The organism is Pseudomonas sp. RC2C2 (genome assembly GCF_018390435.1).
GTDB lineage: Bacteria > Pseudomonadota > Gammaproteobacteria > Pseudomonadales > Pseudomonadaceae > Aquipseudomonas > Aquipseudomonas donghuensis.
Genome location: NZ_JAHBAX010000001.1, coordinates 1,190,221 through 1,303,097, shown reverse-complemented (window position 1 = coordinate 1,303,097; position 112,877 = coordinate 1,190,221). Strand labels below are relative to the sequence as shown.

The 112,877-nt window shown below is 62.2% G+C and carries 105 protein-coding genes and 1 other RNA gene (1 of these 106 running past the window's edge); 63 read left to right on the top strand and 43 right to left on the bottom strand.

From position 1 onward, the window contains the following. Positions 1-297: 297 nt before the first annotated feature. Both KHO53_RS05980 and KHO53_RS05975 read left to right on the top strand, forming a co-directional pair. The gene (locus KHO53_RS05980; RefSeq protein ID WP_010220694.1) at positions 298-1,038 is read left to right on the top strand and encodes an SDR family NAD(P)-dependent oxidoreductase; all 741 of its coding nucleotides are present in this window, start codon (positions 298-300) and stop codon (positions 1,036-1,038) included. Between the two features lie 41 nt (positions 1,039-1,079). Next, entirely contained in the window at positions 1,080-1,994 is a 915-nt protein-coding gene (locus tag KHO53_RS05975) for an HpcH/HpaI aldolase/citrate lyase family protein (RefSeq protein WP_010220695.1), read from the top strand. Here the strand turns inward: KHO53_RS05975 and KHO53_RS05970 are convergent. The 17 genes from KHO53_RS05970 to yaaA all read right to left on the bottom strand — a co-directional run bounded on the left by KHO53_RS05970 (position 1,974) and on the right by yaaA (position 22,608). Continuing rightward, a complete protein-coding gene (locus tag KHO53_RS05970; RefSeq protein ID WP_145959290.1) occupies positions 1,974-2,666 on the bottom strand; it encodes a TetR/AcrR family transcriptional regulator in 693 nt (230 codons plus the stop codon). The genes KHO53_RS05975 and KHO53_RS05970 overlap by 21 nt on opposite strands. A gap of 297 nt (positions 2,667-2,963) precedes the next feature. After that, positions 2,964-3,788 carry an SDR family oxidoreductase gene (locus KHO53_RS05965; RefSeq protein WP_036996832.1) on the bottom strand — a complete coding sequence of 275 codons (825 nt, stop codon included), beginning with the start codon at positions 3,786-3,788 and terminating at the stop codon, positions 2,964-2,966. 33 nt (positions 3,789-3,821) lie between these two features. Further along, positions 3,822-4,172, bottom strand: coding sequence for a thioredoxin family protein (locus KHO53_RS05960; RefSeq protein ID WP_010220698.1), 351 nt, complete (start codon positions 4,170-4,172; stop codon positions 3,822-3,824). An 85-nt stretch (positions 4,173-4,257) separates the two neighbouring features. Next, a complete protein-coding gene (locus KHO53_RS05955) occupies positions 4,258-4,722 on the bottom strand; it encodes a hypothetical protein (RefSeq protein ID WP_010220699.1) in 465 nt (154 codons plus the stop codon). Between the two features lie 150 nt (positions 4,723-4,872). Continuing rightward, positions 4,873-6,324, bottom strand: coding sequence for a mannose-1-phosphate guanylyltransferase/mannose-6-phosphate isomerase (locus KHO53_RS05950; protein ID WP_010220700.1), 1,452 nt, complete (start codon positions 6,322-6,324; stop codon positions 4,873-4,875). Between the two features lie 33 nt (positions 6,325-6,357). After that, on the bottom strand, positions 6,358-7,014 hold the full coding sequence (locus KHO53_RS05945) for an alginate O-acetyltransferase AlgF (protein ID WP_010220701.1): 657 nt from the start codon (positions 7,012-7,014) through the stop codon (positions 6,358-6,360). 13 nt (positions 7,015-7,027) lie between these two features. Then, positions 7,028-8,185 (bottom strand): alginate O-acetyltransferase, encoded by a 1,158-nt coding sequence (locus KHO53_RS05940; protein ID WP_010220702.1) that lies wholly within the window; start codon positions 8,183-8,185, stop codon positions 7,028-7,030. A gap of 11 nt (positions 8,186-8,196) precedes the next feature. Then, complete coding sequence (locus KHO53_RS05935; RefSeq protein ID WP_159389136.1) at positions 8,197-9,654, bottom strand: MBOAT family O-acyltransferase; 1,458 nt, start codon at positions 9,652-9,654, stop codon at positions 8,197-8,199. A 195-nt stretch (positions 9,655-9,849) separates the two neighbouring features. Next, a complete protein-coding gene (locus KHO53_RS05930) occupies positions 9,850-10,971 on the bottom strand; it encodes a mannuronate-specific alginate lyase (RefSeq protein ID WP_213570089.1) in 1,122 nt (373 codons plus the stop codon). A gap of 7 nt (positions 10,972-10,978) precedes the next feature. Next, entirely contained in the window at positions 10,979-12,388 is a 1,410-nt protein-coding gene (locus tag KHO53_RS05925; protein ID WP_010220707.1) for an alginate O-acetyltransferase, read from the bottom strand. 13 nt (positions 12,389-12,401) lie between these two features. Next, positions 12,402-13,967: a mannuronan 5-epimerase AlgG gene (algG, locus tag KHO53_RS05920; RefSeq protein WP_100782532.1), complete on the bottom strand. Its 1,566-nt coding sequence runs from the start codon at positions 13,965-13,967 to the stop codon at positions 12,402-12,404. An 18-nt stretch (positions 13,968-13,985) separates the two neighbouring features. Further along, positions 13,986-15,467, bottom strand: coding sequence for an alginate export family protein (locus KHO53_RS05915; RefSeq protein WP_100782533.1), 1,482 nt, complete (start codon positions 15,465-15,467; stop codon positions 13,986-13,988). Then, positions 15,464-16,954: an alginate biosynthesis TPR repeat lipoprotein AlgK gene (gene algK, locus KHO53_RS05910; protein WP_249684274.1), complete on the bottom strand. Its 1,491-nt coding sequence runs from the start codon at positions 16,952-16,954 to the stop codon at positions 15,464-15,466. Before algK ends, KHO53_RS05915 begins: the two co-directional genes overlap by 4 nt. A 7-nt stretch (positions 16,955-16,961) precedes the next feature. Next, positions 16,962-18,128, bottom strand: a complete 1,167-nt coding sequence (locus tag KHO53_RS05905; protein WP_010220713.1) for an alginate biosynthesis protein Alg44 — start codon at positions 18,126-18,128, stop codon at positions 16,962-16,964. A 37-nt stretch (positions 18,129-18,165) separates the two neighbouring features. Then, positions 18,166-19,656 carry a mannuronan synthase gene (alg8, locus tag KHO53_RS05900; RefSeq protein ID WP_026001177.1) on the bottom strand — a complete coding sequence of 497 codons (1,491 nt, stop codon included), beginning with the start codon at positions 19,654-19,656 and terminating at the stop codon, positions 18,166-18,168. 62 nt (positions 19,657-19,718) lie between these two features. Beyond that, positions 19,719-21,035 carry a nucleotide sugar dehydrogenase gene (locus tag KHO53_RS05895; protein WP_010220716.1) on the bottom strand — a complete coding sequence of 439 codons (1,317 nt, stop codon included), beginning with the start codon at positions 21,033-21,035 and terminating at the stop codon, positions 19,719-19,721. 793 nt (positions 21,036-21,828) lie between these two features. Continuing rightward, positions 21,829-22,608 (bottom strand): peroxide stress protein YaaA, encoded by a 780-nt coding sequence (yaaA, locus tag KHO53_RS05890; protein WP_213570088.1) that lies wholly within the window; start codon positions 22,606-22,608, stop codon positions 21,829-21,831. A 134-nt stretch (positions 22,609-22,742) separates the two neighbouring features. Here yaaA and KHO53_RS05885 point away from each other — a divergent pair, with 134 nt between their 5' ends. Together KHO53_RS05885 and KHO53_RS05880 are read left to right on the top strand one after the other, a co-directional pair. Continuing rightward, on the top strand, positions 22,743-23,870 hold the full coding sequence (locus tag KHO53_RS05885) for a polysaccharide deacetylase family protein (RefSeq protein WP_213570087.1): 1,128 nt from the start codon (positions 22,743-22,745) through the stop codon (positions 23,868-23,870). Between the two features lie 340 nt (positions 23,871-24,210). After that, positions 24,211-25,605: a PhoH family protein gene (locus KHO53_RS05880; RefSeq protein ID WP_010220720.1), complete on the top strand. Its 1,395-nt coding sequence runs from the start codon at positions 24,211-24,213 to the stop codon at positions 25,603-25,605. 63 nt (positions 25,606-25,668) lie between these two features. Here the strand turns inward: KHO53_RS05880 and KHO53_RS05875 are convergent, their stop codons facing one another. Then, positions 25,669-25,917, bottom strand: coding sequence for a hypothetical protein (locus KHO53_RS05875; protein ID WP_010220721.1), 249 nt, complete (start codon positions 25,915-25,917; stop codon positions 25,669-25,671). Positions 25,918-26,103: 186 nt separating this feature from the next. On the opposite strand from KHO53_RS05875, the gene moaC reads away from it, so the two are divergent. The 4 genes from moaC to aotJ all read left to right on the top strand — a co-directional run bounded on the left by moaC (position 26,104) and on the right by aotJ (position 28,219). After that, positions 26,104-26,580: a cyclic pyranopterin monophosphate synthase MoaC gene (gene moaC / locus KHO53_RS05870; RefSeq protein ID WP_010220726.1), complete on the top strand. Its 477-nt coding sequence runs from the start codon at positions 26,104-26,106 to the stop codon at positions 26,578-26,580. Continuing rightward, positions 26,577-26,822, top strand: coding sequence for a MoaD family protein (locus tag KHO53_RS05865; protein ID WP_010220727.1), 246 nt, complete (start codon positions 26,577-26,579; stop codon positions 26,820-26,822). The genes moaC and KHO53_RS05865 overlap by 4 nt, the downstream gene beginning before the upstream one ends. Before the next feature lies 1 nt (position 26,823). Then, complete coding sequence (gene moaE / locus KHO53_RS05860) at positions 26,824-27,270, top strand: molybdopterin synthase catalytic subunit MoaE (RefSeq protein ID WP_010220728.1); 447 nt, start codon at positions 26,824-26,826, stop codon at positions 27,268-27,270. Positions 27,271-27,442: 172 nt separating this feature from the next. Further along, a complete protein-coding gene (aotJ, locus tag KHO53_RS05855; protein WP_010220729.1) occupies positions 27,443-28,219 on the top strand; it encodes an L-arginine-binding protein AotJ in 777 nt (258 codons plus the stop codon). Between the two features lie 29 nt (positions 28,220-28,248). Here aotJ and KHO53_RS05850 read toward each other — a convergent pair whose 3' ends face one another. From KHO53_RS05850 to KHO53_RS05830, 5 genes are all read right to left on the bottom strand, one after another. After that, on the bottom strand, positions 28,249-28,875 hold the full coding sequence (locus KHO53_RS05850) for a helix-turn-helix transcriptional regulator (RefSeq protein WP_213570086.1): 627 nt from the start codon (positions 28,873-28,875) through the stop codon (positions 28,249-28,251). Positions 28,876-28,949: 74 nt separating this feature from the next. Continuing rightward, positions 28,950-30,080 (bottom strand): NAD(P)/FAD-dependent oxidoreductase, encoded by a 1,131-nt coding sequence (locus KHO53_RS05845; protein ID WP_100782537.1) that lies wholly within the window; start codon positions 30,078-30,080, stop codon positions 28,950-28,952. Between the two features lie 10 nt (positions 30,081-30,090). Continuing rightward, positions 30,091-31,041, bottom strand: coding sequence for an ornithine cyclodeaminase family protein (locus KHO53_RS05840; protein ID WP_010220732.1), 951 nt, complete (start codon positions 31,039-31,041; stop codon positions 30,091-30,093). A gap of 153 nt (positions 31,042-31,194) precedes the next feature. After that, entirely contained in the window at positions 31,195-32,622 is a 1,428-nt protein-coding gene (gene rhlB, locus KHO53_RS05835) for an ATP-dependent RNA helicase RhlB (RefSeq protein WP_232531776.1), read from the bottom strand. Between the two features lie 102 nt (positions 32,623-32,724). After that, positions 32,725-33,381, bottom strand: coding sequence for an alpha/beta hydrolase (locus KHO53_RS05830; protein ID WP_010220734.1), 657 nt, complete (start codon positions 33,379-33,381; stop codon positions 32,725-32,727). A 335-nt stretch (positions 33,382-33,716) separates the two neighbouring features. Between KHO53_RS05830 and KHO53_RS05825 the strand changes: the two genes are divergently transcribed. The 4 genes from KHO53_RS05825 (at position 33,717) to KHO53_RS05810 (ending at position 37,874) form a co-directional block, all read left to right on the top strand. After that, positions 33,717-34,745: an amino acid ABC transporter substrate-binding protein gene (locus KHO53_RS05825; protein ID WP_010220735.1), complete on the top strand. Its 1,029-nt coding sequence runs from the start codon at positions 33,717-33,719 to the stop codon at positions 34,743-34,745. 67 nt (positions 34,746-34,812) lie between these two features. Further along, complete coding sequence (locus tag KHO53_RS05820) at positions 34,813-35,991, top strand: amino acid ABC transporter permease (RefSeq protein ID WP_036996802.1); 1,179 nt, start codon at positions 34,813-34,815, stop codon at positions 35,989-35,991. Positions 35,992-36,001: 10 nt separating this feature from the next. Next, complete coding sequence (locus KHO53_RS05815; RefSeq protein ID WP_010220737.1) at positions 36,002-37,099, top strand: amino acid ABC transporter permease; 1,098 nt, start codon at positions 36,002-36,004, stop codon at positions 37,097-37,099. A 10-nt stretch (positions 37,100-37,109) separates the two neighbouring features. Beyond that, complete coding sequence (locus KHO53_RS05810; protein WP_010220739.1) at positions 37,110-37,874, top strand: amino acid ABC transporter ATP-binding protein; 765 nt, start codon at positions 37,110-37,112, stop codon at positions 37,872-37,874. Between the two features lie 79 nt (positions 37,875-37,953). Here KHO53_RS05810 and algW read toward each other — a convergent pair whose 3' ends face one another. Next, a complete protein-coding gene (gene algW, locus KHO53_RS05805; protein WP_010220741.1) occupies positions 37,954-39,111 on the bottom strand; it encodes a Do family serine endopeptidase AlgW in 1,158 nt (385 codons plus the stop codon). 229 nt (positions 39,112-39,340) lie between these two features. On the opposite strand from algW, the gene KHO53_RS05800 reads away from it, so the two are divergent. From KHO53_RS05800 to cysN, 4 genes are all read left to right on the top strand, one after another. Continuing rightward, positions 39,341-40,099 carry a Nif3-like dinuclear metal center hexameric protein gene (locus KHO53_RS05800; RefSeq protein ID WP_010220743.1) on the top strand — a complete coding sequence of 253 codons (759 nt, stop codon included), beginning with the start codon at positions 39,341-39,343 and terminating at the stop codon, positions 40,097-40,099. Between the two features lie 136 nt (positions 40,100-40,235). Beyond that, a complete protein-coding gene (gene cysD, locus KHO53_RS05795) occupies positions 40,236-41,153 on the top strand; it encodes a sulfate adenylyltransferase subunit CysD (RefSeq protein ID WP_010220744.1) in 918 nt (305 codons plus the stop codon). Between the two features lie 101 nt (positions 41,154-41,254). Next, positions 41,255-41,596 (top strand): four helix bundle protein, encoded by a 342-nt coding sequence (locus tag KHO53_RS05790; RefSeq protein WP_010220745.1) that lies wholly within the window; start codon positions 41,255-41,257, stop codon positions 41,594-41,596. 53 nt (positions 41,597-41,649) lie between these two features. Further along, entirely contained in the window at positions 41,650-43,551 is a 1,902-nt protein-coding gene (cysN, locus tag KHO53_RS05785; RefSeq protein ID WP_213570085.1) for a sulfate adenylyltransferase subunit CysN, read from the top strand. Between the two features lie 56 nt (positions 43,552-43,607). Here the strand turns inward: cysN and KHO53_RS05780 are convergent, their stop codons facing one another. Then, the gene (locus KHO53_RS05780; protein ID WP_213570084.1) at positions 43,608-44,087 is read right to left on the bottom strand and encodes an Lrp/AsnC family transcriptional regulator; all 480 of its coding nucleotides are present in this window, start codon (positions 44,085-44,087) and stop codon (positions 43,608-43,610) included. 128 nt (positions 44,088-44,215) lie between these two features. Between KHO53_RS05780 and KHO53_RS05775 the strand changes: the two genes are divergently transcribed. Both KHO53_RS05775 and mdeB read left to right on the top strand, forming a co-directional pair. Beyond that, positions 44,216-45,412, top strand: a complete 1,197-nt coding sequence (locus tag KHO53_RS05775) for a methionine gamma-lyase (protein ID WP_213570083.1) — start codon at positions 44,216-44,218, stop codon at positions 45,410-45,412. A gap of 38 nt (positions 45,413-45,450) precedes the next feature. Next, positions 45,451-48,147: an alpha-ketoglutarate dehydrogenase gene (gene mdeB, locus KHO53_RS05770; protein WP_374045227.1), complete on the top strand. Its 2,697-nt coding sequence runs from the start codon at positions 45,451-45,453 to the stop codon at positions 48,145-48,147. A 130-nt stretch (positions 48,148-48,277) separates the two neighbouring features. Here the strand turns inward: mdeB and KHO53_RS05765 are convergent, their stop codons facing one another. Further along, positions 48,278-48,712: a Z-ring associated ZapG family protein gene (locus KHO53_RS05765; RefSeq protein ID WP_010220751.1), complete on the bottom strand. Its 435-nt coding sequence runs from the start codon at positions 48,710-48,712 to the stop codon at positions 48,278-48,280. Between the two features lie 138 nt (positions 48,713-48,850). On the opposite strand from KHO53_RS05765, the gene KHO53_RS05760 reads away from it, so the two are divergent. The 3 genes from KHO53_RS05760 (at position 48,851) to zapE (ending at position 52,034) form a co-directional block, all read left to right on the top strand. Next, positions 48,851-49,483, top strand: coding sequence for an alpha/beta hydrolase (locus KHO53_RS05760; protein WP_010220752.1), 633 nt, complete (start codon positions 48,851-48,853; stop codon positions 49,481-49,483). Positions 49,484-49,507: 24 nt separating this feature from the next. After that, positions 49,508-50,857, top strand: coding sequence for a tryptophan--tRNA ligase (locus KHO53_RS05755; protein WP_010220753.1), 1,350 nt, complete (start codon positions 49,508-49,510; stop codon positions 50,855-50,857). 82 nt (positions 50,858-50,939) lie between these two features. Further along, positions 50,940-52,034, top strand: a complete 1,095-nt coding sequence (gene zapE, locus KHO53_RS05750; RefSeq protein ID WP_010220754.1) for a cell division protein ZapE — start codon at positions 50,940-50,942, stop codon at positions 52,032-52,034. A 131-nt stretch (positions 52,035-52,165) separates the two neighbouring features. On the opposite strand, the gene KHO53_RS05745 is transcribed toward zapE, so the two are convergent. Then, complete coding sequence (locus KHO53_RS05745; protein ID WP_162835469.1) at positions 52,166-53,062, bottom strand: GlxA family transcriptional regulator; 897 nt, start codon at positions 53,060-53,062, stop codon at positions 52,166-52,168. 214 nt (positions 53,063-53,276) lie between these two features. Continuing rightward, entirely contained in the window at positions 53,277-54,317 is a 1,041-nt protein-coding gene (locus KHO53_RS05740) for an NADP(H)-dependent aldo-keto reductase (protein WP_213570081.1), read from the bottom strand. Positions 54,318-54,569: 252 nt separating this feature from the next. Between KHO53_RS05740 and rplM the strand changes: the two genes are divergently transcribed. The 7 genes from rplM to KHO53_RS05705 all read left to right on the top strand — a co-directional run bounded on the left by rplM (position 54,570) and on the right by KHO53_RS05705 (position 59,438). Further along, positions 54,570-54,998 carry a 50S ribosomal protein L13 gene (rplM, locus tag KHO53_RS05735; protein WP_010220758.1) on the top strand — a complete coding sequence of 143 codons (429 nt, stop codon included), beginning with the start codon at positions 54,570-54,572 and terminating at the stop codon, positions 54,996-54,998. Positions 54,999-55,012: 14 nt separating this feature from the next. Further along, on the top strand, positions 55,013-55,405 hold the full coding sequence (gene rpsI, locus KHO53_RS05730; RefSeq protein WP_036996798.1) for a 30S ribosomal protein S9: 393 nt from the start codon (positions 55,013-55,015) through the stop codon (positions 55,403-55,405). Between the two features lie 264 nt (positions 55,406-55,669). Further along, positions 55,670-56,263 carry a ubiquinol-cytochrome c reductase iron-sulfur subunit gene (gene petA, locus KHO53_RS05725; RefSeq protein WP_010220763.1) on the top strand — a complete coding sequence of 198 codons (594 nt, stop codon included), beginning with the start codon at positions 55,670-55,672 and terminating at the stop codon, positions 56,261-56,263. Then, positions 56,263-57,474: a cytochrome b gene (locus tag KHO53_RS05720; RefSeq protein WP_010220764.1), complete on the top strand. Its 1,212-nt coding sequence runs from the start codon at positions 56,263-56,265 to the stop codon at positions 57,472-57,474. Before petA ends, KHO53_RS05720 begins: the two co-directional genes overlap by 1 nt. After that, complete coding sequence (locus KHO53_RS05715; RefSeq protein WP_010220765.1) at positions 57,474-58,253, top strand: cytochrome c1; 780 nt, start codon at positions 57,474-57,476, stop codon at positions 58,251-58,253. Before KHO53_RS05720 ends, KHO53_RS05715 begins: the two co-directional genes overlap by 1 nt. A gap of 118 nt (positions 58,254-58,371) precedes the next feature. Further along, positions 58,372-58,989: a glutathione S-transferase N-terminal domain-containing protein gene (locus KHO53_RS05710; protein ID WP_010220766.1), complete on the top strand. Its 618-nt coding sequence runs from the start codon at positions 58,372-58,374 to the stop codon at positions 58,987-58,989. Positions 58,990-59,006: 17 nt separating this feature from the next. After that, positions 59,007-59,438 (top strand): ClpXP protease specificity-enhancing factor, encoded by a 432-nt coding sequence (locus KHO53_RS05705; RefSeq protein WP_010220768.1) that lies wholly within the window; start codon positions 59,007-59,009, stop codon positions 59,436-59,438. Between the two features lie 50 nt (positions 59,439-59,488). Here KHO53_RS05705 and KHO53_RS05700 read toward each other — a convergent pair whose 3' ends face one another. The 5 genes from KHO53_RS05700 to KHO53_RS05680 all read right to left on the bottom strand — a co-directional run bounded on the left by KHO53_RS05700 (position 59,489) and on the right by KHO53_RS05680 (position 63,318). Further along, positions 59,489-59,707: a YgdI/YgdR family lipoprotein gene (locus tag KHO53_RS05700; RefSeq protein WP_010220769.1), complete on the bottom strand. Its 219-nt coding sequence runs from the start codon at positions 59,705-59,707 to the stop codon at positions 59,489-59,491. A 115-nt stretch (positions 59,708-59,822) separates the two neighbouring features. Further along, positions 59,823-60,401 (bottom strand): BON domain-containing protein, encoded by a 579-nt coding sequence (locus KHO53_RS05695; RefSeq protein WP_010220770.1) that lies wholly within the window; start codon positions 60,399-60,401, stop codon positions 59,823-59,825. Next, complete coding sequence (locus KHO53_RS05690) at positions 60,398-60,991, bottom strand: phosphoheptose isomerase (RefSeq protein ID WP_026001179.1); 594 nt, start codon at positions 60,989-60,991, stop codon at positions 60,398-60,400. Before KHO53_RS05690 ends, KHO53_RS05695 begins: the two co-directional genes overlap by 4 nt. Before the next feature lie 135 nt (positions 60,992-61,126). Further along, a complete protein-coding gene (locus tag KHO53_RS05685; RefSeq protein WP_010220772.1) occupies positions 61,127-61,498 on the bottom strand; it encodes a YraN family protein in 372 nt (123 codons plus the stop codon). Beyond that, a complete protein-coding gene (locus KHO53_RS05680) occupies positions 61,498-63,318 on the bottom strand; it encodes a penicillin-binding protein activator (RefSeq protein WP_100782548.1) in 1,821 nt (606 codons plus the stop codon). The genes KHO53_RS05685 and KHO53_RS05680 overlap by 1 nt, the downstream gene beginning before the upstream one ends. A gap of 186 nt (positions 63,319-63,504) precedes the next feature. On the opposite strand from KHO53_RS05680, the gene rsmI reads away from it, so the two are divergent. From rsmI to lpxC, 18 genes are all read left to right on the top strand, one after another. Continuing rightward, entirely contained in the window at positions 63,505-64,380 is an 876-nt protein-coding gene (rsmI, locus tag KHO53_RS05675; RefSeq protein WP_026001180.1) for a 16S rRNA (cytidine(1402)-2'-O)-methyltransferase, read from the top strand. A gap of 67 nt (positions 64,381-64,447) precedes the next feature. Then, positions 64,448-64,807: RNase P RNA component class A (gene rnpB, locus KHO53_RS05670), an RNA gene on the top strand. 309 nt (positions 64,808-65,116) lie between these two features. Continuing rightward, positions 65,117-65,572, top strand: coding sequence for a division/cell wall cluster transcriptional repressor MraZ (mraZ, locus tag KHO53_RS05665; RefSeq protein WP_010220775.1), 456 nt, complete (start codon positions 65,117-65,119; stop codon positions 65,570-65,572). Continuing rightward, positions 65,569-66,516 carry a 16S rRNA (cytosine(1402)-N(4))-methyltransferase RsmH gene (rsmH, locus tag KHO53_RS05660; RefSeq protein WP_010220777.1) on the top strand — a complete coding sequence of 316 codons (948 nt, stop codon included), beginning with the start codon at positions 65,569-65,571 and terminating at the stop codon, positions 66,514-66,516. Before mraZ ends, rsmH begins: the two co-directional genes overlap by 4 nt. After that, positions 66,513-66,806, top strand: coding sequence for a cell division protein FtsL (ftsL, locus tag KHO53_RS05655; protein WP_036996796.1), 294 nt, complete (start codon positions 66,513-66,515; stop codon positions 66,804-66,806). Before rsmH ends, ftsL begins: the two co-directional genes overlap by 4 nt. Continuing rightward, on the top strand, positions 66,806-68,539 hold the full coding sequence (locus tag KHO53_RS05650; RefSeq protein WP_162471121.1) for a peptidoglycan D,D-transpeptidase FtsI family protein: 1,734 nt from the start codon (positions 66,806-66,808) through the stop codon (positions 68,537-68,539). The genes ftsL and KHO53_RS05650 overlap by 1 nt, the downstream gene beginning before the upstream one ends. Continuing rightward, positions 68,539-70,002, top strand: a complete 1,464-nt coding sequence (locus tag KHO53_RS05645; RefSeq protein WP_010220781.1) for a UDP-N-acetylmuramoyl-L-alanyl-D-glutamate--2,6-diaminopimelate ligase — start codon at positions 68,539-68,541, stop codon at positions 70,000-70,002. The genes KHO53_RS05650 and KHO53_RS05645 overlap by 1 nt, the downstream gene beginning before the upstream one ends. Further along, positions 69,995-71,365, top strand: a complete 1,371-nt coding sequence (locus tag KHO53_RS05640; RefSeq protein ID WP_213570080.1) for a UDP-N-acetylmuramoyl-tripeptide--D-alanyl-D-alanine ligase — start codon at positions 69,995-69,997, stop codon at positions 71,363-71,365. The genes KHO53_RS05645 and KHO53_RS05640 overlap by 8 nt, the downstream gene beginning before the upstream one ends. Beyond that, complete coding sequence (gene mraY, locus KHO53_RS05635) at positions 71,365-72,447, top strand: phospho-N-acetylmuramoyl-pentapeptide-transferase (RefSeq protein ID WP_036996790.1); 1,083 nt, start codon at positions 71,365-71,367, stop codon at positions 72,445-72,447. The genes KHO53_RS05640 and mraY overlap by 1 nt, the downstream gene beginning before the upstream one ends. A gap of 6 nt (positions 72,448-72,453) precedes the next feature. After that, on the top strand, positions 72,454-73,800 hold the full coding sequence (murD, locus tag KHO53_RS05630) for a UDP-N-acetylmuramoyl-L-alanine--D-glutamate ligase (protein WP_010220784.1): 1,347 nt from the start codon (positions 72,454-72,456) through the stop codon (positions 73,798-73,800). Next, positions 73,797-75,011 carry a putative lipid II flippase FtsW gene (ftsW, locus tag KHO53_RS05625; protein WP_010220786.1) on the top strand — a complete coding sequence of 405 codons (1,215 nt, stop codon included), beginning with the start codon at positions 73,797-73,799 and terminating at the stop codon, positions 75,009-75,011. The genes murD and ftsW overlap by 4 nt, the downstream gene beginning before the upstream one ends. After that, the gene (gene murG, locus KHO53_RS05620; RefSeq protein ID WP_010220788.1) at positions 75,001-76,080 is read left to right on the top strand and encodes an undecaprenyldiphospho-muramoylpentapeptide beta-N-acetylglucosaminyltransferase; all 1,080 of its coding nucleotides are present in this window, start codon (positions 75,001-75,003) and stop codon (positions 76,078-76,080) included. Before ftsW ends, murG begins: the two co-directional genes overlap by 11 nt. After that, positions 76,073-77,527 carry a UDP-N-acetylmuramate--L-alanine ligase gene (murC, locus tag KHO53_RS05615; RefSeq protein ID WP_010220790.1) on the top strand — a complete coding sequence of 485 codons (1,455 nt, stop codon included), beginning with the start codon at positions 76,073-76,075 and terminating at the stop codon, positions 77,525-77,527. Before murG ends, murC begins: the two co-directional genes overlap by 8 nt. Beyond that, positions 77,524-78,483: a D-alanine--D-alanine ligase gene (locus KHO53_RS05610; protein ID WP_036996786.1), complete on the top strand. Its 960-nt coding sequence runs from the start codon at positions 77,524-77,526 to the stop codon at positions 78,481-78,483. Before murC ends, KHO53_RS05610 begins: the two co-directional genes overlap by 4 nt. 4 nt (positions 78,484-78,487) lie before the next feature. Then, positions 78,488-79,357 (top strand): cell division protein FtsQ/DivIB, encoded by an 870-nt coding sequence (locus tag KHO53_RS05605; RefSeq protein ID WP_010220792.1) that lies wholly within the window; start codon positions 78,488-78,490, stop codon positions 79,355-79,357. Between the two features lie 15 nt (positions 79,358-79,372). After that, positions 79,373-80,632 (top strand): cell division protein FtsA, encoded by a 1,260-nt coding sequence (gene ftsA / locus KHO53_RS05600; protein ID WP_010220793.1) that lies wholly within the window; start codon positions 79,373-79,375, stop codon positions 80,630-80,632. Between the two features lie 57 nt (positions 80,633-80,689). Beyond that, a complete protein-coding gene (ftsZ, locus tag KHO53_RS05595; RefSeq protein WP_010220794.1) occupies positions 80,690-81,880 on the top strand; it encodes a cell division protein FtsZ in 1,191 nt (396 codons plus the stop codon). Between the two features lie 112 nt (positions 81,881-81,992). Beyond that, positions 81,993-82,904: a UDP-3-O-acyl-N-acetylglucosamine deacetylase gene (gene lpxC / locus KHO53_RS05590; RefSeq protein WP_010220795.1), complete on the top strand. Its 912-nt coding sequence runs from the start codon at positions 81,993-81,995 to the stop codon at positions 82,902-82,904. A gap of 123 nt (positions 82,905-83,027) precedes the next feature. Here the strand turns inward: lpxC and KHO53_RS05585 are convergent, their stop codons facing one another. Next, positions 83,028-83,495 (bottom strand): DUF721 domain-containing protein, encoded by a 468-nt coding sequence (locus KHO53_RS05585; protein WP_010220796.1) that lies wholly within the window; start codon positions 83,493-83,495, stop codon positions 83,028-83,030. 283 nt (positions 83,496-83,778) lie between these two features. Here KHO53_RS05585 and secA point away from each other — a divergent pair, with 283 nt between their 5' ends. From secA to KHO53_RS05565, 4 genes are all read left to right on the top strand, one after another. Further along, positions 83,779-86,511 (top strand): preprotein translocase subunit SecA, encoded by a 2,733-nt coding sequence (secA, locus tag KHO53_RS05580; protein WP_213570079.1) that lies wholly within the window; start codon positions 83,779-83,781, stop codon positions 86,509-86,511. A gap of 126 nt (positions 86,512-86,637) precedes the next feature. Beyond that, positions 86,638-87,855 carry a bifunctional glutamate N-acetyltransferase/amino-acid acetyltransferase ArgJ gene (gene argJ, locus KHO53_RS05575; protein ID WP_010220799.1) on the top strand — a complete coding sequence of 406 codons (1,218 nt, stop codon included), beginning with the start codon at positions 86,638-86,640 and terminating at the stop codon, positions 87,853-87,855. A 96-nt stretch (positions 87,856-87,951) separates the two neighbouring features. Then, a complete protein-coding gene (locus KHO53_RS05570; RefSeq protein WP_213570078.1) occupies positions 87,952-88,584 on the top strand; it encodes a glutathione S-transferase in 633 nt (210 codons plus the stop codon). After that, the gene (locus KHO53_RS05565; RefSeq protein ID WP_010220802.1) at positions 88,581-89,525 is read left to right on the top strand and encodes a Nudix family hydrolase; all 945 of its coding nucleotides are present in this window, start codon (positions 88,581-88,583) and stop codon (positions 89,523-89,525) included. Before KHO53_RS05570 ends, KHO53_RS05565 begins: the two co-directional genes overlap by 4 nt. Positions 89,526-89,597: 72 nt before the next feature. On the opposite strand, the gene KHO53_RS05560 is transcribed toward KHO53_RS05565, so the two are convergent. Genes KHO53_RS05560 through KHO53_RS05550 form a run of 3 tightly spaced genes read right to left on the bottom strand, consistent with a single transcriptional unit; the run spans position 89,598 to position 93,142 of the window. Continuing rightward, positions 89,598-90,158, bottom strand: coding sequence for a cob(I)yrinic acid a,c-diamide adenosyltransferase (locus KHO53_RS05560; protein ID WP_010220803.1), 561 nt, complete (start codon positions 90,156-90,158; stop codon positions 89,598-89,600). A gap of 2 nt (positions 90,159-90,160) precedes the next feature. Then, positions 90,161-92,173, bottom strand: a complete 2,013-nt coding sequence (locus tag KHO53_RS05555; protein ID WP_010220804.1) for a sensor histidine kinase — start codon at positions 92,171-92,173, stop codon at positions 90,161-90,163. Between the two features lie 51 nt (positions 92,174-92,224). Continuing rightward, on the bottom strand, positions 92,225-93,142 hold the full coding sequence (locus tag KHO53_RS05550; protein WP_010220806.1) for a putative 2-dehydropantoate 2-reductase: 918 nt from the start codon (positions 93,140-93,142) through the stop codon (positions 92,225-92,227). 113 nt (positions 93,143-93,255) lie between these two features. Here KHO53_RS05550 and KHO53_RS05545 point away from each other — a divergent pair, with 113 nt between their 5' ends. From KHO53_RS05545 to KHO53_RS05535, 3 genes are all read left to right on the top strand, one after another. Next, the gene (locus KHO53_RS05545) at positions 93,256-93,741 is read left to right on the top strand and encodes a YajQ family cyclic di-GMP-binding protein (RefSeq protein WP_010220808.1); all 486 of its coding nucleotides are present in this window, start codon (positions 93,256-93,258) and stop codon (positions 93,739-93,741) included. 116 nt (positions 93,742-93,857) lie between these two features. Continuing rightward, positions 93,858-94,700 carry a mechanosensitive ion channel family protein gene (locus KHO53_RS05540; protein WP_010220809.1) on the top strand — a complete coding sequence of 281 codons (843 nt, stop codon included), beginning with the start codon at positions 93,858-93,860 and terminating at the stop codon, positions 94,698-94,700. A 154-nt stretch (positions 94,701-94,854) separates the two neighbouring features. Further along, positions 94,855-96,117: an MFS transporter gene (locus KHO53_RS05535; RefSeq protein WP_213570077.1), complete on the top strand. Its 1,263-nt coding sequence runs from the start codon at positions 94,855-94,857 to the stop codon at positions 96,115-96,117. Positions 96,118-96,129: 12 nt separating this feature from the next. Here KHO53_RS05535 and KHO53_RS05530 read toward each other — a convergent pair whose 3' ends face one another. Then, positions 96,130-97,671 (bottom strand): AmpG family muropeptide MFS transporter, encoded by a 1,542-nt coding sequence (locus tag KHO53_RS05530; protein WP_010220811.1) that lies wholly within the window; start codon positions 97,669-97,671, stop codon positions 96,130-96,132. A 43-nt stretch (positions 97,672-97,714) separates the two neighbouring features. Beyond that, positions 97,715-98,068, bottom strand: a complete 354-nt coding sequence (locus tag KHO53_RS05525; protein ID WP_026001181.1) for an MGMT family protein — start codon at positions 98,066-98,068, stop codon at positions 97,715-97,717. 152 nt (positions 98,069-98,220) lie between these two features. On the opposite strand from KHO53_RS05525, the gene KHO53_RS05520 reads away from it, so the two are divergent. From KHO53_RS05520 to groL, 5 genes are all read left to right on the top strand, one after another. After that, positions 98,221-99,228 carry a DUF481 domain-containing protein gene (locus tag KHO53_RS05520; protein WP_010220813.1) on the top strand — a complete coding sequence of 336 codons (1,008 nt, stop codon included), beginning with the start codon at positions 98,221-98,223 and terminating at the stop codon, positions 99,226-99,228. 110 nt (positions 99,229-99,338) lie between these two features. Then, positions 99,339-100,070, top strand: a complete 732-nt coding sequence (locus tag KHO53_RS05515) for a HugZ family pyridoxamine 5'-phosphate oxidase (protein ID WP_010220814.1) — start codon at positions 99,339-99,341, stop codon at positions 100,068-100,070. Between the two features lie 64 nt (positions 100,071-100,134). After that, positions 100,135-100,638 (top strand): FxsA family protein, encoded by a 504-nt coding sequence (locus KHO53_RS05510; RefSeq protein ID WP_036996777.1) that lies wholly within the window; start codon positions 100,135-100,137, stop codon positions 100,636-100,638. A 257-nt stretch (positions 100,639-100,895) separates the two neighbouring features. After that, entirely contained in the window at positions 100,896-101,189 is a 294-nt protein-coding gene (locus KHO53_RS05505) for a co-chaperone GroES (RefSeq protein WP_010220816.1), read from the top strand. A 47-nt stretch (positions 101,190-101,236) separates the two neighbouring features. Then, a complete protein-coding gene (groL, locus tag KHO53_RS05500; protein ID WP_010220817.1) occupies positions 101,237-102,889 on the top strand; it encodes a chaperonin GroEL in 1,653 nt (550 codons plus the stop codon). Between the two features lie 162 nt (positions 102,890-103,051). On the opposite strand, the gene KHO53_RS05495 is transcribed toward groL, so the two are convergent. Then, positions 103,052-103,786 (bottom strand): phosphatase PAP2 family protein, encoded by a 735-nt coding sequence (locus KHO53_RS05495; protein WP_010220818.1) that lies wholly within the window; start codon positions 103,784-103,786, stop codon positions 103,052-103,054. A gap of 188 nt (positions 103,787-103,974) precedes the next feature. Between KHO53_RS05495 and colR the strand changes: the two genes are divergently transcribed. The 5 genes from colR to KHO53_RS05470 all read left to right on the top strand — a co-directional run bounded on the left by colR (position 103,975) and on the right by KHO53_RS05470 (position 107,708). Next, positions 103,975-104,658, top strand: a complete 684-nt coding sequence (colR, locus tag KHO53_RS05490; RefSeq protein ID WP_010220819.1) for a two-component system response regulator ColR — start codon at positions 103,975-103,977, stop codon at positions 104,656-104,658. Beyond that, on the top strand, positions 104,648-105,946 hold the full coding sequence (locus tag KHO53_RS05485; RefSeq protein ID WP_010220820.1) for a sensor histidine kinase: 1,299 nt from the start codon (positions 104,648-104,650) through the stop codon (positions 105,944-105,946). Before colR ends, KHO53_RS05485 begins: the two co-directional genes overlap by 11 nt. Positions 105,947-106,082: 136 nt before the next feature. Continuing rightward, positions 106,083-106,763, top strand: a complete 681-nt coding sequence (locus KHO53_RS05480) for a class I SAM-dependent methyltransferase (protein WP_036996775.1) — start codon at positions 106,083-106,085, stop codon at positions 106,761-106,763. A 7-nt stretch (positions 106,764-106,770) separates the two neighbouring features. Continuing rightward, positions 106,771-107,481 (top strand): lipopolysaccharide kinase InaA family protein, encoded by a 711-nt coding sequence (locus KHO53_RS05475; RefSeq protein WP_010220823.1) that lies wholly within the window; start codon positions 106,771-106,773, stop codon positions 107,479-107,481. After that, complete coding sequence (locus KHO53_RS05470) at positions 107,481-107,708, top strand: hypothetical protein (protein WP_026001182.1); 228 nt, start codon at positions 107,481-107,483, stop codon at positions 107,706-107,708. Before KHO53_RS05475 ends, KHO53_RS05470 begins: the two co-directional genes overlap by 1 nt. A 61-nt stretch (positions 107,709-107,769) precedes the next feature. Here the strand turns inward: KHO53_RS05470 and KHO53_RS05465 are convergent, their stop codons facing one another. The 3 genes from KHO53_RS05465 to KHO53_RS05455 all read right to left on the bottom strand — a co-directional run. Beyond that, a complete protein-coding gene (locus tag KHO53_RS05465; RefSeq protein WP_100782559.1) occupies positions 107,770-110,820 on the bottom strand; it encodes a multidrug efflux RND transporter permease subunit in 3,051 nt (1,016 codons plus the stop codon). Between the two features lie 13 nt (positions 110,821-110,833). Next, positions 110,834-111,991 carry an efflux RND transporter periplasmic adaptor subunit gene (locus tag KHO53_RS05460; RefSeq protein WP_213570076.1) on the bottom strand — a complete coding sequence of 386 codons (1,158 nt, stop codon included), beginning with the start codon at positions 111,989-111,991 and terminating at the stop codon, positions 110,834-110,836. A 125-nt stretch (positions 111,992-112,116) separates the two neighbouring features. Further along, on the bottom strand, positions 112,117-112,877 hold the 3' portion of the coding sequence (locus tag KHO53_RS05455) for a DUF1513 domain-containing protein (protein WP_100782560.1). The gene runs 337 nt beyond the window's last position; only the last 761 of its 1,098 coding nucleotides appear in the window; the start codon falls outside the window, past its right edge; it ends in the stop codon at positions 112,117-112,119.

Sequence of the window (112,877 nt, the reverse complement as noted above, 5' to 3'; positions counted from 1 at the left end):
CTTGCTGGGTTTTAAATGGACGTTATGGTTCGTTATGAGACGCTGCGTCGATTTGTCGCGATGAAAATAAAATGGATTTGCAAGTTGCTCGCATTTCGTCGGCGATAACGAGTCTGGGTATCGGATATTTAACAATTTTGTTAAATGCGAGTTAAACCTGGCAGCGGCTCGGCTTTGCCCCGTTATTATCGGGGGCCGGTAAGCGAGTAGTTGTTGTCTCAACATTCTTTTAGCATGTCGGACAGGCGTGGACTGGTAATGAAAGGTTCACGGTTTGCCTCAAGGAGTGCAGTTGATATGTTGGAACAAACCAAGGTTGCCGTGGTGACCGGCGCGGCCAGCGGGATCGGCGCGGCAACTGCCCGGCAACTGGCTGACGAGGGCTATCGGGTCGCGTGTCTGGACCTCGATGAGCGCGGGTTGGCGGCGACGTTGGCGGCGCTTGGCCCGCAGCATCGCAGCTTCACCCTGGACTTGTGTGACGAGCAGGCAGTGGCGGCAACGTTTACCGAGATTGAACACTGGCAGGGGCGGGTGGACGTACTGGCCACCTGCGCCGGTGTCGTTGATACCGCGCCTTTCGAGCAGTTGAGCGTTGCGCGCTTGCGTCAGTTGCTGGATATCAACCTGATCGCGACCTTCAGTGTGGTGCAGCAGTCGGTTCGCCTAATGGCGCGTGGCGGACGCATTTGCACGGTGGCCAGTGTCGCCGGCATTCGCGGTGGCGGGTTGGCCGGCACACTGGGGTATGCCACCAGCAAGGGCGCGGTCATCACCCTCAGCAAAGGCCTGGCGCGTGAGCTCGGGCCGCGCGGCATCAACGTCAACTGCGTCGCCCCGGCAGTGATCCGCACGCCGATGCTCGACGACACCACCCGTGATGCCGGCAAGCTTGAACAACTGCATGGCATGACGGCCCTGCGCCGCGAAGGCAGCGCCGAGGAAGCGGCCGAAGTGATCTGCTGGTTGCTGTCGGGCAAGGCTTCTTTCGTCAGTGGCACCACCATCGCCGTCGATGGCGGCCTGGCGATGCTCTAGTTGTTTAGTTGTTTTCCATTCTCTTAGTACAGGACGTCATCATGGCTGTTTCCAAGGATAATCCGCTGGCGCTTTGCCGCACCTTCTTCTTCATCCCGGGGGCCGATCAAGCGGCACTGCTCGATGCGCTCAATGGCGGCGGCGATGTGCTGGTCCAGGAGCTGGAAGATTTCACCCCGCCATCCCGCCGCGCCGAAGCGCGGGCCTTGTCGGTGAGCATCATGCAGCACTGGCGCGAATGCGGGCGGATCAGCTCGGTGCGCATCAACCCGTTCGAAACCTGTGGCTACGAAGACCTTGAAGCGGTCATGGCCGCGCGTCCGCAAGTGGTCATGATGTCCAAGGTCGAGGCCTGCGAGCAGATGATCGAGCTGGACAAGCAGATCACTCGCCTGGAAGCGCAGTATGCGATCGAAGCCGGATCGACCTTGATCGTGCCGAATATCGAAACCGCCCTGGGCGTGGTCCGGGCCATCGAGATCGCCCACTCCAGCCCGCGGATCAAGGCAATGCTGGTCGCCACCGAAGACATGGTTGCCGACCTGGGGGCCGGGCGCAGTCGTGCCGGTACCGAACTCTACTATCCGCGTTCGCGGTTTTTGCTCGAATGTGCGGCCGCAGGGGTGCTGGCCATCGACTCGCCTTACACCTTTGCCGATGACGCCGGTGCCGAGGCAGACATGCAATTTGCCCGATCAATCGGGTACCAGGCCAAAGGCGTGGTCAATCCGGCCCATGTGGCCGTTGCCAACCGCTACCTGACGCCGACGGCGGCAGAGGCCGACCTGGCACGGCGGCAGATCGAGGCGTTCGAACAAGCGGCCAGTACCGGCAGTGTGCGCGCCGAAGTCGATGGCCTGGTGGTGGAAGTGCCTAGTTACCTGCAATCACGGCGTTTGCTGGAACGCTACCAGCAATTGCAGCGGGTACAGGCTTCACGCGGCGGGAATGCGTGAATGGGCCAGGGCACTGTTGCTGCTGTCGAGCAGGTACGGGCGCCGGGTGAAGGCCGGGTTGGGGCTTGAGCACAACAGCCCGGTCACCGAGCAACTGATGGCCTGCTCGATTTCCACCTGGCTGATCTGTGGCGCATCAAGGATGTAGGCCTTGACCATCGAGGTGATCATCTGCGCCGTCAGCCAGGCGGCCGACTGCAGGTTGGAGTGGGCCAACTGGTGGCTCCAGCGTTGCAGCAGGCACTCGATCGACTGGGAGATGCGCGCTTTGTACTGATGCTCGCTGGATTCGTTGCTGAGGAAGGCGAAATCCTTGTCGAGCAGACGATGCAGCTCCGGTTCCTGCAGGTGCAACTGCAGCAGGGCGCGCACCAGCAGCTTGATGTGCGCCTGCAGGTCGGCCACTTCGTACTGGCCGGCGACATCGAGGATTACCCGGTTCACCGACTGCGCGTGGCGTTCGTAGAGGGCGGCAATCAGCGCGTCCTTGTTCGGGAAGTACTGGTACACCGAGCCGACACTAACCCCGGCGCGCTGCGCCACCAGGTTGGTGTTGGTACCGGCGTAACCGTGCTTGACCACGACGGTGGCGGTAGTCTTGAGGATGGTCTCGACCATCATCCTCGAGCGGGCTTGTGTGGGTATCTTGCGCGGAAGTTGAGCTTGTTTCACGAATGACTCCAGAATTTACCTGATCGCATTTGTGAGAAAGACTGCCAGCCAGACCACGGGGCTCCGATCCTGGAGGTTTTTCCCTGAATGTCTTTGAACCGGCAGTGTTCTCTGCCCGCAAATGGGGCATGCAGGCCCTAACTCAAGGGCGTGCAAGGACACAGAGGGCTGGCCAGCCGTTCAAATACGGTAGGGATTCTTCGCCTTGGCGAGACTTTGGAAAATGCTCTAGCGTGCAATTTATAGTTAGCGATAGGGTCAGCTATCGCAGGCGTTCACCCCCGAAAACCGGGAAGATCACAGCATCCGGTTCAGACCGAAACGTTTTTTCAGGACCTTTTGCAGCATACCGTTGGGCAGCCAGCTGGCCAGTAACGGCAATGCCCGGCTGCCATTGCCCAGGCGCACCAGCGTCGGCGTCGGGCTTTTCTGCACGGCATCGAGCACGCCTTTGGCGAATTTGGCGGCCGGTGTCGGGTTGTCCTGGGAGGCCCGGGCGCGGGCGCGGATGCCTTCGCGCAGCGGCCACCAGGGCGAGGTTTCGTCGAGTAATTGCTCGGCCTCGCGCCCGGCGTTACTGGCGAACTGCGAGGCAATTGCGCCTGGCTGCACTTCCATGACCCGTACAGCAAACGGTGCCAGCTCCAGGCGCAGGGTTTCGCTCAGCGCGTGGACTGCGGCCTTGGAAGCGCAATAGGCGCCGGCGAACGGGGTCACCAGAACCCCGGAGACGCTGCCAATGTTCACCACCAGGCCCCGATTGCGTCGCAGTAAGGCAAACAGTGCAGCGGTGACGCCCACCGGGGCGAAGACGTTGGTCTCAAATTGCCGGCGCATCGCCTCGACGCCGCCGTCGAGCAGTGGGCCCATGGCACCGTAGCCGGCGTTGTTGATCAGCACATCGAGGCCATTGCCGCGTTGCTCAAGCTCGTTTGCCAGTTGGCTCAATGCCGCTGGATCATTGACGTCCAGCTGGCGGGCGGTGAAACCCGAGGCTGCCAGGCGCTGAACATCTTCAGCCTTGCGCGCGGTGGCCCAGACGTCGAAGCCCGCGTTGTTGAAAGCTTCGGCCAGGGCCAGGCCGATACCGCTGGAGCAACCGGTGATCAAGACGCTTGGCATAAGTTGCTGTCCTTGAGCAGTGGGGGTACTGGATCATACTTCAGCGATCAATGTTTTCAGCGCATTTTCCAACTGTTCGGTGTAGATGCCGGTCCACAGCTGGCGCTGGCTTGCAGTGTCATACAGCAGTTGAGTGGGCACATGGGTAACCTGCAGGTCGCAGGACAAGGCCTGAAAGGCGGCGAAGGTCAGTTGATAGAACTGAACGCGGTCCCGATAGCCGTTGTTGGCCAGGGTAGTCACATTGCGTTTGGCGTCGGCGCACGCCGGACAGGTGTCCGAGTACACCAGGATCACCACCGGCTTGGCCAGGGTCCGATGGTTATTGATACGTTCGAAGAGCAGCTTGAATTCGTCCTGAACCGCTGGCGATGTATCGACCATGACCTTACTCCGCTAGGCAGTGAAGTCTGCAGCGATATTCAACAGGGTTTTGCCGCTGGGGTAACCTGGCAAAAATACCAGGTGCTCAGTCGGCGAAGCTGCCTTGCAGGTGCTCGGCGCGGTAGTCGACGCTCTGTGGCCGGTAGCCGGAGCGCAGCGGTGGCAACGGCAGGCACTCTTGCCAGCTGGCGCCAGGTTGCAGCTCGCCCGGGCCGCGGTAGCGCGGCGCGGCATAGGTGTTTTCGGCAAGGTTGACGGTATCGCCCGGGGCATAGGCGGCGACCCGCCAGCGCAGTTCCAGCAAAGGCACCGAGTTGCCGTTGTTGATATGCACTTGCAGCGGGCGATCGGCCGGGCATTGCTCGGGGGCGTAGGTCAGGCGCAGTTCCAGGCGGGCCAACTGGTTGGCTTCGCGGTTGTCCAGCCACACCACCCACAACGCCACCAGCCCCAGGCCGAGCAATGCTGCCAGGGAAATCGGCAGGGCCTTGGCCGGGTAGCGCAGCAGCAGGACCAGCCAGGTGAGGATCAGCAGGGCACCGATGAACATGGAATGAACCTTGTGTGCGGGGTGCTTTCATCCTAACCGTAAATCGGGTGGGCCTCAAAAAGCTTCGCCGGCAAGGCCGGCTCCCACAGGGATTGTGAATACAGATCCAGTGTGGGAGCCGGCCTTGCCGGCGATGGGCAGGCTACGGGGTTACTGCGCGATGGTCTTGATCGAGATCCCGCGCTCGATCGGCGTCGAGCGCCCGTAGACATCTTCAAAGCGCTCGATATCGTCCTCGCCCAGGTAACTGCCGGACTGCACTTCGATGATCTCCAGCGGGATCTTGCCCGGGTTGCGCAGGCGGTGCACCGAAGCGATCGGGATATAGGTGGACTGGTTCTCGGTGAGCAGGAACACGTTCTCGTCGCAGGTCACCTCGGCGGTGCCGGACACCACGATCCAGTGCTCGGCACGGTGGTGGTGCATTTGCAGCGACAGGCTGGCGCCGGGCTTGACGGTGATGTGCTTGACCTGGAAGCGCCCGCCCATGTCCACCGAGTCGTACGAGCCCCACGGCCGGAACACCTCGCAGTGGTTCTGGGTTTCACTGCGGCCCTGTTCGTTGAGGGTGTTGACCAGTTGCTTGACGCCCTGAACCTTGTCCTTGTGGGCAATCATCATGGCGTCCTTGGTCTCGACCACGACGATGTTCTCAAGGCCGATCACCGACACCAGCTTGCCGTTGCCGTGGATCATGCAGTTACGGCTGTCCTGGACCACCACGTCGCCCTTGGTGACGTTGCCGTTGTGGTCTTTTTCGTGCACATCCCACAGCGACGACCAGCAGCCGACATCGCTCCAGCCGGCCGACAGCGGCACCACGCAGGCACGCCGGGTCTTCTCCATCACTGCGTAGTCGATGGAGTTGTCCGGGCAGCAGGCGAAGGTGGCTTCGTCGATGTTCAGGTTGTCGCCGTCTTGCGTGCTGCGCTCCAGGGTCAGCAGGCAGGTGTCGTAGATGTCGGCATCGTGCTTTTTCAGCTCTTCGAGGAAGCGGCTGGCGCGGAACAGGAACATGCCGCTGTTCCAGAAGTAACCGCCGGCGCGGACGAATTCGGCCGCGCGCTTTTCGTCCGGCTTCTCGACGAACTGCGCCACCCGGCTGACGCCTTCGGGCAGCAGCGCATCCTGGCTCGACTTGATGTAGCCGTAGCCGGTTTCCGGTTTGCTCGCCGGGACTCCGAACAGCACCATCTCGCCGCGCTCGGCGGCCACGGTGGCCAGGGCCAAGGCGCGTTGCAGGGCTTTCTGGTCATCGATCACATGGTCGGCCGGAAGCACCAGCATCAGCTCGTCACGGCCTTCGTTGACCAGCTTCATCGCGGTCAGGGCTACCGCTGGCGCGGTGTTGCGGCCGAAGGGCTCCATGAGGATGCCCTGGGTTTCGAGTTTCAGGTTGTGCAGTTGCTCGCTGACGATGAACTTGTGGTCCTTGTTGCAGACCACGATGGGCGCGTCCATGCCGTCGAACACCAGGCGCTCGATCGTCTGCTGGAACAAGGTGTGTTCACCGGTCAGGGCCAGGAACTGCTTGGGGAATTGCTTGCGCGACAGGGGCCACAGACGCGAGCCGCTACCACCGGACAGAATGACTGGAATCATGAGTGTTCTCCAAAAATTGAAATAGGCAGGTGGTTAACGGGTGGATACCGGGCGCTTGACCCAGACCGGCGACAGGTTGCTGCCGGAGCCGGTGACATACAGCACCGCCGCTTCGCCGCGCTCCAGAGCCACAGGCTTCAGGTCGCTGACTTTCTTGTCGCCTTCATACAGCGCCAGGCTGACCTTGACCGGATTGATCTCGCGCTCGCCACGGGCTTTGGCGGCGACCGGCTTGACCACTTCGGTCTTGCCGTCGGCGGTCTTCAGGGTCAGGGCCTGGTCACTGAGGTTCTGTACCCGAACCAGGGATTTCTGCTTGTTCCTGAACGGTGGCTCCTCGATCAGTTGCGGCTGGCCCGAAGCGTTGTTGACCAGGGTGTAGTAGTGATCAGCGGCGAGCTTGACCGGCAGGCTCTGACTGCCGACCTTGGCGCTGTAATCACCCTGGGGCATGAAGCTGAAATCACTGCTGCCCTGGGCGGCCACCGCGTTGATCTGGGTATTGCCGACGCTGGCGCTCACTGGCTGGGCGCTGGCGTTGTAGATGCGCACGAAGGTCGAGCCTTTCGGTGCGGTTGGGCCATACAGTGCGGCATCGGCGCCGGCGAAGGCTTGCAGCGACAGCAGGCTGAGCCCTGCGGCCAGGGCGCAGGCTTTGGCGATGCGGTGCTTTGGGGTATGCAAGGTCATGTGCGTTTCCTCTTCAGTTTTCCGTCCGATGGGACGACAGGGCCAGGTCTTGATTGGCATTGCGGGTTTTTTTCAGCTGCGCGATCCACTGCGGATCGAATGCGCTGAGGTCGTTTTGCATTGGCAGATAACGTTCCGGGAACTCCCAGATCAGCACTTGCGGCGCGCTGTTCTTGAAGGCGTCGGTTTGCAGGTACTTGAGCATCGGCAGCAGTGGGCCATGGCCGTCTTCGGCGTAATTGACCACGTCGCTGCGCAGCGCCTGTTGCAGGGCACCGAGGAAGTTCCAGTTGGGGTTGGCGCTGTAGCTGGTGCCGATCAGCGCCACCGGGATTTCGTTGTCGGCGAACAGTGCGTCGCCGTTTTCACCTTCAGCCTGGGCTGGGCGGGTGCTGCGTTTTTGCAGGGTGTCCGGCGGCGGCAGCAGGTTGCTGAACAGTGGGTCGAGCGGCAGGAAGTTGGTCAGGTCGCCTTTGTACGGCGCGCTCTGGCGCTGTTCGGTGACAAACTGCTGCGGCTCGCCGTTGAGCAGGGTCTGGCGCGCGACGGCGGCGGCCAGGTGCTGGGCGACCACTTCGGCGCCCAGCGGCGTCCAGTGGGTGTCGGTGCGCAGGAACACCTGGCCACGGGCCTTGGCCTCCTGCAGCGGCGCCAGCAGGTCGGGGGCGAACACACCGGCCTGGCGGGCCTGGGCGTGGAACTCGTTGTACAGGTCAGTGTGCAGGCTGGCTGGGGTCTGCTCGCCGAGGTACTCCGGATACAACCGCGCCTTGGCCGGCACGATCGCCAGCACCAACTGCACGCCGCGTTGTTGCAGGGTGTCGCGTACACCGCGAATCAGCGCGAGGTTTTCCTGTTCGAACTGGTCGCTATTGGCCACCGGCTTGAACTCCTCGTCACTGAACAGCCAGTGCTCGCGGCCCAGCACCACGCCCGGGCGGCCTTCGTTGAACAGCTTGAAATCCAGCGCCGCCCACAGGTTGGTACCGATGCGCTTGAGCGGGAACTGCTCGTCGTAGTGGGTCTCGGCGGCCTTGGCCAGCTTGCCGTCGAGGGCAGTCATTTGCGCGCTGCGCTGGAAGCTGCCAAGGCCGCCCAGCGACCACAGGCCCAGGCCCAGCAACAGGGCGAGGAACAGCAGGGCGTAGAGTTTGCGTAATGATCGGGTCATGGTCGGCTCGCTCAGAACTGGAAGTAGAGGAACGGCGAGTAGCTTTGCGCCGAGAGCTTGAGAATCGAGGCAACGAACAGCAGCAGCACCAGCGCACGGGTGGCGTACAGGCCCCAGTCCAGGCCCAGGCTGCCGTCGGCGTGGACCGCCACGGGGCTGGCCTTGGCTTCGGGCTTGGCGTTGCGGTAGAAGTCGCGCAGGCCGAAGTACGCCAGGGTCGCGTAGGCCAGCACCAGGGTCGCCACTTGCAGGCCGGTGAGGCTGGCGCGGTTGAGCTCCGACAGTTGCCAGTCAGCGAAGCTGAACATGGCGCCGTACATGCGTGCGGCGACGTGCAGGTTTTCGGCGCGGAAGATCACCCAGCCCATCACCACCAGCAGGAAGGTGAAGGCCCAGCGCACCAGGTTGAAGCGCTGCGGCGCGGCGTTGATGCCCAGGGCCCGCTCGATCGCCAGCCACATGCCGTGCCAGGCACCCCAGACGATGTAGGTGAAGTTGGCACCGTGCCACAGCCCGCCCAGGAGCATGGTCAGGAACAGGTTGCGGTAGGTGGCGAAGGTGCCGCCGCGGTTGCCGCCCAGGGTGATGTACAGGTAGTCGCGCAGCCAGGTCGACAGGCTGATGTGCCAGCGCCGCCAGAACTCGGTGATCGACTGGCTGATGTACGGCTGCTTGAAGTTCTCCATGAAGCGAAAGCCCATCATCAGGCCCAGGCCGATGGCCATGTCGCTGTAGCCGGAGAAGTCGAAGTACAGCTGCGCGGTGTAGGCCAGGGCGCCGAGCCAGGCGTCGCCGGTGGTCGGGTTCTGCAGGGCGAAGCAATGGTCGGCGACCACCGCCAGGGTGTCGGCGATGAACACCTTCTTGATGAAGCCCTGCATGAAGCGTGTGCAACCCTCGGAGAACTTGTCCAGGGTGTGGGTGCGGTGGTTGAACTGATCGGCCAGGTCCTTGAAGCGCAGCACGGGGCCGGCGATCAGGTGCGGGAAGATTGCCACGAAGGCGGCGAAGTCGATCAGGTTGCGGGTCGCCGGGGTGTCGCCGCGGTACACGTCGATGATGTAGCTGATCGACTCGAAGATGTAGAACGAGATGCCGATCGGCAGCAGCACGTGGGTGAGGATGAACGGCTCAAGCCCGAACGAGGTCATGATCGCGTTGAGGCTGTCGACGCCGAAGTTGGCGTACTTGAAGTAGCCGAGGATGCACAGGTCGACCGCCACGCCCAGCAGCAGCCAGCGCTGGGCCGGTTTGGTGCGCACGCCGGCGGCGCCGACTTTCAGGCCGATCCAGTAGTTCCACAGGGTGACCCCGGCGAACAGCGCCAGGAAGTCCACCCGCCACCAGGCATAGAACACATAACTGGCCAGCAGCAACAGGGCGTTGCGATAGCGTTGCCCGCTCAAGTAGTACAAGCCGAGAAAGATCGGCAGGAACAGGAACAGGAACACATTGGATGAAAACACCATCCCGATCTCTCCTTGTCGTTATCAGTCGGGGCAGCAGCCCCCAAACCCCCCGTGAAACCTCCCGGGAGAAACCAGATCAAATCTTTGCCTTGCACCAACCCTGTAGGAGCTGGCTTGCCAGCGAGGCGTCGTATCTGACACATCGCGGTGTTCCGATCGCTGGCAAGCCAGCTCCCACAGGGACAATGCAGATCCTTACTTTTTCTGTTCGGCCTGCGGGTCATAGACCCGGGTCAGGTCGCCGCCCAGGCGGAAGCTCTTGAACGGCTGCATGTCGTGCTTGCGCCCGAGCACATCGCTGTTGCAGCGGTAGAGGCTGCACCAGGGTTCGAGCCAGGCGTACTTGCTGTCGATCTTCAGGTCATCCATGTCCTGCTTTTCACCATTCTTGGCCTTGAACGGGCTGGGGTCTTTCGCCCCCGCCAGCACCCGTTCACCCAGGCGCTTGAGCGCGCCGTTGTTTTCCGGGCGCACATCGACACCGTTGGCCTGGGCGAAGCTGGCGATCATCGCTAGCGGCGGCAGGGCATAGTTGTGGTAGGCCAGGGCACGTTGCTTGCGCTTGAGCTCGTTGGGCAAAAAGCCCTGGGCGTCGACCTGGTTGGCGGCCACCCGGTATTCCTTCAACGACCAGTCGAACAGGTCGCGGCGGTCAGTGGCCACGGCGGTCGCCATCACCGACCAGGCCGCCCAGTAGGAGTGGTTGTTGATCTTCTCCAGCGGCAGGTCGCTCCAGTCCTTGACCACCTGGTCGGCCAGGCGCCCGAACCATTTCTCGATCAGCTCGGCCTGTTGCTGGTGCGCAGCCAACGGCTGGGAGTTGGAGAACTTCAGGTGCAGCCAGGCCGAGCTCAGGCTGCCCAGCGCCCATTTGCGCATCGACTTGCCGGTGTGGTTGTAGTCGGTGGACATCAGCGCATTGGCGCTGGCCCAGCTGCTCAGCCACTCCAAGGTGCAGTCGAGCTGCTGCGGGCGGCCATCGCGCATGTACTGCATGACCTGTTTGCTGACCCCGCGCTCAAGGGTGGTGATGCTCGCGGTGGAATCGCGAAAGGCTTGTTCCGAGGCCTTGTTCAGGGTCGCGCGGGCTTTGTCCGAGCCTTCGTACTTGCTGCGAAACTGCAGCTTGCCGGTGTAGGGACGGGGGATGGCTTCGCACTTGAAGTCGCTGCCGCCGCTCTTGAGTTTCTCGATCCCGGCGTAGTAACCCTGGGGAGGGACCAGCCCGGCGGCCTGCACGGCCGGGCCGAACAGGGCCAGGGCCAGCGCGAGCACCTTGAAGCCCGTTCCTACAGGGGATGTGCTGAATGTGTTCATAAGCACCTCACTTGCGTTTGCACAGCGTGGCTGCGACTTTCTGGCTGCCGCTCTGCGGCCCCTGAACTTCCACGGCGAGCAGGGTCTGGGCGGCCCAGTCCTCGTCCTCGCGCAGCTCGAAGGCAAAGCGGCCATCGGTGTCGGCGGTCTGCGGCTTCTCGATCTTCAGGTCCTCGTGGCGGCCGTTCATGTACCAGAGGGTGGCTTGCAGGGTCTTGACCGAGGTGTCCTCGAACTGGATGTCCAGTTGGTGACGGCCATTGGTCAGGTCCTTGATCACGCCGTTACGGCCGTTGACCATCAGCTCGTTCTTGCCTGGCTTGAGTGTGGTGCTGGCGCTCATCTGCGCGGGCTTGCCTGCGCAGCCGTTGTCGACCAGGGCGAGCATCTGCCGCCAGATGGTTTCCTGGTCCAGGCGGTACAGCGGCGAGAACTCCCAGATGAGGATCTTCGGTGGGTTTTTCTGGAACGCTTCGCTGCCCAGGTACTGGATCATCGAGCCTTCCAGGCCGCCGCCAGGGAAGGCGACGTTGAGCACGTCGGCGCCGATGTACTGTTCGAGAAAGCCCGAGAAGTTGTAGTTCTTGCCGCTGTGGCTGGTGCCAACCAGGGTGATCTGCGGGTTGCCGGAATCGCCGAACAGGTCGTCGCTGCCACTCTCGCCCTTGGGTTCGGTGACGAACTGGTCCATGTACTGCACCGCGTAGCTGGTGCCGCACAGTTGCCCGGCGACGTTGTGCAGGGTGCCGGTCTTGCCCATGCGCCCGGACTTGTGGCTTTCGAACTCACGCTTGGGCACCTCGGCGAAGGCCGCCATCTTGTGCACGCTGTCGGCGACGATCTTCGCCGCGCGCTCGGCGCCGTAGGGGGTCCAGTGCTGATCGCCGCGGAAGTAGAAATCCTTGCCCTGGTCGGCGGCGGCCAACTGTTCGTTGGTCAGCGGCGACAGGTCGGGCACGGTGTAGCCCATCTTGCTGAAGCGCCCGAGCATGGCCTGGTAGTTGTGCAGCGCCTTGGTGTAGTTGAAGGCGGCCTTGTCGGCGGGTTTGAGCATGTTGCGGTTCACCAGGCCACGGGTCGGCTGGTAGACGATCACCAGTTCCACGCCCCTGGCCTTGAACGCATCGTGCAACTGCTGCAGGCGGCGGTAGCCGGCCGGCGTGGTGTCGAACTCGGTGCGCAGGTCTTCGCGGGTGCGGAACAGCCAGTCGCCCTGGGCTTGTATCAGGGTGGTGAAGTTCTGCTGGTAGCGGGTGGTGTAGCGGCTGGCGTCGTGGGCCTGCGGGCACAGCTGGCAGCACGGTTCGGCGCTGAAGCGGGGTGCCTGGGCCTGCTCGGCCGACGCCTGGGCACTGATCGCCAACAGGGCGGCGGCAAGGCCGGAAAGGCTCAGCAGCTTGGTCAGTTGTGGTTGCATAAGATTGGCTTCCTCAGTCCAGCATTTCGGTCTGGCGCTCGACCGGATCGATCAGCACGGCTTTGCCCTGGCGCACCATCAGGTCGAGAATCTCGTCCTGGCGCTCGCCCAGTACCCCGGAAAAACTGATGCCGCTGGCCTTGCTCGGGGCCAGCATCGAGACCCGGTACAGTTCCACGCTCAGCGGCGAGTCGATCGACAGCGGGCCGCTGCCGTTGGCCGCCAGCTCACCGCCGACGACGATCAGCGAGACCTTGGTGTCGAACGGGTCGAGGGCGATGTCGCGGTCGGTTTCCGACAGGTCCTTGATGTGCCCGTACACGCCCACCAGGCCGTTGGCCATGGCGACGTTCTCGTACAGGCGGATGTTCACGCTGTTGCGCACGCGAATGCCGTGGCGGCGGTTGTTGATCAGCTTGTTGCCCCAGATCAGGTTGTCGCCGCTCTCGTACAGGGTGATGCCGTCGGTGTGGTTGCGGTAGATCTCGTTGTAGGCGATCAGGTTGTTGACGCTGTTACGGTCGATCACCACGCCCGAGAGCTTGTTGTCATAGCTCTTGTTGTTGATGATCCAGCTGTCGTTGACCTCGCGCGAGACGATGATGCCGTGCTTTTTCTTGGTCCCGTACACGGTGTTGCCGGCGATGATCAAGCGGTGCGAGCGGTCGTGGGGGTCGATGCCGTAGACGATGTTGTCGCGGTAGGTGCTGTCCTTGACCACGAAGTCGCTGGTTTCGTAGCAATAGAAGCCGTACCACATGTCGCTGAATTCGGAGCCGATGATCCAGCCGGTGGGTTCCGAACGGCCCATCTGCTTGGCCATGTTCGGCGTGTACTGGGAGATGCTCACGCCGTAGGACTTACTCTTGGCGTAGCCGAAGCTGGCCATCTTGCTGTTGACGATGTAGGTCTCGGTGCCGCCCCAGGACAGCAGGAACGGGCGAAACTCCTTGGGCGAGCGGAAGGTCGCCGGGCCGTTGTCCTGCTCGCGCCAGCCAGTCACCCGGGTATCGCTGACGAACAGCTTGCCGTCGTTGACGATGAACGCGCCGCCCTCCTGGGACAGGCGCAGTTCCTTGACCTTGGCGTCGATCTCGAGCACGCCTTTTGGCCCGACCACGATCGGCAGGCGCGCCAGGTACACGCCCGGTGCGGTTTCGCGCAGATACTGGCTGGGCACCTGCTTGCTCAACTCGGTGAAGTCGACATGGCCGTCGTCGATGAAGATCGCCTGGGGGATGCCATGCTGGCGCGCCACCCACTCGGCCATCTTGTTGTCGCCGCCGATGAACTCCTTGAGGCTGTTTTCCTGGAGCATGCGCCGCACCGAAACCTTGCCCTTGTGGCTGCGGACGATCTTTTTCTGCACGGCATCAACGGTGTAGCCGGACAGGTCCGGCAGGGTCGGTGCCGGGATCTGCAGCGGCTCGATCGGCGCGCTGCTGACGGTGTAGGTCTTGGCCTGCTGCAGCTCCTTGGCCACCGGCGTCGGCGCCTGGCCGTTGGCCAGGGCGATGCTGCTGGCCAGCAGCAGGGTGCCGGCCAGCAGGGCATGGAGCGTGTTCGGAGGAAGGCTCATTTCATTGCACCCCAGGCGTCAGAAGCGCCAGATCACGTCGACGAAAGCGCGGTGCATGTAGGAGTCCGCTTCCTTGCCATAGGCATCACCGGGCTTGAACACGCCGCCACGAAAGCGCACCAGCGCCGACGGCTCGTCGATCGACTGGCTCAGCGAGGCCGGTAACAGGCCTTGCTTGAAGTACTTGGTGACCACCAGGTCCATCTCCTGGCCGAGGTCTTTCTCGCCCTGGACCAGCGGCCGGTTGATGCCGTTGTCCTCGACCACGGCATTGATGCCACTGCTGCCGATGTTCTGGTCGCCATCGACGCGCCAGAACTTGTGGTAGATCAGGCTGGCGTCGTAGTCGTCGCGCAGTTGCCAGGAGGTGAACAGGGTCGCCGCCTGTACGTTGCCCAGTTCGCCGCGGAAGGCTTCGCCAAAGCGATGGACCCGCGAGCGGGTGCCGGTGAAGTTGGAGCGGTTGCTCTCAAGGCCGGTCTGCTCGTAGTTGCCCGAGCCATCGCTGCCACCGCCGCCGCTGCCGCGGGCGTAGGCGGCACCGACCTGCCAGTTGGGATCCAGGCGCAGGCGGACACCGAGGTCGGTGGCCCAGGCATTGACGTCGCCACTCTGTTTGCCGCTGGCCACCTGCTCGCCGTTGACCGTGGTGGTGTTGAGCCTGTCGCGATCGCCGGTCAGCCAGGTCATGCTGCCCCAGTAGTTGACGCGGTTCTGGTTGCGCCAGTTGTAGGCGTCGCTGTTGGCTTCCAGGCCCAGCCAGGTGAGGTCGCCGGTGCGGGTCTTGTCCAGGGCATCGACGGTTTCGCCCGGGTTTTTCAGCTTGCCGTCGTCGTGGCTGTGGTGAGCGCGCAGGCCGACCCAGTGGCCGGGTGTCCACTGCGTGGCGACGTCGCCGTAAACGTGCAGGCGGTCCTTGTCTTCCGGGGCCAGCTCGGTGAGGTCGGTGCGGTACTCGCTGAAGCGCTCGGCCACGCCCAGGTTGGCGCGCAGCAGGGTGGTGTCGAAGGTCCAGTTCAGCGCTTCGATATTGGTGTCGCGCCACATGCCGTCGTCGTTGCGCAGGCGCTGGCGGCCGAAGCGCAGCTGCTCGCCGGGGTAGGCGGTCAGGCCGCTGTAGCCGACCCAGAACTCACGCATGGCCAGGTAGTTTTTGTCCGCTTCACGGCCATTGGTGCGGCCGCTGTCGGCCTCGGCCTGGTCGCCGGACTGGCGCAGGGTGTCGGTCTCGATGATGTCGGTAGCCGCCACCGCCTGGCCCATGGCGAAGGCGCTCCAGTTGCCGCGCTCGCCGTACACCCAGGGGCGCAGGTCCAGGCCCAGGCCGTTGACGTCGCCGCCGGAACGGGTGCCCAGGTCGCGGTCGTCTTCGGACTGGCCGGTGATCTTCACGTCCAGGCCGAAGTTCTTTTCAGCAGTCATCGCTGCCAGGGTCGGGCACGACCAGAGCAGGGCAAAGCCCAGGCCTACGCCTGCTTTCATCCACGGATTGAGTGTCATAGGGAGTCCTCGCCTTGTTCGGGTTGCGCTTGCAGGGCCAGGGCAGCGGGGCCCATGGCGCCACGGGCCTGGCGTTCTTGTTGCAACAGGCGTTGAGCCTGGGCCTTCTGCGCCGGGGTGAGTTGCTGATCGAGTTGGGCTGCCAGCTCGCGTGACTGGTCGCTGGGATTGGCTTGTGCCAGTTGGCTGAACACCCAGGCGTTGACCAGGTCCTGGCGGATGCCGTGGCCTTCGCTGAACAGCTGGGCCAGGGCGTAGTCGGCACTGAGCTGGCCGCCGCGGGCGGCGCTGAGCAAATGATCGACGGCTTTTTGCGGGTCGACATTGCCCAGGTAGCCACGGCGGTACAGCTGGCCCAGGTAGTAATGGGCGCTGACTTCGCCGGCGTCGGCGGCGCTGAGCAGATGGGTTTCGGCTTTCTGCGCGTCGGCCGCTACAGTCTTGCCTTCGTAGTACAGGCGGCCCAGCAGCAACTCGGCACGCGGCTGTTCGGCGGCGCGGCCCTTGTCGATGTACTCCATCAGCTTGTCGGTGTCGCCAAGCTCGGGGAAGTCATAGAGCAATTGCGCCAGGCTGACCCAGGAGCCGGGGTTGACCGGCGCCACCTGTTCAAGCAGGGCCTGGGCGGTTTTCTCGTCGGTCTGGCCGAGGCTGCGGTCGGCCAGTACGCGGGCAACGCTGTCGACCCGGGTGGCGGGGATCGCGCCATGCTGGTAGGCGCTTTTCAGCTGTTCGATCAGTGCCGCCCGTTGCTCGGGCTGGGCGCGTTTCTGGTAGACGGTGGCCAGTTCCACATAGCAGATGTCGGTGCTGCTCAGCGCGGTCTTGCAGATGCGCTCGACCTCGTCCAGGTGCTGGTCATAGGTGTTCTGGGTGCGGTACAGCAGGACCTGGGCCAGGCCGGCTTCGGGGTAACCGGCGGCACGCCACTTATCGATCTGCTGCTGGGCGTTGGTGCCGGGGAAGCTCTGCGGGTATTGCAGGTAAAGCATCGCCAGCGGGATCAGGGTATTGCCCTCGCCATTGGCGAAGGCTTTTTTCAGCAGGGTTTCGGCTTCCTGGCGCTCGGCTTCGGTAGCGTCCGGCTTGGCGGCCAGCAGGCGTCCGAGGCGGGCTTGGGCACGCGGCGAGATATCGGCGGCAGCGCGGTAGGTGGCCTCGGCCTCCTTGAGCTTGGCCGGGTCGCGGGTTTCGATCTGGATATCGGCCAGGCCTACCTGCGCTTCGCTGTAACCGAGGTCGGCGAGCTGGCGGTAGTTCTGCTCGGCCAGGGCGGTGTCACCGCGCTTGAGCGCCTCGTTGGCCAGGCGCTGGTCGGGCAGACCGGCGCAACCGGCAAGGCTGATGGCCAGGGCCAGGCTGCACAGACTGAGGATATAGCTCGACCCCTGTGGGAGCCGGCCTTGCCCATTGGGGCTGCTGCGCAGCCCATCGCCGGCAAGGCCGGCTCCCACGCAGGGGGTGGCAATCTTGGTGTTCACCGGCATGTCTCCCTTAGAGCCCACGGGCCACGGCTTTATCGATCAGCCAGTCCAGCGACGGGCCACGGTTGCTGTCCACCGCCACCGGGCGGCCGGCCAGTTCGCTGGGCAGTGCACCCTCTGGCTTGATCTGCACGCGAATATCCGAAGACAGGTCTTCGCTGTTCAGGCTGGTGCTGCTGACGATCTCGCCCTTGCGCCAGTCGTCTTCACCGGCGATCTGGAAGTTGACGCGAGTGCCGGGCTTGACGTCGTCGAACTGGCGATAGCTGAAGCGCGCTTCAATGGTCGGATTGCTGGTGCGCGGAATCAGTTGGAAAATCACCTGACCCTTGCTCGCGTACTGGCCGTTATCCACCAGTTGGCGGGCGACCACGCAATCACAGGGGCTGGTCAGGGTGCCGCTCATCTGCTTGCCGAACAGCTCCTCGACCTTGGCCGGCTCCAGCTGCTGGTCATCCAGGTGGCCCTTGAGCATGTCCAGCATGCTGGTGCTGAACGAGGCCAGCGGCGCGCCCTTGACCACCTGACCGCCGTTTTCCACCAGGCCCTGCACGGTGCCGTCGCGCGGCATGGTGACGTTGCTGGTCGGCACGCTGACCACCCCGGCCTGGGCATGGCTGACGAAGTACAGGCCATACACCGACTTGGCAATAAAGCCGAACGCCGCCACGCCGACCACGAACACGCCGAGGCTGAAGGTCACTGCGCGCAGGCGGCCGAACGCGCTCATGCCGCCGCTGGCATCCTTCTGTTTGCGCGCCTTGGTGAAGTTGTCGCGCTGCAGGGTGCTGAGCACATCACCGATGGTGATCAGCTCGCCGGACAGGTGCGAGGTGATGATGTGGCGCAGGGTGGCGATGTCACGCGGTTCGAGGTTCTGGAACTGCACGCCGGTGCGGCCGCTGGACGGGTCGAAAGAGCGCACCTGGATCTCGATGTCCATGGCCAGGCCGAGCTTGTCGACGGTGAACTGCAGGCGCCCGCGCAGCACTTCGCCAACCTTCAACGGGTGCTTGGCGTGGAAGCTCAGGCCGCCGGCGGAGAGGTCGTCGACCTTCACTTCCAGGGTTTCGCGGTTCCCCCCCAGGTAGCGCAGCTTGGCCGGGATGCGCACCCGCGCGTGCTGACGCTGGGCTTCGGACTCATGCACGACATTGACGTTGACGGCGGTATTCATGGCGATTTGTTCCTGTTTAATCCAATCGGGTTCCGGCTCACACGACCATGAACAGCACAGCAATGAAGATGCTGGCCGCCGAGAAGGTCATGGTCCGGGAGGACCAGGTGTTGAACCATTGTTGAAAGCTGGCGAGGTCGCGCTTGAGGGCAGTGGGCTGGCGGGTCCAGGACTGCTTGTCGAGGCGGAAGAACACGTAGATCTTCATGATCGCGCCGACGATCTGGTTGTAATAAAGAATCAGCGGGTAGGCCGGGCCGATGTTGTGACCCGAGCACAGCAGCATGATCGTCAGGATCAGCCGGGTGATGCCGATCCACAGCAGGTACACCAGCAGGAACGCCGGGCCGAACTTGAGGCTGGCGATCACTGCGACGGTCAGGCCCAGCAGGCTGGTCCACATCGACACGCGCTGGTCGAACAGCACCACGCTGGTGAACAGGCCGAGGCGGCGGATACCCAGGCCCAGGGCCCGGGAGTTCTGCCGCAGGTTGTTGCCGTACCAGCGGTACATCAGTTTGCGGCTGGCCTTGATGAAGCTTTTTTCCGGCGGGTGCTCGACCGTGTTGATCGCCGCATCCGGCACGTAGAAGGTGTCGTAGCCCAAGCGCATGAGGCTGAACCAGCTGGACTTGTCGTCACCGGTGAGAAACTTGAAGCGGCCCAGGCGCCAGTGCTGCAGCGAGTCGTTCTCGACGTCGGCGATGAATTCGGGGTTGGTCACCACGGCGGCGCGGAACACCGACATGCGCCCGGTCATGGTCAGCACGCGCTTGGACAGGGCCATCGAGCACATGTTGATGTGGCGTTGGGCGAAGCGCAGCTTGTGCCATTCGCTCATGATGTAGCCGCCACGCACTTCACAGAATTCGTTGGTGGTCAGGCCGCCGACATTGCCGAACAGCTTGAACCAGGGCACGGTCTTGCGGACCACGCCTTCGCCGAGCACGGTGTCGCCATCGATCACCGCGACCACTGCGTTCTCATCCGGCAGGTGGCGGGAGATGGCACGAAAGCCGTAGGCCAGGCCGTCGCGTTTGCCGGTACCGGCGATGCGCACGAAGTCGAGGGTTACACGCTCCGGCGGGTTGTATTTTTCCCACAGGCTTTTCACCAGCAGCTCGTCGGACATTTCCACCAGTGAACAGACCACCGTCGTCGGGTAACCGCAGTCGATCGCCTCGCGGATCACCGAGCTGTAGACCTGGGCGGTAGTCAGGGCATCGATGCGAAAACTGGTGACCATCAGGTACACGTGGGACGGGTCGGCCGCGCTACCGAGCTTGCGCACTTTGCGCCGCAGGTAGGGGTAGACCACGTAGAGGAACAGCATGCCGCGCACAAAGTGCGTGGCTCCCATGGAATAGCGCCAGATGCCGACGGCGCCGACCAGGAAAATGAAGTCCTTCGAGTCGGGGTCGAAAATGGAGTTGGGCAAGGCCAGGGCGATCAACATGAGCAGGCTCACGTAGAACAGCCAACCGGCGACCTGTAACAGGCCGTGCTTGAGCCTTTGCATGTTCTGCATCCGTATCGAATGGAAAGGGCGTTGATGGCGCGCGGGGCCGGGTAGCCCCGCGCAGCCTGTGGTTACCAGCAAATACCTTCGGTACGGCTGGCCGGGCAGGATGGTTTGTTCATGAAACCGACCAGGTCGATGACCTGTTTGCCTTCCGGAGCCTGTTGGGCCAGGGCACGGAATTTCTCGTCGCGGTTGCCCAGGACGATCACGTCGGCGTGCTTGATCACCTGGTCGAAGTCGGCATTGAGCAGCGACGACACGTGCGGGATCTTCGACTCGATGTAGTCCTTGTTGGCGCCGTTGACCCGCGCATACTCGACGTTGCTGTCGTAGATGTTCAGGTCGTAGCCCTTGCCGATCAGGCGTTCGGCCAGTTCCACCAGCGGGCTTTCACGCAGGTCGTCGGTGCCGGCCTTGAAGCTCAGGCCGAGCAGGGCGATCTTGCGCTTGTCGTGGCTCTCGATGATGTCGAAGGCGTTCTGCACCTGCGATTCGTTGCTGGTCATCAGCGAGTTGAGCAGCGGTGCTTTGACGTCCAGGCTGCCGGCGCGGTAGGTCAGGGCGCGCACGTCCTTGGGCAGGCACGAGCCGCCGAAGGCAAAGCCCGGGCGCATGTAGTACTGCGACAGGTTCAGGGCCTTGTCCTGGCAGACCACGTCCATCACTTCACGGCCATCGACGCCGACAGCCTTGGCGATGTTGCCGATCTCGTTGGCGAAGGTGACCTTGGTGGCGTGCCAGACGTTGCAGGTGTACTTGATCATCTCGGCCACTTCGATGTCCTTGCGGATGATCGGTGCGTCGAGTTCTTCGTACAGCGATTGCAGAAGGTCGCCACTGGTCTTGTCCAGCTCGCCGATGACGGTCATTGGCGGTTGGTCGTAGTCTTTGATCGCGGTGCTTTCGCGCAGGAATTCCGGGTTGACCGCCACGCCGAAGTCGACGCCGGCCTTTTTCCCCGAACAGTCTTCGAGGATCGGGATGACCACGTTCTTCACTGTGCCCGGCAATACGGTGCTGCGCACCACGATGGTGTGGCGGCTGGATTTTTCCCGCAGCACGAAGCCGATTTCGCGGCACACCGACTCGATGTATTCCAGGCCCAGGTCGCCGTTCTTCTTGCTTGGCGTACCGACGCAGATCATCGACAGGTCGCTGTCGCGGATGGCGGCGGCAAAATCGGTGGTGCCACGCAGGCGGCCATTGTCGATACCCTGTTGCAGCAGGGCTTCGAGGCCCGGTTCGACAATCGGCGATTTGCCTTGGTTGATCAGGTCGATCTTGGTGGTGGATACATCGACGCCAATCACTTCATGACCCCGTGCCGACAGGCAGCCAGCACAGACTGCACCCACATAACCCAAACCAAAGATGCTGATACGCATCGCATTCACCTCATGTGTTTATCACGCCGGCTCAATAAGAAGAGCCAGACCGGGTTGATTAACCAGCAGTTATCGGGCACACGGCGGCGTGGCAAAAAGATGTCACTTCACCGTGTGCAGGCATATAAATATCAAGTGCAAAAGTCTTTGCACTTAAACTTGGCAGCCAAAGGCCAATAATTATGGGCGTGCCCTGTTATGCAGCCGTCTTTATTGCAGATCGGTTACCCGGAACTGCAGTGCTTGTTCTTTCAAGTGAATAAAATCCTTTGAAATCAACCACAAGGACGATTTGTAGGGGCGCGTTTCTCCTGGGTTCAACTGTAGGTCGGGCGACCGACACTCAAGTCAAAGTTGTCTGGATGCACAATGGCTGTGCGCTCCAATCAGTGATGTAAGTCATCTCTCACCTGTCGCTCGAGAATCGTTACGGGTGGTATGAGCGACGGCTGAGGGGATAAGTTCCGGGGCGAGTTCAAAGGCCGTGAAAGATTTTTTAATATTTTATCTGATGGCCATACTTTCACTTTGATAGCACTTGGCAGTTTCATCCCTGTATATAAAGGGCGAACGCGAGGGGGGATGTTTTTGTGCCAGTACCGGAAATTATTTTTCGAAATTCGTCAAAAAATTACGAACGGTCTTATGGCATTTTGCAATAAAACTAGGTGGGTGGTTTTTTGGCGTCAGTATTATGGCGATTGTTCAGGCGTCATCGCTGGCAAGCCAGTGCCCACAAAAACCTGTGGGAGCTGGCTTGCCAGCGATTGGGCTGTGAAGCGGCCCCAGAGGGTTACTCGTCCGGATGATCGCGCAGGAACACCAGGTTATCGGCCTTCGACAGCTCGGCACTGTAGTAGTAGCCCTGCACATTGAACTGCTTGAGCTGTTCGGGATCGTTGATGCGTTCCTGGATCACGAAACGGCTCATCATGCCGCGGGCCTTCTTGGCGTAGAAGCTGATGATCTTGTACTGGCCGTTCTTGAAGTCGCGAAATTCGGTATTGATCACCCGCGCCTTGAGGGCACTGCGCTTGACCGCGCTGAAGTACTCGTTGCTGGCCAGGTTCAGCAGCAGCTCGTCGCCTTGCTCGGCCAGGGCCTGGTTCAGCCATTCGCTGATGCGCGTGCCCCAGAAGGCATACAGGTCCTTGCCACGGGCGTTGGCGAGCTTGGTGCCCATTTCCAGGCGATAGGGCTGCATCAGGTCCAGCGGGCGCAGCAGGCCGTACAGGCCGGAGAGCATGCGCAGGTGATCCTGGGCGTAGCTGAAGTCGTCTTCGCTGAGGGTCTGGGCATCGAGACCGGTGTACACGTCACCCTTGAACGCCAGCAGCGCCTGTTTGGCGTTTTCCGGGGTGAAGGCCGGGGTCCAGCTGCCGAAGCGCGCGGCATTGAGACCTGCGAGCTTGTCGGAGAGGTGCATCAGTTCGCTGATCTGCGCAGGCGACAGTTCACGCAGTTGCACGATCAGTTCCTGGGAGTCGTCCAGGTACTGCGGCTGGGTGTAGCGTTGGGTCACCGGCGGGGTGTCGTAGTCGAGGGTCTTGGCGGGGGAAATCACCGTCAGCATCAGGTCGGCTCCTTTATTCGTGGCGCCGATTCTACGGGGCGGGGGCGGCGATCTCCAGCTATCAAGGTAATAGCCACAGACCATCCCGACACTTGGCGCTATAGTGCGCGGCGAGGAAAACGGAGAGCCCGATCGTGCGCATTGCCCTTCTCTTACTGGCCGGACTGTTCAGCGTTGCTGCTGGTGCAGCGCCTGCCCCGGTCGCCACCTTTGACCGCAGCCACTGGCCTGAGCCGCTCGACAGCCCGGCGTTGTTCGATGTCGCCTCGCGCGCCGAGATCCTCGGCTTCGCCCGGGTGCTGGGTGAAAGCGAGGTGCTTGATCAGGGCACCCTGGCGGCGCGGCTGAACCTGCGGCAGATCAACCTGGTGTCGATCAACAGCCTGCGCCAGCGCCTTTGGCAGCGCTTGTGGCGCAACTACGACCTGGCCCAGAAGAGCTGCGAGCAGGACGCCTCATTCTGCTATGCCATCGACGACCTGGCTGATTTTCGCAAACAGACGGCGAGCTTCGAGGTTGCCGCCGATTCCTTTTATGGCGGTTGGGCCGAGCCCGGCCGCGCTTTTCACGAGCGCTACCTGGACGAGTTGCTGCGCAAGGCCGCGCTGTTCCCGCAGACTGCCAGCGAGATCGAGCGCTTCTCCGACCTTGAGCGCAATGGCGACGAGCTCAACGACCGGCTGTTCATGCTGACCTTCGATGGCGGCCCGTCATTGGCGGGCGGTAGTACCGACGGCCTGGCCGAGTTCCTGCGCCGGCAACGGCTGTCTGCGACCTTTTTTGTGTTGGGCAACAGTCTGCAGAACCGGCGCGACAAGACCTCGCTGGCCGACCTGAGGGCGCTTTACCAGGACCAGTGCGTGGGCTTGCAAGGCTGGCAGTATCGCTCCCACGGGCAGTGGCAGGGCTGGCAGGACTCGGTACTGCGCAGCCAGGCGCGGGTGCAGGGCGACTTGCCACAGCAGTATGTGCCGTTGTTCCGGCCGCCTTACGGCCAGCGCCGTGCCGACAGCCAGGCATTCTTCGCCGGCCAGCATTTGCAGGTGGTGTTGTGGGATATCGACGCCCAGGATCAGGGCGCGTTGAACAGCGAGCAGTCGGCCCAGCGGGTGCTGACCTTGATGCTGCTGTGGCGCAAGGGGCTGATCCAGTTTCACGACGCCCAGCCGAAGGCGCAGGAAGCACTGGCCTGGTTGCTCAAGCAAACGGCGCAGAGTGGAATTGGCTGGGAAGATTGCCGGAATTTCGGCGAAAAGCTGTGAAGATGTGAGGATCGCTTGGCGCCCGGGAATAAAACGCCGCAGGCATTTCACATGACTGGATTTATGACTGTAGCGGTGCTTTGCCCCTGCGCCAAGGGCTAATTGGCCGATCGAAAAATAAACTTCAAAAAAACGTAAAAACGCTTTTTTCGGTCATGGGTTTTGCGGTATTACGAAGACAGACCGCCGAACCCTGCAGCACAGGTGGCGTCCTACGGCCCATTCTTTGTTCGCAGCTCCCTACCCGTAACGACGCGGGCCCGGGGAGAACCGGCGGCCACTTCGCGGCGCAGCACCGTTCAGGTATTGCGTCGTCTGGCTCCCACAAAGGTGACCGAGTATGGATGATCAAGGACGCACCACTTCCTCCAACCAGCCAATCCTTTATGTGCTCGATACCAATGTACTGATTCACGATCCCAACGCATTGCTCAACTTCGAGGAGCATCACGTCGCCATCCCGATGACGGTGCTGGAGGAGCTCGACAAACTCAAGACCGGCAAACACACGATTGCCGCCGAATGTCGCCAGGCCATCCGCCTGATCGACCAGACCCTGGGCGATGCCACGCCGGCCGATGTCGAGCAGGGCGTGCCGATCCAGCGGGGCAAGAGTGGCCCCAAAGGCTTTTTGTCCATTCTCATGAGCCCGCGCAACGAGCCCAACCGCCTGCTGCCGGAAAACCTTGCAGACAACATCATCATCAACCAGTTGCTGGAGCTGCGTGGTCGACGCAAGGAAATGGACGTGGTGCTGGTCACCAAAGATATCAACATGCGCCTCAAGGCCCGCGCCTGTGGGATCGCGGCCGAGGACTACAGCACCGACCAGTTGGTTGACGACGTTTCCCTGCTGTCCAAGGGCTATCACAGCGTCACCGGCTCGTTCTGGGACCGCGTCAGCAAGGTCGAGACCCGCCAGGACCATGGCCGCACCTGGCACCGGGTGCAGATGATCGATAACCTGCCGGCCGTGCATATCAACGAGTTCATCATCGACGAACAGGGCTTCGTCGGCTGGATCAAGGGCATCAAGGATGGCGAGCTGGTGCTGCTCGACCTGCACCAGGAGCCACTGCTGCACCAGGAGGCCTGGGGCCTCAAGCCCCGGGACATTCATCAGAGCCTGGCGCTGTTCGCCTTGCTTGATCCGGACATTCACCTGGTCAACCTGACCGGCGCCGCTGGTTCCGGCAAGACCATCCTGGCCCTGGCTGCCGCCATCGAGCAGACCATGGTCAGCAAGCGCTACCGGCGCATCATCGCCACCCGCAGCGTGCAGGGGCTGGACCAGGAAATCGGCTTCCTGCCGGGTACCGAAGCAGAAAAAATGGAGCCTTGGCTCGGGGCAATCACCGACAACCTCGAAGCCTTGCACATGGATGACGAAAACACCCATGGCAGCGTCGAGTACATCCTCGAGCGTGTACCGCTGCAGTTCAAATCGCTGAACTACATTCGGGGCCGCAGCTTCCAGCAGAGCCTGATCCTGATCGACGAATGCCAGAACCTCACCCCGCACCAGATGAAAACCATCATCACCCGTGCCGGCACCGGTTCCAAGGTGATCTGCCTGGGCAACCTGGCGCAGATCGACACCCCTTACCTGTCCGCTACCAGCTCCGGCCTTACCTACCTGACCGAGCGCTTCAAGGACTTCCCCAACGGCGTGCACATCACCCTGCAGGGCGTGCCGCGCTCGATTCTGGCCGAATACGCCGAATCGCACCTGTAACCATCACGGAGGTTGTAAAAAAGCCCGCATCAGTCGATGCGGGCTTTTTCATTGCCGGTGACTTCATTTCCAGCCACGGCCAAAACCGCTCCAGCCGGTGAAAATCACGCTGATGATGGTGTCGTCCCCGTCGAGAATCAGCAGGTAAGGGCTTTGCCCGGTGTAACCAATGACCCCCGGCCGAATCTCGGTGACTTCACCCCCGCCTGCCGTTTCGCTGATCTGTTTGGCTAGCTGCTTGCTGAATGTTTTGCCAATGTATGGAGCAAAGACGGGTTGCAACTTTTCGTAGTCTTTCGCGTTAATGACCATAGCGGTGCCTCCTGGCGTCGGGTAATGGTGTCTTCAAGTGTGCAGCGTTGCCAGTTTCTACCTGCCCGAGCGCCAGCGTGTAATAGATGAATAACGCACATTAAAAGACGCTGGCATTGCCCGCGCTTGTCGCTAAGGCCTGACTCGAGGGTTTACAATCGGCTGTCCTGAAGCAGGAGTAACGCTGTGCTGACTCATCTCGATTCCCAAGGTCGCGCCAATATGGTCGACGTCACCGATAAAGCCGTGACTTCGCGTGAGGCCGTGGCCGAAGCGCGGGTGCGCATGCTCCCGCAAACCCTGCAGATGATCGTCGAAGGCGAGCACCCCAAGGGTGACGTGTTTGCCGTGGCGCGCATTGCTGGCATCCAGGCGGCAAAGAAAACCAGCGACCTGATTCCGTTGTGCCACCCGTTGCTGCTGACCAGCGTCAAGGTCGAGCTCAGCGCTGAAGGCAACGACACCGTTTACATCGTCGCCCGTTGCAAGCTGGCCGGGCAGACCGGCGTGGAAATGGAAGCCCTGACCGCCGCCAGCGTCGCGGCCCTGACCATCTATGACATGTGCAAGGCGGTCGATCGCGGCATGATCATCGACGGCGTTCGCGTGCTGGAGAAACTGGGCGGCAAGAGCGGCCATTACCAGGCGGATGAAGTCAAATGAACATTAAGGTGATGTATTTCGCCCGTTACCGGGAGGTTCTGGGTATCGACGTCGAGAAGCTCGACGGTTCGTTCGCTACCCTGGATGACGTACGCAAGGCACTGGTCGCAAAGGGCGGCAAGTATGAGGTGCTGAGCGAACAGAACCTGATGTGCGCGCGTAACGAAGAGCTGTGCAAGCTGGACGAGCCGCTCGAAGACGGTGACGAAGTAGCGTTCTTCCCGCCAGTGACCGGAGGCTGAGATGAGCGTTCGAGTCCAGGCCGAGGCCTTTGATCCGGGTGTCGAAGTCAACGCCATGCACGCGGCCAATGTTGGCGTGGGCGCGGTGGTGGGTTTTGTCGGCTACGTGCGCGACTTCAATGATGGCCAGGACGTGGCGGGGATGTTTCTGGAACACTACCCGGGCATGACCGAAAAGGCCCTGGGCAAGATCGTGGTTGAAGCCGAGCAGCGCTGGCCACTGCTCAAGGTCGAGGTGCTGCACCGTATCGGCGGCCTTGAACCGGGTGAGCCGATCGTCTTCGTCGGTGTCGCCAGTGCTCATCGCCAGGCCGCGTTCGACGCCTGCAATTTCATCATGGACTACCTCAAGACCCGTGCGCCGTTCTGGAAGAAGGAACAGACCGGGGACGGCCCGCGCTGGGTCGAAGGCAAGCAGAGTGATGAGGACGCTGCCGGGCGCTGGTAACCCTGTGGGAGCTGGCTTGCCAGCTCCCACAATGCTTTTGCTTGTTGAGTTTTAATACGAAAAAGTCCAGTATGGAATTATGAGTACAAAATAGTTCCAGGCCGCCCCTTGCCTGCCCGCCTTTCCCTCTGTCTTGCAACACACCTCCAACAACGAGCGAGAGAGACCCGTCATGAACAAGTTCACCCTGATCAGCGGTCTGGCCATGAGCCTGTTGGCCAGCAGCAGTCTGTACGCCGCTGGGGATACCCTGCGCATCGGCATCGAAGCCGCCTACCCACCCTTTGCCTCGAAGAATGACAAAGGCCAGATCGTCGGTTTCGACTACGACATCGGCAACGCCCTGTGCGCGCAGATGCAGGTCAAGTGTGAATGGAAAGAAGTCGAGTTCGACGGCCTGATCCCTTCACTGAAAGTGAAGAAAATCGACGCCGCGCTGTCGTCGATGACCATCAGCGAAGAGCGCAAGAAGTCCGTGGACTTCACCCACAAGTACTACTTCACCTCATCGCGGCTGGTGATGAAAAAAGGTGCGGTGGTCGATGACCAGTACGAAAGCCTCAAGGGCAAGACCGTCGGCGTGCAGCGGGCGACCACCACTGATCGCTACGCCACCGAAGTGTTCGAACCCAAGGGCATCAAGGTCCAGCGTTACGGCAACAACGAAGAAATCTACATGGACCTGGCATCCGGTCGGGTCGATGCGATTTTTGCCGACACCATTCCCCTGGAAGACTTCCTGTCCATGCCCCGCGGCGCGGACTACGCCTTTACCGGCCCAGAGCTCAAAGATCCGAAATACGTCGGTGAGGGCGCGGGGATTGCCGTGCGCAAGGGCAATGGCGAGCTGGTCAGCCAGCTCAACCAGGCCATCGACGCTATCCGCGCCAACGGCGAATACCAGAAGATCCAGGCCAAGTACTTCAAGTCGGACATCTACGGCGACTGATCGCCGACTCACTCAAGGCCTGGAGCCAGTCAGGCCTTGAGTTCCTTCAGGTGTTTGTACACCGTCGCCCGTCCCATCCCCAGCACATTGGCCACATAGTTGGCCGCACTCTTGCCTTTGAACGCGCCTTCGGCGTGCAGGGCCAGCACCAGTTCGCGCTTGTGGTCGCGGCTGAGCAGGTTGAGGCTCAGTTGCCGTTGACGCAGCCAGCTGTTGAGGAAGGTGTTGATGCGTTCTTGCCAGTCATCGCGAAACAGCGCATCGGGCTGCGGGATCAACTTGCTTGGCGAGAGGAACAGGTCCAGCGCCGCCTTGGCGTTCTCGAACAGAGAGATATTCAGGTTGATGCACAGCACCGCCAGCGGCTTTCCGGCCGGGTCGCGCAGCACGGTGCTCAGCGAGCGGATCTTCTGCCCGTCCCAATTGAGTTTTTCGTAGGGGCCGATGTTGGTCTCGTCGGTGCCCGCCTCGAGCATGTCCTCCAGGGCCGCCTCATCGCCAATCTCGCGCTTGGACAGGTTGTTGGCGATGTAATCGATCTTCTGGCTGTGCAGATCGTGCAGCACTACTTCGGCGTGGGGGAAGAACAGGGTGGCGATGGCGTCGGCGATGGCCCGGTAGTTTTGCAGGGCGGGATCGGGGCGGGGTGTGGGCATTCGGGCAGGCTCCAGGCGGTGTCAGCGCCCTTGGCGAAAGGGCGCTGGGAGTGTGCCGCAATCGCGGCCGGGCGTCACCCTTGCAGGCGGCGCGGCGACAGCATTGCGGCGTTCAGGCCAAAGCCCTTGAGTGCTTCGGGCAAGTCCTCGCCACGCACCAGGGCGGCGCTGGCCTGGCCCATGGCCGGCGAGGTCTGGATGCCATAGCCGCCTTGCGCGGCAACCCAGAACAGGCCCGGTACCTGTGGATCGAAGCCGGCTACCAGGTCGCCGTCGGCAACGAAGCTGCGCAACCCGGCCCAGGTGCGGGTCGGGCGGCGAATGCTCAGGGTGGTGGCTTCTTCGATCTGGTAGATGCCCATGGCGATGTCCAGTTCTTCGGCCTGCACATCATGGGGCTCGACCGGGTCGGCATTGGCCGGAGAGCCGAGCAGCATGCCGGCGTCGGGTTTCATGTAGAACGATTCATCGAGGCTGACCAGCATTGGCCAGGCATGGCTGTCGATACCTTCGGGGCCGGCGAAGATGAACGCGGCGCGGCGCTTGGGCTGCAAGCCCAGCGGCTGGGCGCCGGCCAGTTCAGCGATCTTGTCGGCCCAGGCACCGGCGGCGTTGATCAGCACGGGGGCGCTGAAGCTGCCACGGCTGGTCTGCACCTGCCAGAGACCGTCGGCGTCGCGGCGCAGTTGCTGAACCTCGCAGTCGCTGTGCACCTCGCCCTGCTGGCGGCGAATGCCGCGCAGATAGCCCTGATGCAGGGCGTCGGTGTCGATGTCGCTGGCGCTCGGGTCATACAGGGCGCCATGCACCTTGTCGCGGCGCAGCACCGGCAGGCGCGCGCAGGCCTGCTCGGCGCTGAGCAGCTCGACTTCCGGCACGCAGGCCTTGGCGCTCTGGTACTGGCGCTGCAACTCTTCAGGGTCGCCGTTGAGGTCGACGGTCATTTCCCCGCGCGGGCTGAGCAGCGGGTGCTCGGCGAAGCCTGCTGGCGGGTGGTCGAAAAACGCGCGGCTGGCCAGGGTCAGCGCGCGCACTTGTGGCGTGCCATAGGCGGCGGTGTACAGCGCCGCCGAGCGGCCGGTGGAGTGGTAGCCCGGCTGCGACTCGCGCTCAAGCAGCAGCACCCGGCCGTGGCCGGCCAGCCAGTAGCCGGTGGAGGCGCCGGCAATACCGGCGCCGATGATGATGAAATCAGCCTGTTGCATGGAGGTTTCCTCAGTCGGCGCGTGGCAGGCGGTACAGGGCGTTGGCCAGGGCGATGTCTTCAAGGCCCAGGCCGATGGAGCGGAAGAAGGCGTGGCGCTGGTAGGTCGGTTTTTGCGCTGCGCCACTGATCAATTGCGCCAGATCGCCGACGATCGCTTCGGCTTGCCAGCCATGTTGCTCGGAGGCGATGCGCATCTCACCGGCGCTGCCCGGGGTGGTCACCCGGTAATCGCAGTAGACGTCCATCTCGCTCAAGCTCGCTGGCGGCACTTCATGGGCGCGGACGGCATTGGTACTGATCGAGGTGATCAACGCGGGCTTGCTCAACTGGCGTGGGTCGAGCACCGGGCTGGCCGAGGAGGTGCACAGCAGGATCACGTCGGCATCCGCCACGGCCTGCTCCAGGCTCGCGCAGAGCACCAGACGTGGATCAAGATCGGTCAGGGCCTGGCGCTGCCCGGCCGACTGTTCGCTAAGGCTTGGCGAGTACAGGCGGATATCCTGCCACTCGCGCAGGCCGCGGGCGTAATGCAGGTGCGCGCGGGCAATCGGGCCGCTGCCGACCAGGGTCAGGCGCCGGGCGTCAGTGGCCGCCAGGGCGTCGACGGCCACGGCGGTGGTGGCGGCGGTGCGCGCGGTGGTCAGCTCGCCGGCATCGCACAGGAGCAGGGGTTGGCCGCTGTCCATGGACATCAGTAGGGTCCAGGCGGTGACCAGCGGGCCTTGCTCTCGGACGATGTAGGGCGAGGTCTTGACCCCGTAGACGCGCTCCTGGGCCAGTACGCCGCCATAGTTGATGAAGTCGCCTTTGCCTGCCGGAAACTCCACCAGTTGCTGGGGCGGTTGCACCGCTTGCCCGGCCGCCAGGTCACGGAACAGGTTGCGCAGGATCTGCGGGACATCCACCTGGGCGAGCAGTTGGCGAGCGTGCTGTTGATCGATGACGAGAGGCGCAGACATGCGAAGCTCCAAATGAACTATTTTGTCTATTATGGACTTTTTGTTTATTTGGGCAATATCGGAAGGATTAAATGGACGAAAAGCATCGCGGGGCAAGCCCGCTCCTACAGGTTGGTGTAGGAGCGGGCTTGCCCCGCGATAGGTTCAGCGTTATCAGTGATGCTTGCGCGGTACCGGCTTGAGCAGCTCGGTTGGCGGCATCTCGCAACTGATCTTGCGTCCCAGCAGCGCTTCGATGGCCGGCAGCTGGTAGGAGTCGTCTTCACCAGCGAAGCTGATTGACACGCCGCTGGTGCCGGCACGGCCGGTACGGCCGATACGGTGCACGTAGTCGTCCGGGTCTTCCGGCAGGGTGAAGTTGATCACATGGCTGATGCCGTCGATATGGATACCGCGGCCAGCCACATCGGTGGCCACCAGCACGGTGATGCGCCCTTCGCGGAAGCTCTCCAGGGTCTTGATCCGCTTGTGCTGCGGCACGTCGCCCGACAGTTGGGCGGCGTTGACGCCGTCGCGCACCAGGCGCTCCTCGATGCGCCGCACTTCGTCCTTGCGGTTGGCAAAGACCATCACCCGTTCCCACTTGTTCTCGGTCACCAGGTTGTACAGCAGCTTGTACTTGTCACTGCCGGCCACGGCATAGACGTGCTGCTCGACGGTTTCGCTGGCGACATTCTCCGGTTCGATCTCGACGATTGCCGGGTCCGTGGTCCACTGCTTGGCCAGGTTCATCACGTCTTCGGTGAAGGTAGCCGAGAACAGCAGGGTCTGGCGCTCGCTCTTGGGTGGGGTCTGGCGGATGATCTGCCGAACCTGGGGGATGAAGCCCATGTCGAGCATGCGGTCGGCTTCGTCCAGGACCAGCACTTCGACCATGTCCAGGTGCGCTTCGCCGCGCTGGTTGAAGTCCAGCAGACGGCCCGGGGTGGCCACCAGGATGTCGCAGTGGCGGGCTTCGAGGGCCTTGAGCTGCTTGTCGAAGTCCATGCCACCGACGAAGGTCATGACGTTCAGGCCGGTGTATTTGGTCAGTGCCGCGGCGTCTTTGGCGATCTGTACGACCAGTTCGCGGGTCGGGGCAATGATCAGCGCCCGAGGCTCGCCCATGTAGCGCTCTTTTGGCGGCGGGGTCTGCTGCAGCTGGGTAATGATCGAAATCAGGAAGGCTGCGGTCTTGCCGGTGCCGGTCTGGGCCCGGCCGATGGCGTCTTTGCCACGCAGGGTGTAACCCAGGACCTGGGCCTGGATCGGCGTGCAATACGGGAAGCCGAGGTCGTGGATCGCATGCATCAGCTCGGGCGAGAGCTTGAAGTCATGGAAGCGGGTCTTGCCTTCCTGCGGCTCGACGGCGAAGTCTTCCAGCTTCCAGGTGGAGGCTGCGGGTTTTGGCTTGCGCTCACGGCGCGGCTTGGCCTCAGCCGGTTTTTCGGCGCGAACCGGGGCAGGGGCCTCGGTCTTGAGCGGTGCCGACGGGGCAGGGGCCTGGGGTGCTGCGGGCGGCTGCTTCACGGGGGCAGCGGTTTCGGTGGCGAGTTGCTCAACCTCGCTCTTGCCGAACATCTTCTTGAGTGCTTTGAGCACGGTCATCTCATCAATTGGTTAAGGAATGTACGCCGGGCAGTGTAATGCAAGATTCGGGCGCGGCGTAGTGGATTGCACTGACAACTACAGGGAAGTCTGCTTTTAGCGCAGGCGTTCGCTCAGCCATTGGCCGATATCGTGGATTTCCTTGGGCAGCACCTCGTGCTCCATCGGGTATTCCTTCCACTCGGCGTCGACACCCCAATGCTGGAGGTGCTCAAAGGCGGTACGGCCCATCGCCGGCAGCACCACAGGATCATAAACACCGTGCAGGCACAGGGCCGGGGTCCGTTGCTGGCAGGCGCTCAGTTCGCGTTCCTGGGCGAAGGTCGGGGCATAGGTCGACAGGGCGATAACGCCACCCAATGCTTCCTGCCACTTTATATAGGCAGTGTGCAGCACCACCGCGCCGCCCTGGGAGAAACCGGCGAGGATGATGCGCGCCAGATCCACCCCCTTAGCCTGTTCGGCCTTGATCAGTTCGATCACCTGGTCGGCTGACGCCTGCAGTTGCTCTTCATCGATGGCCCGTGCCGGGGTCATGGCCTTGATGTCGTACCAACTGGGCATTTCATAGCCACCGTTGATGGTTACCGGGCGGGTGGGCGCCTGGGGCATGACGAAGCGGGTGGTCAGCAGCACTTCCTGCAAGGCCTCGGCGACCGGCATGAAGTCGTAACGATCGGCCCCCAGGCCGTGCAACCAGATCACACAGGCATCAGCGTTTTTTTGTGGTTCGAGAATCAGCGGGTGGGTCATGACTGCTCCGAAAGTGTGCGCGCGCTCTTGTTTGCGTGCATGAAATGAAGGCGCGTCGGGTAAATCCGGGAAAAACCTGTCGCAACGCTGCAAGTTTCCCTCTTGACGTGAACTGAAACGCTTTAGCCCCTCAGTGTGGTACGCGCTTTGCTATGAAACTCCTGATGCGAGGTTACACGTTTTGGACGGTAACACCCGTTAGCGGTCCCCAAGGCTGTCACAGAACAGCGCATTGCGCCAATTGACCCAAAAACAAGCCAACACGGGTCGGATGCGCCTCATAAGGGTGCGGTGCAATCCCGGCTCACACAACAAGAGCAAAACTGGAGGTTTGAATGAAGATGTTGAAATCCACACTGGCAGTGGTTACCGCTGCTACCGCGTTGAGTATCAGCGGTTTCGCACAGGCAGGTGCGACCCTGGACGCAGTACAGAAGAAGGGATTCGTTCAATGTGGTGTCAGTGACGGTTTGCCGGGCTTCTCGGTGCCGGATGCCAAGGGCAACATCGTCGGGATCGACGCCGACGTCTGCCGCGCGGTGGCCGCTGCGGTGTTCGGTGACGCCAAGAAGGTCAAGTTCAGCCAGCTCAACGCCAAGGAACGCTTCACCGCGCTGCAGTCCGGCGAAGTCGATGTGCTGTCGCGTAACACTACCTGGACCAGCTCCCGTGACGCCGGCATGGGCCTGGTGTTCGCCGGTGTTACCTACTACGACGGCATTGGTTTCCTGGTCAACAAGAAGCTGGGTGTTTCCAGCGCCAAGGAACTGGACGGTGCAACCATCTGCATCCAGGCCGGCACCACCACTGAACTCAACGTCTCCGACTACTTCCGCGCCAATGGCCTGAAGTACACCCCGATCACCTTCGACACCTCCGACGAGAGCGCCAAGTCGCTGGAATCCGGCCGCTGCGACGTGCTGACCTCCGACAAGTCGCAGCTCTACGCACAGCGCTCCAAGCTGGCCGCCCCGGCCGATTACGTGGTACTGCCGGAGACCATCTCCAAGGAGCCGCTGGGCCCGGTGGTGCGCAAAGGCGATGAAGAGTGGTTCAGCATCGTCAAGTGGACCCTGTTCGCCATGCTCAATGCCGAAGAGATGGGGATCACCTCGAAGAACGTCGAGGCCGAAGCCAAGGCCACCAAGAACCCTGACGTGGCCCGTATGCTCGGCGCCGATGGCGAGTACGGCAAAGACCTGAAACTGCCGAAGGACTGGGTAGTGCAGATCGTCAAGCAGGTCGGCAACTACGGCGAAGTCTTCGAGAAAAACCTGGGCAAGGAAACCCCACTGCAAATCGACCGCGGTCTGAACGCCCTGTGGAACAACGGCGGCATCCAGTACGCGCCACCGGTGCGCTGACGGTTGCGGCCTGCGGCGGCATTCGGCCGCCGCAGGCTGTTCGGTTCCCTTCCTTTCGGGGCATTACATGCAAAATAATATCGGCGCACCCAAGGGACTATCCCTGAGCGATCCACGTGTGCGTGCGTGGCTGTTCCAGATCCTCACCGTGGTCGCGGTGGTTGGTCTGGGCTGGTACCTGTTTCACAATACCCAGACCAACCTGCAACACCGCGGGATCACCTCGGGCTTCGACTTTCTCGAACGCAGTGCCGGTTTCGGCATCGCCCAGCACCTGATCTCCTATACCGAACAGGACAGCTATGCGCGGGTTTTCGTCATCGGCCTGCTCAACACCCTGCTGGTAACCTTCATCGGCATCATTCTCGCGACCCTCTTGGGCTTCATCATCGGTGTGGCGCGACTGTCACCGAACTGGATGATCAGCAAGCTGGCCACGGTGTATGTCGAGACTTTCCGTAACATCCCACCGCTGTTGCAGATCCTGTTCTGGTACTTCGCGGTGTTTCTGACCCTGCCGGGACCGCGGGGTAGCATCAATCTCAACGACACCTTCTTTATCAGCAACCGCGGCCTGAACATGCCCGGTGCGTCCATGGCCGAGGGATTCTGGCCGTTCGTCGTCAGCCTGGCGCTGGCCATCGTCGCCATCGTGCTGATGGTGCGCCTGGCCAACCGGCGCTTTGAGGCCACCGGCGAGCCGTTCCACAAATTCTGGGTCGGCCTGTTCCTGTTCTTCGGCATTCCGGCACTGGGCGTGCTGCTGTTCGGCTCACCGCTGCACTGGGACATGCCGCAGCTCAAGGGCTTCAACTTCGTCGGCGGCTGGGTGCTGATCCCGGAACTGCTGGCCCTGACCCTGGCGCTGACCATCTACACCGCAGCCTTTATCGCCGAGATCGTGCGTTCGGGCATCCGCTCGGTGAGCTACGGCCAGACCGAAGCGGCCCGTTCCCTGGGCCTGCGCGAAGGGCCGACGCTGCGCAAGGTGATCATTCCCCAGGCCCTGCGGGTGATCATCCCACCGCTGACCAGCCAGTACCTGAACCTGGCGAAGAACTCGTCGCTGGCGGCCGGTATCGGCTACCCGGAAATGGTCTCGCTGTTCGCCGGTACCGTGCTCAACCAGACCGGCCAGGCCATCGAGGTGATCGCCATCACCATGAGCGTCTATCTGGCCATCAGCATCAGCATTTCCCTGCTGATGAACTGGTACAACAAGCGCATTGCGCTGATCGAGCGGTGAGGACAAGCGCATGAGTACCCATGTTTTCAAACCCGATATGCCGCCACCGGTCAAAGCCGTCGGCGTAGTCGCCTGGATGCGCAGCAACCTGTTCTCCAGCTGGCTCAACACCCTGCTGACGCTGTTTGCCGTGTACCTGGTATGGCTGATCGTGCCGCCGCTGCTGCAATGGTCGATCGTCGACGCCAACTGGGTCGGCACCACCCGCGCCGACTGCACCAAGGAGGGTGCCTGCTGGGTGTTCATCCAGCAGCGCTTCGGCCAGTTCATGTACGGCTACTACCCCAGTGAACTGCGCTGGCGTGTCGATCTGACTGTTTGGCTGGCGGTAATCGGCGCAGCGCCGCTGTTCATCTCGCGCTTCCCGCGCAAGGCGATCTACGGCCTGGGCTTCCTGGTGCTGTACCCGATCATCGCCTACACCCTGCTGCATGGCGGCTACCTGGGCCTGGCCACGGTACCGACCAGCCAGTGGGGCGGGCTGATGCTGACTCTGGTGATCGCCACCGTGGGCATCGTCGGCGCCTTGCCGCTGGGGATCTTGCTGGCGCTGGGGCGGCGTTCGAACATGCCGGCGGTGAAGGTGGTCTGCGTGACCTTCATCGAGTTCTGGCGCGGCGTGCCGCTGATCACCGTGCTGTTCATGTCCTCGGTGATGCTGCCGTTGTTCCTGCCCGAAGGCATGAGCTTCGACAAGCTGCTACGGGCCATGATCGGCGTGATCCTGTTCCAGTCGGCGTACATCGCCGAGGTGGTGCGCGGTGGCCTGCAGGCCATTCCCAAGGGCCAGTATGAAGCCGCCGCGGCCATGGGCCTGGGTTACTGGCGTTCGATGGGCCTGGTGATTCTGCCGCAAGCCCTGAAGCTGGTGATCCCCGGCATCGTCAACACCTTCATTGCCCTGTTCAAGGACACAAGCCTTGTGATCATCATCGGCCTCTTCGACCTGCTCAACAGCGTCAAGCAGGCCGCTGCCGACCCGACCTGGCTGGGCATGGCGACCGAGGGCTACGTATTCGCCGCCCTGGTTTTCTGGATTTTCTGTTTCGGTATGTCCCGCTACTCCATGCATCTGGAGCGCAAGCTGGACACAGGCCACAAGCGTTAGGAGTGTTCCCATGAGTGAAGCGATCAAACAGCCTGTGAGCCCTGAAGGCATTATTCAGATGCAGGGCGTGAACAAGTGGTACGGCCAGTTCCACGTGCTCAAGGACATCAACCTGAATGTGCGCCAGGGCGAGCGTATCGTGCTGTGCGGGCCGTCGGGTTCGGGCAAGTCGACCACCATCCGTTGCCTCAACCGCCTGGAAGAGCACCAGCAGGGGCGCATCGTCGTCGATGGCGTGGAGCTGACCAACGACCTCAAGCAGATCGAAGCGATCCGTCGCGAAGTCGGCATGGTGTTCCAGCATTTCAACCTGTTCCCGCACCTGACCATCTTGCAGAACTGCACCCTGGCACCGATGTGGGTACGCAAGATGCCCAAGCGCAAGGCCGAGGAAATCGCCATGCATTACCTTGAGCGGGTGCGCATTCCGGAGCAGGCCAACAAGTTCCCGGGGCAGCTGTCCGGTGGTCAGCAGCAACGGGTAGCGATTGCCCGGGCGCTGTGCATGAAGCCGAAGATCATGTTGTTCGACGAACCGACCTCGGCGCTGGACCCGGAGATGGTCAAGGAAGTGCTCGATACCATGGTTGGCCTGGCGGAAGACGGCATGACCATGCTCTGCGTGACCCACGAGATGGGCTTTGCCCGTACCGTGGCGAACCGGGTGATCTTCATGGACAAGGGCGAGATTGTGGAGCAGGCAGCGCCGGACGACTTCTTCGACCGGCCGCAGAATGAGCGGACCAAGCTGTTCTTGAGCCAGATCCTGCACTGAGGCCATTGGGGCTGCCTTGCAGCCCATCGCTGGCCTTGCCGGCGATGGCTGTGCAACAGCCCCGCTTCTTGGCAGAAGGTTAGTTTTCTTCTTTGGCCGCCGGTGCCGGCGGTGGACGCAAGCCGATTTCGGCGGTCAGCTTGAGCTCCTTGCCATTGCGCATGACCTGGATCGCCACTTTGTCGTTGGGTTTGATCCGCGCCACCTGGTTCATCGAGCGGCGGCCATCGCCGGCCGGCTCGCCATTGATGCTCAGGATCACGTCACCCAGCTCCAGGCCGGCCTTTTGCGCCGGACCATCACGGAAAATCCCCGCGACAACGATACCCGGGCGCCCCTGCATGCCGAACGACTCGGCCAGCTCCTGGCTCAGCGGTTGCACCTCGATGCCCAGCCAGCCACGAATTACCTGACCGTGCTCGATGATCGACTTCATCACCTCCAGGGCCAGCTTGGTCGGAATGGCAAAGCCGATGCCTTGCGAGCCGCCGGACTTGGAGAAGATCGCCGTGTTGATGCCGGTGAGGTTGCCGTTGGCGTCGACCAGCGCACCGCCGGAGTTGCCCGGGTTGATTGCGGCGTCGGTCTGGATGAAGTCTTCGTAGTTGTTCAGGCCCAACTGGTTACGCCCGGTGGCGCTGATGATGCCCATGGTCACGGTCTGGCCGACGCCGAAGGGGTTGCCGATGGCCAGGGCGACGTCGCCGATGTGGATGTTGTCGGAGCGGCCGATGGTGATCGATGGCAGGTTCTTCAAGTCGATCTTCAGTACCGCGAGGTCGGTTTCCGGGTCGCTGCCGATCACCCGCGCCAGGGTTTCACGGCCGTCCTTGAGCGCCACCACGATCTGGTCGGCACCGGAGGTCACGTGGTTGTTGGTCAGCAGGTAGCCTTCCGGGCTCATGATCACCGCCGAACCCAGGCTCGACTCCCAGCGGCGCTGCTTGGGCAGGTTGTCACCGAAGAAGCGGCGGAACTGCGGGTCTTCGAACAGCGGGTGGGCGGTCTTGTTGACCACCTTGGTGGTGTACAGGTTGGCCACTGCCGGGGCGGCGATGCTCACGGCGTCGGCGTAGGACACCGGCCCCTGCATGATCCGCGTGGTTTGCGGTGCCTGTTGCAGGTTGACGTCCTGGCTGGGCAGGCCGACCCATTGCGGAAAGCGCTGAATGACCAACAGGGCGATCAGCACGCCGACCAGCAGCGGCCAGCCAAAGTAACGCAAAGCCTTGAACATTGAACAAATCCTGGGAGTTGGCAGAGGGCCGATGACAGCTGGGAGCGTGAACGCGCGCGATCATACTGCGCTCGGGCGCGTGCAGGAACTGTTTAATCGTCACGAAAACCAACAACGCCAGCCCCCAGGCAACTGCCGTCGGTTTCCCCAAACCCGGCGACGGCCCATAATGACGCTCATTATACGAGGCCTTGGGCCGCGCTGAACTGCGAAATTGAGGAGTCTTTTCATGGCTGTTGCCCTGAGCACCCTGGTCGAGGAAGCCGAACGCTACCTCGGCAGCGCCAAAATCCAGGACTACTGCCCCAACGGCCTGCAGGTCGAGGGCCGCCCGCAGGTGACTCGCATCGTCAGCGGCGTTACCGCAAGCCAGGCCTTGCTCGATGCTGCGGTCGAAGCCGAAGCCGACCTGGTGCTGGTGCACCACGGCTACTTCTGGAAGGGCGAGAACCCGTGCATCACCGGCATGAAGCAGCGTCGGCTGAAAACCCTGCTCAAGAACGACCTGAGCCTGTTGTCCTACCACCTGCCGCTGGACCTGCACCCGGAAGTCGGCAACAACGTGCAGCTGGCGCGTCAGCTCGACATCACCGTCGAAGGCCCGCTGGACCCCGAGAACCCGCGGATCGTCGGCCTGGTCGGTTCGCTGGCCGAGCCGATGTCGGCACGCGATTTTGCCCGCAAGGTACAGGAGGTGATGGGGCGCGAGCCGCTGTTGATCGAAGGCGAGCAGATCATTCGCCGGGTCGGCTGGTGCACCGGTGGCGGTCAGGGCTACATCGACCAGGCGATTGCCGCCGGCGTCGACCTGTATTTGAGTGGCGAAGCCTCCGAGCAGACCTTCCACAGCGCCCGCGAGAACGGCATCAGTTTCATCGCCGCCGGCCACCATGCCACCGAGCGTTACGGTGTGCAGGCGTTGGGTGATTACCTGGCCCGGCGCTTTGCCCTGGAGCACCTGTTCATCGACTGTCCGAACCCGATCTGAGGCTAAAACGGCAGGGCATATTCTTATACTGTTTCGTTCTAGTTGGCCGCCTAAATAGAATCGGGCGCTGTGATAAAGTGGCTCGCTCGAACACGGCCCGCTGGCCGTCCATAAGATCGTATTTCCGTGAGTAACCATGGTCGACAAACTGACGCATTTGAAACAGTTGGAGGCGGAAAGCATCCACATCATTCGTGAGGTGGCCGCCGAGTTCGATAACCCGGTGATGCTGTACTCGATTGGCAAGGACTCGGCCGTGATGCTGCACCTGGCGCGCAAGGCCTTCTTCCCGGGCAAGCTGCCGTTTCCGGTGATGCATGTCGACACCCAGTGGAAATTCCAGGAGATGTACAGCTTCCGCGACAAGATGGTCGAGGAAATGGGCCTGGAGCTGATCACTCACGTCAACCCGGACGGCATCGCCCAGGGCATCAACCCGTTCACCCACGGCAGTGCCAAGCACACCGACATCATGAAGACCGAGGGCCTGAAACAGGCGCTCGATAAGTACGGCTTCGATGCCGCCTTCGGTGGTGCGCGCCGCGACGAAGAGAAGTCGCGGGCCAAGGAGCGCGTCTACTCGTTCCGCGACAGCAAGCACCGCTGGGACCCGAAGAACCAGCGTCCCGAGCTGTGGAACGTGTACAACGGCAAGGTCAACAAGGGCGAATCGATTCGCGTGTTCCCGCTGTCGAACTGGACCGAGCTGGACATCTGGCAGTACATCTACCTCGAAGGTATCCCGATCGTGCCGCTGTACTTCGCGGCCGAACGCGAAGTGATCGAGAAGAACGGCACTCTGATCATGATCGACGACCCGCGCATCCTCGAGCACCTCTCGGAGGAAGAAAAGGCCCGTATCGTCAAGAAGAAGGTGCGTTTCCGTACCCTTGGCTGCTACCCGTTGACGGGCGCGGTGGAGTCGGAGGCCGAAACCCTCACCGACATCATTCAGGAAATGCTCCTGACGCGCACTTCCGAGCGCCAGGGCCGCGTCATCGACCACGATGGCGCCGGCTCCATGGAAGACAAAAAACGGCAAGGGTACTTCTAAGCTTCAAGTTACAAGCGGCAAGCTGCAAGTTAGAAGCAAGATGCGTAGCTTCTGGATTTTGTCGGCTGCCGCCCCATTGTGGGCGCGTGAGAGTGCTCACAATGGACTTTGAGAAGCTTGCTGTTTGGCAGAGAAGCAAAGATTTGACGGTAGCGATTTACAGGCAGCAGAGGGTGTGCCGGGATCTTGGATTCAAGGATCAGATCACGCGGGCGGCACTTTCTATCCCGTCGAATATCGCTGAAGGCATGGAACGGAGAACGGCAAAAGAAAAGGTTCGTTATCTGTGTATTGCCAAGGCTTCCTGCGGTGAGTTGCGTACGCAGATCATCATCGGGGGAGAGGTAGGCTATCTGCCAAAGCCTTTGTCGAATGAGTGGATTACAGAGACTCGTGAGCTTTCAAGAATGCTGAGCGGGTTGATCAACAAAATTTCTGACTAGTTGTATGCCGACAAGCTTGCCGCTTGAAGCTTACAGCTTGGAGCTTGAATGTAATGAGCCACCAATCTGATCTGATCAGCGAGGACATCCTCGCTTACCTGGCCCAGCACGAACGTAAAGAGCTGCTGCGCTTCCTTACCTGCGGTAACGTCGATGACGGCAAGAGCACCCTGATCGGGCGCCTGCTGCACGACTCGAAGATGATCTACGAAGATCATCTGGAAGCCATCACCCGCGATTCGAAGAAAGTCGGCACCACCGGTGACGACATCGACCTGGCGTTGCTGGTCGACGGCCTGCAGGCCGAGCGCGAGCAGGGCATCACCATCGATGTGGCCTACCGCTACTTCTCTACCGCCAAGCGCAAGTTCATCATCGCCGACACCCCGGGCCATGAGCAGTACACCCGCAACATGGCCACCGGTGCGTCCACCTGCGATCTGGCGATCATCCTTGTCGATGCCCGCTACGGCGTGCAGACCCAGACCCGTCGGCACAGCTACATTGCCTCGTTGCTGGGCATCAAGCACATTGTCGTTGCGGTCAACAAGATGGACCTCAAGGGCTTCGACGAGGGCGTGTTCGACAGCATCAAGGCCGACTATCTGAAGTTTGCCGAGGCTATCAACATGACCCCGAGCAGCCTGCACTTCGTGCCGATGTCGGCGCTCAAGGGCGACAACGTGGTCAACCGCAGCGAGCGTTCGCCGTGGTACACGGGCCCGGCATTGATGGAAATCCTCGAAACTGTGGAAGTCGCGGCCGACCGCAACTTCACCGACCTGCGCTTCCCGGTGCAGTACGTCAACCGCCCGAACCTGAACTTCCGTGGCTTTGCCGGTACCCTGGCCAGCGGCGTGGTGCACAAGGGCGATGAAATCGTCGTGCTGCCGTCGGGCAAGAGCAGCCGGGTCAAGTCCATCGTCACCTTCGAGGGTGAGCTGGAAAACGCCGGCCCAGGGCAAGCCGTGACCCTGACCATGGAAGACGAAATCGACATCTCCCGTGGCGATTTGCTGGTACATGCCGACAACGTGCCGCCGGTGACCGACCAGTTCGACGCCATGCTGGTGTGGATGGCTGAAGAGCCGATGCTGCCGGGCAAGAAATACGACATCAAGCGCGCCACCAGCTATGTGCCGGGCTCGATTGCCAGCATCGCCCACAAGGTCGATGTGAACACCCTGGAGCTGGGCGCCGCCAGTGCCCTGCAGCTCAACGAAATCGGCAAGGTCAAGGTCAGCCTCGACGCGCCGATTGCGCTGGACGGCTATGACAGCAACCGCACCACCGGTGCCTTTATTGTCATCGACCGCCTGACCAACGGCACCGTCGGCGCCGGCATGATCATCGCGCCACCGGTTGTGCCTCATGGCACCGTCGGCCAGCACGGCAAACTGGCTCACGTGGACACTGCAGAGCGTGCCCTGCGCTTCGGCCAGCAGCCGGCCACCGTGCTGTTCAGCGGCCTCTCGGGCGCGGGCAAGAGCACCCTGGCCTACGCCGTGGAGCGCAAGCTGTTCGACATGGGCCGTGCGGTGTACGTGCTCGATGGCCAGAACCTGCGTCACGACCTGAACAAGGGCCTGCCGCAGGACCGTGCCGGGCGTACCGAGAACTGGCGCCGTGCCGCGCATGTTGCGCGTCAGTTCAACGAAGCTGGCCTGCTGACCCTGGCCGCCTTCGTCGCCCCGGATGCCGAAGGCCGCGAACAGGCCAAGGCGCTGATCGGCAAGGAGCGTTTGCTCACCGTCTACGTCCAGGCATCGCCTTTGGCTTGCCGTGAGCGTGACCCGCAGGGCCTGTATGCCGCCGGTGGCGACAACATTCCGGGCGAAAGTTTCCCATATGACGTACCGCTGGATGCGGACCTGGTGATCGACACCCAGAACCTCAGCCTGGAAGACGGCGTCAAACAGGTGCTGGACCTGCTGCGCAAACGTGGCGCGATCTAAGCGTTAGCGCTGAACAGGAAACCCCACTCAGGTGGGGTTTTTTGTTGGTTGTAAACTCAGATGTGCTTTTCCGACACCGGAATCACCCGTTTCTCCTTCACCGCCTTGAACGAGAAACTCGAGTAAATCTCCTTCACCCCCGGCAAGGTCTGCAGCACTTCCCGCGCAAACTCACCGAATGACTCCAGGTCCCGGGCAAGGATTTCCAGGAGGAAGTCATAGCGCCCGGAGATATTGTGGCAGGCGACGATTTCGGGGATTTCCATCAGCCGCTGCTCGAAGGCGCGGGCCATTTCCTTGGTGTGCGAGTCCATCATGATGCTGACGAAAGCGGTCACGCCAAAACCCAGGGCCTTGGGCGAGAGGATGGCCTGGTAGCCGGTGATATAGCCGGTCTCTTCCAGCAACTTCACCCGTCGCCAGCATGGCGAGGTGGTCAGCGAGACCTGGTCGGCCAGTTCGGACACCGTCAGCCGGGCGTTGCCTTGCAGGGCTGCGAGCAAGGCGCGGTCGGTGCGGTCGATGGCTGTAGGCATGTTTTACCCTCCGTGGTCTGGATTTGTTGTTTTTATGTCAATAACCACCCGCAGGGACGGCTACATTTGGAAAAAAATCAGCACCTCAGTGGCATAAGCTTATAACAAACCACTAGAGGCTGTTTGCCATGAGCGGCTCCAATAACAAAACAGGTTTTGCCACCCGCGCCATTCACCACGGTTACGATCCGCTGGAACACAACGGGGCCCTTGTGCCACCGGTCTATCAGACGGCTACCTTCGCTTTTCCTACCGTCGAGTACGGCGCTGCTTGCTTCGCCGGGGAACAAGCCGGGTACTTCTACAGCCGTATCTCCAACCCGACCCTGGCCCTGCTGGAGCAACGCATGGCCTCACTGGAGGGCGGCGAAGCGGGGCTGGCACTGGCCTCGGGAATGGGCGCGATCACCGCCACGCTATGGACGCTGCTGCGTCCCGGCGATGAGGTGCTGGTAGGGCGGACACTGTACGGCTGCACCTTCGCCTTTTTGCACCACGGCATCGGCGAGTTCGGGGTCAAGGTCCGGCATGTCGACATGAGCAATTTACACGCGGTCGCTGCGGCGATCAGCGACAAGACCCGGGTTATCTACTTCGAAACCCCGGCCAACCCGAACATGCACATGACCGACATCGGCGCCGTGGCCAAGCTTGCGCACGCGCACGATATCAGCGTGGTGGTCGACAACACCTACTGCACCCCGTACCTGCAGCGGCCGCTGGAGCTGGGTGCCGACCTGGTGGTGCATTCGGCGACCAAGTACCTCAGTGGCCATGGCGATATCACTGCCGGCCTGGTGGTCGGGCGCAAGGCGCTGGTCGATCGGATTCGTCTGGAAGGCTTGAAGGACATGACCGGTGCGGTGATGTCGCCGCACGACGCCGCTTTGCTCATGCGCGGGATGAAAACCCTGACCCTGCGCATGGAACGCCACTGCAGTAACGCCCAGGCCATCGCCGAATACCTGCAGCAACAGCCGGAAGTCGAACTGATCAATTACCCCGGTTTGCCCGGTTTTGCCCAGTACGAGCTGGCCCAGCGGCAGATGCGCTTGCCTGGCGGCATGATCGCCTTCGAACTCAAGGGCGGCATTAGCGCCGGGCGGCGTTTCATGAACGCCCTGCAATTGTTCAGCCGTGCCGTCAGTCTCGGTGATGCCGAATCCCTGGCTCAGCACCCGGCAAGCATGACCCACTCCAGCTATACCCCAGAGGAGCGTGCCCAGTACGGCATCTCTGAAGGGCTGGTAAGGCTGTCGGTGGGGCTTGAGGACATCGACGATCTGCTGGCGGATATTCAACAGGCGCTCAAGGCCTGCGCCTGAACCCTTCACGGACGAGGTCAAATGCAATGGTGGCAATGATGACCCTTGTGCCTGGCGAAGGTATGCCGCGGCGTCCGGGCGATCCGCAGCTGGACAGTGACCCGGGAGAAACCGCCGAGTGGCTGGAGGCGCTGGATTCGACCCTGCTGCACTGCGGCCCGGAGCGTGCGCAGTTTCTGCTTGAGCAGCTGCAAACCCATGCCCGTGAGTTGGGGCTGGAGCGCGGCGTCCAGGCGTTTTCGGCTTATCGCAATACGCTGTCGGTGGAACAGCAGGGCGCCTATCCGGGCGATCTGGAGCTCGATGAACGCATCACCAGCATCCTGCGCTGGAATGCCCTGGCCATGGTGATGCGGGCCAACCATGCCTATGGTGACCTGGGTGGGCATATCGCCAGCTATGCGTCGGCTGCGGAGATTTTCGAAGTCGGTTTCCAGTATTTCTTTCGCGGTGAGGCGGGCGCTGAGCAGCGTACGGCTGACCTGGTGTTTTTCCAGCCGCATTCGGCTCCGGGCATTTACGCCCGGGCCTTTCTTGAAGGCCGCCTGAGCGAAGAGCAATTGGCCAGCTACCGTCAGGAAGTGGCCGGCAACGGCCTGTGCTCTTATCCGCATCCGTGGCTGATGCCCGACTTCTGGCAGTTTCCCACCGGCTCCATGGGCATCGGCCCGATCAACGCCATCTACCAGGCGCGCTTTATGCGCTACCTGCACAACCGCCAGTTGCTCGACACCAGCGCCCGGCATGTCTGGGGGGTGTTTGGCGATGGCGAGATGGATGAGCCGGAATCCATTGCCGGTTTGACACTGGCTGCCCGCGAGCAACTGGATAACCTGACATTTGTGGTCAACTGCAACCTGCAGCGCCTCGACGGCCCGGTGCGTGGCAACGGCCAGATTATCCAGGAGCTTGAGGCACTGTTCAGTGGCGCTGGCTGGAACGTGATCAAGGTGCTCTGGGGCTCGGAGTGGGACCCACTGTTCGCGCGCGACACCGAGCACGTGTTGTTGCGCCAGTTGGCGGCGACACCGGACGGGCAGTTCCAGAACCTTGGGGCCAAGGATGGGGCCTACAACCTCGAGCACTTTTTCAATCAGCAGCCGGCCTTGCAGAAGCTGGTCGAGCACATGAGTTCGGCCGAGATCAACGCACTCAAGCGCGGTGGTCACGATTTTCGCAAGCTTTATGCCGCTTTCGCCGCCGCCAAGGCCTGCAAGGGCCGGCCAACGGTAATCCTGGCCAAGACCAAGAAAGGCTATGGCATGAGCGCTGCGGGCGAGTCGCGGATGACCGCGCACCAGGCCAAGAAACTCGATGTGCAGGCCTTGCTGGCGTTCCGTGACCGTTTCCATTTGCCGCTGTCGGATGCGCAGGTTGAGCAGTTGCAGTTCTATCGGCCGGCCGAGGGCAGCCCGGAGATGCGCTATCTGCGTGAGCGTCGCGCCGCTCTTGGTGGGCCGCTGCCTGCCCGGCGCAGCGATGTGCGTCCGGTGCCGGTACCGGCGCTGGAGGCCATGGGCGGCTTCGCCCTGCAGGCCGACGGCAAAGAAATGTCCACCACCATGGCTGCCGTGCGCATGCTCAGCGCCTGGCTCAAGGCGCCGCAGTTGGGGCCGCGTGTGGTGCCGATAGTGGCCGACGAGGCGCGCACCTTCGGTATGGCCAGCCTGTTCCGCCAGATCGGCATCTATTCACCCCAGGGGCAGTGCTACGAGCCGGAAGACGCAGGGTCGCTGCTGTCCTACAAGGAAGCGCGCGATGGCCAACTGCTGGAGGAAGGCATCACCGAGGCCGGCGCGATTTCTTCCTGGGTGGCCGCGGCAACGTCCTACGCAGTGCATGGCGAGCCGATGCTGCCGGTGTACATCTATTACTCGATGTTTGGCTTCCAGCGTGTCGGCGACCTGATCTGGGCCGCCGCCGACCAGCGTGCCCGTGGCCTGCTGCTGGGGGCCACAGCCGGGCGCACGACGCTGGGTGGGGAAGGGTTGCAGCACCAGGACGGTTCGAGCCTGGTGATGGCTTCGATGGTGCCCAACTGCCGCGCCTGGGAGCCGTGCTTTGCCGGTGAACTGGCGGTGATCCTCGAATACGCCGCGCGGCGCATGCTGGTCGAACAATGCGACGAATTTCACTATGTCGCGGTGATGAACGAAAACTATCCACAGCCGTCCCTGCCAGTGCAGGTGCATGAAGAGGTCTTGCGCGGCATGTACCGTTATGTCGAACAGCAGGTGGCCGATGCCCAGGGGCGCGTGCGCCTGCTCGGCTCCGGGGCGATCCTGCGTGAAGTCATTGCTGCCAGTGAATTGCTGGCCAGCGATTGGCAGGTTGCCAGTGAAGTGTTCAGTGTCACCAGTTTCAGCGAGCTGGCGCGGGAGGCGCGGGATGCTGATCGCGCCAGCCGCCTGGGGCAGGGCAGTGATGATATCAGCCATGTGCAACGCTGCCTGGACGGTGAGGCGCCGGTGATCGCCGCGACCGACTATGTGCGGGCCTGGCCGCAGCTGATTGCCGAGTATGTACAAGCACCTTATGTGACGCTTGGGACTGACGGATTTGGCCGCAGCGATACCCGCCAGCAGTTGCGGCGGTTCTTCGAGGTCGATCGCTTCAGTATCGTACTGGCCAGCTTGCACAGCCTGGTGCGCCAGGGCGGGGTGCAGCGGCGGGTGCTGGATGCGGCGCGGGAGAAGTATGGTTACCGGGAAGGGGAGGCGCCTTGGTACTGCTGACGCTGGCAGGGGCTGCTGCGTAGCCCATATGACCCTGTGGGCGCTGGCCTTGCCAGCGATCGAGCGCATAGCGCTCGCAACGCAGGCGACGCTTATAAAAAAGGCCCCTCACAGGGGCCTTTTATTTTGCTCAGCGCTTGAGCCCGTAATGCTCATCGAGCATGCCCGGCGCGTTGGGCGCTTTCGGTGCGTAGTCGCGCGGCACCTCGGTGTCCTTCGGCGGGGTCAGGCGATCACGCGGGGCCTGGGTGGCCTCGGAGTGCAGGGCGGCCAGCAGGCGTTGGCGGGTGAGTTCGTCCAGGGCCAGGCGGTTGGCGCCTTCGGCCAGGTGATCCTGGACGTCCTGGTAACTTTGGGTCAGTTTCTTGACCAGCGCAGCCGTACTGTTGAAGTGAGTAACCACCTCATTCTGGTAGCTGTCGAAACGTTCCTGGATATCATCCAGCTGACGCTGGGTGCTGCTCGGCGCAGCATTGGGCAGCAGGCGGGCGACCAGGAAACCAACGACGACACCCACGACGAGGGCCAGGGTCGGCAACAACCAAACTAAGAGCGAGAGTTCCACGAGTCCTTCCTCTATAAACGGCTTTGCTTTACGTTAACGGCTCGGACCTGCGCTGTATACCGCGAACGATCGCAAATATCTCAGACAGAATCATTCAGCTAGACGAGTCGACCCTTTCCGAGGTCACGGAGTTTATCCTTGCTTATCCGCGAAACCCCTGTATTCATCGATGGCCCGGTCGGCCAACTGGAAGCCTTGTACCTCGATGTCGCCGACGCCCGCGGCGTTGTGCTGCTGTGCCACCCCAACCCGGTGCAGGGTGGCACCATGATGAACAAGGTGGTGTCGATGCTCCAGCGCACCGCCCGCGATGCCGGCTACATCACCCTGCGCTTCAACTACCGCGGCGTTGGCCAGAGTGCCGGCAGCCATGACATGGGCAGCGGTGAAGTGGACGACGCCCAGGCGGCGGTAGACTGGCTGCGCGAGCAACACCCCGCGCTGCCACTGACGCTGATGGGCTTCTCCTTCGGCGGCTTCGTCGCCGCCAGCCTCGGCGGACGCCTGGAAGCCCGTGGCGTTGCGCTCAAGCACCTGTTCATGGTCGCTCCGGCGGTGATGCGCCTGGGTGATAACCCCTTGCCGCAGCAGGGCGAACTGAGCGTGATCCAGCCGGAAACCGACGAAGTGATCGATCCGCAGATCGTCTACGATTGGTCCGACGCACTGCCGCGCCCCCATGAGCTGCTGAAAGTGGCAGAATGCGGACACTTTTTTCATGGCAAGCTCACCGACCTCAAGGAACTGGTGCTGCCGCGCCTTTCGAACTGATACAAGCCTGATAAGCGATTACCCATGACTACGCGCATCCTTACCGGTATCACCACCACGGGCACGCCTCACCTGGGCAACTACGCCGGTGCCATCCGCCCGGCGATCCTCGCCAGCCGTGAACCGGGTGTCGACTCGTTCTACTTTCTGGCCGACTACCACGCCCTGATCAAGTGCGATGACCCGCAGCGCATCCAGCGCTCGCGCCTGGAAATCGCCGCGACCTGGCTGGCCGGTGGCCTGGACCCTGAGCGGGTGACGTTCTATCGCCAGTCCGACATCCCCGAGATTCCCGAGCTGACCTGGCTGCTGACCTGCGTCGCGGCCAAGGGCCTGCTCAACCGTGCGCATGCCTACAAGGCTTCGGTGGACAAGAACGTCGAGAACGGCGAAGACCCGGATGCCGGGATCAGCATGGGCCTGTACAGCTACCCGGTACTGATGGCCGCCGACATCCTGATGTTCAACGCCAACAAGGTGCCGGTCGGCCGCGACCAGATCCAGCATGTGGAGATGGCCCGCGACATCGGCCAGCGCTTCAACCACCTGTTCGGCCAGGGCAAGGAGTTCTTCGCCATGCCCGAGGCGCTGATCGAGGAAAGCGTGGCCACCCTGCCGGGCCTGGATGGGCGCAAGATGTCCAAGAGCTATGACAACACCATCCCGTTGTTCACCAGCGCCAAGGACATGAAGGATGCCATCTCGCGCATCGTCACCGACTCCCGGGCCCCGGGCGAAGCCAAGGACCCGGACAACGCGCACCTGTTCACCCTGTTCCAGGCCTTCGCCACCCCGGCGCAAGCCGACGAGTTCCGTAGCGAACTGCTCCAGGGCCTGGGTTGGGGCGAGGCCAAGCAGCGTCTGTTCCAACTGCTCGATGGCCAGCTGAGTGAACCGCGCGAGCGTTATCACCAACTGATCGGCCGCCCGGCCGACCTGGAGGACATCCTCCTGGCCGGTGCGCAGAAAGCCCGCAAGGTGGCCACGCCGTTCCTCGAACAACTGCGTGAAGCGGTGGGCCTGCGCTCGTTCCGCAACATTGAGCAGGCGCCTGTTCAGGTCAAGAAGAAGGCGGCCAAGACGGCGCGTTTCGTCAGTTTTCGTGAAGACGACGGCAGCTTCCGCTTCCGCCTGCTGGCTGCTGATGGCGAGCAACTGCTGCTGTCGCGCAACTTCGCCGACGGCAAGACCGCAGGTGTGGTGAGCAAGCAACTGCAACAGGGCGGTGAGCTCGATGTGCGCCACGAAGGCCTGGGCTTCAGCCTGTGGCTGGAAGGCGAGTGCGTCGGCGACGGCCCGCAGTTCGCCGATGCCGCTGCCCGCGACGCGGCGATCGAAACCCTGCGAGCGGCCCTGGTGCCACAGCAGGACTGAACGGCTTATCGCAAGTCTGATTGCCATTATCCGGGGCCGTCGCTACAGTGACGGCCCGTTTTTGTTACCTTGCTAACGAATTATGACGCCCCTAGAACGATATCAAGCAGATCTGAAACGTCCCGAATTCTTCCATGACGCGGCGCAGGAAACTGCAGTGCGTCATCTGCAGCGCCTGTACGACGATCTGATCGCGGCGCAGAACAACAAGCCGGGTGTGTTCGGCAAGCTGTTTGGCAAGAAGGACCAGGCACCGGTCAAGGGCTTGTACTTCTGGGGTGGGGTAGGCCGCGGCAAGACCTACCTGGTCGATACCTTCTTCGAGGCGCTGCCGTTCAAGCAGAAAGTGCGTACGCACTTCCACCGCTTCATGAAGCGCGTCCACGAGGAAATGAAAACCCTCAAGGGCGAGAAGAACCCGCTGACCATCATTGCCAAGCGCTTCTCGGAAGAGGCGCGGGTAATCTGCTTCGACGAGTTCTTCGTCTCCGACATCACCGACGCGATGATCCTCGGCACCCTGATGGAGGAGCTGTTCAAGAACGGCGTGACCCTGGTGGCCACCTCCAACATCGTCCCTGATGGCCTGTACAAGGACGGCCTGCAGCGTGCGCGCTTCCTGCCGGCGATCGCCCTGATCAAGCAGAACACCGAGATCGTCAACGTCGACAGCGGCGTCGACTATCGCCTGCGTCACCTGGAGCAAGCCGAGCTGTTCCACTTTCCGCTCGACGAAGCGGCCCACGAAAGCCTGCGCAAGAGCTTCCGCGCGCTGACGCCGGAATGCACCCAGGCGGTCGAGAACGATGTACTGGTGATCGAGAACCGTGAAATTCGTGCCCTGCGCACCTGCGACGACGTGGCCTGGTTCGAATTCCGCGAACTGTGCGACGGCCCGCGCAGCCAGAACGACTACATCGAACTGGGCAAGATCTTCCATGCCGTGCTGCTGAGCGACGTCGAGCAGATGAGCGTGGCGACCGATGACATCGCCCGGCGCTTCATCAACATGGTCGACGAATTCTATGACCGCAACGTCAAGCTGATCATCTCGGCCGAGGTTGAGCTCAAGGACCTGTACACCGGTGGTCGCCTGACCTTCGAATTCCAGCGGACCCTGAGCCGCTTGCTGGAAATGCAGTCCCACGAATTCCTGTCGCGGGCGCATAAGCCTTAAAAGCAGCTGCAAGTTTCAAGCTTCAAGCTGCAAGCAGGATCAAGAGCCGACCGCGCGTTGCTCTTGATCCTGCTCTTGCTCTTGCTCTTGCTTGCCGCTTGAAGCTTGAGGCTTGAAGCTGAGGAGGCCTTTCAGGCCTCCTGCATAAACTGCTGCCGATACTGATTCGGCGACAACTCCGTGTGCTGCCTGAACAACCGGGCAAAGAAACTCGCATCGTCGTAGCCAACTTCATAGCTGATGGTCTTGATGCTCTTGCGTGTGCCCGACAGCAAGCCCTTGGCCGTTTCGATCCGTAGCCGTTGCAGGTAGTGCAGCGGCTTGTCACCGGTGGCGCTCTGGAAGCGGCGCATGAAGTTGCGGATGCTCATGCCGTGGTTGCGGGCGACGTCCTCGAAGCGGAACTTGTCGGCGAAATGCTCCTCGAGCCAGTGCTGGATCTGCAGGATGATCAGGTCCTGGTGCAGCTTCTGCCCGCCAAAGCCCATGCGCCCCGGGGTGTAGTTGCGCTGCACTTCGTAGAGGATGTCGCGGGCCACCGCTTGCGCCACGTTGGCCCCGCAGAAACGCTCGATCAGGTAGATGTACAGGTCGCAGGCCGAGGTGGTGCCGCCGGCGCAGTAGAGGTTGTCGGCGTCGGTCAGGTGCTTGTCCTGGTTGAGGCTGACTTTGGGAAAGCGCTCGGCGAACTGGCTGAAAAAACGCCAGTAGGTGGTCGCCTCCTTGCCATCGAGCAGGCCAGCTTCGGCCAGCCAGAACACCCCGCTGGCCTCGCCGCACAGCACGGCACCGCGGGCATGCTGCTCGCGCAACCAGGGCAGTACCTGCGGGTAGCGCTGGCAAAGGGCATCGAAATCGTCCCAGAAGGCCGGCAGGATGATGATGTCGGCGGCTTCCAGGCCACTGTCGACCGGCAGTGTCACGTCGCTGAAGCTGCGCACCGGCAGGCCGTCAGGGCTTACCAGGCGGGTTTCGAACATCGATTGCAGGCCCAGCCCCAATTGCTTGCTGTAGCGCAGGCTGGCCAGGTGGAAGAAGTCCTTGGCCTGCATCAGGGTCGATGCAAAGACGTTGTCGATGGCCAGGATGCTGACGCGCCGCAAGGACGCCGTGGGTTGGGTAAACATCATTTTCTTTATTCTTATAGGGTAGAGTGGTCAATCACCGGCTGGATCGTCTTATTTTTTGGCGATTGTGTCTACCCTCGGTTCCCACCTTGTTTGTGGGAACCGGGATCGCGTCTCAGGGCGCGGGGTTGGGCTGGTCCGAATGGATGGCCTCGATGCCCGCCAGCAGCTCGTCAGTGAGCTTCAGGTTGATGCTGGCCAGGTTGCTGTCCAGTTGCGCAAGCGTTGTCGCACCGATGATGTTGCTGGTCACGAACGGCTGGCGGGTGACGAAGGCCAGGGCCATCTGCGCCGGGTCCAGGCCATGGTCGCGGGCCAGCTTCACGTAGCGGCTGCAGGCGCTCACGGTCTGTGGGTTGGAATAGCGCGAGAAGCGGTTGAACAGGGTCAGGCGGCCATCGGCCGGGCGCGCACCGTCTTCATACTTGCCCGAGAGCATGCCGAAGGCCAGTGGCGAGTAGGCCAGCAGGCCGCACTGTTCGCGGATGGCGATCTCCGCCAGGCCGACCTCGAAGCTGCGGTTGAGCAGGTTGTAGGGGTTCTGGATTGAAACCGCACGGCTCCAGCCACGGCTTTCGGCCAGCTGCAGGAATTTCATGGTGCCCCACGGGGTTTCGTTGGACAGGCCGATGTGGCGGATCTTGCCGGCCTTGACCTGCTCGTCGAGCACTTCAAGGGTTTCTTCCAGCGGGGTGAACAGGTCCTGCGGCGCGTGCTGGTAACCCAGCTTGCCGAAGAAGTTGGTGCTGCGCTCGGGCCAGTGCAACTGGTAGAGGTCGATCCAGTCGGTCTGCAGGCGCTTGAGGCTGTCGTCCAGGGCCGCGACGATGTGCTGGCGGTTGTGCTTGAGCAGGCCGTCGCGAATATGGTTGATGCCATTGCCGGGCCCGGCCACCTTGCTGGCCAGGATCCACTGGGCACGGTCGCCGCGCTGGCTGAACCAGTTGCCGATCATGCGCTCGGTGGCGGCGTAGGTTTCCGGGCGGGGAGGGACCGGGTACATCTCGGCAGTATCGATGAAGTTGATCCCGGCGGCCTTGGCCCGTTCGATCTGGGCGAAGGCCTGGGCCTGGTCGTTCTGCTCGCCCCAGGTCATGCTGCCCAGGCACAGGGCGCTGACGTTGAGGTCGGTTCGGCCCAGCTGGCGATAGTCCATTCGGCTGCTTCCTGTCTAAAAGAAGCATAAAAGCAGGTTGAATTTTTTTTCGCAATCTGGATAATTCAGCCCCTCTCCGTGCAGCGGAAGTGATGCCCCGCTCCATAGAAGAACCCTGCCGAATATTGGACGCGCTGACCCGAGCCCCCGATAGCGTCCGTGTGCGGCTGTGTCCTTGACTTGTCAAGGTGCGCACTATCCAGTAAGATCTGCCGTCTTATTTTCGCTGGGCGGCCCCTGAGGCTATAAAGAATGAAAACTTTTACTGCTAAACCGGAAACAGTAAAGCGCGACTGGTTCGTCGTTGACGCTGCTGGCAAGACCCTGGGTCGTCTGGCCACTGAGATCGCGAGCCGTCTGCGTGGCAAGCACAAGCCAGAGTACACTCCTCACGTTGACACCGGCGACTACATCGTCGTCATCAACGCCGAGCAGGTTCGTGTCACTGGTGCCAAGACTTCGGACAAAATGTACTACTCCCACTCCGGCTTCCCGGGCGGTATCAAGGAAATCAACTTCGAGAAGTTGATCGCCAAGGCCCCAGAGCGCGTGATCGAGACCGCGGTTAAGGGCATGCTGCCTAAGAACCCACTGGGTCGCGACATGTACCGTAAGCTGAAAGTCTATGCGGGCGCTACTCACCCTCATACTGCTCAGCAGCCCCAAGAACTGAAGATTTAACGGAATAGTTCATTATGTCGGCGACTCAAAATTACGGCACTGGCCGTCGCAAGACCGCAACCGCTCGCGTTTTCCTGCGTCCAGGTACCGGTAACATCTCCATCAACAACCGTTCTCTGGACGTGTTCTTCGGTCGTGAAACCGCGCGCATGGTAGTACGCCAGCCGCTGGAACTGACCGAGACCACCGAAAAGTTCGACATCTACGTCACCGTTATCGGTGGTGGTGTCAGCGGCCAGGCCGGTGCGATCCGTCACGGTATCACCCGTGCACTGATGGACTACGACGAAACCCTGCGTGGCGCTCTGCGTCGTGCTGGCTACGTCACCCGCGACGCTCGTGAAGTCGAGCGTAAGAAAGTGGGTCTGCGTAAAGCACGTAAGCGTCCTCAGTACTCCAAGCGTTAATTTCGCTTCGGTGTTCAAAAAAAGCCCGGTTCCTGGTGGAACCGGGCTTTTTTTATGTCTTGAATAACTATGCTGTTGTTTGCTGTGACAACTTGCCGCATAGACGCAAGTCAAGAGTTATAAGGGATAGCGGGGTGGCACAAGGCTAATCACCTTGTCAGAGAAGGGTCTTTTCATTACCATGCGGCAAATTTTTAGCAGTTCAGAAATTACTTAGTAGATGCCTGTTGCAACAGGCCATTAAAGCTGATGGGAGAGGACTGAATGAGCAATGACGGCGTCAATGCAGGCCGGCGTCGCTTCCTCGTAGCAGCCACGTCCGTGGTGGGTGCTGCAGGAGCGGTGGGGGCTGCGGTCCCGTTCGTAGGGTCATGGTTCCCCAGTGCCAAGGCGAAAGCCGCAGGTGCACCGGTGAAGGTCAATATCGCCAAGGTAGAGCCTGGTCAGCAGATGATTGCTGAGTGGCGCGGTCAACCGGTGTTCATCGTTCGTCGTACCGAAGAGATTCTCGGCAACCTCAAGAAGATCACCGGCGATCTCTCCGACCCTGAGTCCAAGGCATCGGTTCAACCCACCTACGTCGATCCGTCGAACCGCTCGATCAAGCCGGAAATCCTGGTGCTGGTCGGTCTGTGCACCCACCTGGGCTGCTCGCCGACCTTCCGGCCGGAAGTGGCACCTGTCGACCTGGGTCCGAAGTGGGTCGGTGGCTACTTCTGCCCGTGCCACGGTTCCCATTACGACCTGGCTGGCCGCGTCTACAAATCTCAGCCGGCGCCGCTCAATCTGCCAGTGCCGCCGCACTCTTATGAGTCGGACGACATCATTGTCGTCGGCGTCGATCAGGAGAACGCGTGATGAGTAAGTTCATGGATTGGGTTGACGCCCGCTTCCCCGCGACCAAGATGTGGGAAGACCATCTCAGCAAGTATTACGCACCGAAGAACTTCAACTTCTTCTACTTCTTCGGCTCCCTGGCCCTGTTGGTGCTGGTCAACCAGATCGTCACCGGTGTGTGGCTGACCATGAGCTTCACCCCTTCGGCCGAAGAGGCGTTCGCCTCGGTCGAATACATCATGCGTGACGTCGAGTACGGCTGGATCCTGCGCTACCTGCACTCCACCGGCGCGTCGGCGTTCTTCATCGTCGTCTACCTGCACATGTTCCGCGGCCTGCTGTACGGCTCGTACCAGAAGCCTCGCGAGCTGGTCTGGGTGTTCGGCATGCTGATCTACCTGGCGCTGATGGCCGAAGCCTTCATGGGTTACCTGCTGCCGTGGGGCCAGATGTCCTACTGGGGTGCCCAGGTGATCATCTCGCTGTTCGGTGCCATTCCGGTGATCGGCGACGACCTGACCCAGTGGATTCGCGGTGACTACCTGATCTCCGGGATCACCCTGAACCGCTTCTTCGCCCTGCACGTGGTGGCCCTGCCGATCGTCATTCTCGGCCTGGTGGTGCTGCACATCCTGGCGCTGCACGAAGTGGGTTCGAACAACCCTGATGGCGTCGACATCAAGAAGCTCAAGGACGAAAACGGCGTGCCGCTGGACGGCATCGCGTTCCACCCTTACTACACCGTGAAGGATATCGTCGGCGTCGTCGTGTTCCTCTTCGTGTTCTGCGCCATCGTGTTCTTCTTCCCGGAAATGGGCGGTTACTTCCTGGAAAAACCGAACTTCGAACAGGCCAACGCCTTCAAGACCCCTGAGCACATTGCCCCGGTCTGGTACTTCACTCCGTTCTACGCAATCTTGCGGGCGGTGCCGGACAAGCTCCTGGGCGTGATCGCCATGGGCGCTGCGATTGCCGTGCTGTTCGTCCTGCCGTGGCTGGATCGCAGCCCGGTCAAGTCCATGCGCTACAAGGGCTGGATGAGCAAGGTCTGGCTGCTGGTGTTCTGCATCTCGTTCGTGATCCTCGGTGTGCTCGGCGTTCTGGCGCCTACCCCGGGCCGTACGCTGCTGTCGCAGGTATGCACCTTCCTGTATTTCGCCTACTTCCTTCTGATGCCGTTCTACACCCGGCTCGAGAAGACCAAACCGGTTCCGGAAAGGGTGACTGGCTGATGAAAAAGCTATTTGCAGTATTGATTCTGGCAGTGATGCCCGCGTTCACCTTCGCCGCCGAACACGGCCTGGAGCTGGACAAGGTCGATATCGACCTGACCGACAAGGCCGCCATGCAGGACGGCGCACGCACCTTCGCCAACTATTGCATGGGTTGCCACAGCGCCAAATTCCAGCGTTACGAGCGCGTGGCTGACGACCTGGGTATTCCTCACGAGCTGATGCTCGAGAAGCTGGTGTTCACCGGCGCCAAGATTGGCGACCACATGAAGATCGGCATGAAGCCTGAAGATGCCAAGACCTGGTTTGGTGCCGCGCCGCCGGACCTCACCCTGGTTGCCCGGGTCCGTGGTACCGATTGGCTGTACAGCTACCTGCGTAGCTTCTATGAAGACAAGTCGCGTCCGTACGGGGTGAACAACAAGGTTTTCCCCAACGTCGGCATGCCTAACGTGCTGGTTGGCCTGCAGGGCAACCAGGTGATTGGCTGCAAGCAAGTGCAGACCGTGGTCGATGGCAAGAAGCAATACGACCCGCTGACCGGCTCGCCGTTGACCCATGAAGCATGTGACCAGCTGACCGTGGAGCCGAAATCCGGTACCCTGACGCCAGAGCAGTTCGACGAGAAGGTCAAGAACCTGGTGACCTTCCTGGCCTACTCGGCTAACCCGGTCAAACTGGAAAGCCAGCGCATCGGCACCTATGTGCTGCTGTATCTGGCCTTCTTCTTCGTATTCGCTTACCTGCTCAAGCGCGAATACTGGAAGGACGTGCACTGATCACGCAGTAGTTTCTGGTAGTTGAACGCGCCCTGGGGCGCCTCTGGATTCACAGGGGCGCTCGCAGGGCGCGTTTGCATTTGCAGCATTTATAAATTCATACGCGAGGAGGACCACTATGGGCGTGACCAACCGGTTAGCCTGCTACTCCGACCCCGCTGACCATTATTCTCATCGGGTGCGCATCGTTCTCGCCGAGAAGGGTGTCAGCGTCGAGATCATCAACGTCGATCCTGGTCGCCTGCCGCCCAAGCTGGTTGAAGTGAACCCCTATGGCAGCGTGCCAACCCTGGTCGATCGCGACCTGGCGTTGTACGAGTCGACCGTGGTGATGGAATACCTCGATGAACGTTACCCGCATCCGCCGCTGTTGCCGGTGTATCCAGTGGCGCGGGCCAACAGCCGCCTGCTGATCCACCGCATCCAGCGCGACTGGTGTGCGCTGGTCGACCTGATACTCGACCCGCGTAGCAAGGAGCCTGCACGCGTCCAGGCGCGCAAGGAATTGCGCGAGAGCCTGACCGGGGTGTCGCCGTTGTTTGCCGACAAGCCTTGTTTCCTCAGTGAGGAGCAAAGTCTGGTCGATTGTTGTCTATTGCCCATACTCTGGCGTTTGCCGGTGTTGGGTATCGAACTGCCGCGGCCGGCCAAGCCGTTGCTCGATTACATGGAGCGACAGTTTGCCCGCGAAGCCTTCCAGGCAAGCCTGTCCGCTGCTGAACGTGAAATGCGCTAGGTTTTAAGGAGCTGTCGATGAACTCCAGTCGCCCCTATTTGGTACGTGCACTCTATGAGTGGATCGTGGACAACGACTGCACACCGCATATGCTGGTCAATGCCGAATACCCGGCCGTCCAGGTACCCCAGAGCTTCGCCAGTGACGGCCAGATCGTCCTGAACATCTCACCCAATGCCGTGCGTCACCTGCACATGGATAACGAAGCAGTGAGCTTCGAGGGCCGCTTTGGCGGCGTCGCCCACACCCTGTTCGTGCCGGCCGGTGCGATTCTGGGTATTTATGCCCGGGAAAACGGCCAGGGCATGGTCTTCGAGCTCGAGCCGCCATTGCTCGACGATGAAGATGAAGAGGAAGACGACAACGTTGAGCCGGATGACGATGGTCCGCAGGGTGGTGGCCAGCCGCCACGGCCCAGCGGGCGTCCGAGCCTGAAGGTGGTCAAGTAACGAAAAAGGCGATCCATGCGGATCGCCTTTTTTGTGTCTGCCGGCCTGGATTACAGGTCGGTGATGGTGCGGACCTGGTCCTTGTTGACCTTGATCACCTTGCCATCGAGCTGCTTGAACTCGTAGAAGCCGGCGGCGCGATCGTAGTACGGCGCGTCGACTGCCTGGAATTCGCGGCCGTCGTTGAGGGTGATCTGGCTTGGGGTGGAGCAGCCGGCCAGGGTGGCGAGGGCGCCAATCAGCAAGGTTGGCAGCAGGCCGTTTTTCATGGGGACTTCCTAAGCGGGTGGATGTAAAGGCTGGGGGCGCTTTGCGCCCCATCGCTGGCAAGGCCAGCTCCCACAGGATTGGCGTAAACCTCGCTGTGGGAGTGGCCCTGGGGAATCAGTCGATGTATTCGAACAACTTGACGATCTTCTGCACGCCCGACACACCCTGCACCAGGTTGGTGGCACGGGTGGCTTCCTGTTGGGTCAGCAGGCCGAGCAGGTAGACGATGCCGTTCTCGGTGATCACCTTGATGCGCGAACCGGGGATGCTGCTGTCGGTGAGCATCTGGGTCTTGATCTTGGTGGTCAGCCAGGCGTCATTGTTGCGCGCCAGGATCGAGGAGGGCGGCAGCACCTGCAGCTCGTTGTGCACCTTTTTCACTCGCTGGACCTGGCTGGCAGCCTGTTCGGCCAGGCTCTTGAGGTCGGCGCGCGGGGTCTGCCCGGCGAGCAGGACGATGCCGTTGTAGCTGCTGACGACGATGTGCGAACTCTTGTCCAGGTCAGGGCTGGCCTTGGCGACGTTGACCGATACTTTGGTTTCGATCAGCGAGTCATCAATTTTGCTGCCGAAGGTACGGGTGCCGCGATCGTCCTCGATTGGCGTATCGCGGGTGGCAGTGAGCACCGAGCTGCAACCGGTGAGGCTCAGGCACAGGGTCAGGGCCATCAGGCCGAGGCGGTTAGGGGTCATTCTTCACTCCCGAACAATTGGCTGTCGATCAAGTCGCAGAGGCAGTGGATCGCCAGCAGGTGGACTTCCTGGATACGTGCGGTGACGTTGGCCGGAACGCGAATCTCGACGTCTTCAGGCAGCAGCAGCGAGGCCATGCCGCCGCCATCGCGTCCGGTCAGAGCTACGACAATCATTTCGCGATCATGTGCGGCCTGGATCGCCTGAATAATGTTCGCCGAGTTACCGCTGGTCGAAATTGCCAGCAGTACATCGCCGGGTTGGCCCAGGGCGCGGATCTGCTTGGAGAAGATTTCGTTGTAGCTGTAGTCGTTGGCGATCGAGGTGATGGTCGAGCTGTCGGTGGTCAAGGCGATGGCCGGCAGGCTCGGGCGTTCGCGCTCGAAGCGGTTGAGCAGTTCGGAAGAGAAGTGCTGGGCATCGCCGGCCGAGCCGCCGTTGCCGCAGGCAAGCATCTTGCCCTCGTTGAGCAGCGCATTGACCATGACCTGACTGGCTTGCTCGATGTGTGGTGCAAGGACTTCCATCGCCTGTTGCTTGGTGTTGATACTGGCCTGAAAAAGCTGGCGAATTCGGGATTGCATGTCCATCAGTGTGACCTTAAGTAGGGCGGCTGGCCGGGCGCGTCGGGAGTATACAAAAAAGGTCCCGGCACATGACTGTGCAGCCCGTGAAGCAAAGAGCAAAAAAAGTTGTAGGGGTAATGGGGCGCAGCGATCGCGGGTTCAGCACTCGAAGGCATTTTTCAGCCAGTTCAGTGCTGGGCCCGAATGGCCTTTGCCTTGCAAGGCGATGACATCGAAACGGCAGGGGTGGTTGGCCCAGCGTGTTTCCTTTTGCAGAAAAGACTCGGCGGCTAGCACCAGTTTGTCCTGCTTGCGCCCGTCGATACTGGCCAGGGCACCGCCAAAGTCCGCGTGCAGCCGGTAGCGGACTTCGACGAATACTACTGTATCGCTGTCGAGCATGACCAGATCAAGCTCGCCGCGTTTGCATCGCCAGTTCTGCGCCAGTAGCTGCAGGCCTTGCCCCTGAAGGTATTCAAGGGCTTGCCGTTCGGCGGCCTGGCCGGCCTGTTGGCGCGAACTGGCGGGCATCAGCGTGGCGTATCGGGCAGGCGTTTGACCTGGCCGCCGGAGAACTCGGCCCAGGGCAGTTGCCGCTCGATGCGCTGGTTCTCGTTCATGCTCAGGCTGCCGGACAAGCCGTCGATGCGGTTTTCAGGCAGCGCGCGCAGCTGGCCCAGACGCGGTGCCAGGCTGAAGGCGTCGATGCCCATGGCGTACAGGCGGCCCAGGCTGCCGGCAGCTTGTGGCCACTGGCGCTCGACCTGCTGACGCAGCGGATTGCCGCTGTCGAGCAGCCACGGGGTATCGCAGAAGCGCACGCCGGTGAGGTCGTTGTACTGGTTGACGTCGCCGCTGGCGCTGTACACGTGCGAGGTGGCGTACACCGGAACGTCGCCGGCGTACTGGAAGTTCAGGGTCGGCTTGATCTGCTGGCCTTGCTGCGGGGTGGCGGCAAGGAAGATGAAGTCGATGTCCTGGCGGCGCGAAGGCTGGGCCGATACCGCACCGCCTACAGTGTTTTGCAGGCTCTTGGCGCGGCCTTCGCTCTGGCGCAGCTGGAACAGGTCAGCGATCTGCTGAGCCAGGGCCACTGGCTGATCGATGTGCTGGGCGGCCAGCAGGCTGCCGCCGTTGGCTTCCCAGTCCTGGCGGAAGGCCTTGAGCACGCGGTCGCCCCATTCGCCTTTTGGCACCAGGGCTACGGCGCGAACCATGCCGTCGGCGCGGGCGCGACGGGACACTTCACGGGCTTCGTCTTCGGCGGCGAGACCGAACTGATACAGCTGCTCCGGGCCTTTCTGGCCGGCGTCGCTGTAGTTCAGGGCCAGGGTGGTAATAGGCAGCTGCGGGTAGGCGGCGAGCTTTTTCACCAGCGGTTTTTCCAGCGGGCCAACCACCAGTTGCACGCCCGAGGCCTGGGCCTGGCGATAGAAGTCATCCAGCGAGGTCAGTCGCGAGCTGTCGAAGACTTCGATGGTTGGCGGCTTCTGCCCGGCTTGCTGGGCCTGGAAGTGCGCGGCCATGAAGCCGTCGCGCAGGGCGCGGGCGACGCCGGCCAGTTGGCCTTCCTGTGGCAGCAGCAGGGCAATCTTGGTCAGCGGCTGGCTGGTCAGTTCCATCAGCTTGATCAGCGATGGCGGCAGTTGGGCGGCAGCCGGGTGATCGGCATACTGCGCGCGCCAGGCGTCGATGGCGGCTTGTTGCTGTTCGACAGTGCCGGCACCTTTGACCGCCAGGGCCAGGCTGGCCCAGCCAGCCATGGTGTCGGTACCGGCGCTCAAGCCTTTGAGCTGGTCGCGCGCAACGGCCGCCACCAGGTTCCAGATCGCGTCATTGTTGGCGTTGGCGGCATTGCCCTTGAGCAGCGGCGTCAGTTGCACGCGCTCCTGGGCAGCAGCCAGGGGCTGGCCGTTGGCTTCCAGCACCATGGCATGCACGTTGCGGGTGCGGATCTGTTGATCCTCCGGCAGTTCGTTCAGGCGCGCCAGGCTCGGGTGGCTCAGGGCGGTCAGGGCCAGCTTGGGCTGGTTGCGGCTCATGGCCAGTTCTGCCGCCAGGGTGCTGGCGAACATCTGCTGGGCCGGTTTGAGCTGCTCCAGCGGCACTTGCTCGAGGATGCGCGCGGCGCGGGCATTGTCCTTTTGCTTGTAGGCCAGGTCGGCGGCGCTCAGGCGCAGCAGTGCTGCTTGCTCCGGGGTCTTGCTGGTAGTGGCCTGTTCAAGCAGTTGCTCGATGCTGGCATCCGGTGTGCGCGGCAGTTCGCCGAGGCTCGACGAGGGCGAGCTGGCGCAGGCTGCCAGCAGGGCGGCGAGGCAAAGGGCTGTGAACAGCCGCAGGCAAGCGATCATGTAAGGGTCCTGTTACTCGATCAAATTAACGGGCGATTGTACCCAAGCGCTGGCCGGGGCGCGATCTTGCTGGCGTTAATCCTTCAATATAGGTGCTGGAACACCGGTTTGCGGTGATCCTGGTTGCCCAATGTTGCCGGGTCTCGGGCTACAATGGCGCTTTGATCATGACGACAGGTGTATGCAGTGACTGATGTTCCAGGGGCTTCCCAATCCACTTCGGGCACGCTTTACGTGGTGGCCACGCCAATCGGCAACCTGGATGACATGAGTGCCCGGGCGCTGAAAGTGCTCGGCGATGTGGCGTTGATTGCCGCTGAGGACACCCGTCACTCCATTCGTCTGTTGCAGCACTTCGGCATCAATACCCCCTTGGCCGCCTGCCATGAGCACAACGAGCGTGATGAGGGCAGCCGCTTTCTCACCCGCTTGCTGGCCGGGGATAACGTTGCGCTGATTTCCGATGCCGGCACGCCGCTGATTTCCGATCCTGGTTATCACCTGGTGCGTCAGGCCCGTGCCGCGGGCATTGCGGTGGTGCCGGTCCCGGGCGCCTGTGCCCTGATCGCGGCGCTGTCGGCCGCCGGCCTGCCATCGGACCGTTTTATCTTCGAAGGCTTCCTGCCGGCCAAGGCTGTAGGGCGTCGTGCGCGCCTGAGTCAGGTCAAGGAAGAGCCGCGTACGCTGATCTTCTACGAAGCGCCGCACCGGATCCTCGAGTGTCTGCAGGATATGGAAGAGGTGTTTGGTGGTGAGCGTCCGGCGCTGCTGGCCCGCGAGCTGACCAAGACCTTCGAGACCCTCAAGGGCTTGCCTCTGGCTGAACTGCGCGCTTTCGTCGAGGCCGACAGCAATCAGCAGCGTGGCGAGTGCGTGGTGCTGGTGGCGGGCTATAGCGCGCCGGAAGATGAGCAGGCGGTGAATAGCGAGGCGATGCGCATTCTCGACCTGCTGCTGGCGGAGATGCCGCTCAAGCGCGCGGCAGCCCTGGCGGCGGAAATTACCGGCGTACGCAAGAACCTGCTGTACCAGGTGGCGCTGGAAAAACAGAAAGCCCACTGATGTTATAGTGGCATTATCGGTTTTATCGCTTGTTCTTGACGCTCGCTACCGTTAACCTTTGTGGCGGAGAGTCGATTGGACAGTCGCTGCCTTCTATTGTTTCGCAATAGAGGGGGGAGGAAAGTCCGGGCTCCATAGGGCAGAGTGCCAGGTAATGCCTGGGGGGCGCGAGCCTACGGAAAGTGCCACAGAAAATAACCGCCTAAGCACCTCGGTGCCGGTAAGGGTGAAAAGGTGCGGTAAGAGCGCACCGCATGACTGGCAACAGTTCATGGCTAGGTAAACCCCACTCGGAGCAAGACCAAATAGGGTTCCATATGGCGCGGCCCGCGTTGGAACCGGGTAGGTTGCTAAAGGCGTCCAGTGATGGCCGTCGTAGAGGAATGACTGTCCTCGACAGAACCCGGCTTACAGATCGACTCTCCACCTTTTCCCCTCCTGCTTGAATCGATAGCAGATGCGTCTTTGTAATACCAAAAAAATCTTACTCTTAATAAATCACTTTAAGTTCGCGCTCTATCCATCTGAGTGAGTTTGATTTTTTTCGTCAAAATCCCCTCCGATTTACCCTTTTGCCTTCTCCGTGTGCGCTAAATCTCCGATCTGTAAGGGATTTCCTTATAAGCGCGCCTTGACGGTGTGGTAGGCGGATTCCTATAGTGTGCGCAAGTGGCAGAAAGTGGCATGAAGTGGGTTTTCTGGCACAAAAACGCTAACATTGTGGGGAATCGCAGCCGTGTTCCGCGGAGCCAACGCCATCAACCTCGACGCAAAGGGCCGACTCGCAATGCCGAGCCGGTACCGTGACGAGCTCGATTCGCGTAGTTCCGGGCAGTTGATCGTGACCATCGATGCGGTTGATCCCTGTTTATGCGTGTATCCCCTCGATGAGTGGGAGCTGATTGAAGCCAAGTTGCGCGCCTTGCCGTCATTGCGTGAAGAGAACCGTCGCCTGCAGCGCTTGCTGATCGGCAATGCGGTGGATCTGGAGCTTGATGGCAGCGGGCGTTTCCTGGTGCCGCCGCGTTTGCGCGAGTACGCCAAGCTCGACAAGAAGGCAATGCTGGTGGGGCAACTGAACAAATTTCAGCTGTGGGACGAGGATGCCTGGAACGCGGTTTCGGCAGCCGACCTTGCAGCTATTCAACAACCGGGCGCCATGCCTGATGAACTGCGTGATTTGATCCTGTGACTATAGATAGCGGCTTTAACCACATCACCGTACTGCTTGACGAAGCTGTCGAGGCTCTCGCCGTACGCGCCGATGGCTGCTATCTGGATGGCACCTTCGGGCGCGGCGGGCATAGCCGCTTGATCCTCAGCAAGCTCGGGCCGCAGGGCCGGCTGCTGGGTTTTGACAAAGATCCTCAAGCGATTGCCACCGGGCAAGCGCTGGCGGCCGAAGACGGCCGCTTTGTCATTGTGCAGCGCAGTTTTGCCGAACTCGGCGCCGAAGTCGCCGAACGCGGCCTGGCCGGCAAGGTCAGCGGCATCCTGCTCGACCTGGGCGTGTCGTCGCCACAGCTGGACGATCCTGAGCGCGGCTTCAGTTTCCTCAACGATGGCCCGCTGGACATGCGCATGGACCCGACCCGCGGCGTCAGCGCTGCCGAGTTCATTGCCAGCGCCCCCGAAGAAGAAATCGCCCGGGTCTTCAAGGAATACGGCGAAGAGCGCTTTGCCAAGCGCATGGCTCGTGCCGTGGTGCTGCGCCGCGAAGAAACCCCGTTCACCCGTACCGCCGACCTGGCTGAAGTGCTCAAGGTCGCCAACCCGGCCTGGGAAAAGGGCAAGAACCCGGCCACCCGTGCCTTCCAGGGCCTGCGCATTCACGTCAACAACGAACTCGGCGATCTTGAAGCCGGCCTTGAAGCGGCGCTCGATGCGCTGGAGGTCGGCGGGCGCCTGGTGGTGATCAGTTTCCATTCCCTGGAAGACCGCATCGTCAAGCTGTTCATGCGCAAGCTGGTCAAGGGCGAGGCCGACAACCTGCCGCGCAACCTGCCGGTCCAGCACAAGCATTTCGAGCCGAAGATCAAGGTCCACGGCAAGGCCCAGTTCGCCTCCGAGGCCGAGCTCAAGGCCAACCCACGTTCGCGTAGCGCCGTCATGCGCGTTGCCGAGAAGCTGCGGTGAGCCGCTTGTTCGCCAAGCCTTTGCCAGGCGGAAGCTTCCTGATGCTTCTGCTGTTCGTTGCCGTGCTCGTTTCTTCGGTGGCGGTGTCCTACAGCGCGCACTGGAACCGTCAGTTGCTCAACTCCCTGTACGGCGAACTCAACGAGCGCGACAAGGCCCAGGCCGAGTGGGGCCGGCTGATTCTCGAGCAGAGCACCTGGACCGCCCACAGCCGTATCGAGAACCTTGCCAGCGAGCAGCTGAAAATGCGCATCCCGGCGGCTGACGAAGTACGGATGGTGGCGCCATGATGAAGCTTGAAGGCGCACTCTACCCGTGGCGGTTTCGCGTGGTCATCGCCCTGCTGGCGCTGATGGTCGGTGCGATTGCCTGGCGCATCATCGACCTGCAGGTGGTCGACCGTGACTTCCTCAAGGGGCAGGGCGATGCCCGCAGCTTGCGGCATATTCCTATTCCTGCGCACCGCGGGCTGATCACCGACCGTAATGGCGAGCCGCTGGCAGTCAGTACCCCGGTGACCACCCTGTGGGCCAACCCCAAGGAGATGCAGGCTGCCAAGGACCGCTGGCCGGCCCTGGCTGCCGCGCTCAAGCAGAACCCGCAGCAACTGGCAGCGCGCCTGGAGCAACAGGCCAGCAAGGAATTCATCTACCTGGTCCGCGGCCTGACCCCGGAGCAGGGCCAGGTGGTGCTCGATCTTAAAGTCCCCGGTGTCTACGGCATCGAGGAATTCCGCCGTTTCTACCCGGCCGGCGATGTCGCCGCGCACATGGTCGGCTTTACCGACCTCGACGACCACGGTCGCGAAGGGGTGGAGCTGGCCTACGATGAATGGCTGGCCGGCGTGCCCGGCAAGCGACAGGTGATCAAGGACCGGCGCGGCCGGCTGATCAAGGACATCCAGGTAACCAAAAACGCCAAGGCCGGAAAGACCTTGGCGTTGTCGATCGACCTGCGCCTGCAATACCTGGCCACCCGCGAACTGCGTAACGCCATCGCCGAACAGGAAGCCAAGGCCGGCAGCCTGGTGATCATGGACGTCAAGACTGGCGAAGTGCTGGCGATGGTCAATCAGCCGACCTACAACCCCAACAACCGTCGCAGCATGTTCCCGGCGGCCATGCGCAACCGGGCGATCATCGACGTGTTCGAGCCAGGCTCGACGGTAAAACCGTTGTCCATGAGTGCCGCCCTGCAGAGCGGACGCTGGAAGCCCACCGACAAGGTCGAGGTGTACCCGGGCACCCTGCAGCTGGGCCGTTACACCATTCGTGACGTATCCAAGAGCGAAGGCCCGATCCTCGACCTGACCGGCATCCTGATCAACTCCAGTAACGTCGGCATGAGCAAGATCGCCTTCGATATCGGTGGCGAATCCATCTACCGCGTCATGTCCCAGCTGGGCCTTGGCCAGTACACCGGCCTTGGCTTCCCTGGCGAGCGCGTCGGCAACCTGCCCAACCACCGCGAGTGGCGCAAGGCCGAGACCGCGACCCTGTCCTACGGCTACGGCCTGTCGGTGACCGCGCTGCAACTGGTGCATGCCTACGCCGCGCTGGCCAACGACGGCAAGATGGTGCCGCTGAGCATCCTCAAGGTCGACAAGACGCCGGAGTCTACCCAGGTGGTGCCCAAGGATGTTGCCGAGACCGTGCAGGGCATGCTCCAGCAGGTGATTGAAGCGCCGCGCGGCGTGTTCCGCGCCCAGGTGCCGTCGTACCACGTTGGCGGCAAATCGGGTACCGCGCGTAAGGCCACCATCGGCTCCAAGGGCTACACCGAAAATGCCTACCGCTCGCTGTTCGCCGGCTTCGGGCCGATGAGCGACCCGCGCTATGCGGTGGTGGTGGTCATCGACGAACCGAGCAAGGGCGGTTACTTCGGCGGCCTGGTATCGGCGCCGGTGTTCAGCAAAGTCATGTCCGGCACCTTGCGCCTGATGAATATTCCGCCGGACAACCTGCCGCCGGCAACACCACCGCAGCAAGTCAACGTTGCACCAGTCAAGGGAGGACGCGGTTGATGACAATGCCATTGAGCAAGCTTTTTACCCAGGCCAGTCGCGATCCGTCGATCCGCGAGCTGACCCTGGACAGCCGTAACGTGCGCCCGGGCGACCTGTTCCTGGCGGTACCGGGTACGCGCATGGATGGTCGTGAGCACATAGCCGACGCGCTCAGCCGCGGTGCGGCAGCGGTCGCCTACGAAGCCGAAGGCGCCAGCGTGTTGCCGATCACCGACGTGCCGCTGATTCCGGTCAAGGGCCTGGCGGCGCAACTGTCGGACATCGCCGGGCGTTTCTATGGTGAGCCGAGCCGTCTGCTCGACCTGGTGGGCGTCACCGGCACCAACGGCAAGACCAGCGTTACCCAGCTGGTGGCCCAGGCGCTGGACCAGCTCGGTCAGCACTGCGGCCTGATCGGCACCCTGGGTACCGGTTTTTATGGCGCGCTGCAAAGCGGCCGCCTGACCACTCCGGACCCGATCGCCGTGCAGGCGACCCTCAACGACCTGAAGAAGGCCGGGGCCAAGGCCGTGGCCATGGAAGTCTCTTCCCATGCCCTGGACCAGGGCCGGGTCGCGGCCCTGGCATTCGACATTGCGGTGATGACCAACCTGTCGCGTGATCACCTCGATTACCACGGCAGCATGCAGTCTTATGAAGACGCCAAGGCGCGCCTGTTTGCCTGGCCGAACCTGCGTTGCCGGGTGGTCAACCTCGATGACGAGTTTGGTCGTCGTCTGGCGGCCGAGCAGGGCGAGTCGCGCCTGATCAGTTACAGCCTCAAGGATCCAGCCGCTTCGTTGTACTGCCGCGAAGCGCATTTTGACGACGATGGCGTGCGCGCCGTGATCGTTACCGCGCAGGGCGAGCACTCCCTGCGCAGCCGCCTGCTCGGGCGCTTCAACCTGAGCAACATGCTGGCGGCGGTCGGCACCTTGCTGGCCCTGGATTACCCGCTGGACGAAATTCTCAAGGTCACCCCGACGCTGGAAGGCCCGGTCGGGCGCATGCAGCGCCTGGGTGGCGGCCTCAAGCCGCTGGTGGTGGTCGATTACGCGCATACTCCCGACGCCCTGGAGCAGGTGCTGCAAGCGCTGCGTCCGCATGCCAAAGGCCAGTTGCTGTGCCTGTTCGGCTGCGGTGGCGACCGCGATCGCGGTAAGCGTGCGCTGATGGCGGAAGTGGCCGAGCGCCTGGCTGACCGCGTGCTGGTCACCGACGACAACCCGCGCAGCGAAGACCCGCAGCAGATCTTCGCCGATATCCGCCCTGGCTTTGCCCAGGCCGATAGCGTCGAGTTCGTTGCCGGTCGCGGCGCGGCCATCGCACAGTTTATCGCCAGCGCCGGCGTTGACGATGTCATCGTCCTGGCTGGCAAGGGGCATGAGGACTATCAGGAAATCAACGGCGAGCGCCACGACTTCTCCGACCTGGTCGAAGCCGAAAAAGCCCTCGCCGTGTGGGAGGCGCCCCATGCTTAAGCCATTGTCCCTCAGCCAGCTGACCGCGCCGCTCAATGGCCGCCTGCACGGCCAGGACGCAACCTTCAATGGCGTCAGCATCGACAGCCGCGCAATCACGGCCGGGCAGCTGTTTGTCGCCCTGGCCGGGCCGCGCTTCGACGGCCACGATTACTTGAACGACGTTGCCGCCAAAGGCGCGGTCGCCGCCCTGGTGCAGCGCGAAGTGCCGGGTAGCAACCTGCCGCAGCTGGTTGTGGCCGATACCCGTCTGGCCCTGGGCCAGTTGGGCGCGCTGAACCGCGCCGCATTCGACAAGCCGGTCGCCGCCATTACCGGTTCCAGTGGCAAGACCACGGTCAAGGAAATGCTCGCCAGCATCCTGCGTACCCGTGGCCCGGTATTGGCCACCCGTGGCAACCTCAATAACGACTTCGGTGCCCCGCTGACCCTGCTCGAACTGACCCCGGAACATACTGCGGCGGTCATCGAGCTGGGCGCCTCGCGCATCGGCGAAATTGCCTACACCGTCGGTCTGACCAAGCCGCAAGTGGCACTGATCAACAACGCCGGTACCGCTCATGTCGGCGAGTTCGGCGGGCCAGAGAAGATTGTCGAAGCCAAGGGCGAGATCCTCGAAGGTCTGGGTCAGGATGGCGTGGCCGTATTGAACCTTGATGACAAGGCCTTCGGCATCTGGAAAAAACGCGCCGGCAATCGCCCATTGCTGACCTTCGCCCTGAACAACGCAAATGCCGACTTCCACGCCAGCAGCATTGCTCACGACCCGCGCGGTTGCCCGTCGTTCGACCTGCACAGCCCGCTGGGCGTGGCGCGGGTCCAGCTCAACCTGCTCGGTACCCACAACGTTGCCAATGCACTGGCCGCCGCCGCTGCCGCGCATGCCTTTGGTCTGACGCTGGATGGCATCGTTCAGGGCCTCAATGCCGTGCAACCGGTCAAGGGCCGCACTGTGGTGCAGATGGCGCCCAACGGTGTGCGGGTAATTGATGACACTTACAACGCAAACCCCACCTCCATGTGCGCTGCCGTTGATATACTCGCCGGCTTTTCCGGCCGCACCGTCCTGGTGCTCGGGGATATCGGCGAATTGGGCCAGTGGGCTGAGGAAGGGCATCGGCAGGTAGGCGAGTACGCCAAAGACAAGGTTTCGGCACTCTATGCGGTGGGCACCAACATGGCCCGCGCGGTAGCAGCGTTCGGCGCCAATGCCCGACATTTCGCTAATCAAGCTGACCTGATCAACGCCGTTCGCGCCGCGGAGCAGGCCACCAACACCACTATTTTGATCAAGGGTTCGCGCAGCGCTGCGATGGAGAACGTCGTGGCGGCTTTGTGCGGTTCCAGCGGGGAGAAACATTAATGCTGCTGCTGCTGGCTGAGTATCTGCAACAGTTCTATAAAGGCTTCGCGGTCTTCCAGTACCTGTCCCTGCGCGGGATTCTCGGTGTCCTGACCGCGTTGTCGCTGGCTCTTTGGCTGGGCCCATGGATGATCCGTACCCTGCAGATTCGCCAGATCGGCCAAGCGGTCCGTAACGACGGCCCGCAATCGCACCTGTCCAAATCCGGCACCCCGACCATGGGTGGCGCACTGATTCTCTCGGCTATCGGCATCAGCACTCTGCTGTGGGCCGACCTGACCAACCGCTACGTGTGGGTGGTGCTGATCGTCACCTTGCTGTTCGGCGCCATCGGCTGGGTCGATGACTACCGCAAGGTGATCGAGAAGAACTCGCGCGGCCTGCCCAGCCGCTGGAAGTATTTCTGGCAGTCGGTGTTCGGCCTGGGCGCGGCGATCTTCCTGTACATGACCGCCCCGACCAGCGTCGAAACCACCCTGATCGTGCCGATGCTCAAGGACGTCACCATCCCGCTGGGGATCGGTTTCGTGGTGCTGACCTACTTCGTCATCGTCGGCTCGAGCAACGCGGTCAACCTCACCGACGGCCTTGATGGCCTGGCGATCATGCCGACGGTCATGGTTGGCGGCGCCCTGGGTATCTTCTGCTACCTGTCGGGTAACGTGAAATTTGCCGAATACCTGCTGATCCCTTACGTGCCGGGCGCAGGTGAGCTGATCGTGTTCTGCGGCGCGCTGATCGGTGCCGGCCTGGGCTTTCTGTGGTTCAACACTTACCCGGCCCAGGTGTTCATGGGCGACGTCGGTGCGCTGGCACTGGGTGCGGCACTGGGCACCATCGCCGTGATCGTGCGTCAGGAAATCGTCCTGTTCATCATGGGCGGTGTGTTCGTCATGGAGACCCTGTCGGTGGTGATCCAGGTGGCCTCCTTCAAGTTGACCGGCAAGCGCGTGTTCCGCATGGCGCCGATCCATCACCACTTTGAACTCAAGGGTTGGCCCGAGCCTCGGGTGATCGTCCGCTTCTGGATTATCACCGTGATTCTGGTGCTGATCGGCCTTGCCACCCTGAAACTGAGGTAGAAACGCGTGTCCTTGATCGCTTCTGACCACTTCCGCATCGTTGTCGGCCTCGGCAAGAGCGGCATGTCCCTGGTTCGCTTCCTGGCGAACCGGGGCATTGCCTTTGCGGTTGCCGACACCCGTGAGAACCCGCCGGAACTGGACACCCTGCGCCGCGATTTCCCGCAGGTGGAAGTGCGTTGTGGCGAGCTGGACGTAGAGTTTCTTTGCCGTGCCGACGAACTGTATGTCAGCCCCGGCCTGGCCCTGGCCACGCCTGCGCTGCAGCAGGCCGCTGCCCGTGGCGTGAAGCTGTCGGGCGACATCGAACTGTTCGCCCGCAACGCCAAGGCACCGATCATTGCCATCAGCGGCTCCAACGCGAAAAGCACCGTCACCACCCTGGTCGGCGAAATGGCCGCCGCGGCTGGCAAGCGTGTGGCGGTCGGCGGCAACCTCGGTACCCCGGCGCTGGACTTGCTCAGCGATGATGTCGAGCTGTACGTGATGGAGCTGTCGAGCTTCCAGCTGGAAACCACCGACCAGCTCAATGCCGAAGTGGCCACCGTGCTCAACGTCAGCGAAGACCACATGGACCGCTACAGCGGCCTGCCGGCCTATCACCTGGCCAAGCACCGGATTTTCCGTGGCGCGCGGCAGGTGGTGGTCAACCGCCAGGACGCCCTCAGCCGTCCGCTGCTGGCTGAAGGCCAGCCGGTATGGACCTTCGGGCTGAACACTCCCGACTTCAAGGCCTTTGGCCTGCGCGAAGAGAACGGCGAGAAGTACCTGGCCTTCGAGTTCCACAACCTGATGCCGGTACGCGAACTGAAGATTCGCGGTGCCCACAACCAGTCCAATGCCCTGGCGGCCCTGGCCCTGGGCCATGCCGTTGGCCTGCCGATGGATGCCATGCTCTCCAGCCTGCGCAGCTTTGCGGGCCTGGCGCACCGTTGCCAGTGGATTCGCGAGCGCAACGGCGTGAACTGGTATGACGATTCCAAGGCGACCAACGTCGGTGCCGCCCTGGCAGCCATCGAAGGCCTGGGCGCCGATATCGACGGCAAGCTGGTGCTGGTCGCCGGTGGCGACGGCAAAGGTGCCGACTTCAGCGCTTTGACTGCGCCGGTCGCGGCCAATTGCCGCGCCGTCGTGCTGCTGGGGCGCGACGCCGAGCGTCTGGCCGAAGCGCTGGGTGACGGCGTGCCGCTGATCCGGGTGAAAACCCTGGATGAAGCGGTGCAGCAATGCGCCGAACTGGCCCGGCCCGGCGACGCCGTGCTGCTGTCGCCGGCGTGCGCGAGCCTGGATATGTTCAAGAACTTCGAAGAGCGTGGGCGCCTGTTCGCCCAGGCCGTAGGAGGGCTGGCATGATCTTCGGCATCATCAAGCCTTACCCATCGCCGCTGATCAGCGGTCGCGGCATCGACCTTGATTTCGCCATGCTCGCCGGTTGCCTGGCGCTGCTCGGCCTTGGCCTGGTGATGATCACCTCGGCGTCTTCGGAAGTGGCCGCCGCGCAGTCGGGCAACCCGCTGTACCACATGTTCCGCCACCTGGTGTACGTGGCCATCGGCGTCTTTGCCTGCATCGTCACCATGATGGTGCCGATCGCCACCTGGCAGAAGATGGGTTTCACCATGCTGGTTGGCGCCTTCGCGTTGCTGGTGCTGGTACTGGTGCCGGGCATTGGCCGTGAAGTGAACGGTTCGATGCGCTGGATCGGCTTCAGCTTCTTCAACGTCCAGCCCTCGGAGATCGCCAAGGTTTTCGTGGTCATTTATCTCGCCGGCTACCTGGTGCGTCGTCAGCAGGAAGTGCGCGAAAGCTGGATGGGCTTCTTCAAGCCGTTCATCGTGCTGCTGCCCATGGCCGGCCTGCTGCTGATGGAGCCGGACTTCGGTGCCACGGTGGTGATGATGGGCGCGGCGGCGGCGATGCTGTTCCTCGGCGGCGTCGGCCTGTTCCGCTTCAGCCTGATGGTGGTGCTGGCGGTGGCGGCGGTGTTCATCCTGGTCCAGGCCCAGCCCTACCGGATGGCGCGCCTGATCACCTTTACCGACCCCTGGTCGGATCAGTTCGGCTCCGGCTACCAGTTGACCCAGGCGTTGATCGCCTTCGGTCGTGGTGAGTGGCTCGGCGTTGGCCTGGGCAACAGCGTGCAGAAGCAGTTCTACCTGCCCGAAGCGCACACCGACTTCGTTTTCTCGGTACTGGCCGAAGAGCTGGGCGTGGTCGGCTCGCTGATCACTGTGGCGCTGTTCGTGTTCGTCACCGTGCGCGCGCTGTACATCGGCCTGTGGGCAGAAAAAGCCAAACAGTTCTTTGCCGCCTACATGGCCTTCGGCCTGGCGTTCCTGTGGATTGGTCAGTTTTTGATCAATATCGGCGTGAACGTCGGCCTGCTGCCGACCAAGGGCCTGACCCTGCCGTTCCTCAGTTACGGCGGTAGCTCCCTGGTGATCTGCTGTGCCTGCGTCGGTTTGCTGCTGCGCATCGAGTGGGAGAGCCGCACGCACCTGGGCAGTGAAGAACACGAATTCAATGAAAGCGATTTTGCCGAGGAGCCGAATCATGGCCGCTAACGGCAAGAACGTACTGATCATGGCAGGCGGCACCGGGGGCCACGTGTTCCCGGCGCTGGCCTGTGCCCGTGAATTCCAGGCGCGCGGTTACAGCGTGCACTGGCTGGGCACCCCGCGCGGTATCGAAAACGAGCTGGTGCCCCAGGCCGGGCTGCAATTGCACCTGATCCAGGTCACCGGCCTGCGTGGCAAGGGCAAGCTGTCGCTGCTCAAGGCGCCGTTCACCCTGGTCAAGGCGGTGCTGCAGGCGCGGCGGATCATCCGTCAGCTCAAGCCGGTGTGTGTGGTCGGCTTTGGCGGTTACGTGACCGGCCCGGGCGGCGTTGCGGCCCGGCTGTGCGGCGTGCCGGTGGTGATTCACGAGCAGAACGCCCGTGCCGGTACCGCCAATCGGCTACTGGTGCCTTTGGCTGGCCGAGTCTGCGAAGCTTTCCCCGACACCTTCGCGGCGTCGGACAAACTGCGCACCACCGGTAACCCGGTGCGCAGCGAACTGTTCCTGGAAACCCTGCGCGAGCCCCTGGGCGTGCGCAAGCCTCGTTTGCTGGTGCTCGGCGGAAGCCTGGGTGCCGAACCGCTGAACAAATTGCTGCCCCAGGCTTTGGCCTTGGTGCCTCAGGAGATTCGTCCCGAGGTATTCCATCAGGCTGGCAAGCAGCATGACCAGATTACCGCCGAGCGTTACCGCGAGGCCGGTGTCGAGGCTCAGGTAGAACCGTTCATCAAGGACATGGCCCACGCCTATGGCTGGGCTGATCTGGTGGTCTGCCGCGCGGGTGCGCTGACTGTCAGCGAGCTGGCTGCGGCCGGCTTGCCTTCGATGCTGGTGCCCTTGCCCCATGCCATCGACGACCACCAGACCCACAACGCCCATTATCTGGCCCGTGAAGGCGCTGCCTTCCTGATGCCACAAGCGACAACTGGCGCAGCGCAACTCGCTGAACGCCTGAACGAGGTGCTGATGCAACCGGAAAAACTCATCACCATGGCCGCCACTGCCCGGCGCCTGGCCAAGCCCGCTGCCACCCGCACCGTGGTCGATATCTGCCTGGAGGTGGCCCATGGTTGAAAGTCAGAAAGCCATCCCGCAACCGGAAATGCGCCGTATCCGCCGCATCCACTTCGTCGGTATCGGCGGCGTGGGCATGTGCGGTATTGCCGAAGTGCTGCTGAACCTGGGTTACCAGGTGTCGGGCTCCGACCTCAAGACCTCGCCGGTCACCGAGCGCCTGGAATCCTTCGGTGCGCAGATCTTTATCGGTCACCGTGCCGAGAACGCCGCCAGCGCCGATGTGCTGGTGGTGTCGAGCGCCATCAATACTGCCAACCCGGAAGTGGCCACGGCGCTTGAGCGACGCATTCCGGTGGTGCCGCGGGCCGAGATGCTCGCCGAGCTGATGCGCTATCGCCACGGCATCGCCGTGGCCGGTACCCATGGCAAGACCACCACCACCAGCCTGCTGGCCTCGGTATTCGCCGCCGGTGGCCTGGACCCGACCTTCGTCATCGGTGGCCGCCTCAATGCCGCCGGCACCAATGCCCAGCTCGGCACCAGCCGCTACCTGATCGCCGAAGCCGATGAAAGTGACGCCAGCTTCCTGCACCTGCAACCGCTGGTGGCCGTGGTCACCAACATCGACGCCGACCACATGGCGACCTACGAAGGCGACTTCAACAAGCTGAAGAAAACCTTCGTCGAGTTCCTGCACAACCTGCCGTTCTATGGCCTGGCGGTGATGTGCCTGGACGACCCGGTGGTGCGCGAGATCCTGCCGCAGGTCAAGCGTCCGACGGTGACCTACGGTTTCAGCGAAGAAGCCGACGTGCGCGCGATCAATGTCCGCCAGTCGGGCATGCAGACCCACTTCACCGTGCTGCGCCGCGATCGCGAGCCGCTGGACGTGTCGGTCAACATGCCGGGCAACCACAACGTGCTCAACGCCCTGGCGACCATCGCCATTGCCACCGACGAGGGCATCAGCGATGAAGCCATCGTCCAGGGCCTCTCGGGGTTCCAGGGGGTAGGGCGGCGCTTCCAGGTCTATGGCGAGCTGCCGGTAGACGGCGGCAGCGTGATGCTGGTCGACGACTACGGCCACCACCCGACCGAAGTCGCGGCGGTGATCAAGGCCGTGCGCGGTGGCTGGCCTGAGCGGCGCCTGGTGATGGTGTACCAGCCGCACCGTTACAGCCGCACCCGCGACCTTTACGACGATTTCGTCCAGGTCCTGGCCGACGCCAACGTGCTGCTGCTGATGGAAGTCTACCCGGCCGGCGAAGAACCGATCCCAGGCGCTGACAGCCGTCAGCTGTGCCACAGCATCCGCCAGCGCGGCCAACTCGACCCGATCTACATCGAGCGCGGCATCGAGCTGGCGCCGCTGGTCAAGCCGCTGTTGCGCGCTGGCGACATCCTGCTGTGCCAGGGTGCCGGTGACATCGGTGGCCTGGCCCCGCAATTACTCAAGAGTCCGTTGTTCGCTGGTGCTGTTGCCAGTCAGGGGAAGTCGAAATGACTGATAACGCATACGCTACATTGCACTCGACCATTGATCCGAAAGCCTTCGGCCGCGTAGCCGTGCTTTACGGTGGCAAGAGCGCCGAGCGCGAGGTTTCGCTGAAGTCCGGCGCCGCGGTTATCGAGGCGCTGAGCGGCGCTGGGGTCGACGTGGTCGCCATCGACGTCGGCGACGACCTGCTCGATCGCCTGCAACGCGAGAAGATCGACCGCGCCTTCATCATCCTCCACGGCCGTGGCGGTGAAGACGGCAGCATGCAGGGCCTGCTGGAGTGCCTGGGCATTCCTTACACCGGCAGCGGCATCCTCGCTTCGGCGCTGGCCATGGACAAGCTGCGGACCAAACAGGTCTGGCACAGCCTGGGTATTCCGACCCCGCGTCACGCCGTGCTCTCCAGCGAAGTTGACTGTATTTCTGCAGGTGCGGAACTGGGCTTCCCTTTGATCGTCAAACCGGCCCATGAAGGTTCCAGTATCGGTATGGCGAAAGTGAGCAGCGTCGAAGAATTGATCGTTGCCTGGAAGGACGCTGCCACCTACGACTCGCAAGTGTTGGTTGAACAATGGATCAAGGGTCCGGAGTTCACTGTGGCTGTGCTGCGTGGCCAGGTTCTGCCGCCAATCGCCCTGGGCACCCCGCACACGTTCTACGACTACGACGCCAAGTACATCGCCAACGATACCCAGTACCGCATCCCGTGCGGCCTGGACGCGGCCAAGGAACAAGAGCTGATCGACCTGACTGCACGTGCCTGCGACGCCATCGGCATCGCCGGCTGGGGCCGCCTGGACGTGATGCAGGACGAGCAGGGGCGTTTCTGGCTGCTCGAGGTCAACACCGCACCAGGCATGACTGATCACAGCCTGGTCCCGATGGCGGCACGCGCGGCCGGCCTGGACTTCCAGCAGTTGGTGCTGGCGATCCTGGCGGCCAGCGTAGAGGCGCGAGGTTAAGCCCATGCAAGGCGCGATGTTACGTCATCAGCAACCCGCCCCCGGCCGTAACAAGCCGGTGCCGCGTGGTGCCAGCCGGATGGTGGCCAAAGAGCCGCTGTCGGCGCGCCTGCCCAAGGCCAACTTTAGCGTGTTCAAGCGTCTGCTCTGGCCGGTGTTGCTGGTCGCCGCAGGGTTTGCTGCCTACGAGGGTGCCCAGCGCCTGATGCCGTACGCCGACCGGCCGATTACCAAGATCGCCGTACAGGGTGATCTGAGCTACATCAGCCAGCAGGCGGTGCAGCAACGGATCGCCCCGTACGTGGCGGCAAGCTTCTTCACCGTCGACCTGGCGAGCATGCGTGCGCAGCTGGAGCAGATGCCCTGGATCGCCCACGCCGAAGTGCGCCGGGTGTGGCCGGATGAAGTGGTGATCCGCCTGGAAGAACAGTTGCCAGTGGCGCGCTGGGGCGACGAAGCCTTGCTCAATAACCAGGGCCAGGCCTTCACCCCGCGCGAACTTGCCAACTATGAGCACCTGCCGCAGCTGTTCGGGCCGCAGCGGGCGCAGCAAAAAGTAATGCAGCAATATCAGGTACTGAGCCAGATGTTGCGGCCGATGGGCTTTTCGATTGCCCGGCTGGAGTTGCGCGAGCGCGGCAGCTGGTTCCTGACCACCGGTGCCGGTAGCGCCGGGCCAGGTATCGAACTGCTGCTGGGACGCGATCATCTGGTGGAAAAGATGCGCCGTTTCATTGCCATTTACGACAAGACACTCAAAGAACAGATCACGAACATCGCCCGCATCGATCTGCGTTACGCCAATGGCCTGGCCGTTGGCTGGCGGGAACCGATTGCACCGACGACGGCCCAACCCGCCGTTGCGAAGAATTAGAGAGAGGCAGGACCCATGGCAAATGCGCATAGCGGCAAAATGATCGTCGGGCTGGATATCGGCACCTCCAAGGTTGTGGCCCTGGTGGGCGAAGTCGCCGCCGACGGCACCCTGGAAATCGTCGGTATCGGCACTCACCCATCGCGCGGGCTGAAGAAGGGCGTGGTGGTCAATATCGAGTCCACCGTGCAGTCGATCCAGCGCGCGGTCGAAGAGGCCCAGCTGATGGCGGGCTGCCGGATTCACTCGGCGTTCGTCGGTGTTGCCGGCAATCACATCCGCAGCCTGAACTCCCACGGCATCGTCGCCATCCGTGATCGCGAAGTCAGCGCGGCGGACCTGGAGCGCGTGCTCGACGCCGCCCAGGCCGTGGCCATCCCGGCCGATCAGCGGGTCCTGCACACCCTGCCGCAGGACTACGTGATCGACAACCAGGAAGGCGTGCGCGAGCCGCTGGGCATGTCCGGCGTGCGTCTGGAAGCCAAGGTCCACGTGGTCACCTGCGCCGTCAATGCCGCGCAGAACATCGAGAAGTGCGTGCGTCGCTGCGGCCTGGAAATCGACGACATCATCCTTGAGCAACTGGCTTCGGCCTACTCGGTCCTGACCGATGACGAGAAAGAACTGGGCGTATGCCTGGTCGACATCGGCGGCGGCACCACCGACATCGCCATCTTCACCGAAGGCGCGATCCGTCATACCGCGGTGATCCCGATTGCCGGCGACCAGGTGACCAACGACATCGCCATGGCCCTGCGTACGCCGACCCAGTACGCCGAAGAGATCAAGATCCGTTACGCCTGCGCCCTGGCCAAGCTGGCCGGTGCCGGTGAAACCATCAAGGTGCCGAGCGTCGGCGACCGTCCGCCGCGCGAACTGTCGCGCCAGGCCCTGGCCGAAGTGGTCGAGCCGCGTTACGACGAGCTCTTCACCCTGATTCAGGCCGAACTGCGTCGCAGCGGCTACGAAGACCTGGTACCGGCGGGCATCGTCCTGACCGGCGGTACCTCGAAAATGGAAGGCGCGGTGGAACTTGCCGAGGAAATCTTCCACATGCCGGTACGCCTGGGCGTGCCGCACAGTGTTCGCGGCCTTAGCGATGTGGTGCGCAATCCGATCTATTCCACCGGTGTGGGCCTTTTGACCTACGGCCTGCAGAAGCAGTCCGACGGCTTGACCCTGACCGGTATCAGCAGCAGCAACAACGGCTATGGCGATGAACCGAAGGCTCCAGCGTTTGAACGCTTCAAACGTTGGGTCCAGGGCAACTTTTAAAGTTTCAAAGCAGTAGTAGTAGGCGCAAAAAACTAGAGAACTGTAAGGAGAGGGAAAATGTTCGAGCTCGTAGACAACGTCCCGCAAAGTCCGGTCATCAAAGTGATCGGTGTCGGTGGCGGCGGCGGCAACGCCGTCAATCACATGGTCAAGAGCAACATCGAAGGCGTCGAGTTCATCTGCGCCAACACCGATGCTCAAGCGCTGAAAAACATCGGCGCGCGTACCATCTTGCAACTGGGTACCGGCGTCACCAAAGGCCTGGGTGCCGGTGCCAATCCGGAAGTCGGCCGTCAGGCCGCGCTGGAAGACCGTGAGCGTATCGCCGAAGTGCTGCAAGGCACCAACATGGTGTTCATCACCACCGGCATGGGCGGCGGTACCGGTACCGGTGCGGCGCCAATCATCGCCGAAGTGGCGAAAGAGCTGGGCATCCTCACGGTTGCCGTGGTCACGCGTCCGTTCCCGTTCGAAGGCCGCAAGCGCATGCAGATTGCCGACGAGGGCATCCGTGCACTGGCTGACAGTGTCGACTCGCTGATCACCATCCCCAACGAGAAGCTGCTGACCATTCTCGGCAAGGACGCCAGCCTGCTGTCGGCTTTCGCCAAGGCTGACGACGTACTGGCCGGTGCCGTTCGCGGTATCTCCGACATCATCAAGCGTCCGGGCATGATCAACGTCGACTTCGCCGACGTGCGTACCGTGATGAGCGAGATGGGCATGGCCATGATGGGTACCGGCTGCGCCAGCGGTCCTAACCGTGCACGTGAAGCGACCGAGGCAGCCATCCGCAACCCGCTGCTCGAAGACGTCAACCTGCAGGGCGCCCGCGGCATCCTGGTCAACATCACTGCTGGTCCTGACCTGTCGCTGGGCGAATACTCGGACGTCGGTAGCATCATCGAAGCCTTCGCTTCCGATCACGCCATGGTCAAGGTCGGTACCGTTATCGATCCGGACATGCGCGACGAGCTGCACGTTACCGTGGTTGCCACTGGCCTGGGTGCGAAAATCGAGAAGCCGGTCAAGGTTATCGACAACACCATGCAGGCCGCTGCGGCGCAAACCCCGGCACCGGCGCCTGTGCGCAACGAGCAGTCTTCGGTGAACTACCGTGACCTGGAGCGTCCGACCGTGATGCGCAACCAGGCTCACGCCGGTGCTGCCGCTGCTGCAAAACTTAATCCGCAAGACGATCTGGACTACCTGGACATCCCGGCATTCCTGCGTCGTCAGGCCGATTAATGAAATTTATCAGGGGTATAAGGGTGATTGGTGTTCAGCAAAGGCCGGGTCTGGTATTATCCTCAGCCTTTGTTGATACCAGTTCGCAATTTGCGCTGAAGCGGCCAATGCCATGATTAAACAACGCACCCTGAAGAATATTATCCGTGCCACAGGTGTCGGCCTGCACTCCGGGGAAAAGGTTTACCTGACCCTCAAACCTGCACCTGTGGATACCGGCATCGTATTTCGCCGTGCCGACCTCGACCCCGTGGTGGAAATTCCCGCCCGCGCGGCCAACGTCGGCGAGACCACCATGTCGACGACACTGGTCAATGGCGATACCAAGGTAGACACGGTTGAGCACTTGCTCTCGGCCATGGCTGGCCTGGGCATCGATAACGCCTACGTCGAGCTCTCCGCGTCCGAAGTGCCGATCATGGACGGTAGCGCAGGACCCTTTGTATTCCTGATTCAATCTGCCGGCCTGGAAGAACAGGACGCAGCCAAGAAGTTCATCCGCATCCTGCGCGAAGTGACAGTGGAAGACGGCGACAAGCGCGCCACTTTCCTGCCGTTCGACGGGTTCAAGGTGAGTTTCGAGATCGATTTCGATCACCCGGTGTTCCGCAACCGGACTCAAAGTGCCAGCGTGGACTTTTCCAGCACCTCGTTCGTGAAGGAAGTCAGCCGCGCCCGTACCTTCGGGTTCATGAGTGACATCGAGTACCTGCGCAAGCACAACCTCGCACTCGGTGGCAGTGTGGAAAACGCCATCGTGGTCGACAAGGACGGCGTGCTCAACGAAGACGGTCTTCGCTACGAAGACGAATTCGTCAAGCACAAGATCCTCGACGCCATCGGCGACCTCTACCTGCTGGGCAACAGCCTGATCGGCGAGTTCAAGGGCTACAAGTCCGGACACGCGCTGAACAACCAGCTGCTGCGCAAGCTGATCGAGGAAAAAGACGCCTGGGAAGTGGTGACTTTCGAAGATGCCAGCACGGCACCGATCTCTTACATGCGTCCGGTTGCGGCAGTGTAAGTACGAACACTCTCTTCTTTAGTTTTTTTCGGCCACCTTCGGGTGGCCTTTTTTATGCCTGGTTTTTGTGTGGGAGCCGGTCTTGCCGGCGATGGGCTGCGCAGCAGCCCCATGCACGGAATATCAGCCGTCCGCCGCATCCTTGTCCCGCGCATGACTGGCCAACCGCTCCAGCGCCGCCCGCAGCTTGGGATCGCTGATGCCTTCAGCGGTCGCCTGAATGCTCTCGGCCGCCCGGCTCGACAAGTCTGCGGTGTGCCCGACTGCTCGGCTCTGGGTGGTCGGTGGCTGCACCTTGAACAGGATCCGGGTCAGGCTGGCAAAGGCTTCGAGGGTCTGCAACTGGCGCTGCAGGCGTTTTTGCTGGTAGCGCAGGCGGGTGGCCCAGTGGCCGTCGGTGACGATCAGCAGCAGCGTGCCCTCGCGCCAGGAGGCGATATGGCAATGTTCGCGGGCCGCCGGCTGCAGCTGGCTGTCGAGCAGCTTCTGCAGTTGCGCCAGGCGCTGGGCCTGGCTGAACAGGGCTTTGAGCGGCCGGGCTTCGCGCAGAAGAACAGCGGGGGCGCGGGCTGGCGAGGGGCGAAAAGCCATGAAGGGACACCTGAAGTTACAGAGCTGCCATCTTAGCAGATCGCCCGTGCCAGGCCTTGTTTGGGCTGCGAGGGTAAAACTTCATGTTGCAATGGGTTGAAGTTGGCGAAAAAGGCCTTATTTTAACCAGGCCCCGTCAAAGCGCTGTGCCAGCATCGTGGAAATCCGCCACTTTCCTCACCATCGTTTCCGGGTAGAATGCTCGTTCGCATGCGGCCATAAGGGCTGCACGGGCGACTTACGGGGCCGCCCTCCATCCCCACGTGTGGAAGATCCTGCCGATATGTTTGCGCCTTTGTTAAAAAAACTTTTTGGAAGCAAGAACGAGCGTGAAGTCAAACGCATGCTCAAGACGGTACAGATCGTCAATGCCTTCGAAGAGCAGATGGTGGCCCTCTCGGATGAGCAGCTGCGCGCCAAGACCGCAGAGTTCAAAGAGCGCCTGGCCAAAGGCGAGACCCTCGACCAGCTGTTGCCTGAAGCCTTCGCGGTCGCCCGTGAAGCGGGCAAGCGGGTCATGGGCATGCGTCACTTCGATGTGCAGCTGATCGGCGGCATGACCTTGCACGAAGGCATGATCGCAGAAATGCGTACCGGTGAAGGCAAGACCTTGGTCGCAACCCTGGGCGTATACCTCAATGCCCTGTCGGGCAAAGGCGTGCACGTGGTCACGGTGAACGACTACCTGGCCCGCCGCGACGCCAACTGGATGCGTCCACTGTACGAATTCCTCGGCCTGAGCGTCGGTGTCGTCACACCGTTCCAGCCGCCGGAAGAGAAGCGCATCGCCTATGCCGCCGACATCACCTACGGCACCAACAACGAATTCGGGTTCGACTACCTGCGCGACAACATGGCGTTCAGCATGGAAGAGAAATTCCAGCGTGAGCTGAATTTCGCCGTGATCGACGAAGTCGACTCCATCCTGATCGACGAAGCGCGCACCCCGCTGATCATCTCCGGCCAGGCCGAAGACAGCTCCAAGCTGTACATCGAGATCAACAAACTGATCCCGCGCCTCAAGCAGCACATCGAGGAAGTCGAGGGCCAGGTTACCCAGGAAGGCCACTACAGCATCGACGAGAAGAGCCGCCAGGTTGAACTCAACGAAGCCGGTCACCAGTTCATCGAAGAGATGCTCACCCAGGTCGGCCTGCTGGCCGAGGGCGAGAGCCTCTATTCGGCACACAACCTGGGCCTGCTGACCCACGTCTACGCCGGCCTGCGTGCGCACAAGCTGTTCCATCGCAACGTCGAGTACATCGTCCAGGACGGCCAGATCCTGCTGATCGACGAGCACACCGGCCGTACCATGCCGGGCCGCCGTCTGTCCGAAGGCCTGCACCAGGCGATCGAAGCGAAAGAGAACCTGAACATCCAGGCCGAGAGCCAGACCCTGGCCTCGACCACCTTCCAGAACTACTTCCGCCTGTACAACAAGCTGTCCGGCATGACCGGTACCGCCGACACCGAGGCCTTCGAGTTCGCCCAGATCTATAACCTCAACGTTATGGTCATCCCGCCGAACAAGCCACTGGCGCGCAAGGACTACAACGACCTGGTGTACCTGACCGCGGAAGAGAAGTACGCCGCGATCATCGCCGACATCAAGGAAAGCATGACCCAGGGCCGTCCGGTGCTGGTGGGTACCGCTACCATCGAGACCTCCGAGCACATGTCCAACCTGCTCAAGCAGGAAGGCATCGATCACAAGGTCCTCAACGCCAAGTACCACGAGAAAGAAGCCGAGATCATTGCCCAGGCCGGTCGCCCGGGTGCGCTGACCATCGCCACCAACATGGCCGGTCGCGGTACCGACATCCTCCTGGGCGGTAACTGGGAAGTCGAAGTCGCCGCCATGGAAAACGCGACGCCTGAGCAGGTCGCGCAGATCAAGGCCGACTGGCAGAAGCGTCACCAACAGGTGATCGAGTCCGGTGGCCTGCACGTGATCGCCTCCGAGCGTCACGAATCGCGCCGTATCGACAACCAGCTGCGTGGCCGTTCCGGCCGTCAGGGCGACCCAGGTTCGAGCCGCTTCTACCTGTCGCTGGAAGACAGCCTGATGCGTATCTTCGCCTCCGACCGGGTGAAGAACTTCATGAAGGCGCTGGGCATGCAGTCCGGTGAAGCCATCGAGCATCGGATGGTCACCAACGCCATCGAAAAGGCCCAGCGCAAGGTCGAAGGCCGCAACTTCGACATTCGCAAGCAGCTGCTCGAATTCGACGACGTCGCCAACGAGCAACGTAAAGTCATCTACCACATGCGTAACAGCCTGCTGGCAGCCGACAACATTGGCGATACCATCGCCGACTTCCGCGAGGAAGTGCTCGACGCCACCGTCGCCCTGCACATTCCGCCGCAGTCGCTGCCCGAACAGTGGGACGTGGCCGGCCTGGAAGCGGCACTGGCCAGCGATTTCGGGGTCAAGCTGCCGATTCAGCAATGGCTCGACGAAGACGACCACCTGTACGAAGAAACCCTGCGTGCCAAGCTGATGGCCGAGCTGCTGGCGGCCTACAGCGAGAAGGAAGAACAGGCCAGCGCCGAAGCGCTGCGCACCTTCGAGAAGCAGATCCTGCTGCGCGTACTCGACGACCTGTGGAAAGACCACCTGTCGACCATGGACCACCTGCGTCACGGTATCCACCTGCGCGGTTATGCGCAGAAGAACCCGAAGCAGGAGTACAAGCGCGAGTCGTTCAACCTGTTCCAGGAGCTGCTCGATTCGATCAAGCGCGATACCATCCGCGTGCTCTCGCACGTTCAGGTGCGCCGCGAAGATCCGGTCGAGGAAGAAGCCCGTCTGCGCCGCGAAGCCGAAGAACTGGCCGCACGCATGCAGTTCCAGCACGCCGAGGCTCCGGGCCTGGAAGCTGAACCGCAGGAAGAGGGCGCTGACGTTGCCGTGGCCACCGCGCCCGTGCGCAACGAGCAGAAACTGGGCCGCAACGAGCCATGCTGGTGCGGTTCGGGCAAGAAGTTCAAGCAGTGCCACGGCAAGATCGACTGATCACACCGTCGTTGCACCCCGCTGACATCTGAACACCGCGCCGCGACTGGTCCTGACCGTCGCGGCGTTGTTCCATCTCAAGCGCCGGTTATCTTGATCCGACGCATTTTTTCTAGGAGCGCTTTCATGGCTGTTGGTCTTGGTCCTTTGCCAACGTTGCACCCGGTTCCAGGTTTTGAACTCGGCATTGCCTCTGCGGGCATCAAGCGCCCTGGGCGCAAGGACGTGGTGGTAATGCGCTGCGCCGAAGGCTCCAGCGTTGCCGGCGTGTTCACCCTGAACGCTTTCTGCGCCGCCCCGGTGATCCTCGCCAAGCAGCGCGTGCAGGGCAGCGTGCGCTACCTGCTGACCAACACTGGCAATGCCAACGCCGGCACCGGTGCCCCGGGCCTGGCCGCGGCCGAGCGCACCTGCGCGAAGCTCGCCGAGCTGACCGGCGTTGACGCCAGTGCCGTGCTGCCGTTTTCCACCGGTGTGATCGGTGAGCCACTGCCGGTCGAGAAGATCGAAGGCGCCCTGCAGGCAGCCCTCGATGACCTGTCGGAAAACAACTGGGCCGCTGCCGCCACCGGCATCATGACCACCGATACCCTGCCCAAAGGTGCCAGCCGTCAGTTCCAGCATGACGGCGTGACCATTACCGTCACCGGTATCAGCAAGGGGGCGGGGATGATCCGCCCGAACATGGCGACCATGCTCGGCTATATCGCCACCGACGCCAAGGTGGCCCCGGCGGTGCTCAAGGACCTGATCCTCGACGGCGCCAACAAGTCGTTCAACCGCATCACCATCGACGGCGATACCTCGACCAACGACTGCTGCATGCTGATTGCCACCGGCAAGGCCGATGTCGCCGAAGTCACCGAAGCCAGCGGCCCATTGTTCGACGCGCTGAAAAAGGCCGTGTTCGAAGTGTGCATGGAGGTGGCCCAGGCCATCGTCCGTGACGGCGAAGGCGCGACCAAGTTCGTCACCGTTGAAGTCAACGGCGGCGGCAACCACCAGGAGTGCCTGGACGTCGGCTATGCCGTGGCCCACTCGCCGCTGATCAAGACCGCCCTGTTCGCCTCCGACCCGAACTGGGGCCGTATCCTTGCCGCCGTCGGCCGTGCCGGCGTGCCGGACCTGGACGTCAGCCTGATCGACGTTTACCTGGGTGATGTGTGCATCGCCAGCAAGGGCGGGCGCAGCGCCAGCTACACCGAAGCCCAGGGTTCGGCAGTCATGGCCAAGGAAGAGATCACCATCCGTATCGAGCTGGGCCGTGGCCAGTGCAGCGAAACCATCTGGACCACTGACCTGTCCCACGAGTACGTGAAAATCAACGCCGAATACCGTACCTGACCGACTGCAATACCGGCTCCCGCAATGCCTGTGGGAGCTGGCTTGCCAGCGATAAGGTCCGCAGGACCTTTTCTCCACTCCATCTGGAGCCGAACCATGAGCTATCACCTGATCATCGGCGACAAGCTGTATTCCTCCTGGTCGCTGCGCGCCGCCCTGGCCCTTGAGCTGGCCGGTGTTTCCTATGAAGAAACCCTGATCAAACTCAACCAGCCCGATACCCGCCAGCGTCTGCTCGAGCATTCGCCCACCGCCAAGGTGCCACTGCTCAAGAGCGAGCATGGCGTGATCGCCGACTCCCTGGCGATCGCCGAGTACCTGGCAGAGCGTCACCCCGAAGCCAATCTCTGGCCAACCGACATCGCTGCCCGGGCCCAGGCCCGTTCGGCCTGCGCGCAGATGCACAGCGGTTTTTTTGCCCTGCGCGGCAACATGCCGTTCGATCTGTCCCGGGATCAAGCGCTGGAAACCGTGCCGCTGGACGTACAAGTCGATATCGACCGTATCGTCGCGCTTTGGTCCGAATGCCGCCTGGCAGCCAAAGAGGCTGGCCCGTACCTGTTCGGCAGGGTGAGCCTGGCCGACGCCTTCTTCGCCCCGGTCGCGGTGCGCTTGCGCACCTACCGGGTTGAAGTGCCGGCGGAAGCGGCGGCCTATATCGAAACCATCTACCAATGGCCAGCCTTCCAGGCCTGGCAAAAGGCCGGCTTGGCGGAGCGTGAAGAGTGAAGCGTGTGCATGTAGCCGCTGCGGTCATTCGCGGCAGCGACGGGCGTATTCTGATTGCCCGCCGCGCTGACAGCCAGCATCAGGGCGGTCTGTGGGAGTTTCCGGGTGGCAAGGTCGAAGACGGCGAAGCGGTCGAGCTGGCCCTGGCGCGTGAGCTGCAGGAAGAGCTGGGCATCGTCGTCACTGCGGCGCGTCCGCTGATCAAGGTCAAGCATGATTATCCGGACAAGCAAGTGCTGCTGGATGTCTGGGAGGTCAACGGCTTTACCGGCGAGCCCCATGGCGCCGAAGGCCAGCCCCTGGCCTGGGTGACCGCGCGGGAACTGCCGCAGTACGACTTCCCCGAGGCCAACCAGCCAATCGTTGCCGCTGCGCGCTTGCCGGCTGAATACCTGATCACCCCCGAGGGCCTGGAAGTCCCGCAGATGCTGCGTGGCATTCAGAAGGCCATTGCCGGTGGAATCAAACTGGTACAACTGCGTGCACCGAACATGTACGACCCTAAGTACCGCGATGTGGCGGTGGATGCGGTGGGGCTGTGTGCGGGCAAGGCGCAGTTGATGCTCAAGGGCCCGCTGGAGTGGCTGGGAGACTTCCCGGCGGCCGGTTGGCACCTGACCTCCGAGCAGTTGCGCAAGTACGCCAGCAACGGCCGGCCGTTCCCCAAGGAACGCTGGCTGGCGGCGTCCTGCCATAACGCTGAAGAGCTGGCGTTGGCCGAGCAGATGGGCGTGGACTTCGTCACCCTGTCGCCGGTGCAGGCAACCCAGACTCATCCGCACGCCGTGCCGTTGGGGTGGGAGCAGGCGCAGCAACTGATCGAGGGTTTCAGCAAACCGGTGTATTTGCTCGGTGGCGTGGGTGCTGCCGAGCGCGACAAGGCCTGGCTGCATGGGGCCCAGGGTGTGGCGGGGATCCGCGCGTTCTGGCCTGAGCTCTGAACTGATCGCGGGGCTAGCCCGCTCCTACAGGATCGCCACCTGTAGGAGCGGGCTTGACCCGCGATGAGGCCCTCAGGGTTTGGCCGCAGCCTGCCACAGCACCTCGGCAACGCCCTGGCGCCGTGCAATCAACCGCGCCGCGACAAACAGCAAATCCGACAACCGATTGATGTACGCCAGGCCGACCCCGGCCAATGGCTCGACACTGTTCAACTGCTGGCAACGCCGCTCGGCGCTGCGCGCCAGGCTGCGGCACACATGGGCCTGGGCAATCAGCGCGGAACCACTGGGCAGGATGAAGTTCTCCAGTGGACCCAGCTCTTCGTTCCAACGGTCGATTGCCGCTTCCAGGCGTTCCACTTCAGCGTTGTTCAGCGCCTGATAAGCAGGCATCGCCAGTTCCCCGCCCAGATCGAACAGCCGGTGCTGACAAGGCGCCAACACTTCACTGAGCTCATCCAGCCCCTGCTCGGTCAACCCGGCCAGCAACACACCCAGCTGGCTGTTGAGGCTGTCCACCTCGCCAATGGCTTCGATCCGTGGGTGGTCCTTAGGCACGCGGCGGCCATCGCCCAGGCCGGTTTCACCTTTGTCGCCGGTGCGGGTGTAGATCTTCGACAATCGAAAACCCATGCTCATGACTCCGTTTTGGTGGGGGCAAGCGGCAGGCGCAAGGTGAAGCAGGTACCCTGGCCGGGTGCCGATTGCACCTCCATCTGCCCCTTGTGGTTGTTGGTGATGATGAAGTACGACACCGACAGGCCCAGGCCTGTGCCCTGGCCGATTTCCTTGGTGGTAAAGAACGGCTCGAAGGTACGTTTGCGTACCGTTTCGGGCATGCCGATGCCGTTGTCCTCGACCTGGATTTCTGCCCACGGCGGATTGAGCCGGGTGCGCAGGGTGATACGCCCGGGTTCGCTGTCGTCCGGGCGCAGGTGAATGGCCTGGGCGGCGTTTTTCAGCAGGTTGAGCAGCACCTGTTCCAGTTCGTTGGCGGTGCACGGCACCGGGCCCAGGTTGGGGTCGAACTGGCGGACGATGGCCTGGCCCTTGAAGTCGAAACCGATGGTCAGGTCGAAGTCGTTGCCGGCGATTTCCACCGCCTGGTCGATCAGCGCCGGCAGGTCGCAAGGCGCCAACTGGCGGTTGCTGCGGCGGCTGAAGCTGAGCATGTGGGTAACGATCTTCGCGGCGCGGGCACCGGCCTGCTGGATGCCGTCGAGCAACTGCGGCACTTCGCGGTTTTCCAGGTAGCGGTTGACGGAGGGCAGGTCAATGCCGATTTCGTCGGCTTGTTCGATGTTCTTGGCCAGGTCCGGCGACAGCCGCCGGCGGATGTTCTGCACGTTATGCAGGATGGCGCCGAGGGGATTGTTGATTTCGTGAGCCATGCCGGCTGCCAGGCCGCCGACTGAAAGCATTTTTTCCGACTGAACCATCATTTCTTCCAGCGACAGCCGCTGGGTGATGTCGTCGATGCGGATCACCACGCCACGGCCACCGCCGCCCATCAGCGGGTAGAAGGTCAGGGCGTAATGGCGGGCGTCGTCGTCCTTGGTCCAGGTCACCCGTTCGATCTTCGCCACCTGGTGCTTCTCGACGCTCTCCTTGAGCTGCGGGAGGAACGGCTTGAGCGGTTCGAAGGCGAGGAATATCGGCTGGTTCAGCGCTTCATCCAGCGGCGTACCGGAGAGCGCGCTGGCTTCCTGGTTCCATTGGGTGACGTAGAGCTGTTCGTCGAGGGCGATCAACGCCGAGGGCATGGAGTCGATGATGCTGTTGAGGTAATTCTGAAAGCCGGTGAGTTTTTTCTCGATCTTGCTGCGTACCTGGACTTCCAGCTCCAGCTTGCGGTTGGTGTGGCGGGTTTCTTCGGCCAGGCCCTGGGCTTGGTCGTAGGCTTCCTGGAACTCGTCGCGGGTGCGTTTGAGCTGCTGTTCGCGGGCTTCGATACGCGAAAGCATGGTGTTGAAGGCGTCGGCCAGGCTGCCAATTTCATCGTCGTTGCCGCGTTTGGCACGCAGGGCGTAGTTTTCTTCGCGGGTGACCTGGCGCGAAAGTTCTTCAAGCTGGTAGATCGGTTGGGTGATCAGGCGTTTGATCTGCCGGGCGATGATCATCCACAGCAGGATACTGAACACCAGGATGCCCAGGCTGGCGGTCAGGGTGCCGGTGTAGAAGGCCATCGGCAACTCGCTGCTGGCCACCAGCAACAGGTGCCCGGGCGGGCCGCCAGCGCGTGGCAGGTTCACCAGCTGGGTGCTGCGAAACTCGGTCAGGCGCCAGTTTTCGATAGCGCGGTAGCGTTTGGGCAGTGGCAGCTGCTCGCCATGCTGCAACTGCGCCAGCAACTTGCCGTCGCTGCCGTACAGGGCGGCGGCCCGCAGCGGGGTGTAGCTGTCGAGTTCCTTGAGCAGGGTCTTGGCGGCCTCCGGCGAATCGCTGGCCTGCTGCGCCAGTTGCGGGTTGGACACCAGCCGGCCAATGGTCTGCAGGGCTTGCGGGGCCATGCTCTCCTGGGAGATCCAGTAGGCGGCGCTGATAAAGGTCAGGTTGGCCACCAGCAGGATGGTGATCAACAGCACCAGCAGGGCGGCCAGCAACTTCTGGCCGACCGGCAGGTTCTCCAGGCGTTCGCGCAAGGTCATGTGAAAGGCGTAATCCCGGTTTGTAAGTGAAAGGGCAGGGTAGCGCCGTGCTCAGTCGCTGGGCAATCCGCGCGTGTCCAGGTGTTCGACCAGGCGCCGGTACAGCCGTTCCAGGTGCGGCAACTGCCGGCCGTGGCGGCTGGCGGTGCGGCAGGCATGGCCGAGCAGGTAATGGATTTCGGTGCGCCGGCCGTGGCGAACATCCTGGTACATGGAAGAGTAGTTGGCCGCCGTCGCCTGGATCACCCGTTCGACTTCATCGACCAGGCCCTCGGCGGCTTCGGGCTGACCGCAGTATTGCAGCAGCTCGGCGAGTTCGGTGCACAGGGTGGCGACTTCGCAGTGATGTGCCTGCAGACCGCCATTGCGGCAGTCATGCAGTACGGTCAGCGGGTTGATCGCGCAGTTGAGCGCCAGCTTGCGCCACAGCCGGGTCAGGATGTCCGGGGTCCACTGGTGAGGAATGCCGGCGTCGCTCAGATCGTCGAGCCAGTCCGGGGCACCCGGGTTGGCCGGATCACCCAGCCAGTTGAAGCCGTGGCCGGCGAAATTCACCTGCCAGTCCTGTTCGCGGAATGCCCCTTCGGTGCTGGAGGCGAATACGCAACGGGCGTGAGGCACGCGATTGGCCACCGCTTCCTGGCTGCCGAGGCCGTTTTGCAGCAGGATCAGCTCGGCGTCCCGGGCCAGGCGCGGCGCCAGGTGCGCCACCGCCTGTTCGGCGTCATAGGCCTTGCACGCCACCAGCAAACGATGGATCGGCGTGTTGTCGTCGGCCAGCTGCGCGGGAATCGCCTGCAACTGCGTCTTGCCGTGTTCGATCAGGGTCAGGCCGCCAGCGGCCTCATAGGCCTGCAAGCGCGCCGCATCGCGCAGGATCAGCCGCACCGGTTTGCCCGCACGGGCCAGCCGACAGGCCCAGAGGCTGCCCAGACTGCCGGCGCCGAGAATATGCCAGGTGCTGCTCATCAGCGTTTCGCAACCGTTATAATGATCCGGTATTTTAACCGTCAAACCCTGCGCGCTCCATCGCGCTCTTTCAGCAGAGCCGCGAGGGTGCCGTTATTTTTTGGAGAAAAGGTATGCCGTCGTTCGACGTGGTATCGGAACTGGACAAGCACGAAGTCACCAACGCCGTGGAAAACGCGGTCAAAGAGCTGGATCGTCGCTATGACCTCAAGGGCAAGGGCAGCTTCGAGTTCAAGGAAAAGGAACTGACCGTCAACCTCACCGCCGAAGCTGAATTCCAGCTCGAGGCGATGATCGACATCCTCAAGCTGGCCCTGGTCAAGCGCAAGATCGACGTGCAGTGCCTGGAAGTGAAGGACGCCTTCGCCTCGGGCAAGGTCATGAAGCAGGAAGCAGTGCTCAAAGAGGGCATCGATAAAGAGCTGGCGAAGAAAATCGTTGCTCACATCAAGGATGCCAAGCTCAAGGTCCAGGCCGCGATCCAGGGCGAGCAGGTACGCGTCACCGGCAAGAAGCGCGACGATCTGCAAGAGGCGATTGCCGCCCTGCGCGCCAAAGAGTTCGGCATGCCCCTGCAGTTCAACAATTTCCGCGACTGAAGTCACGGAGCCCGGAACCTTGGCGCCTTTTTGGCGTCCGAGGGCCGAGGCGCCGCTGAATCGTTTGCGGCAGGTCTTTTTCAGCTTTTTGCCGCTCGGCATCAGGAGAGTACACGATGGATTTAAACGCTGAGGTCGACCAGCTGGTCAAGGCTTCGCAAACCTGGCTACCGATGATCATGGAATACGGCAGCCGCCTGTTGCTGGCGCTGCTGACCCTGGCCATCGGCTGGTGGGTAATCAACAAGGTCACCTACCGCCTGGGCAAATTGCTGGCCCTGCGCAATGCCGACCTGGCCTTGCAGGGTTTTATCAGCAGCCTGGCCAACATCATTCTGAAGATCCTGCTGATTGTCAGCGTGGCCTCGATGATCGGCATCGAGACCACCTCGTTCGTCGCGGCCATCGGTGCCGCGGGCCTGGCTATCGGCCTGGCCCTGCAGGGCAGCCTGGCCAACTTCGCTGGCGGCGTGCTGATCCTGCTGTTCCGCCCGTTCCGCATTGGCGACTGGATCGAAGCCCAGGGTGTGGCGGGTACCGTCGACAGCATCCAGATCTTCCATACCGTGCTGCGTACCGGCGACAACAAGACCGTGATCCTGCCTAACGGCAGCCTGTCCAACGGCATCATCACCAACACCAACCGCCAGCCGACGCGCAAGGTGGTGTTCGATGTTGGCGTCGACTACGACGCCGACCTGCAAAAGGCCCGCAACGTGTTGCTGGAACTGGCCCAGGACCCGCGGGTACACCAGGACCCGGCACCCCAGGCCGTGGTTTCGACCCTGGGCGACAGCTCGATCACCGTCTCGCTGCGTATCTGGGTCAACACTGCCGACTACTGGGACGTGCTGTTCATGCTCAACGAGCATGCCCGTGACCGCCTCAAGGCCGAAGGCATCGACATTCCCTTTCCGCAGCGGGTGATCCGCGTGGTGCAGGAAGCGGCGGTGCAGTAAACCTTTCACGGGGCAAGCCCGCTCCTACCAGGTGGGAGCGGGCTTGCCCCGCGATGCTTTCAGCAGCCATTACACTTGTTCACGTCTTCGCGCTATCTGCGCCCGGTGCATTCTGGCATATAGGCTGGCTTACTTTTGTTTGCCCGGTCTTATCATGCTTACCCCCCTGATCAACATCACGCCTTTGCGGGCGTTTTGTTTCGCCATGACCCTGGCGCTGTTCGAGCTGCTCACCTACCTCGCCAGTGACGTGGTGATGCCGGCCATGCCGGTGGTGGTCGGTGACCTGAACGCCAGCCCCGAATTCATTCCCCACGCCTTGAACCTGTACCTGCTCGGTGGCGTGCTGTTGCAATGGCTGATCGGCCCACTGGCCGACCGCTATGGCCGTCGGCCGATGCTGCTGGGCGGCTGCGCGTTCTTCTGCCTGGCCTGCATCGCCACCTTCTGGGTGCAGAGCATCGAGTTGTTCAACCTGCTGCGGCTGCTCCAGGGGATCGGCCTGGGCTTTGTGGTAACGGTCAGCTACCCGGCGCTCAACGAGGCGTTCAGCGAGGCCGATGCGGTGCGAATGATGGCTTTGCTGGCCAACATCGCCTTGCTGTCGCCACTGCTCGGCCCGCTGGTTGGTACCCTGCTGCTGGAGTGGGTGTCCTGGCGCTGGCTGTTCGTGCTGTTTGGCACGGCGGCGGTGTTGGCCTGGTTCGCCCTGTACCGGTTCATGCCGGAAACCCTCGGCGTCGAGCGCCGCGACGGCTCGCGCCTGGCGTTCCAGCCGATCCACCTGCTGCCGTTACTGGCGGGGTATGGGCAACTGTTGGCCAACCGCCGCTTTGTTGCCGGCAGTGCTGCGCTGGGTCTGGTCGGCCTGCCGCTGATCGGCTGGATCGGGCTGTCGCCGGTGCTTTTGATCCATGACGAGGGCCTGAGCACTTTCGATTACGCCCTGTGGCAGTTGCCGGTGTTTGGCGGCCTGATCCTCGGCAACCTGATCATCAACCGGATTGCCGACCGTTATGCGCTCACCGCCTTGGTACGCCTGGCGTTGTGGCCATTCCTGATCGGTTTGCTGGGCATGATGCTCGGCACCTGGTTGCTCCCTTCGGTACTGAGCCTGGTGGCCGGCATGTCGGTGTATGCGCTGGGCCTGGGTATCGCCAACGCCGTGCTATACCGCATGACGCTGTTCTCCAGCGAACAGAGCAAGGGCCTGGTGTCGGCGATGCTGGGGATGATCACCATTGCCCTGCTGGGCCTTGGTGGGGCGTTGCTGGCGATGCTCGGCGCTGGCGCCAGCCTGTTGCACTTCGCCTTCGCGGCAGGCGCGGCGGGGATTCTGGCGCTGTGGCCGCTGTGGGTCGTTCTGAGCGCTTGCAGTCGCTTGCCAGAGGCTATCCCGGAGTCAATCCGGCAATAGCCTCAGCGCGGTTCAGGGGCGCTCTGCAGCGGCGTTTTCGACGGGCTCCTGCTTGCCCCGCTCCTGGTGCCACTGCAGGGCAATCAGAATCAGGGTCGGCACGCCGAGCAGGGCGGTGATCAGGAAGAAGTCGTGATAACCGAACTTCTCGACCATCACCCCCGAGTAGCCGCCGATCAGCCGCGGCAACAGCAGCATGATCGAACTGAGCAGGGCGTACTGAGTGGCCGAGAACTTCAGGTTGGTCAGGCTCGACAGGTAGGCGACGAACGCCGAAGTGGCCAGGCCTGAGCTGAAGTTGTCCAGCGAGATGGTCACGATCAGCATCTGCAGGTTGGCGCCCATGTCGGCGAGCATCAGGAACAGGATGTTGGTCGCCGCCGAAGCCACGCCGCCGATGAACAGGATCGGCAGAATGCCGAAGCGCACGATCAGCAGGCCACCAAAACCGGCACCCACCAGGGTCATGATCAGGCCGAAGATCTTGCTGACACTGGCGATCTGGTCCTTGGTAAAGCCCTGGTCGATGTAGAACACGTTAGCCATCACGCCCATCACCGTGTCGGACATCCGGTAGGTGGCGATCAGCCCGAGCAGCAGCAGGGCCTGCCAGCGATAGCGGGTGATGAAATCGTTGACCGGCGTGAGGACCGGCGCCAGCCCGCGCCGGCCCATGGACGACAGGCACAGGGCGGTGAGGGTGATGTAGAGGATCGCGCGCAGGAAGGCGCGGTCTTCGAGCAGCAGGTCGAGCAGGCTCACGCCTTCGAACAGCACGCTGGCGAAATCGGTGTTGTACAGCTGGGTGAAGGTCGCCGGTACCGATACCAGCAGGATGATCAGCACGAACACCGACGCCAGCTGGTGGGCCAGGCCATAGCGCGCCGCCGACAGCTGGGTGCGCAGCGGCACGGGTGGTTCGCGCATCAACAGGGTGGTGATGACCGCTGGCAGCATCATCACGCCGAACAGCACGTAGGTGCCGGTCCAGGCTTTGTGCAGGTAGCTGAAGCCGGTGGAGCCGAAGCCTTCGGCGAAGAACAGCGCACCGGCGGTGGCCAGCAGCGCAGCAACCCGGTAGCCGGCCATGTAACTGGCGGCAAGGGCGGCCTGGCGCTGGTCGTCGGCGATTTCCAGGCGGTAGGCATCGACGGCGATGTCCTGGGTAGCCGAAGCAAAGGCCACCAGCACCGCCAGGGCGATCAGCCACGACAGATGTTTTTGCGGGTCGCAAAAGCCCATGCCGACCAGGCCGATGACCACCAGGACTTGCGACAGCACCAGCCAGGAACGGCGGCGTCCGAGTTTGCCAAGCAGCGGCAGGCGCCATTGGTCGAGCAGCGGCGACCACACCCACTTGAAGGCATACGCCAGGCCGATCAGGCTGGCATAACCGATGGTTTCACGGGCCACGCCGGCTTCGCGCAGCCAGACCGACAGGGTCGAAAACACCAGCATGTAAGGCAAGCCGGCGGCAAAGCCGAGCAACAACAGCACCAGTGTCGACGGGCTGGCATAGGCAGCGAGCGCAGCGCGCCAGGTTTTACGGGGCATGGGCCAACATCTGCCTCAAGTTTGCGAAAACAAAGCGCGCACTCTAACCGCTGTGCTCCATCGGGCGCCAGCCATGGCGCAGCATATCCACACGATTATTGTGCAAGGTGATGCCTTCTGCGCGCAGTCGCGCACGCTGTTCGTCGCCCGAAGGGGTGCCCAGCGCCAGGCTCAAGCGCCCGCCGGCGCCCAGTACCCTGTGCCAGGGGAGCTGGGTGTCGCTGGGCAACTGGCTGAGGGTACGCCCGACCCAGCGCGCTGCGCGACCAAGACCGGCCAGTTGCGCGAGCTCGCCGTAGCTGATCACCTTGCCCTCGGGCACCTGGCCAAGCACCAGATAGAGTGCCATTCGTCGGGCTTCGGCGCTTTCGGTCGGATCGCCAGGCATCCCGTTCATCGCGGGATGCGCCCATGCCGTGCGAGGAGCACCGGGCCGTGCGGGCAAATAAGAATTGAACTCATCGACATGGGGCAGGTCAGTCCTTGCTCTGATGGCGGGTATCTGGATAATGCCCGACTTTTTTCGCGAACCCGAGTCCGTTGCTGCTTATGTTTTCTAGAGCCCTGTTGTGCGTTGCCCTCGCCGCTGCCTGTTCCCCCGCCCTTGCAGACACCGTGTGGATGAAAAACGGTGACAGGCTCAGTGGCAAGATCAAGGTCTTCGATGGCGGCAAACTGTTGCTCGAAACACCGTACGGCGGCTCCATCGCCCTGGACTGGAAACAGGTCAAGACCCTGGAAAGCGACCAGGAGCTGCTGGTCAAGCAGGATGCCTACAGTGGTGAGAAGGCCAAGTCGCTGCACGCGGCGGACGCAGGCCAGGTGACGTTGGCCAATGGCGAGACGCCCAAGACCGTCGAGCTTGCCAGCATCCAGCAGATCATGAAGCCAAAGCCGGTGGTCGAGGACCTGTCGTGGAAGGGTAACGTCGACCTGGCCATGGACTACAAGCGCGCCGAAACCGACAGCGACGACTATGACATCGACTTCAAGACCACCGCACGCCACGGCCGCTGGCGGCACCAGGCCGAAGGCGAATACAACCGCGAGAGCAAGAACGACGTCACCACCACCAACAACTGGAGCGGCGAATACGCGCTGGACCGCTTCATCACCGAGAAGTGGTTCTGGCAGGGTCGTCTGGAATACAAGCGCGATCATATCGAAGACCTCGCTCGCCAGCGCACCGTGGGTACCGGCCCGGGTTACCAGTTCTGGGACAATGAACTGGGCGCGTTCTCCCTCGGTTCGCTGCTCAACCGTACCGACTATGAATACGCTGACGGCGGCAAGGACAACTTCTATTCCTTGGCCATGAAGTGGGACTACAACCGCTACCTGATCGGCAAGCGCGTCGAGTTTTTCACCAACGGCGAAGTCGGCAAGCCTCTGGGCGGCGTCGCCGAGTACGCCCTGGATGCCGAAGTCGGTCTGCGCTACAAGGTCACGGAGTGGGCCTCGCTCAACCTCAAGGCCGAGAAGGACATCATCAGTGGTACCCGTGACAGCGACCTGGACAAGACCCGCTATACCGCAGGTTTCGGCGTCGCCTGGTAAGCACGCTGGCAACCCTGAGCGATAATGATTATTTTGTCGGTTAACTAGCCTGACCGTGTGCTCGTGCGCACGGCCAGCATTACGAGGTTTATCCAGCGGGGAGTCATACAGTGAGCGCTAAAGCCGCAACACAGGCACGGGAGCTGCTGCTCAAGGAATACCGCGGGGTGCTGTCGACCCATTCCAAGTCAATGCCGGGGTTTCCCTTCGGTTCGGTGGTGCCGTACTGCCTGGATGCCGACGGTAACCCACTGATCCTGATCAGCCGTATTGCCCAGCACACCCACAACCTGCAAAAGGATCCCAAGTGCTCGCTGCTGGTGGGGGAGCGTGACGCTGAAGATGTCCAGGCAGTGGGGCGCCTGACCGTGCTGGCCGAGGCGCACCAGCTGGTTGCGCCCGAAGCGGTCGAAGCCGCTGCCGAGCGTTACTACCGTTATTTTCCCGAATCGGCCAATTATCACGCCGCCCACGATTTCGACTTCTGGGTGCTCAAGCCGGTGCGCCATCGCTACATCGGTGGCTTCGGCGCGATTCACTGGATCGATCACCTGACCCTGGCCAACCCTTTTGCCGGCAAGGCCGAACAGAGCATGATCGAGCACATGAACAGCGATCATGCCAACGCCATCGAGCACTACGTCCAGCTCAGCGGCCTGCCTCAGGGCACGGCGGCGCAGATGGTCGGCATCGACAGCGAAGGCATGCACCTGCGCATTGGCCAGGCGCTGTACTGGTTGCCGTTCGCGGCGCCTTGCAATACGCCGATACAAGTACGCGAAGCCCTGGTTTTTCTGGCCCGCGCTGATCAATGGCCGCAGCGGGAAACCGCCGAGGCTTGAAATGGCGATGGATCGCATCCATTAAAGGTCTACTGCAAGGACATCTTGCGCAGAGGAACCGTTGATGCGTGCTTTTCTATTGCTGTTTCTGATTTTTCCGGTGCTGGAGCTGTATGTGTTTTACAGGGTCAGCGTCGCGATCGGCTTCTTTCCGGCGCTGTTGCTGATCATTGCCGGCTCCGCCCTGGGCGTGCTGGTGGTGCGGGTGGCAGGGCTTGCCACCGCCCTGCGTGCCCGCGAGAGCCTGCAGCGTGGCGAATTGCCCGCTGAAGACATGTTCCATGGCCTGATGCTGGCGCTCGGTGGCGGCCTGCTGCTGTTGCCGGGCTTTGTCAGTGATGTGATCGGCCTGGTCTGCCTGCTGCCGTTCACCCGCCGTCTGCTCGGGCGCAAGATGCGCGAGCGCGCCGAGGCCCAGGCCATGCGCCAGCGGGCGTTTGGCGATGACCCGTTCATGGCGCGTCCAGGCCAGCCTGGGCGTGGCCATCAGCCCACCGTGATCGAAGGTGAAGTGGTGGGGCGTACCGACCCTGATCAGCCTAACCTGCGGGGTCCGCGCGATCTTTGATGGTTATCCATGCGTTGCCAACGGCCCCTTTCGGGGCCGTTTTGCTTTATCGGATGGCCGTTGCTAAAAAAATTCATCAGCAAGCCTTGTAATTGCCCTTGGCGACCTCATGTATGGGTCACCGCAAGGTTTCTGGTGATTTGCACCAGACATTACATGTGTGGTCCGCCCTGCGGGCTACGAGCGGCTACGCCGCAAGCATCAACCCGCCGGTGTCGATACCGGCCGATGAAAACCACAATTAGGAGAGATCGACAATGAAGCTTCGTCCTCTGCATGACCGCGTCGTTATCCGTCGCAGCGAAGAAGAATCGAAAACCGCTGGCGGTATCGTTCTGCCAGGTTCGGCCGCTGAAAAACCTAACCGTGGCGAAGTCGTCGCTGTAGGTGCCGGCCGCACTCTGGACAACGGTGAAGTGCGTGCGCTGGCCGTGAAAGTGGGTGACAAGGTGGTTTTCGGCCCTTACTCGGGCAGCAACACTGTGAAAGTTGACGGCGAAGACCTGCTGGTGATGGCTGAGAACGAGATTCTCGCTGTCATCGAAGGCTGATTCCGCTGGTTTCCCGTTACTCCAAAGTATTCAAGGATTAAACGATCATGGCTGCTAAAGACGTAAAATTCGGCGACTCCGCCCGTAAGAAAATGCTCGTTGGTGTCAACGTTCTGGCTGACGCTGTAAAAGCCACCCTGGGCCCGAAAGGCCGTAACGTTGTTCTGGCCAAGAGCTTCGGTGCTCCGACCATCACCAAAGACGGTGTTTCGGTTGCCAAAGAAATCGAGCTCAAAGACGCCTTCGAAAACATGGGCGCCCAGCTGCTCAAAGACGTTGCCTCCAAGGCCAACGACGAAGCCGGTGACGGCACCACCACCGCAACCGTTCTGGCTCAGGCCATCGTCAGCGAAGGCCTGAAAGCCGTTGCTGCCGGCATGAACCCGATGGATCTGAAGCGTGGTATCGACAAGGCCACCATCGCCATCGTCAAAGAGCTGAAGTCCCTGTCCAAGCCATGCGCCGACTCCAAGGCCATCGCTCAGGTCGGTACCATCTCGGCCAACTCCGACAACTCCATCGGTGACATCATCGCCGAAGCCATGGAAAAAGTCGGTAAAGAAGGCGTGATCACCGTCGAAGAAGGCTCGGGCCTGGAAAACGAACTGTCGGTCGTGGAAGGCATGCAGTTCGACCGTGGCTACCTGTCCCCTTACTTCGTCAACAAGCCAGACACCATGGTCGCCGAGCTGGATGGCCCGCTGCTGCTGCTGGTTGACAAGAAAATCTCCAACATCCGTGAACTGCTGCCAGTTCTGGAAGCCGTTGCCAAGGCCGGCCGTCCGCTGCTGATCGTGGCTGAAGACGTTGAAGGCGAAGCGCTGGCTACCCTGGTAGTCAACAACATGCGCGGCATCGTCAAGGTTGCTGCGGTCAAGGCCCCTGGCTTCGGTGACCGTCGCAAGGCCATGCTGCAGGACATCGCCGTCCTGACCGGCGGTACCGTGATCTCCGAAGAAATCGGCCTGAGCCTGGAGTCCGCTACCCTGGAGCACCTGGGTAACGCCAAGCGTGTGACCCTGTCCAAGGAAAACACCATCATCGTCGACGGCGCTGGTGTACAAGGCGACATCGAAGCGCGCATCGCCCAGATCCGCACTCAGGTTACCGAGACTTCCTCGGACTACGACCGTGAAAAACTGCAAGAGCGTCTGGCCAAGCTGGCTGGCGGTGTTGCCGTGATCAAGGTCGGTGCTGGCACCGAAGTCGAAATGAAAGAGAAGAAAGCCCGCGTTGAAGACGCCCTGCACGCTACCCGTGCAGCCGTTGAAGAAGGCGTGGTGCCTGGCGGTGGTGTTGCCCTGGTTCGCGCTCTGCAAGCGATTGCCGAGCTCAAAGGCGACAACGAAGACCAGAACGTCGGTATCCAACTGCTGCGTCGCGCTGTTGAAGCGCCGCTGCGCCAGATCGTTGCCAACGCCGGCGACGAGCCAAGCGTGGTGGTCGACAAGGTCAAGCAAGGTTCCGGCAACTTCGGTTACAACGCTGCTACCGGCGAGTACGGCGACATGATCGAAATGGGCATCCTCGACCCTGCCAAGGTAACCCGTTCGGCCCTGCAAGCTGCAGCTTCGATCGGTGGTCTGATGATCACTACCGAAGCCATGGTTGCTGACGCTCCAGCTGAAGCTGGTGCTGGCGGCGGCATGCCAGACATGGGCGGCATGGGTGGTATGGGCGGCATGGGCGGCATGATGTAAGCCAGCCTGACCTGCTTGATAAAAAGCCCCGCCTAGTGCGGGGCCTTTTTTTGCCTGAATTCTGGGGTTGCTGTGCAACCCATCACCGGCAAGACCGGCTCCCACAGGGATCTGTATGTGAGAGCTGGCTTGCCAGCGATGCAGTCACCGCGCAGGCCGGTCTTACGAGGACGGCACGGTAACCGCAGCCTTGTGCTTCAATTCAACCGGCCGGCGATACAGCACCCAGTAATAACACCCAAGGCTGATCAGCCAGCAGAACACCGCCGTCCACACGTTGTGTGAAAAAAAGTGCGCGCCCTGCAGCATGCGCCCCACTGAAAACAGCGTGCCCAGGCCAAAGGCGAACACCAGCGCTGCCTTGGCCAGGCGTGGACGCCGGTCGCGCAAGACAAAAAACAGGGCAAACAGGGTAAAGCCGGTCGCCGCATGGCCACCCGGCCAGCAGCGTCCGGGCTTATCGGTGGCCGGGCGCGGGCTGAGCAGCTCGCTGTAGGTCTCCTTGCCGCCAAATTCGCTCAGGCTCCAGGGGCACTGCACCGCCGTCACGGCTTTGACCGGCGTGACAAAACTGGTCGACAGCCCCATGGCCAGGACCAGGCAGCCCAGCTCCCGACGCCAACTGAACAGGCGTGTCCAGAAGAAACTCGCGGCGAAGGCGACAACCGCCAGCAAGCCGAGGACGATCACCGCCTGTTTGGCCCGGTCATGCAGGATATCTTCGAGAAAGTAGCTGTGCCGGCCGATGAACTGCCCCGCCACTGGGTCGAACGCCAGCTTGGCCAGGTCCATGTCCAGTGAGGTCAGCTCCAGCAGGATCAATATCACCGCGGTGACGGCGGGGATGCCCAGGGCAATCCAGAAATTCAGCGGACGGGAGTAGGCAGGTAGTGACATGGCAAGTCCAGGCAGGTCAAAGGGGCAGTCCGACCGCCAATTTTCGGCTAGCCGCCATCGCCTGTCCGTGAAGGCTCGGTGAAAAAAACGTTAACCTGCAATAAAGTCGCGCCGACCTAGCCGAGCGCTGCTGATGGCCGTAAGCTGCGCCTGCCAAGCAGGCAAAAGCGCCGGACGGGAGACACCCCATGCGAATTCTACTGGTTGAAGACAACCGCGATATCCTCGCCAACCTGGCCGACTACCTGGGCCTGAAGGGTTACACGGTGGACTGTGCCCAGGACGGTCTCTCCGGCCTGCACCTGGCTGCCACCGAACACTACGACCTGATCGTGCTCGACATCATGTTGCCAGGCATCGACGGCTATACCCTGTGCAAGCGCCTGCGCGAAGACGCCCGGCGCGACACCCCGGTGATCATGCTCACCGCCCGTGATCAGCTGGACGATCGCCTGCAGGGCTTCCGCTCCGGCGCTGACGACTACCTGCTCAAACCGTTTGCCCTGTCGGAGCTTGCCGCGCGCATCGAAGCGGTGCTGCGTCGCACCCAGGGCGGTGGTCGGCGTACCCTGCAGGTCAGTGACCTGGTCTACGACCTCGACACGCTGGAAGTCAGCCGCGAGGGCAAATTGCTCAAGCTCAACCCGGTCGGCCTGAAGCTGCTGGCGGTGCTGATGCAGAAGAGCCCGCATGTGCTGCGCCGCGAAGTACTCGAAGAGGCGCTGTGGGGCGACGATTGTCCGGACAGCGACAGCTTGCGCAGCCACGTTCACCAACTGCGCCAGGTCATCGACAAACCGTTTGAAAAACCCCTGCTGCATACCGTCCACGGCGTCGGCTATCGCTTGGCCGAGGGCCGTGATGGAGTTTAAACAAAGCCTTGCCCAGCGGATCATCATTGCCTTTGCCCTGATGAGTGCGATGGTGGCCGGGGCCTTCGCCTTCGGCATTGTCGCTACGGTCCACCTGGTTGAAGAACGCTTGATCTCCGCCGTGCTGGGCGGCGACCTGCAACGTTTGCTGCGCATGGACAGCGTCAGCGACTGGAGCCACCGGCCGCGGCCGGACCAGCTGTTCTATTTCAGCGGCGGGCGTGATGACTTCGAGCTGCCCAAGGATTTGCGTCACCTTGACCGTGGCTTTCATGAAGTGTTTCGTGAAGATCTGTCCTACCACGCGATGGTCGAAATCGTCGATGGCCGTCGCTACGTGCTGTTGCAGGACCAGAGTGATTTCGAAGAGCGCGAGCGAGTGCTGTTCGCGGTGGTCGTGGTCGGCTTTGTCCTGAGCCTGGCGCTGGCGGTATTCCTCGGCTGGGTCCTGGCCCGGCGGGTGATGGCACCGGTGATTCGCCTGGCCCGCCAGGTGCGCCACCGTGATCAACTGCTGGGCCTGGCGCCGCCCTTGGCGCCCGATTACGCTGCGGATGAAGTCGGTCAGCTGGCCGTGGCGTTCGACGATACCCTGGGGCGTCTGCGCGATGCCCTGACCCGTGAGCGCCTGTTTACCAGTGATGTCAGCCATGAGCTGCGCACGCCGTTGATGGTGCTGGCCAGCTCCTGTGAGCTGTTGCTGGTCAACCCCAACATCGACACCCGCGCCCGATCCCAGGTCGAGCGTATCGCCCGGGCCACCGAAGAGATGCAGGAGTTGGTGAAGACCTTCCTGATGCTCGCCCGTGCCCAGCGTGACGAAGGCGCGGTCGCCTCGCAGGCGAGCATGAAAGAGGTGGCCGATGACCTGATTGGCGTCTGGCGCGATACCATCGAGCAGAAAGGCCTGACATTGCTGTACGACGCCAAGGCCGCAACCCCGACCTTGTACAACGCCACCTTTCTTCAGGCGGTCATGGGCAACCTGCTGCGCAATGCGGCGCACTACACCGATCAGGGCTTTATTCGCCTGACGCTGGAACCGGCGGGGTTCCTGGTCGAAGACAGTGGTGTAGGGATTCCCGAAGAGCAGCGTGAAGCCATGTTCCGGCCGTTTGTGCGCGGCGATGAAAAGCGTGGCGAGGGCCTGGGCTTGGGCTTATCACTGGTGCAGCGGATTTGTGACGACCAGGGCTGGAGCGTCAGCCTGACCGCCATGGTGCCCCATGGCTGCCGCTTTCACGTAGACCTGAGCCTGGCACTGCAAAGGCCGACTGACCTCGAATAGGGCCATTGGCCAGCCGTGAAAGTTTGTAATTAGTTGAAACTTTTGTCGTGACAACTAACGAATTTTTCACATCAGCATGACCTGACGCCAACGCTTGCCAGCCTAAGGTGGGCACATTGGAGTCAGGAGATGCACAATGCGTAGCCCTATCAAACTCGAGTTTTCGGATAAGTACGACCAGCAGCACGCCCAGGAATACTTCCTCAAGCACCAGGACGGCCTGGCGCGCCGGATGTCCCACCAGCGTGACGAGCAACTGGCCCGTCGCGCCCTGGCCCTGGCTGGCGAACCGGGGCTGGTGCTCGACTTGCCGTGCGGTGCCGGGCGCTTCTGGCCGTTGCTGGCGGAAAAGCCCAACCGGGTGATCATTGGTGCCGACAATTCCGAAGCCATGCTCGAAACCGCGCGGGCCTCGCAGCCGGCTGCGGTGGTGGCACGGGTACGTACCTTGCAGACCTCCGCATTCGCCATCGATTTACCGGACAACTCGGTCGACAGTATTTTTTGCATGCGGCTGATGCACCACATCGGCGATGCGGCCCATCGCAAAACATTACTCTCTGAATTTCAACGGGTTACCCGCGACAGCGTGATCGTCTCGCTGTGGGTGGATGGCAATTTCAAAGCCTGGCGGCGCAAAAAGCTCGAGCAGCGGCGTTACGTCGAAAAAGGGCAGGGCAGTTACCAGAATCGTTTTGTGTTACCTGTTGCCACGGTTGAAAAGGAATTTGAAGCCGCAGGTTTCCGCATTCAGGAACGATTGGACTTTTTACCGTTCTACGCCATGTGGCGAGTCTATCTTTTGCGTAAGGGGTAAGCGGGGAATGGGGTTTGAGCGCACAGCAGCAACGACGAACAAGGATCAGTTCGATCATTTCTGGCAGCAGCAGGGCGAATGGGTCGAGGAGCCCAATCAGCGTCGCGGCGGCGAGAGTGGTGTACAGCGACTGAGCGACGACGCTGGCCATACGTTTTATGCCAAGCGCCAGATCGGCCATATCTACCGCAGCCTGTTGCACCCCTTCGGGCGCCCTACCGTGTTGCGTGAATACGATGCCCTGAACAGCTTCGAGCAACTGGGGGTGCGGGTGCCGCATATTGTCTATTGCGGCGTTGACCGTGATGCCGCGCATCAGTGGCGAGCCTTGCTGGTCAGCGAGGCGCTGGAAGGCTTCGAGGATATCGACAGCTGGTTCGCCGCCGGTGCCCGAGAGCGGTACCACCCGGCATTGCACGAGCGGGTGCTGGAGGACCTGGCGCAGAACCTGGCGCGGATGCACCGCGGTCATTGGCAGCATGGTTGCCTGTATGGCAAGCATGTCTTCGTCAAGGTCATTGGCCAAGGTGCCGAGGCTCGGGCTGAAGTGGCCCTGCTGGACCTCGAAAAGTGCCGCCGGCGCATCAGTTGTCAGCGTGCCGCGCTCAATGACCTTAAACAACTGCGCCGCCATTCGTCTTTCAACGACACAGAGTGGCAAAAACTGCTCTATTTTTACCAAGGAGCGTTTGGCAGCGCTGTCAAAGGTTTAGAGTAATGAAACTAGAAATAGCCCGAGGTTTGTTTCTGGTGATTGCCTTGGCCGTGGCAACCGCTGCCGTAGCGGCGTGGGAGGAGCCTCGCCCGCAGGTTTTCAGCAAGGTCGATGCCGGTGCGCAATGCCCGTTGCCACGGGTGGTAAAACCCCAGGTCGATGCCAAGCCGGATCACGACCTGTTGTTATTGCTGTTCGGCCTGAGCCAGGGCGTACGCGCCAGCGGCTGACCCCTGTGGGAGCGGCGGTGCGACGATTCGACTTGCCCCGCGATCGATCCCCAAGCGAAGGTTATTCAGGCACCACCTCTTCGCGGGGCAAGCCCGCTTCCACGGCCAGCAGGGTATAGATGCAAGGCAGCACGAACAGGGTGAACAAGGTGCCCACGGACATCCCGGTGGCGATTACCGTGCCGATGTCGAAGCGGCTGACCGCACCGGCGCCGGTGGCGAGAATCAACGGCACCATGCCAAACACCATCGCGGCGGTGGTCATCAGCACCGGGCGCAAGCGAATCGCCGCAGCTTCTTCCACTGCTTCGCGCGCACTGAGGCCTTTTTGCAGGCGCAACTGGTTGGCGAACTCGACGATCAGGATGCCGTGCTTGCTGATCAGCCCGATCAGGGTCACCAGCCCCACCTGGGTGTAGATGTTCATGCTCGAGATGCCCAGGAACAACGGAATCAACGCGCCGCAAATCGACAGCGGCACGGTCACCAGGATCACCAACGGGTCGCGGAAACTCTCGAACTGTGCCGCCAGCACCAGGAAGATGATCGCCAGGGCCAGGCCGAAGGTTACCCACAGGGCGCTGCCTTCCTGGACGAACTGACGCGCCGCGCCGCCATAGTCAAAGCCATAGCCCTCCGGGGCTTCTTCGCGGGCGATGCTGCGCACGGTATCCAGCGCCTCACCCATGCTGACCGTCGGGAAGCCCTGGATGATTACCGAGTTCAATTGCTGGAACTGGTTGAGCTGGCGCGGTCGGGCGCGGTCGCTGATGCTGATCAGGGTCGACAGCGGCAGCATCTGCCCTTGCTGGTTTTTTACGTAGTAGTTGTTCAGCCAGTCGGGGTTATCGCGGTAGGGCCGCTCGACCTGGGCGATGACCTTGTAGCTGCGCCCGTCGATGGTAAAGCGGTTGATCTCCGCTTCAGCCAGCAGCGTCGCCAGGGTACCGCCCAGGGCGTCCATCGACACGCCCATCTGCGCCGCCTTGGCCCGGTCGATATCGACCACCACCTCCGGCTTGTCGAAGGCCAGGTCGATGTCGAGGAAGGCGAATTTGCCAGAGGCCTGGGCGCGCGTCTTGACCCGCTCGGCGACCTCGAGCAGCGACGCATAGTCGTTGGCGGTGTTGATCACGAAGGCGAACGGCAGGCCTTCGCCAGTGCCTGGTAGCGAGGGCAGGTTGAAGCCGAAGATCTGCAGGCCGCTGATGCCCTCAAGCTTGGCCTGCACCAGCGGTAGCAGCTCCATCTGGGTGCGCTCGCGCTCATTCCAGGGCTTGAGCAAAAAGCCGCCGATGCCCGACTGCACGCCATTGAAGCCGTTGATCTGGAACGAAGAGTAATACTCGGGGAAGTCCTTGAAGATCGTGATGAACTCATCGGTATAGCTGTTCAGGTAGTCGAGGTTGGTCGGCTGTGGCGCGGTAGCCATCATGAAGATGACGCCCTGGTCTTCATCCGGCGCCAGTTCATTCTTGGTGAACATCAGGAACACCGGAATCAGGCACAGCACGATCAGCGCAAATACCAGCACCACCGGCCGTGTGTTGAGGGTGCCATGGAGGATTTTCTGGTAACGCTGCTTGAGCCGCTCGAACAGCACATCCAGGCGATGCGCCAGGCCCGTGGGATTCTGCTCGTGACGCAGGAGCAAGGCGCACATCATCGGTGACAGGGTCAGGGCGACGATGCCGGAGATCACCACGGCGCCGGCCAGGGTCAGGGCGAACTCCTTGAACAGCGCGCCGGTCAGCCCCTCCAGAAAGCCGATAGGGGCGTACACCGCGGCCAGGGTGATGGTCATCGACACCACCGGCATGGCGATCTCCCTGGCGCCTTCCAGGGCCGCTTCGTACGGCGATTTACCTTCTTCGATATGACGGTGGATGTTCTCCACCACGACAATGGCGTCATCGACCACCAGGCCGATGGCCAGCACCATCGCCAGCAGGGTCAGCAGGTTCAGTGAGTAGCCCATCAACTGCATGAAGAACAATACGCCGATCATCGACAGCGGAATGGTGACCACCGGGATCAGCACCGAGCGCAAGGCGCCGAGGAACAGGAAAACCACGACGATGACGATCAGCACCGCTTCGACCAGGGTTTTTACCACTTCGTTGATCGACGCCTGGATGAACAGTGTGGCGTCGTAGGCAATCGAGGACTTCAGGTTCGGCGGCAACTGGCTTTCAAGCTCGGGCATGAGCTTGCGCACCTCCTTGATCACCTCCAGCGGGTTGGCCGCCGGGGTAGCCTTGATGCCGATGTACACCGATGGCGTGCCGTCGAAGGAGCTGACCGTGTCGTAGTTCTCCGCGCCCATCTCGACCCGCGCCACATCGCCGAGCAGCACCCGGCTGTCGCCGCTGGTCTTGAGCGGGATCTTGGCGAAGGCTTCGGCGCTCTTCAGTTCAGTGGTGGCGTTGATGCTGGTGACGATGTATTCACCCTTGAGCTCGCCCGCCGCGGAAAGGAAGTTGTAGCCGCGCACCGCCTGGGTCACGTCATTGGCGCTCAGGCCGTAGCCTGCCAGCTTCACCGGGTCGATCCACAGGCGCATGGCGAACAGCTGGTTGCCGAGGATCTCGGCCTCGGCCATGCCGGGCAGGGTCGCAAGCTTGGGCTGGATCACCCGTGACAGGTAATCGGTGATTTGCGGGTTGCTCAGCTCGCTGCTGTAGAAGCTGATGTACATCAGCGCCGAGGCGTCGGCGGCTTCCTTGCTCAGCACCGGGTCTTCGGCATCCTGGGGCAGCTTGTTCTTGACCTCGTTGGCCTTGGCCAGCAGCTCGGTGAACAGACGGTCGCTGTCTGAACCGATGCGTGCATAGATCGAGATCACCGAGAAGTTCTGCCGGCTCACCGAGGTCATGTAATCGATGCCTTCGGCGCTGGCCAGGCTCTGCTGCAGCGGTTGGGTGATGTAGCCCTGGATGGTCTCGGCGTTGGCCCCGGGGTAGGCGGTGGTCACCGTGATCAGGGCGTTTTCCATCTGCGGATATTGGCGGATCGGTAACTTGCTCCAGGCCTGGAAGCCCAGCAGCACGATCAGCAGGCTGACCACGCTGGCCAGCACCGGGCGGCGAATGAACGGATCGGTAAAGGCCATGGCGGTTCCTTGATCAGTTGCTGCGCGGCTGGCGGGTGGGGGCTTGCAGGGTCTTGTCCGGGCTGATGCTGATCGGCGCGCCCTGGGTGAGTTTCAGTTGGCCGGCGGTGACCACCGTTTCACCGGCCTTGAGCCCTTTGCTGATCACCACCAGGCCATCGCGGCGTTCACCGGTTTCCACGAAACGGCGCTCGGCGATCAGTGTCGCCTGGCCTTCGGGGGTGGCCTGTGGCTTGGCGTCCTCGACCTTCTCGGGCTTTTTCGCCACGGCGACGTACACCGAGTTGCCGTAGAGCGTATAGGTGACCGCGCTTTCCGGCACCACCACCTGTAGCTGCGGATCGGGCAGCAGCACCTGCAGGCTGGTGAACATGCCGGGCAGCAGCTTGCCGTCGGGGTTGGCCAGGGTGGCGCGGACCTGCACGTTGCGGGTGCTGTCCTCAACCTTGGGGTTGATGGCGCTGAGGGTGCCGGGGAAGTTCTCCTGTGGGTAGGCGGCGACGTTGACCAGCACCTGCTGGCCAATGCTCAGCTTGGGAATCGACTGCTCGGGGACAAAGAAGTCGACGTAGAGGCTGCTCAGGTCCTGCAGGGTCGCGATGACTGTGCCGCTGGCCAGGTAGTCGCCGACGTCCACCTGGCGGATGCCGATGGTGCCGCTGAACGGTGCGTTGATGCTCTTTTTCGCCAGTGCGGCCTTGAGTTGTTCGACCACCGCCTTGGTGCGCTTGAACTGTGCGCTCAAGCGATCGAACTCGCCCTTGGAAATGGCCTGGCTGCCGACCAGCTGGCTGCCGCGGTTGTAATCGACCTGGGCCAGGCCCAGGTCGGCCAGGGCGGTACCCAGCAGCGCGGTTTCGACATCACTGTCCAGTTGCAGCAACAGCTGGCCCTTGCTGACCTGCTGCCCGGACTCGAACTGCAGGGCCTTGACCGTGCCGGCGATCTCCAGGCTCAGGTCGACCCCTTGCAGGGCCTTGAGGCTGCCCACTGCCGGCAAGCGGTTCTGCCAGGCGCGTTCGCTGGCCTCGGTCGCCGCCACGTTGATCGGTGGCTTGGGGGCCGCGAACATCTGGATCTGCTGATAGATGGCAAAGGCTTTGTAGCCCCCCAGGATCAGCACGAGCAGCAGGACAACACCCAACATGATCAGCATGCGGCGGCGCAGCATAGTCCAGTTCCTTGGAGACGAATTGTGGTTCGCTTGGCACGACGACGGGCGTCCCTGCCCACGTGCGATGTAGCCGAATATTACTCTGTTGACCGGGCCTGGGAAGCCTGTGTTCCCGGCTATTTTCAGGCCAGGTGCAGGTGGTTGTCCCAGAGCCCCGAGGGCAGTTGCAGCGGCTGGCCGATCAGCTCGTTTTTACGGCAGTCGTACAGGCGGCAACGGCCCTGTCCGGAGGTCACGACAAAACCGTCGGCCACGGCGCCGACGCCGGCGCAATCGGGCATCGGGGCGTCCAGGCGTACCTGGGCGCTGTCCAGGTCCCAGATGAACAAGCGGTTGGCCCGTGGTGCGGTCAGCGCCACCAGGCGCAGCTCATTGTGAACAGCGACGCTGGCGGTGTAGTGGGCCATCGACTGCAACTGCTGCTCGGGCACCGGGAAGGCTTCGAATGCCTGGCCCGGACGTTTGATCGCCAGCAGTTCGGCCGTCTCGTGGCTGGCGCCCATGAACTGTTGGCCGGCGACGATGGTGCCGTCGGCGGCAATCGCCAGGTGGCGCACACTGTTCATCTGCTGGCCGAGTACCTCTTTGCTCAGCAGGGTACCGTCGCGCTGCATCAGCACCAGGCTTGGCTGCATGGCATCGAGGTTCATCTCCACCCGGCTTTCGGCCTCGGTGCGGATACCGCCGTTTGCCACCACCAGGGTCTCGCCGTCGGGCATCCACGACACCTGGTGCGGGCCGATGCCGTGGGTCGGGATTTCACCGCTGTGCTGCAGACGTTCGCCGTCGAACCGATACACCCCGAGCACGCCACGACCGGGGTCGGTGGTGTCGTTCTCGGTGGCATACAGCCATTCACCGCTCTTGTGGATCACCGCGTGGC

Coding starts and splice junctions, on each gene's coding strand:
- KHO53_RS05980 (WP_010220694.1), top strand. CDS start 298: ATGTTGGAACAAACCAAGGTTGCCGTGGTGACCGGCGCGGCCAGCGGG.
- KHO53_RS05975 (WP_010220695.1), top strand. CDS start 1,080: ATGGCTGTTTCCAAGGATAATCCGCTGGCGCTTTGCCGCACCTTCTTC.
- KHO53_RS05965 (WP_036996832.1), bottom strand. CDS start 3,788: ATGCCAAGCGTCTTGATCACCGGTTGCTCCAGCGGTATCGGCCTGGCC.
- KHO53_RS05960 (WP_010220698.1), bottom strand. CDS start 4,172: ATGGTCGATACATCGCCAGCGGTTCAGGACGAATTCAAGCTGCTCTTC.
- KHO53_RS05955 (WP_010220699.1), bottom strand. CDS start 4,722: ATGTTCATCGGTGCCCTGCTGATCCTCACCTGGCTGGTCCTGCTGCTG.
- KHO53_RS05950 (WP_010220700.1), bottom strand. CDS start 6,324: ATGATTCCAGTCATTCTGTCCGGTGGTAGCGGCTCGCGTCTGTGGCCC.
- KHO53_RS05945 (WP_010220701.1), bottom strand. CDS start 7,014: ATGACCTTGCATACCCCAAAGCACCGCATCGCCAAAGCCTGCGCCCTG.
- KHO53_RS05940 (WP_010220702.1), bottom strand. CDS start 8,185: ATGACCCGATCATTACGCAAACTCTACGCCCTGCTGTTCCTCGCCCTG.
- KHO53_RS05935 (WP_159389136.1), bottom strand. CDS start 9,654: ATGGTGTTTTCATCCAATGTGTTCCTGTTCCTGTTCCTGCCGATCTTT.
- KHO53_RS05930 (WP_213570089.1), bottom strand. CDS start 10,971: ATGAACACATTCAGCACATCCCCTGTAGGAACGGGCTTCAAGGTGCTC.
- KHO53_RS05925 (WP_010220707.1), bottom strand. CDS start 12,388: ATGCAACCACAACTGACCAAGCTGCTGAGCCTTTCCGGCCTTGCCGCC.
- algG (WP_100782532.1), bottom strand. CDS start 13,967: ATGAGCCTTCCTCCGAACACGCTCCATGCCCTGCTGGCCGGCACCCTG.
- KHO53_RS05915 (WP_100782533.1), bottom strand. CDS start 15,467: ATGACACTCAATCCGTGGATGAAAGCAGGCGTAGGCCTGGGCTTTGCC.
- algK (WP_249684274.1), bottom strand. CDS start 16,954: ATGCCGGTGAACACCAAGATTGCCACCCCCTGCGTGGGAGCCGGCCTT.
- KHO53_RS05905 (WP_010220713.1), bottom strand. CDS start 18,128: ATGAATACCGCCGTCAACGTCAATGTCGTGCATGAGTCCGAAGCCCAG.
- alg8 (WP_026001177.1), bottom strand. CDS start 19,656: ATGCAGAACATGCAAAGGCTCAAGCACGGCCTGTTACAGGTCGCCGGT.
- KHO53_RS05895 (WP_010220716.1), bottom strand. CDS start 21,035: ATGCGTATCAGCATCTTTGGTTTGGGTTATGTGGGTGCAGTCTGTGCT.
- yaaA (WP_213570088.1), bottom strand. CDS start 22,608: ATGCTGACGGTGATTTCCCCCGCCAAGACCCTCGACTACGACACCCCG.
- KHO53_RS05880 (WP_010220720.1), top strand. CDS start 24,211: ATGGATGATCAAGGACGCACCACTTCCTCCAACCAGCCAATCCTTTAT.
- KHO53_RS05875 (WP_010220721.1), bottom strand. CDS start 25,917: ATGGTCATTAACGCGAAAGACTACGAAAAGTTGCAACCCGTCTTTGCT.
- KHO53_RS05865 (WP_010220727.1), top strand. CDS start 26,577: ATGAACATTAAGGTGATGTATTTCGCCCGTTACCGGGAGGTTCTGGGT.
- moaE (WP_010220728.1), top strand. CDS start 26,824: ATGAGCGTTCGAGTCCAGGCCGAGGCCTTTGATCCGGGTGTCGAAGTC.
- aotJ (WP_010220729.1), top strand. CDS start 27,443: ATGAACAAGTTCACCCTGATCAGCGGTCTGGCCATGAGCCTGTTGGCC.
- KHO53_RS05850 (WP_213570086.1), bottom strand. CDS start 28,875: ATGCCCACACCCCGCCCCGATCCCGCCCTGCAAAACTACCGGGCCATC.
- KHO53_RS05845 (WP_100782537.1), bottom strand. CDS start 30,080: ATGCAACAGGCTGATTTCATCATCATCGGCGCCGGTATTGCCGGCGCC.
- KHO53_RS05840 (WP_010220732.1), bottom strand. CDS start 31,041: ATGTCTGCGCCTCTCGTCATCGATCAACAGCACGCTCGCCAACTGCTC.
- KHO53_RS05830 (WP_010220734.1), bottom strand. CDS start 33,381: ATGACCCACCCGCTGATTCTCGAACCACAAAAAAACGCTGATGCCTGT.
- KHO53_RS05825 (WP_010220735.1), top strand. CDS start 33,717: ATGAAGATGTTGAAATCCACACTGGCAGTGGTTACCGCTGCTACCGCG.
- KHO53_RS05820 (WP_036996802.1), top strand. CDS start 34,813: ATGCAAAATAATATCGGCGCACCCAAGGGACTATCCCTGAGCGATCCA.
- KHO53_RS05815 (WP_010220737.1), top strand. CDS start 36,002: ATGAGTACCCATGTTTTCAAACCCGATATGCCGCCACCGGTCAAAGCC.
- KHO53_RS05810 (WP_010220739.1), top strand. CDS start 37,110: ATGAGTGAAGCGATCAAACAGCCTGTGAGCCCTGAAGGCATTATTCAG.
- algW (WP_010220741.1), bottom strand. CDS start 39,111: ATGTTCAAGGCTTTGCGTTACTTTGGCTGGCCGCTGCTGGTCGGCGTG.
- KHO53_RS05800 (WP_010220743.1), top strand. CDS start 39,341: ATGGCTGTTGCCCTGAGCACCCTGGTCGAGGAAGCCGAACGCTACCTC.
- cysD (WP_010220744.1), top strand. CDS start 40,236: ATGGTCGACAAACTGACGCATTTGAAACAGTTGGAGGCGGAAAGCATC.
- KHO53_RS05790 (WP_010220745.1), top strand. CDS start 41,255: ATGGACTTTGAGAAGCTTGCTGTTTGGCAGAGAAGCAAAGATTTGACG.
- cysN (WP_213570085.1), top strand. CDS start 41,650: ATGAGCCACCAATCTGATCTGATCAGCGAGGACATCCTCGCTTACCTG.
- KHO53_RS05780 (WP_213570084.1), bottom strand. CDS start 44,087: ATGCCTACAGCCATCGACCGCACCGACCGCGCCTTGCTCGCAGCCCTG.
- KHO53_RS05775 (WP_213570083.1), top strand. CDS start 44,216: ATGAGCGGCTCCAATAACAAAACAGGTTTTGCCACCCGCGCCATTCAC.
- mdeB (WP_374045227.1), top strand. CDS start 45,451: ATGACCCTTGTGCCTGGCGAAGGTATGCCGCGGCGTCCGGGCGATCCG.
- KHO53_RS05755 (WP_010220753.1), top strand. CDS start 49,508: ATGACTACGCGCATCCTTACCGGTATCACCACCACGGGCACGCCTCAC.
- zapE (WP_010220754.1), top strand. CDS start 50,940: ATGACGCCCCTAGAACGATATCAAGCAGATCTGAAACGTCCCGAATTC.
- KHO53_RS05740 (WP_213570081.1), bottom strand. CDS start 54,317: ATGGACTATCGCCAGCTGGGCCGAACCGACCTCAACGTCAGCGCCCTG.
- rplM (WP_010220758.1), top strand. CDS start 54,570: ATGAAAACTTTTACTGCTAAACCGGAAACAGTAAAGCGCGACTGGTTC.
- rpsI (WP_036996798.1), top strand. CDS start 55,013: ATGTCGGCGACTCAAAATTACGGCACTGGCCGTCGCAAGACCGCAACC.
- petA (WP_010220763.1), top strand. CDS start 55,670: ATGAGCAATGACGGCGTCAATGCAGGCCGGCGTCGCTTCCTCGTAGCA.
- KHO53_RS05720 (WP_010220764.1), top strand. CDS start 56,263: ATGAGTAAGTTCATGGATTGGGTTGACGCCCGCTTCCCCGCGACCAAG.
- KHO53_RS05715 (WP_010220765.1), top strand. CDS start 57,474: ATGAAAAAGCTATTTGCAGTATTGATTCTGGCAGTGATGCCCGCGTTC.
- KHO53_RS05710 (WP_010220766.1), top strand. CDS start 58,372: ATGGGCGTGACCAACCGGTTAGCCTGCTACTCCGACCCCGCTGACCAT.
- KHO53_RS05705 (WP_010220768.1), top strand. CDS start 59,007: ATGAACTCCAGTCGCCCCTATTTGGTACGTGCACTCTATGAGTGGATC.
- KHO53_RS05700 (WP_010220769.1), bottom strand. CDS start 59,707: ATGAAAAACGGCCTGCTGCCAACCTTGCTGATTGGCGCCCTCGCCACC.
- KHO53_RS05695 (WP_010220770.1), bottom strand. CDS start 60,401: ATGACCCCTAACCGCCTCGGCCTGATGGCCCTGACCCTGTGCCTGAGC.
- KHO53_RS05690 (WP_026001179.1), bottom strand. CDS start 60,991: ATGGACATGCAATCCCGAATTCGCCAGCTTTTTCAGGCCAGTATCAAC.
- KHO53_RS05685 (WP_010220772.1), bottom strand. CDS start 61,498: ATGCCCGCCAGTTCGCGCCAACAGGCCGGCCAGGCCGCCGAACGGCAA.
- KHO53_RS05680 (WP_100782548.1), bottom strand. CDS start 63,318: ATGATCGCTTGCCTGCGGCTGTTCACAGCCCTTTGCCTCGCCGCCCTG.
- KHO53_RS05650 (WP_162471121.1), top strand. CDS start 66,806: ATGAAGCTTGAAGGCGCACTCTACCCGTGGCGGTTTCGCGTGGTCATC.
- KHO53_RS05645 (WP_010220781.1), top strand. CDS start 68,539: ATGACAATGCCATTGAGCAAGCTTTTTACCCAGGCCAGTCGCGATCCG.
- KHO53_RS05640 (WP_213570080.1), top strand. CDS start 69,995: ATGCTTAAGCCATTGTCCCTCAGCCAGCTGACCGCGCCGCTCAATGGC.
- mraY (WP_036996790.1), top strand. CDS start 71,365: ATGCTGCTGCTGCTGGCTGAGTATCTGCAACAGTTCTATAAAGGCTTC.
- ftsW (WP_010220786.1), top strand. CDS start 73,797: ATGATCTTCGGCATCATCAAGCCTTACCCATCGCCGCTGATCAGCGGT.
- murG (WP_010220788.1), top strand. CDS start 75,001: ATGGCCGCTAACGGCAAGAACGTACTGATCATGGCAGGCGGCACCGGG.
- murC (WP_010220790.1), top strand. CDS start 76,073: ATGGTTGAAAGTCAGAAAGCCATCCCGCAACCGGAAATGCGCCGTATC.
- KHO53_RS05610 (WP_036996786.1), top strand. CDS start 77,524: ATGACTGATAACGCATACGCTACATTGCACTCGACCATTGATCCGAAA.
- KHO53_RS05605 (WP_010220792.1), top strand. CDS start 78,488: ATGCAAGGCGCGATGTTACGTCATCAGCAACCCGCCCCCGGCCGTAAC.
- ftsA (WP_010220793.1), top strand. CDS start 79,373: ATGGCAAATGCGCATAGCGGCAAAATGATCGTCGGGCTGGATATCGGC.
- ftsZ (WP_010220794.1), top strand. CDS start 80,690: ATGTTCGAGCTCGTAGACAACGTCCCGCAAAGTCCGGTCATCAAAGTG.
- lpxC (WP_010220795.1), top strand. CDS start 81,993: ATGATTAAACAACGCACCCTGAAGAATATTATCCGTGCCACAGGTGTC.
- KHO53_RS05585 (WP_010220796.1), bottom strand. CDS start 83,495: ATGGCTTTTCGCCCCTCGCCAGCCCGCGCCCCCGCTGTTCTTCTGCGC.
- secA (WP_213570079.1), top strand. CDS start 83,779: ATGTTTGCGCCTTTGTTAAAAAAACTTTTTGGAAGCAAGAACGAGCGT.
- argJ (WP_010220799.1), top strand. CDS start 86,638: ATGGCTGTTGGTCTTGGTCCTTTGCCAACGTTGCACCCGGTTCCAGGT.
- KHO53_RS05570 (WP_213570078.1), top strand. CDS start 87,952: ATGAGCTATCACCTGATCATCGGCGACAAGCTGTATTCCTCCTGGTCG.
- KHO53_RS05560 (WP_010220803.1), bottom strand. CDS start 90,158: ATGGGTTTTCGATTGTCGAAGATCTACACCCGCACCGGCGACAAAGGT.
- KHO53_RS05555 (WP_010220804.1), bottom strand. CDS start 92,173: ATGACCTTGCGCGAACGCCTGGAGAACCTGCCGGTCGGCCAGAAGTTG.
- KHO53_RS05550 (WP_010220806.1), bottom strand. CDS start 93,142: ATGAGCAGCACCTGGCATATTCTCGGCGCCGGCAGTCTGGGCAGCCTC.
- KHO53_RS05545 (WP_010220808.1), top strand. CDS start 93,256: ATGCCGTCGTTCGACGTGGTATCGGAACTGGACAAGCACGAAGTCACC.
- KHO53_RS05540 (WP_010220809.1), top strand. CDS start 93,858: ATGGATTTAAACGCTGAGGTCGACCAGCTGGTCAAGGCTTCGCAAACC.
- KHO53_RS05535 (WP_213570077.1), top strand. CDS start 94,855: ATGCTTACCCCCCTGATCAACATCACGCCTTTGCGGGCGTTTTGTTTC.
- KHO53_RS05530 (WP_010220811.1), bottom strand. CDS start 97,671: ATGCCCCGTAAAACCTGGCGCGCTGCGCTCGCTGCCTATGCCAGCCCG.
- KHO53_RS05525 (WP_026001181.1), bottom strand. CDS start 98,068: ATGAACGGGATGCCTGGCGATCCGACCGAAAGCGCCGAAGCCCGACGA.
- KHO53_RS05520 (WP_010220813.1), top strand. CDS start 98,221: ATGTTTTCTAGAGCCCTGTTGTGCGTTGCCCTCGCCGCTGCCTGTTCC.
- KHO53_RS05510 (WP_036996777.1), top strand. CDS start 100,135: ATGCGTGCTTTTCTATTGCTGTTTCTGATTTTTCCGGTGCTGGAGCTG.
- KHO53_RS05505 (WP_010220816.1), top strand. CDS start 100,896: ATGAAGCTTCGTCCTCTGCATGACCGCGTCGTTATCCGTCGCAGCGAA.
- groL (WP_010220817.1), top strand. CDS start 101,237: ATGGCTGCTAAAGACGTAAAATTCGGCGACTCCGCCCGTAAGAAAATG.
- KHO53_RS05495 (WP_010220818.1), bottom strand. CDS start 103,786: ATGTCACTACCTGCCTACTCCCGTCCGCTGAATTTCTGGATTGCCCTG.
- colR (WP_010220819.1), top strand. CDS start 103,975: ATGCGAATTCTACTGGTTGAAGACAACCGCGATATCCTCGCCAACCTG.
- KHO53_RS05485 (WP_010220820.1), top strand. CDS start 104,648: ATGGAGTTTAAACAAAGCCTTGCCCAGCGGATCATCATTGCCTTTGCC.
- KHO53_RS05480 (WP_036996775.1), top strand. CDS start 106,083: ATGCGTAGCCCTATCAAACTCGAGTTTTCGGATAAGTACGACCAGCAG.
- KHO53_RS05475 (WP_010220823.1), top strand. CDS start 106,771: ATGGGGTTTGAGCGCACAGCAGCAACGACGAACAAGGATCAGTTCGAT.
- KHO53_RS05470 (WP_026001182.1), top strand. CDS start 107,481: ATGAAACTAGAAATAGCCCGAGGTTTGTTTCTGGTGATTGCCTTGGCC.
- KHO53_RS05465 (WP_100782559.1), bottom strand. CDS start 110,820: ATGGCCTTTACCGATCCGTTCATTCGCCGCCCGGTGCTGGCCAGCGTG.
- KHO53_RS05460 (WP_213570076.1), bottom strand. CDS start 111,991: ATGCTGCGCCGCCGCATGCTGATCATGTTGGGTGTTGTCCTGCTGCTC.